Annotated in this window: 105 protein-coding genes and 1 pseudogene (1 of these 106 running past the window's edge); 55 read left to right on the forward strand and 51 right to left on the reverse strand. The window is 69.8% G+C overall.

All coding sequences use genetic code 11. The features are described 5' to 3' along the window. Positions 1-84: 84 nt before the first annotated feature. The 4 genes from G6039_RS05745 to G6039_RS05760 are packed head-to-tail and all read left to right on the forward strand — an operon-like array spanning position 85 to position 3,185. A complete protein-coding gene (locus G6039_RS05745) occupies positions 85-1,260 on the forward strand; it encodes a thiolase domain-containing protein (RefSeq protein ID WP_006937825.1) in 1,176 nt (391 codons plus the stop codon). Positions 1,261-1,272: 12 nt separating this feature from the next. Then, entirely contained in the window at positions 1,273-2,151 is an 879-nt protein-coding gene (locus G6039_RS05750; protein WP_043797484.1) for a TIGR03619 family F420-dependent LLM class oxidoreductase, read from the forward strand. Then, a complete protein-coding gene (locus G6039_RS05755; RefSeq protein WP_006937821.1) occupies positions 2,148-2,576 on the forward strand; it encodes a nuclear transport factor 2 family protein in 429 nt (142 codons plus the stop codon). The genes G6039_RS05750 and G6039_RS05755 overlap by 4 nt, the downstream gene beginning before the upstream one ends. Positions 2,577-2,585: 9 nt before the next feature. Continuing rightward, positions 2,586-3,185: a nucleotidyltransferase family protein gene (locus G6039_RS05760; RefSeq protein ID WP_043797485.1), complete on the forward strand. Its 600-nt coding sequence runs from the start codon at positions 2,586-2,588 to the stop codon at positions 3,183-3,185. Here the strand turns inward: G6039_RS05760 and G6039_RS05765 are convergent. The 3 genes from G6039_RS05765 to G6039_RS05775 all read right to left on the reverse strand — a co-directional run bounded on the left by G6039_RS05765 (position 3,166) and on the right by G6039_RS05775 (position 7,869). Then, on the reverse strand, positions 3,166-4,602 hold the full coding sequence (locus G6039_RS05765) for an MFS transporter (protein WP_006937814.1): 1,437 nt from the start codon (positions 4,600-4,602) through the stop codon (positions 3,166-3,168). The two genes, G6039_RS05760 and G6039_RS05765, sit on opposite strands and share 20 nt — an antisense overlap. Positions 4,603-4,699: 97 nt before the next feature. Beyond that, positions 4,700-6,271 (reverse strand): FAD-binding protein, encoded by a 1,572-nt coding sequence (locus G6039_RS05770; RefSeq protein WP_006937813.1) that lies wholly within the window; start codon positions 6,269-6,271, stop codon positions 4,700-4,702. 344 nt (positions 6,272-6,615) lie between these two features. Next, a complete protein-coding gene (locus tag G6039_RS05775; RefSeq protein ID WP_006937811.1) occupies positions 6,616-7,869 on the reverse strand; it encodes a cytochrome P450 in 1,254 nt (417 codons plus the stop codon). 182 nt (positions 7,870-8,051) lie between these two features. Here G6039_RS05775 and G6039_RS05780 point away from each other — a divergent pair, with 182 nt between their 5' ends. The 3 genes from G6039_RS05780 to G6039_RS05790 all read left to right on the forward strand — a co-directional run bounded on the left by G6039_RS05780 (position 8,052) and on the right by G6039_RS05790 (position 10,429). Continuing rightward, positions 8,052-9,215, forward strand: coding sequence for a steroid 3-ketoacyl-CoA thiolase (locus G6039_RS05780; protein WP_043797491.1), 1,164 nt, complete (start codon positions 8,052-8,054; stop codon positions 9,213-9,215). A gap of 1 nt (position 9,216) precedes the next feature. After that, positions 9,217-9,690: a nitroreductase family deazaflavin-dependent oxidoreductase gene (locus G6039_RS05785; protein WP_043797494.1), complete on the forward strand. Its 474-nt coding sequence runs from the start codon at positions 9,217-9,219 to the stop codon at positions 9,688-9,690. A 79-nt stretch (positions 9,691-9,769) separates the two neighbouring features. Beyond that, positions 9,770-10,429 (forward strand): GNAT family N-acetyltransferase, encoded by a 660-nt coding sequence (locus G6039_RS05790; protein WP_043797497.1) that lies wholly within the window; start codon positions 9,770-9,772, stop codon positions 10,427-10,429. Positions 10,430-10,499: 70 nt separating this feature from the next. Here the strand turns inward: G6039_RS05790 and G6039_RS05795 are convergent, their stop codons facing one another. Then, positions 10,500-11,414 (reverse strand): SDR family oxidoreductase, encoded by a 915-nt coding sequence (locus G6039_RS05795; protein ID WP_043797498.1) that lies wholly within the window; start codon positions 11,412-11,414, stop codon positions 10,500-10,502. A gap of 149 nt (positions 11,415-11,563) precedes the next feature. Between G6039_RS05795 and echA20 the strand changes: the two genes are divergently transcribed. The 4 genes from echA20 to G6039_RS05815 are packed head-to-tail and all read left to right on the forward strand — an operon-like array spanning position 11,564 to position 15,096. Continuing rightward, the gene (gene echA20, locus G6039_RS05800; RefSeq protein ID WP_006937806.1) at positions 11,564-12,325 is read left to right on the forward strand and encodes a (7aS)-7a-methyl-1,5-dioxo-2,3,5,6,7,7a-hexahydro-1H-indene-carboxyl-CoA hydrolase; all 762 of its coding nucleotides are present in this window, start codon (positions 11,564-11,566) and stop codon (positions 12,323-12,325) included. Positions 12,326-12,344: 19 nt separating this feature from the next. Then, the gene (ipdA, locus tag G6039_RS05805; protein ID WP_006937805.1) at positions 12,345-13,226 is read left to right on the forward strand and encodes a cholesterol ring-cleaving hydrolase subunit IpdA; all 882 of its coding nucleotides are present in this window, start codon (positions 12,345-12,347) and stop codon (positions 13,224-13,226) included. After that, entirely contained in the window at positions 13,223-13,999 is a 777-nt protein-coding gene (ipdB, locus tag G6039_RS05810) for a cholesterol ring-cleaving hydrolase subunit IpdB (RefSeq protein WP_006937804.1), read from the forward strand. The genes ipdA and ipdB overlap by 4 nt, the downstream gene beginning before the upstream one ends. After that, complete coding sequence (locus G6039_RS05815; RefSeq protein ID WP_006937803.1) at positions 13,996-15,096, forward strand: NAD(P)H-dependent flavin oxidoreductase; 1,101 nt, start codon at positions 13,996-13,998, stop codon at positions 15,094-15,096. Before ipdB ends, G6039_RS05815 begins: the two co-directional genes overlap by 4 nt. Here the strand turns inward: G6039_RS05815 and G6039_RS05820 are convergent. The 3 genes from G6039_RS05820 to G6039_RS05830 all read right to left on the reverse strand — a co-directional run bounded on the left by G6039_RS05820 (position 15,057) and on the right by G6039_RS05830 (position 18,604). Then, positions 15,057-15,872 (reverse strand): NAD(P)H-binding protein, encoded by an 816-nt coding sequence (locus tag G6039_RS05820; RefSeq protein WP_043797501.1) that lies wholly within the window; start codon positions 15,870-15,872, stop codon positions 15,057-15,059. The genes G6039_RS05815 and G6039_RS05820 overlap by 40 nt on opposite strands. Positions 15,873-15,978: 106 nt before the next feature. Further along, positions 15,979-16,923 carry an alpha/beta hydrolase gene (locus G6039_RS05825; RefSeq protein WP_029540987.1) on the reverse strand — a complete coding sequence of 315 codons (945 nt, stop codon included), beginning with the start codon at positions 16,921-16,923 and terminating at the stop codon, positions 15,979-15,981. A gap of 31 nt (positions 16,924-16,954) precedes the next feature. Then, on the reverse strand, positions 16,955-18,604 hold the full coding sequence (locus tag G6039_RS05830) for a flavin-containing monooxygenase (RefSeq protein WP_006937797.1): 1,650 nt from the start codon (positions 18,602-18,604) through the stop codon (positions 16,955-16,957). 180 nt (positions 18,605-18,784) lie between these two features. Between G6039_RS05830 and G6039_RS05835 the strand changes: the two genes are divergently transcribed. Beyond that, on the forward strand, positions 18,785-21,118 hold the full coding sequence (locus G6039_RS05835) for an ATP-binding protein (RefSeq protein WP_174824747.1): 2,334 nt from the start codon (positions 18,785-18,787) through the stop codon (positions 21,116-21,118). A gap of 32 nt (positions 21,119-21,150) precedes the next feature. Here the strand turns inward: G6039_RS05835 and G6039_RS05840 are convergent, their stop codons facing one another. After that, positions 21,151-21,420 carry a DUF2277 family protein gene (locus G6039_RS05840; protein WP_006937792.1) on the reverse strand — a complete coding sequence of 90 codons (270 nt, stop codon included), beginning with the start codon at positions 21,418-21,420 and terminating at the stop codon, positions 21,151-21,153. A gap of 22 nt (positions 21,421-21,442) precedes the next feature. Next, complete coding sequence (locus G6039_RS05845; protein ID WP_029540975.1) at positions 21,443-22,027, reverse strand: TetR/AcrR family transcriptional regulator; 585 nt, start codon at positions 22,025-22,027, stop codon at positions 21,443-21,445. A gap of 88 nt (positions 22,028-22,115) precedes the next feature. Between G6039_RS05845 and G6039_RS05850 the strand changes: the two genes are divergently transcribed. Together G6039_RS05850 and G6039_RS05855 are read left to right on the forward strand one after the other, a co-directional pair. Further along, positions 22,116-23,513, forward strand: coding sequence for a cytochrome P450 (locus G6039_RS05850; protein ID WP_043797504.1), 1,398 nt, complete (start codon positions 22,116-22,118; stop codon positions 23,511-23,513). A 68-nt stretch (positions 23,514-23,581) separates the two neighbouring features. Then, entirely contained in the window at positions 23,582-23,986 is a 405-nt protein-coding gene (locus G6039_RS05855) for a hypothetical protein (RefSeq protein ID WP_043797507.1), read from the forward strand. A gap of 66 nt (positions 23,987-24,052) precedes the next feature. On the opposite strand, the gene G6039_RS05860 is transcribed toward G6039_RS05855, so the two are convergent. The 4 genes from G6039_RS05860 to G6039_RS05875 form a co-directional block, all read right to left on the reverse strand. Further along, a complete protein-coding gene (locus G6039_RS05860; RefSeq protein WP_043797509.1) occupies positions 24,053-25,201 on the reverse strand; it encodes an acetyl-CoA C-acetyltransferase in 1,149 nt (382 codons plus the stop codon). Positions 25,202-25,235: 34 nt separating this feature from the next. Next, a complete protein-coding gene (locus G6039_RS05865; protein ID WP_043797511.1) occupies positions 25,236-25,838 on the reverse strand; it encodes a TetR/AcrR family transcriptional regulator in 603 nt (200 codons plus the stop codon). Between the two features lie 65 nt (positions 25,839-25,903). Beyond that, on the reverse strand, positions 25,904-26,704 hold the full coding sequence (locus tag G6039_RS05870) for an SDR family oxidoreductase (RefSeq protein WP_043797513.1): 801 nt from the start codon (positions 26,702-26,704) through the stop codon (positions 25,904-25,906). Further along, positions 26,701-27,924 (reverse strand): acyl-CoA dehydrogenase family protein, encoded by a 1,224-nt coding sequence (locus tag G6039_RS05875; protein WP_006937778.1) that lies wholly within the window; start codon positions 27,922-27,924, stop codon positions 26,701-26,703. Before G6039_RS05875 ends, G6039_RS05870 begins: the two co-directional genes overlap by 4 nt. Positions 27,925-27,968: 44 nt before the next feature. Here G6039_RS05875 and fadD3 point away from each other — a divergent pair, with 44 nt between their 5' ends. The 9 genes from fadD3 to G6039_RS05920 all read left to right on the forward strand — a co-directional run bounded on the left by fadD3 (position 27,969) and on the right by G6039_RS05920 (position 36,700). Next, a complete protein-coding gene (gene fadD3 / locus G6039_RS05880) occupies positions 27,969-29,516 on the forward strand; it encodes a 3-[(3aS,4S,7aS)-7a-methyl-1,5-dioxo-octahydro-1H-inden-4-yl]propanoyl:CoA ligase (RefSeq protein WP_043797516.1) in 1,548 nt (515 codons plus the stop codon). Continuing rightward, positions 29,513-30,412 (forward strand): enoyl-CoA hydratase, encoded by a 900-nt coding sequence (locus G6039_RS05885; RefSeq protein WP_043797518.1) that lies wholly within the window; start codon positions 29,513-29,515, stop codon positions 30,410-30,412. Before fadD3 ends, G6039_RS05885 begins: the two co-directional genes overlap by 4 nt. Then, entirely contained in the window at positions 30,412-31,572 is a 1,161-nt protein-coding gene (locus G6039_RS05890; RefSeq protein WP_006937775.1) for an acyl-CoA dehydrogenase family protein, read from the forward strand. Before G6039_RS05885 ends, G6039_RS05890 begins: the two co-directional genes overlap by 1 nt. Then, the gene (locus tag G6039_RS05895) at positions 31,569-32,534 is read left to right on the forward strand and encodes an acyl-CoA dehydrogenase family protein (protein WP_043797520.1); all 966 of its coding nucleotides are present in this window, start codon (positions 31,569-31,571) and stop codon (positions 32,532-32,534) included. The genes G6039_RS05890 and G6039_RS05895 overlap by 4 nt, the downstream gene beginning before the upstream one ends. Then, positions 32,531-33,580 carry an acyl-CoA dehydrogenase family protein gene (locus tag G6039_RS05900; RefSeq protein WP_043797521.1) on the forward strand — a complete coding sequence of 350 codons (1,050 nt, stop codon included), beginning with the start codon at positions 32,531-32,533 and terminating at the stop codon, positions 33,578-33,580. Before G6039_RS05895 ends, G6039_RS05900 begins: the two co-directional genes overlap by 4 nt. Before the next feature lie 102 nt (positions 33,581-33,682). After that, the gene (locus G6039_RS05905) at positions 33,683-34,558 is read left to right on the forward strand and encodes an aldo/keto reductase (RefSeq protein WP_043797522.1); all 876 of its coding nucleotides are present in this window, start codon (positions 33,683-33,685) and stop codon (positions 34,556-34,558) included. Positions 34,559-34,741: 183 nt separating this feature from the next. Then, positions 34,742-35,458, forward strand: a complete 717-nt coding sequence (locus G6039_RS05910) for an acetoacetate decarboxylase family protein (RefSeq protein WP_043797523.1) — start codon at positions 34,742-34,744, stop codon at positions 35,456-35,458. 76 nt (positions 35,459-35,534) lie between these two features. Further along, positions 35,535-36,194: a PRC-barrel domain-containing protein gene (locus G6039_RS05915; protein ID WP_043797525.1), complete on the forward strand. Its 660-nt coding sequence runs from the start codon at positions 35,535-35,537 to the stop codon at positions 36,192-36,194. Further along, positions 36,191-36,700 (forward strand): DUF4190 domain-containing protein, encoded by a 510-nt coding sequence (locus tag G6039_RS05920; protein ID WP_006937762.1) that lies wholly within the window; start codon positions 36,191-36,193, stop codon positions 36,698-36,700. The genes G6039_RS05915 and G6039_RS05920 overlap by 4 nt, the downstream gene beginning before the upstream one ends. A 25-nt stretch (positions 36,701-36,725) precedes the next feature. On the opposite strand, the gene hsaB is transcribed toward G6039_RS05920, so the two are convergent. Genes hsaB through hsaA form a run of 4 tightly spaced genes read right to left on the reverse strand, consistent with a single transcriptional unit; the run spans position 36,726 to position 40,299 of the window. Continuing rightward, positions 36,726-37,301, reverse strand: a complete 576-nt coding sequence (gene hsaB / locus G6039_RS05925) for a 3-hydroxy-9,10-secoandrosta-1,3,5(10)-triene-9,17-dione monooxygenase reductase subunit (RefSeq protein ID WP_029540935.1) — start codon at positions 37,299-37,301, stop codon at positions 36,726-36,728. Continuing rightward, positions 37,298-38,200, reverse strand: a complete 903-nt coding sequence (hsaC, locus tag G6039_RS05930; protein ID WP_006937760.1) for an iron-dependent extradiol dioxygenase HsaC — start codon at positions 38,198-38,200, stop codon at positions 37,298-37,300. Before hsaC ends, hsaB begins: the two co-directional genes overlap by 4 nt. A gap of 1 nt (position 38,201) precedes the next feature. After that, on the reverse strand, positions 38,202-39,113 hold the full coding sequence (gene hsaD, locus G6039_RS05935) for a 4,5:9,10-diseco-3-hydroxy-5,9,17-trioxoandrosta-1(10),2-diene-4-oate hydrolase (RefSeq protein ID WP_006937757.1): 912 nt from the start codon (positions 39,111-39,113) through the stop codon (positions 38,202-38,204). Between the two features lie 10 nt (positions 39,114-39,123). Further along, positions 39,124-40,299 carry a 3-hydroxy-9,10-secoandrosta-1,3,5(10)-triene-9,17-dione monooxygenase oxygenase subunit gene (hsaA, locus tag G6039_RS05940; protein ID WP_006937755.1) on the reverse strand — a complete coding sequence of 392 codons (1,176 nt, stop codon included), beginning with the start codon at positions 40,297-40,299 and terminating at the stop codon, positions 39,124-39,126. A gap of 191 nt (positions 40,300-40,490) precedes the next feature. Here hsaA and G6039_RS05945 point away from each other — a divergent pair, with 191 nt between their 5' ends. Together G6039_RS05945 and G6039_RS05950 are read left to right on the forward strand one after the other, a co-directional pair. After that, a complete protein-coding gene (locus G6039_RS05945) occupies positions 40,491-41,639 on the forward strand; it encodes a 3-ketosteroid-9-alpha-monooxygenase, oxygenase component (RefSeq protein ID WP_029540927.1) in 1,149 nt (382 codons plus the stop codon). A 2-nt stretch (positions 41,640-41,641) separates the two neighbouring features. Then, positions 41,642-41,980 carry a hypothetical protein gene (locus G6039_RS05950; protein WP_006937751.1) on the forward strand — a complete coding sequence of 113 codons (339 nt, stop codon included), beginning with the start codon at positions 41,642-41,644 and terminating at the stop codon, positions 41,978-41,980. On the opposite strand, the gene G6039_RS30975 is transcribed toward G6039_RS05950, so the two are convergent. The 3 genes from G6039_RS30975 to G6039_RS05960 are packed head-to-tail and all read right to left on the reverse strand — an operon-like array spanning position 41,964 to position 42,626. Further along, positions 41,964-42,086 (reverse strand): hypothetical protein, encoded by a 123-nt coding sequence (locus G6039_RS30975; protein WP_006937749.1) that lies wholly within the window; start codon positions 42,084-42,086, stop codon positions 41,964-41,966. The two genes, G6039_RS05950 and G6039_RS30975, sit on opposite strands and share 17 nt — an antisense overlap. Positions 42,087-42,098: 12 nt before the next feature. Continuing rightward, positions 42,099-42,401, reverse strand: coding sequence for an MGMT family protein (locus tag G6039_RS05955; protein WP_006937742.1), 303 nt, complete (start codon positions 42,399-42,401; stop codon positions 42,099-42,101). A 15-nt stretch (positions 42,402-42,416) separates the two neighbouring features. Then, complete coding sequence (locus G6039_RS05960; protein WP_029540900.1) at positions 42,417-42,626, reverse strand: hypervirulence associated TUDOR domain-containing protein; 210 nt, start codon at positions 42,624-42,626, stop codon at positions 42,417-42,419. A gap of 57 nt (positions 42,627-42,683) precedes the next feature. Here G6039_RS05960 and G6039_RS30980 point away from each other — a divergent pair, with 57 nt between their 5' ends. From G6039_RS30980 to G6039_RS05975, 3 genes are all read left to right on the forward strand, one after another. Further along, positions 42,684-42,818, forward strand: a complete 135-nt coding sequence (locus tag G6039_RS30980; RefSeq protein ID WP_006937738.1) for a hypothetical protein — start codon at positions 42,684-42,686, stop codon at positions 42,816-42,818. Between the two features lie 32 nt (positions 42,819-42,850). After that, positions 42,851-43,057 (forward strand): zinc-ribbon domain-containing protein, encoded by a 207-nt coding sequence (locus G6039_RS05965; RefSeq protein WP_037200466.1) that lies wholly within the window; start codon positions 42,851-42,853, stop codon positions 43,055-43,057. A gap of 833 nt (positions 43,058-43,890) precedes the next feature. Next, positions 43,891-44,535, forward strand: a complete 645-nt coding sequence (locus tag G6039_RS05975; protein WP_043797530.1) for a dihydrofolate reductase family protein — start codon at positions 43,891-43,893, stop codon at positions 44,533-44,535. A gap of 137 nt (positions 44,536-44,672) precedes the next feature. Here the strand turns inward: G6039_RS05975 and G6039_RS05980 are convergent, their stop codons facing one another. The 3 genes from G6039_RS05980 to G6039_RS05985 form a co-directional block, all read right to left on the reverse strand. Further along, positions 44,673-46,181 carry a protein adenylyltransferase SelO gene (locus G6039_RS05980; RefSeq protein WP_051445993.1) on the reverse strand — a complete coding sequence of 503 codons (1,509 nt, stop codon included), beginning with the start codon at positions 46,179-46,181 and terminating at the stop codon, positions 44,673-44,675. Positions 46,182-46,416: 235 nt separating this feature from the next. Beyond that, entirely contained in the window at positions 46,417-46,551 is a 135-nt protein-coding gene (locus tag G6039_RS30985; RefSeq protein WP_006943307.1) for a hypothetical protein, read from the reverse strand. After that, entirely contained in the window at positions 46,548-46,949 is a 402-nt protein-coding gene (locus G6039_RS05985) for a DUF6223 family protein (protein ID WP_006943309.1), read from the reverse strand. The genes G6039_RS30985 and G6039_RS05985 overlap by 4 nt, the downstream gene beginning before the upstream one ends. A gap of 230 nt (positions 46,950-47,179) precedes the next feature. Between G6039_RS05985 and G6039_RS05990 the strand changes: the two genes are divergently transcribed. The 5 genes from G6039_RS05990 to G6039_RS06010 all read left to right on the forward strand — a co-directional run bounded on the left by G6039_RS05990 (position 47,180) and on the right by G6039_RS06010 (position 51,252). Then, on the forward strand, positions 47,180-48,430 hold the full coding sequence (locus tag G6039_RS05990) for a sensor histidine kinase (RefSeq protein ID WP_006943311.1): 1,251 nt from the start codon (positions 47,180-47,182) through the stop codon (positions 48,428-48,430). Beyond that, positions 48,427-49,119, forward strand: a complete 693-nt coding sequence (locus G6039_RS05995; RefSeq protein WP_043797531.1) for a response regulator transcription factor — start codon at positions 48,427-48,429, stop codon at positions 49,117-49,119. The genes G6039_RS05990 and G6039_RS05995 overlap by 4 nt, the downstream gene beginning before the upstream one ends. A 110-nt stretch (positions 49,120-49,229) precedes the next feature. Further along, on the forward strand, positions 49,230-49,958 hold the full coding sequence (locus G6039_RS06000) for a mycothiol-dependent nitroreductase Rv2466c family protein (RefSeq protein WP_043797534.1): 729 nt from the start codon (positions 49,230-49,232) through the stop codon (positions 49,956-49,958). A gap of 119 nt (positions 49,959-50,077) precedes the next feature. Beyond that, positions 50,078-50,767 carry a hypothetical protein gene (locus tag G6039_RS06005; protein WP_043797536.1) on the forward strand — a complete coding sequence of 230 codons (690 nt, stop codon included), beginning with the start codon at positions 50,078-50,080 and terminating at the stop codon, positions 50,765-50,767. Positions 50,768-50,931: 164 nt separating this feature from the next. Beyond that, on the forward strand, positions 50,932-51,252 hold the full coding sequence (locus tag G6039_RS06010) for a DUF6191 domain-containing protein (RefSeq protein WP_006943319.1): 321 nt from the start codon (positions 50,932-50,934) through the stop codon (positions 51,250-51,252). Positions 51,253-51,263: 11 nt separating this feature from the next. Here G6039_RS06010 and dmpG read toward each other — a convergent pair whose 3' ends face one another. The 3 genes from dmpG to G6039_RS06025 are packed head-to-tail and all read right to left on the reverse strand — an operon-like array spanning position 51,264 to position 54,081. Continuing rightward, a complete protein-coding gene (gene dmpG / locus G6039_RS06015) occupies positions 51,264-52,331 on the reverse strand; it encodes a 4-hydroxy-2-oxovalerate aldolase (RefSeq protein WP_006943321.1) in 1,068 nt (355 codons plus the stop codon). 5 nt (positions 52,332-52,336) lie between these two features. Beyond that, entirely contained in the window at positions 52,337-53,266 is a 930-nt protein-coding gene (locus G6039_RS06020) for an acetaldehyde dehydrogenase (acetylating) (protein WP_029540875.1), read from the reverse strand. A 29-nt stretch (positions 53,267-53,295) separates the two neighbouring features. Continuing rightward, entirely contained in the window at positions 53,296-54,081 is a 786-nt protein-coding gene (locus tag G6039_RS06025; RefSeq protein ID WP_043797651.1) for a 2-keto-4-pentenoate hydratase, read from the reverse strand. A 131-nt stretch (positions 54,082-54,212) separates the two neighbouring features. Between G6039_RS06025 and kstD the strand changes: the two genes are divergently transcribed. The 3 genes from kstD to G6039_RS06040 are packed head-to-tail and all read left to right on the forward strand — an operon-like array spanning position 54,213 to position 58,639. Continuing rightward, positions 54,213-55,925: a 3-oxosteroid 1-dehydrogenase gene (gene kstD / locus G6039_RS06030; protein ID WP_080688457.1), complete on the forward strand. Its 1,713-nt coding sequence runs from the start codon at positions 54,213-54,215 to the stop codon at positions 55,923-55,925. 50 nt (positions 55,926-55,975) lie between these two features. Then, positions 55,976-56,836 (forward strand): MaoC/PaaZ C-terminal domain-containing protein, encoded by an 861-nt coding sequence (locus tag G6039_RS06035; RefSeq protein WP_043797541.1) that lies wholly within the window; start codon positions 55,976-55,978, stop codon positions 56,834-56,836. A gap of 57 nt (positions 56,837-56,893) precedes the next feature. Next, positions 56,894-58,639, forward strand: a complete 1,746-nt coding sequence (locus G6039_RS06040) for a cholesterol oxidase substrate-binding domain-containing protein (RefSeq protein WP_043797652.1) — start codon at positions 56,894-56,896, stop codon at positions 58,637-58,639. A 33-nt stretch (positions 58,640-58,672) separates the two neighbouring features. Here G6039_RS06040 and G6039_RS06045 read toward each other — a convergent pair whose 3' ends face one another. Next, the gene (locus tag G6039_RS06045; protein WP_043797544.1) at positions 58,673-61,243 is read right to left on the reverse strand and encodes an AMP-binding protein; all 2,571 of its coding nucleotides are present in this window, start codon (positions 61,241-61,243) and stop codon (positions 58,673-58,675) included. A 9-nt stretch (positions 61,244-61,252) separates the two neighbouring features. Then, a complete protein-coding gene (gene zapE / locus G6039_RS06050; RefSeq protein ID WP_006943332.1) occupies positions 61,253-62,218 on the reverse strand; it encodes a cell division protein ZapE in 966 nt (321 codons plus the stop codon). A 49-nt stretch (positions 62,219-62,267) separates the two neighbouring features. Here zapE and G6039_RS06055 point away from each other — a divergent pair, with 49 nt between their 5' ends. Both G6039_RS06055 and G6039_RS06060 read left to right on the forward strand, forming a co-directional pair. Beyond that, on the forward strand, positions 62,268-62,903 hold the full coding sequence (locus G6039_RS06055) for a TetR/AcrR family transcriptional regulator (protein WP_006943333.1): 636 nt from the start codon (positions 62,268-62,270) through the stop codon (positions 62,901-62,903). A 74-nt stretch (positions 62,904-62,977) separates the two neighbouring features. Further along, positions 62,978-63,757, forward strand: coding sequence for an IclR family transcriptional regulator domain-containing protein (locus G6039_RS06060; RefSeq protein ID WP_043797546.1), 780 nt, complete (start codon positions 62,978-62,980; stop codon positions 63,755-63,757). Positions 63,758-63,927: 170 nt separating this feature from the next. On the opposite strand, the gene shiA is transcribed toward G6039_RS06060, so the two are convergent. Then, positions 63,928-65,292 (reverse strand): shikimate transporter, encoded by a 1,365-nt coding sequence (gene shiA / locus G6039_RS06065; protein ID WP_043797548.1) that lies wholly within the window; start codon positions 65,290-65,292, stop codon positions 63,928-63,930. A 245-nt stretch (positions 65,293-65,537) separates the two neighbouring features. Between shiA and ligD the strand changes: the two genes are divergently transcribed. Beyond that, positions 65,538-66,515: a non-homologous end-joining DNA ligase gene (gene ligD / locus G6039_RS06070; RefSeq protein ID WP_043797550.1), complete on the forward strand. Its 978-nt coding sequence runs from the start codon at positions 65,538-65,540 to the stop codon at positions 66,513-66,515. Positions 66,516-66,524: 9 nt separating this feature from the next. Next, the gene (locus G6039_RS31575; RefSeq protein ID WP_478384682.1) at positions 66,525-66,785 is read left to right on the forward strand and encodes a styrene oxide isomerase; all 261 of its coding nucleotides are present in this window, start codon (positions 66,525-66,527) and stop codon (positions 66,783-66,785) included. Between the two features lie 235 nt (positions 66,786-67,020). Here the strand turns inward: G6039_RS31575 and G6039_RS06075 are convergent, their stop codons facing one another. From G6039_RS06075 to G6039_RS06080, 3 genes and pseudogenes are all read right to left on the reverse strand, one after another. Next, complete coding sequence (locus G6039_RS06075) at positions 67,021-68,613, reverse strand: acyl-CoA synthetase (RefSeq protein WP_174824748.1); 1,593 nt, start codon at positions 68,611-68,613, stop codon at positions 67,021-67,023. 21 nt (positions 68,614-68,634) lie between these two features. Beyond that, positions 68,635-69,039 (reverse strand): annotated as a pseudogene (locus G6039_RS31385) (SRPBCC family protein); the annotation flags it as partial. A 280-nt stretch (positions 69,040-69,319) separates the two neighbouring features. Then, positions 69,320-71,872 carry a flavin-containing monooxygenase gene (locus tag G6039_RS06080; RefSeq protein ID WP_006943353.1) on the reverse strand — a complete coding sequence of 851 codons (2,553 nt, stop codon included), beginning with the start codon at positions 71,870-71,872 and terminating at the stop codon, positions 69,320-69,322. A gap of 145 nt (positions 71,873-72,017) precedes the next feature. Between G6039_RS06080 and G6039_RS06085 the strand changes: the two genes are divergently transcribed. Further along, positions 72,018-73,232 carry a PucR family transcriptional regulator gene (locus tag G6039_RS06085; protein WP_006943355.1) on the forward strand — a complete coding sequence of 405 codons (1,215 nt, stop codon included), beginning with the start codon at positions 72,018-72,020 and terminating at the stop codon, positions 73,230-73,232. An 87-nt stretch (positions 73,233-73,319) separates the two neighbouring features. On the opposite strand, the gene G6039_RS06090 is transcribed toward G6039_RS06085, so the two are convergent. After that, a complete protein-coding gene (locus G6039_RS06090) occupies positions 73,320-74,012 on the reverse strand; it encodes a MerR family transcriptional regulator (protein ID WP_043797553.1) in 693 nt (230 codons plus the stop codon). 113 nt (positions 74,013-74,125) lie between these two features. On the opposite strand from G6039_RS06090, the gene G6039_RS06095 reads away from it, so the two are divergent. Further along, complete coding sequence (locus G6039_RS06095; RefSeq protein WP_043797661.1) at positions 74,126-75,343, forward strand: erythromycin esterase family protein; 1,218 nt, start codon at positions 74,126-74,128, stop codon at positions 75,341-75,343. Positions 75,344-75,537: 194 nt separating this feature from the next. Here the strand turns inward: G6039_RS06095 and G6039_RS06100 are convergent, their stop codons facing one another. The 4 genes from G6039_RS06100 to G6039_RS06115 all read right to left on the reverse strand — a co-directional run bounded on the left by G6039_RS06100 (position 75,538) and on the right by G6039_RS06115 (position 79,142). Further along, positions 75,538-76,044 carry a COG4315 family predicted lipoprotein gene (locus tag G6039_RS06100; RefSeq protein ID WP_043797555.1) on the reverse strand — a complete coding sequence of 169 codons (507 nt, stop codon included), beginning with the start codon at positions 76,042-76,044 and terminating at the stop codon, positions 75,538-75,540. Further along, the gene (locus tag G6039_RS06105; RefSeq protein ID WP_043797557.1) at positions 76,044-76,790 is read right to left on the reverse strand and encodes a flavodoxin family protein; all 747 of its coding nucleotides are present in this window, start codon (positions 76,788-76,790) and stop codon (positions 76,044-76,046) included. Before G6039_RS06105 ends, G6039_RS06100 begins: the two co-directional genes overlap by 1 nt. Before the next feature lie 204 nt (positions 76,791-76,994). Further along, positions 76,995-77,285: a hypothetical protein gene (locus tag G6039_RS06110; RefSeq protein WP_043797559.1), complete on the reverse strand. Its 291-nt coding sequence runs from the start codon at positions 77,283-77,285 to the stop codon at positions 76,995-76,997. A 441-nt stretch (positions 77,286-77,726) separates the two neighbouring features. Next, entirely contained in the window at positions 77,727-79,142 is a 1,416-nt protein-coding gene (locus G6039_RS06115) for a glycoside hydrolase family 140 protein (RefSeq protein WP_043797563.1), read from the reverse strand. A 107-nt stretch (positions 79,143-79,249) separates the two neighbouring features. Between G6039_RS06115 and G6039_RS06120 the strand changes: the two genes are divergently transcribed. From G6039_RS06120 to G6039_RS06145, 6 genes are all read left to right on the forward strand, one after another. Further along, the gene (locus tag G6039_RS06120) at positions 79,250-79,486 is read left to right on the forward strand and encodes a hypothetical protein (protein WP_043797567.1); all 237 of its coding nucleotides are present in this window, start codon (positions 79,250-79,252) and stop codon (positions 79,484-79,486) included. A gap of 102 nt (positions 79,487-79,588) precedes the next feature. Further along, positions 79,589-81,154: an FAD-dependent oxidoreductase gene (locus G6039_RS06125; protein ID WP_006943365.1), complete on the forward strand. Its 1,566-nt coding sequence runs from the start codon at positions 79,589-79,591 to the stop codon at positions 81,152-81,154. Next, positions 81,151-82,188, forward strand: a complete 1,038-nt coding sequence (locus G6039_RS06130; RefSeq protein ID WP_043797571.1) for a DUF5914 domain-containing protein — start codon at positions 81,151-81,153, stop codon at positions 82,186-82,188. The genes G6039_RS06125 and G6039_RS06130 overlap by 4 nt, the downstream gene beginning before the upstream one ends. 80 nt (positions 82,189-82,268) lie before the next feature. Continuing rightward, the gene (locus G6039_RS06135) at positions 82,269-83,342 is read left to right on the forward strand and encodes a patatin-like phospholipase family protein (RefSeq protein ID WP_043797574.1); all 1,074 of its coding nucleotides are present in this window, start codon (positions 82,269-82,271) and stop codon (positions 83,340-83,342) included. A 112-nt stretch (positions 83,343-83,454) separates the two neighbouring features. Then, the gene (locus G6039_RS06140) at positions 83,455-83,802 is read left to right on the forward strand and encodes a hypothetical protein (protein ID WP_174824746.1); all 348 of its coding nucleotides are present in this window, start codon (positions 83,455-83,457) and stop codon (positions 83,800-83,802) included. A 205-nt stretch (positions 83,803-84,007) separates the two neighbouring features. After that, complete coding sequence (locus G6039_RS06145) at positions 84,008-84,409, forward strand: TIGR02611 family protein (RefSeq protein WP_006943381.1); 402 nt, start codon at positions 84,008-84,010, stop codon at positions 84,407-84,409. Between the two features lie 15 nt (positions 84,410-84,424). On the opposite strand, the gene otsB (G6039_RS06150) is transcribed toward G6039_RS06145, so the two are convergent. From otsB (G6039_RS06150) to G6039_RS06160, 3 genes are all read right to left on the reverse strand, one after another. Continuing rightward, positions 84,425-88,384 (reverse strand): trehalose-phosphatase, encoded by a 3,960-nt coding sequence (gene otsB, locus G6039_RS06150; protein WP_164528063.1) that lies wholly within the window; start codon positions 88,382-88,384, stop codon positions 84,425-84,427. Positions 88,385-88,666: 282 nt separating this feature from the next. Continuing rightward, positions 88,667-90,274 (reverse strand): SLC13 family permease, encoded by a 1,608-nt coding sequence (locus G6039_RS06155; protein ID WP_043797581.1) that lies wholly within the window; start codon positions 90,272-90,274, stop codon positions 88,667-88,669. Between the two features lie 123 nt (positions 90,275-90,397). Beyond that, positions 90,398-91,342, reverse strand: coding sequence for a LysR family transcriptional regulator (locus G6039_RS06160; RefSeq protein ID WP_043797665.1), 945 nt, complete (start codon positions 91,340-91,342; stop codon positions 90,398-90,400). A 201-nt stretch (positions 91,343-91,543) separates the two neighbouring features. Between G6039_RS06160 and G6039_RS06165 the strand changes: the two genes are divergently transcribed. The 4 genes from G6039_RS06165 (at position 91,544) to pyk (ending at position 97,037) form a co-directional block, all read left to right on the forward strand. After that, complete coding sequence (locus G6039_RS06165) at positions 91,544-92,638, forward strand: tartrate dehydrogenase (RefSeq protein WP_006943389.1); 1,095 nt, start codon at positions 91,544-91,546, stop codon at positions 92,636-92,638. 112 nt (positions 92,639-92,750) lie between these two features. Further along, complete coding sequence (dctA, locus tag G6039_RS06170; protein WP_037200455.1) at positions 92,751-94,232, forward strand: C4-dicarboxylate transporter DctA; 1,482 nt, start codon at positions 92,751-92,753, stop codon at positions 94,230-94,232. A 35-nt stretch (positions 94,233-94,267) separates the two neighbouring features. Continuing rightward, positions 94,268-95,458 (forward strand): glycerate kinase, encoded by a 1,191-nt coding sequence (locus tag G6039_RS06175; protein ID WP_043797583.1) that lies wholly within the window; start codon positions 94,268-94,270, stop codon positions 95,456-95,458. Between the two features lie 82 nt (positions 95,459-95,540). Next, positions 95,541-97,037, forward strand: coding sequence for a pyruvate kinase (gene pyk, locus G6039_RS06180; protein WP_029540814.1), 1,497 nt, complete (start codon positions 95,541-95,543; stop codon positions 97,035-97,037). A 109-nt stretch (positions 97,038-97,146) separates the two neighbouring features. On the opposite strand, the gene G6039_RS06185 is transcribed toward pyk, so the two are convergent. From G6039_RS06185 to G6039_RS06230, 10 genes are all read right to left on the reverse strand, one after another. Further along, positions 97,147-97,950, reverse strand: coding sequence for an ABC transporter permease (locus tag G6039_RS06185; RefSeq protein WP_006943393.1), 804 nt, complete (start codon positions 97,948-97,950; stop codon positions 97,147-97,149). Beyond that, on the reverse strand, positions 97,947-98,930 hold the full coding sequence (locus G6039_RS06190) for a daunorubicin resistance protein DrrA family ABC transporter ATP-binding protein (protein ID WP_043797585.1): 984 nt from the start codon (positions 98,928-98,930) through the stop codon (positions 97,947-97,949). The genes G6039_RS06185 and G6039_RS06190 overlap by 4 nt, the downstream gene beginning before the upstream one ends. Before the next feature lie 77 nt (positions 98,931-99,007). Further along, positions 99,008-99,826 (reverse strand): SDR family oxidoreductase, encoded by an 819-nt coding sequence (locus tag G6039_RS06195; RefSeq protein WP_029540809.1) that lies wholly within the window; start codon positions 99,824-99,826, stop codon positions 99,008-99,010. A gap of 57 nt (positions 99,827-99,883) precedes the next feature. After that, positions 99,884-100,603: a TetR/AcrR family transcriptional regulator gene (locus tag G6039_RS06200; protein WP_043797593.1), complete on the reverse strand. Its 720-nt coding sequence runs from the start codon at positions 100,601-100,603 to the stop codon at positions 99,884-99,886. Positions 100,604-100,684: 81 nt separating this feature from the next. After that, complete coding sequence (locus G6039_RS06205) at positions 100,685-101,857, reverse strand: lipid-transfer protein (RefSeq protein ID WP_006943399.1); 1,173 nt, start codon at positions 101,855-101,857, stop codon at positions 100,685-100,687. Then, positions 101,854-102,261, reverse strand: coding sequence for a MaoC family dehydratase (locus G6039_RS06210; RefSeq protein WP_006943405.1), 408 nt, complete (start codon positions 102,259-102,261; stop codon positions 101,854-101,856). Before G6039_RS06210 ends, G6039_RS06205 begins: the two co-directional genes overlap by 4 nt. Next, entirely contained in the window at positions 102,258-103,295 is a 1,038-nt protein-coding gene (locus tag G6039_RS06215; protein WP_043797667.1) for a bifunctional MaoC family dehydratase N-terminal/OB-fold nucleic acid binding domain-containing protein, read from the reverse strand. The genes G6039_RS06210 and G6039_RS06215 overlap by 4 nt, the downstream gene beginning before the upstream one ends. Before the next feature lie 14 nt (positions 103,296-103,309). Then, on the reverse strand, positions 103,310-104,461 hold the full coding sequence (locus G6039_RS06220; RefSeq protein WP_006943410.1) for an acyl-CoA dehydrogenase family protein: 1,152 nt from the start codon (positions 104,459-104,461) through the stop codon (positions 103,310-103,312). Then, complete coding sequence (locus G6039_RS06225; protein ID WP_043797597.1) at positions 104,446-105,504, reverse strand: acyl-CoA dehydrogenase family protein; 1,059 nt, start codon at positions 105,502-105,504, stop codon at positions 104,446-104,448. Before G6039_RS06225 ends, G6039_RS06220 begins: the two co-directional genes overlap by 16 nt. A 65-nt stretch (positions 105,505-105,569) precedes the next feature. Further along, positions 105,570-107,714 (reverse strand): acyl-CoA dehydrogenase family protein, encoded by a 2,145-nt coding sequence (locus G6039_RS06230; protein WP_043797600.1) that lies wholly within the window; start codon positions 107,712-107,714, stop codon positions 105,570-105,572. A 92-nt stretch (positions 107,715-107,806) separates the two neighbouring features. Between G6039_RS06230 and kstR the strand changes: the two genes are divergently transcribed. Then, complete coding sequence (gene kstR, locus G6039_RS06235) at positions 107,807-108,472, forward strand: cholesterol catabolism transcriptional regulator KstR (protein ID WP_006943416.1); 666 nt, start codon at positions 107,807-107,809, stop codon at positions 108,470-108,472. 94 nt (positions 108,473-108,566) lie between these two features. Then, positions 108,567-111,164 carry a trehalose-phosphatase gene (gene otsB, locus G6039_RS06240; RefSeq protein ID WP_043797602.1) on the forward strand — a complete coding sequence of 866 codons (2,598 nt, stop codon included), beginning with the start codon at positions 108,567-108,569 and terminating at the stop codon, positions 111,162-111,164. Here the strand turns inward: otsB (G6039_RS06240) and G6039_RS06245 are convergent. Beyond that, the gene (locus tag G6039_RS06245) at positions 111,152-112,261 is read right to left on the reverse strand and encodes a LacI family DNA-binding transcriptional regulator (RefSeq protein WP_043797606.1); all 1,110 of its coding nucleotides are present in this window, start codon (positions 112,259-112,261) and stop codon (positions 111,152-111,154) included. The genes otsB (G6039_RS06240) and G6039_RS06245 overlap by 13 nt on opposite strands. A 156-nt stretch (positions 112,262-112,417) precedes the next feature. Here G6039_RS06245 and G6039_RS06250 point away from each other — a divergent pair, with 156 nt between their 5' ends. Continuing rightward, on the forward strand, positions 112,418-113,432 hold the 5' portion of the coding sequence (locus tag G6039_RS06250) for a metal ABC transporter solute-binding protein, Zn/Mn family (protein ID WP_006943424.1). 26 nt of this gene lie beyond the right edge of the window; 1,015 of the gene's 1,041 nt are visible here — the first part of the coding sequence; the start codon lies at positions 112,418-112,420; the stop codon falls past the right edge of the window.

Below are 113,432 nucleotides of genomic sequence, written 5' to 3' on the forward strand. Positions count from 1 at the left end.
GGGCCGGGCGGGCCCTCGCACACGCGACGAGCGGTCCTGTGCTGCAACAGAATCTGGTAGCCGTTCTGGAGGGACGTAACTGACATGGCCAAGCAACTCGCGGCTGTCCTCGGCACGGGGCAGACCCACTACGTCGCCAAACGGCACGACGTGTCCATGTCCGGCCTCGTGCGCGAGGCGATCGACCGCGCCCTGGCCGACTCGGACGTCGGCTGGGACGACATCGACGCGGTCGTGATCGGCAAGGCCCCCGACCTGTTCGAGGGCGTGATGATGCCCGAACTGACCATGGTCGACGCGATCGGCGCCACCGGCAAGCCGATGCTGCGGGTCCACACCGCCGGTTCGGTCGGCGGGTCCACCGCCAATGTCGCCGCCAGCCTCGTGCAGGCCGGCGTGCACCGGCGGGTGCTGGCCGTGGCGTGGGAGAAGCAGTCCGAGTCGAACGCGATGTGGGCGCTGTCCACCCCGGTGCCGTTCACCATGCCGGTCGGCGCCGGCGCCGGCGGCTACTTCGCCCCGCACGTGCGCTCCTACATCCGCCGATCGGGCGCACCCGAGCACATCGGCGCGATGGTCGCCGTGAAGGACCGGCTCAACGGCGCGAAGAACCCGTACGCGCACCTCAAGCAGCCGAACATCACGCTCGAGTCGGTGCAGGCGTCGCAGATGCTGTGGGATCCGATCCGCTACGACGAGACGTGCCCGTCGTCGGACGGCGCGTGCGCCGTCGTGATCGGCGACGAGGACTCGGCCGCGGCGGTCGAGGCGCAGGGCCGGAGGGTCGCGTGGATCCACGCCACCGCGATGCGGACCGAGCCGACCACGTATGCGGGACGCGACCAGGTCAACCCCGAGGCAGGCCGGATGGCCGCGGCGGCGCTGTGGCAGGCCGCGGGTATCACCGACCCGCTCACCGAGATCGACTGCGCCGAGATCTACGTCCCGTTCTCGTGGTTCGAGCCGATGTGGCTCGAGAACCTCGGCTTCACCCCGGAGGGCTCCGGTTGGAAGCTCACCGAGGCCGGGGAGACGGCCATCGGCGGTCAGCTGCCGGTCAACATGTCCGGCGGTGTGCTGTCCTCCAACCCGATCGGCGCCTCCGGCATGATCCGGTTCGCCGAGGCCGCGATGCAGGTGATGCAGCGCGCCGGGGAGCATCAGGTCGACGGCGCACGCAAGGCACTCGGGCACGCGTACGGCGGCGGCTCGCAGTACTTCTCGATGTGGGTCGTCGGCTCGGACCGACCGGAACGATAGGCACGGACCGTGGTGGACTTCACCGTCGGCGTCGCGATGACGCCCCTCGACCAGCTCACCGGCCTCGCCCGCACCGCCGAGGAGTGCGGGTTCCGGTCGATCGCGCTGCCCGACTCCCTGTTCTACATGGAGAAGCAGACCGTCGACTACCCGTACACCCCCGACGGGTCGCGGATGTGGACCGAGGACACGCCCTGGGCGGACCCACTGATCGCCGCGGCCGCGATGGGGGCGGTCACGTCGACACTCCGGTTCTACACCCAGGTCCTCAAGCTCGGCTCGCGCAACCCGGTGCTGCTGGCGCGCCAGGTCGGCTCGGTGGCCAACCTCACCGGTAACCGCTTCGGCTTCGGAGTGGGAATCGGCTGGGCCCCGGAGGAGTTCGAGTGGTGCGGGGTGCCGTACGCGCGGCGCGGCAAGCGGGTGGACGAGATGATCGACGTCATCAAGCTCATCCTCGGCGGCGGCATGGTCGAGCACCACGGCGAATTCTTCGACTTCGACCGGCTGCAGATGAGCCCCGCCCCCACCGAACCCGTGCCGTTCTACATCGGCGGCCACACCGACGTGGCGCTGCGCCGGGCGGCGCGCGTGGGCGACGGCTGGACCTCGGCGATGATCCGGTTCGACGACCTCGTGCAGGTGATCGCCCGGCTGCGGGAGCTGCGCGCCGAACACGGCCGCGCCGACGATCCGTTCGAGATCCAGGCGGTGTGCGTGGACCGGTTCGGCCGTGCCGGGTACGCCGAGCTCGAGGATGCCGGCGTCACCGACATCATCGTGGTGCCGTGGATCTTCGACGGGCACGGCTTCGACAGTCCCCTCGAGGCGAAGCAGGAGTCCCTGCACCGTTTCGCCGACAGGTACATCCGCGGAAAGGCATCGGCATGAGCGAGGAACACCCGGCCCGGGTCGCCGCGCGGGCGTCGCAGGCGGCGGCAAGCGGTAAACGCAAGGACGAGTGGCTCGCGTTGTTCGCCGAGAACGGTGTCGTCGAGGACCCGGTCGGTCCGTCCGGATTCGATCCGGAGGGCAAGGGCCATCACGGCCGCGAGGCGATCTCGCGGTTCTACGACATGACCATCGCGAACACCGACAAGCTCGAGTTCCTCGTCGACGACGTGCTGGTGTGCGGCGACGAGTGCGTCAACATCGGCACCATCCGCACGACCCTCGGCGGCAACGTGATCGACGCCGAGGGGGTGTTCGTCTACCGTGTCGACGACGCGGGCCGGATCGCGTCGCTGCGCGCCTTCTGGGAGGTCGAGCGGGCCATGGCGACGGTTCGTCCCGCAACCGAGGAAGCACGCGGCTAGAGTCCAGCCATGACCGTCGCCGGGATCGTCCTCGCGGCAGGGGGCGGCACGCGGCTGGGCGGGCGCGCGAAAGCGCTGCTCCCCCACCGCGGCCGCCCCCTGTTGCACACCGTGGTGGCCGCGCTCGCCGACGGCGGCTGCGACGAGGTCACGGTGGTCGCCGGCGCCTACGCCGACGACGTCGTCGCCGCGTGTCCGCCCGGCGTCCGCTCCGTCGTCAATCCGCGCTGGGCCGAGGGGATGTCGACGTCGCTGCGGTGCGGGGTGGACGCCACGACCGGCCACGACGTGATCGCGCTGACGGTCGTCGACTTCCCCGGCATCACCGCCGAACTCGTCCGCACCGTACTCCTCGCGCACCGCCCGGGCACGATCACCCTGGCGGTGTTCGGGGACCGCCCCGGGCATCCCGTGGTGTTCGACCGCCGCGACGCCGAGGCGGCGGCCCGCGAGGCCGTCGGCGACGAGGGAGCCCGGCGATTCCTCACCCGCAACCGCGACCGGGTGCGACGGCTGGACTGCACGCGCCTCGCCGATCCCGGGGACATCGACGTCCCCGACGATCTGACGCTGCTGGACGGGCCGGGAATCACGCCCGCCGATACCTGATCGCCGAACCCAGCCCGATCGTCACGGCGCAGGAGAGGACCAGCATCGCGCAGACGGCCCCGAGCGCGGCCACTGTCGGCGTCGCCGTCCCGGGCAGCACCAGGGACGCGAGCAGGAGCGAGGCGAGCGAGGTGCCCACCGCCGACGCCGCGGTGCGCAGCACCGTCTGGCTGCCGGCCATCTCGCTGGTGTTGTGCTCCGGGACGGACTCGACGAGCAGGTTCGGCAGCGCCGTGTACGCGAACGCCGTCGCCACCGACACGGCCACGACCAGCAGCGTCATGCCGATCACCGATGCGCGGAAGAAGAAGAACCCGGCACACGCGACGAGGAACATCACGCTGCCTAGGAGCAACGACGTCCGCGCCCCCACGGCGGCGGCGATCCTGCCCGCGACCGGGGTGAATGCCATGCCGATCATCGCGCCGACGAACGACAGCGTTCCGGCGTAGGTCGGCGAGAGCCCCAGGCCGAACGGCGCGGTGGCCGGGCTCTGCATGATGATCGGGATGATCATCGTCCCGACGCCGATCGGTCCGACGCCGAGTGCGACCCCGGCGAGCATCGTCAGGGCGACGTTGCGCTCGGCGAGCAGGCGCAGGTTCACGATCGGAGACGTCCGGCCCAGTTCCCACCACACCCAGCAGGCGAACACCGCGGCGCCGAGGACGATCGGACCCAGCACGCGGGCGTCGCTCCAGCCCCAGGAGCGGCTCTGGGTCAGACCGAACAGGACGGACGCCACCGACACCGCCAGGCCGACCGCGCCGACGACGTCGATCGGTTGCCGCCGAGCGGTGCGGCGCCGCCACGGCAGCACGGCCTCGACCAGGAAGAGACAGACGAGCGCGTAGCCGGCGGCGACGACGAAGATGTACCGCCAGTCGCCCAGGTCGATGAGGACGCCGGCGACCAGCAGGGAGGCCGCGCCGGCCGCGACGGCCGACCCGGAGATCAGCGCGACCGCCATGGGGACGCGCTCGGCCGGCAGGTGTTCGCGGGCCAGGCCGATGCACAGCGGCAGGATCGCTCCGGCCACACCCTGGATCGCCCGGCCGGCGATGATGGCCTCGAGGGTCCCGAACGCCATGCTCACGACGGATCCCGTCGCGGCACAGGCCAGCACCACCATCAGCACCCGTTCGCGGCCGTACATGTCTCCGAGCCGGCCGCACACCGCCGCCGAGGCGGCCGCCACCAGCAGAAACGCCGTCACGCTCCATCCGACCGCGGATGCGTCGGCTTCGAAGACGCGAGCGAACGTCGGCAGGGCCGCGTACATCATCGACGTCTCGAATGCGCTGATGACCTCGACGGCGATGAGGATCGCCACCACCGCCCCCACGGGTCGGGTCCGCTCGTAGCGGCGTTCGGCGCGGGTCGAGGGTGCCCGTTCGGGTGCCAACGATGTGCTCATGAAAACTCCTACGGTTCGTCGATGTGAACCGTACGGACGAAGTGCTCCGAGTGTGACGCAGGACCCACTGAGCGGGACCGGACGAGTCGCGGCGTTCCTATGCTCCGGCCATGTGCCGGACCGCCAGGTGGGCGAACAACGCGCTGGTGCCGATCGGGTTGCCACCGCCGGGATAGACGGTGCCGCTCGGGGCGGCCATCGTGTTGCCCGCCGCGTACAGCCCGGCGATGGGCCTCCCGGCGCCGTCGAGCACGCGGCCGACCGTGTCGGTGCGCAGTCCGCCCTTGGTGCCGAGGTCCGAGATGCCGAACTGCGCGGCGTGGAACGGCCCCTTCTCGATCGGGCTCAGCGCCGGACCGCCGCCGGTGAACGCCACGTCGTAGGGCTCGTCCCCGCGGCCGAAGTCCTCGTCGACGCCGGTGGCGGCGAGGCGGTTGAACCGCGCGACGGTCGCCTCGAGCGCCTCGGCCGGCACCCCGATCAGGTCGGCGAGTTCGGCGAGCGTGTCGGCGGTCGTCCACAGTCCCGCCGCCTCGTACTTCTCGGTCTCCACGAGCGGCACGTTCGTCGCCGCGATCGGCGGCACGACGCCGCCCCGGTCGTCGTAGATCATCCAGAACGGCAGCGTCATCTCACCCTTGTCCATCCGGGCGATGATGTCGCGGCCGAGCCGGTCGTAGGGCGCGTACTCGTTGGTGAAGCGGTTGCCGTCCTGGTCGACGAAGATGCCGCCGGTGAAGCACAGCGCGAAGGCCGAGCGCCCGTCGGGGTGGGTCAGCCCCGGCGACCACCACGCCTCGCTCATCAGGTCGACGTCGGCACCGATCGCGATGGCCGCCTGGTGGGCCTTGCCGAGGTTGGACCACGGACCCATCGAATCGCGGGCCGCGCCGGGAACGCCGTACTGCGCGCGCATCTCGTCGTTGTGGTCGAATCCGCCGGCGGCGAGCACGACGCCCTTGCGGGCCCGCACCGCCCGCCGCTGGTCGCCGTGGGAGACGATCGCGCCGACCACGGCGCCGTCCTCGACGACGAGTTCCTCGAGCGCGGTGTTCCGATGCAACTGCACGTTCGGGTACTTGCGCATGGCGAGCAGGAACCGGCCGATGAGGGCACGTCCGCCGATCAGCTTGTCCGGCAACGGATCCCCGTTGCGCTCGCGACCCAGCGGCCCGCGGACGGACTCGTTGAGTTCCGGGTCGTCGACGACGGACCGCGGGGTCGGCGCGATGTGACGGCCCTTCGCGCTGGCCTTGGGAGCCTTGCCGAAGTAGTCCGGCCACGGGTAGGCGGTGAACTCGATGTCCTCGTCGGCCTCGAGATAGTCGATCAGGGGAGCGCCGCCGCGCACATAGGCGTCCTGCAGGTCGCGGGGGGTGCGGTCGCCGACGACCGCGTGATAGTAGGTCAGGGCGTCGTCGATGGTGTCGTCGTCACCGGCACGTCGCAGCACCGCATTGGTGGGGAACCAGACCCCGCCGCCGCCGGAATATGCGGTGGTGCCGCCGAAGTACTCGGAGGCCTCGACCAGGACGACGGACAGTCCCTCGCGGGCAGCGGTGTAGGCGCCACAGCAGCCGCCGGCGCCCGATCCGACGACGAGGACGTCGCATTCTTCCGCCCATTCCACCATGTTCGATGCCTTTCGCCGATTCCGTTCCAGGAGCACGTGACACTATTTCCGCAACCGCGGCGCGCGGGAGGAGACGTCTCACTGGGTGGAACAACAGGCACGGCCCCTGCTGCGCGGGTTCTCTCGGGGCTCGGCGCCGAGTCCCGCTGTTCGGCCCGCGCAGGCCGGACCCGGCACGGCGGCGGTCGCGCAAACAGGTCCCGGCCAGTAGGACCGAAATCCGGGGGCGCCTCGGCGGCCGAATACTGTGGGCGAGCACCCCGCCCTCACCCCCAATTTCGGCGGGGTGCACCCATGCCGCCGGCTCCCGCAGCCCCGCTCACACGGAAAGCGCGGCGGCGCCGGGGGATTCCCGATCTCTCGGCGCCGCCCCACCCGGGTCAGTGCTCGACCGGGCAGCCGCCCTGCGTCTTGTAGTCCACCCGGAACTCCTTGATGCCGTTGAGCCAGCCGGAGCGCAGCCGCTTCGGGTCGGCGATCTTGGTGATGTCGGGCATGTAGTCGGCGATCGCGTTGAACACGAGGTCGATCTCCATCCGCGCCAGGTTCGCGCCGAGGCAGTAGTGCGCACCGGTACCGCCGAAGGCGAGGTGCGGGTTGGGATCTCGCAGGATATCGAAGGTGCGGGGGTTCTCGAACACCTCTTCGTCGTTGTTCGCCGACGCGTACAGCATCACGACGCGGTCGCCCTTGCGGATCGTCCGGCCGCCGAGCTCGGTGTCCTCGAGCGCGGTGCGCTGGAACGACGTGACCGGCGTGGCCCAGCGGATGATCTCGTCGGCCGCGGTCTTCGGCCGGTCCCGCTTGAAGATCTCCCACTGCTCCGGGTTGTCGAGGAACGCCGCCATCCCGTGCGTGATCGCGTTGCGGGTGGTCTCGTTGCCGGCGACGGCGAGCACGATGAAGAAGAAGCCGAATTCCTCGGGCGAGAGCTCGTCACCGTCGATGTCGGCTTCGATCAGGGTGGTGACGATGTCGTCGGCCGGGCACTCCTTGCGGGCGGCGGCCATCTGGTACGCGTAGCCGAGGACCTCCATCGACGCGGCCGCCGGGTCGGCGGTGTTGTCCGGGTCGTCGTAGCCGGTCATCTGATTCGACCACTCGAAGATCTTGTCGCGGTCCTCCTGCGGGACGCCGATGAGTTCGGCGATGGCCTGCAGCGGCAGCTCCGCGGCGACCTGGGTGACGAAGTCGCCCCCGCCGGCCCGGCAGGCCTCCTCGACGATCTTCTTCGCGCGGGCGTTCAGCTCGTCGCGAAGGCCGTTGATCGCGCGCGGGGTGAAACCGCGGGCGACGAGCTTGCGCAGCTTGGTGTGCTCGGGCGCGTCCTTGTTGAGCAGGACGTGGCGCTGCAGTTCGATGGCCTCGCGCGGGATGTCGTCGTTGAACCGCGGGATCGCGGTGTTCTCCCAGTTGGAGAACACGTCGCTCCGGCGGGAGACCTCACGGACCTCCTCGTGCCGGGACACGACCCAGAATCCTTCGTCGTGGAATCCGCCGACGTCCGGGGATTTCTTGTTCCACCAGACGGGGGCCGTCCTACGCAGCTCGGCGAACTCCTCGAACGGCATCCGCTCGGCGTAGAGATCCGGATCGGTGAAGTCGATGTCTTCGGGGATGTTGGGCTGCGCCACTGATTTCTCTCCTGCCCTGACGAGTGCACCGTGTCGTGATGTGGAACACGTTCTAAAAGCATTCAAGCACAGGGTGGCCCGGAGGCCAAGGAATCGCCAAGTCCCGATCATTCGGACCATGCCTTGCCCGCCCCGGAAACCTGTTCTACTTTGCGAGGACAAGCACCAGAAAGGAGCCCACCGTGGGCACACCAGTCATCGTCGAGGCGGCACGCACCCCGATCGGCAAGCGCGGCGGCTGGCTCGCCGGCCTGCATGCTGCCGAGCTTCTCGGAGCCGCACAGAGCGGACTGATCGAGCGCGCGGGCCTCGATCCCGCCCTCGTCGAGCAGGTGATCGGCGGGTGCGTCACCCAGGCCGGCGCGCAGTCCAACAACATCACCCGCACCGCGTGGCTGCACGCCGGCCTGCCGTGGCAGGTCGGCGCCACCACGGTCGACTGCCAGTGCGGATCGGCCCAGCAGGCCAACCACCTGATCGCCGGACTCATCGCCACCGGCGCCATCGACGTCGGCATCGCCTGCGGTATCGAGGCGATGTCGCAGGTGCCGCTCGGCGCGAACGTCGGCGACCTCGCCGGCCCGCGGCGGCCCGAGTCGTGGAACATCGACCTGCCCAACCAGTTCGAGGCGGCCGAGCGCATCGCCCGCCGTCGCGGCATCACCCGCGAGGACGTCGACGCGCTCGGCGTCCGGTCGCAGGCGCTGGCCAAGCAGGCGTGGGACGAGGGCCGCTTCGACCGCGAGGTGCTGCCCGTCGTCGCGCCCGTCGTCGACAAGGAGGGCACCCTCACCGGCGAGAAGCAGACCGTCGCCCGCGACCAGGGCCTGCGCGAGACGACCACGGAATCGCTCGCGAAGCTGAAGCCGGTCCTCGACGGTGGCATCCACACCGCCGGCACCTCGTCGCAGATCTCCGACGGCGCTGCTGCGGTGCTGCTCATGGACTCCGACCGCGCCGCGGCGCTCGGCCTGAAGCCGCGGGCCCGGATCGTCTCGCAGGCCCTCGTCGGCGCCGAGCCCGAGTTCCATCTCGACGGCCCGGTGCAGGCGACGAGCCGCGTCCTCGAGAAGTCCGGCATGACGATCGGCGACCTGGATCTGTTCGAGGTCAACGAGGCGTTCGCGTCGGTGCTGCTGTCGTGGGCGCGGGTGCACGAGCCCGACATGGACAAGGTCAACGTGAACGGCGGCGCGATCGCGCTCGGCCACCCCGTCGGCTCGACCGGCTCGCGGCTGATCACCACCGCGCTGCACGAGCTCGAGCGGCGCGACGGCGCCACCGCGCTGATCACCATGTGCGCGGGCGGCGCGCTGGCCACCGGCACGATCATCGAGCGGATCTGACATGAAGGGGCCCGCCGCGCCGAAGGGTCTCGACTCGAAGTGGACCGTGCCGATCATCAAGTGGATGTCGCGCGCCAACGTGGCGGCCTATCAGGCCACCGGCGGCCGGATCGGGGGAAAGTGGCGGGTGGGCAGCGCCTTTCCGTGGGGCATCCCCGTCTGCCTGCTGACCACCACGGGCCGGAAGACGGGACGGCCGCGGACCGTTCCGCTGCTGTTCCTCGAGGACGACGAGCGGGTGGTGCTCGTCGCGTCCCAGGGCGGCCTGCCCGAGCACCCGCTGTGGTTCCGCAACATCCAGGCCGATCCGCGGGTGACCGTGCAGGTGAAGTCCCGGGTGCGGCAGATGACGGCACGGGCGGCGACGCCCGAGGAGCGGTCGCACTACTGGCCGCGGCTGGTGGCAATGTACGCGGATTTCGACAATTATCAGTCCTGGACGGATCGGGTCATCCCGGTGGTGGTGTGCGAGTGACCCTCGCGGGAGCCGGCACGACCGGGCACGAACCAGTGGGGTGCCCGGTCGAGCTGCTCTCGAGAAGGGATGTCACCCGATGACAACCGCGAACCACGATCAGGTACTCGACAAGCGGGAGATCGCGGCGGCACTGCTGCGCGCGCTCGAACGCCGGCACGAGGTCCTCGATGCCATCGTCGAGAGCAACGACAGGGCCGAGGCCGTCGCGACCGTCGCGCGGCTGCTCGACACGGACGAGTTCTGCGCCGAAGCGGTGCTCAACCTTCCGTTCCGGCGGCTGACCAAGGCGGAGCGCAAGAAGATCCGGGAGGAGCTCGACGACCTCGACGCGGTGCTCAAGTGGACGCCCGCCGAGCGTCCCTACGCCACCGGCGCCCATTTCCGGCTGCGTCAGTTCAGCGACAGCGAGCCGGACCGCGAGCTGTTCCGCGTCCGGTGCGAGGAGCAGCTCGGCGACGCCGGTGCGGCGCAGGTCGAGCAGGAGCGCGCCGCCGGCCTGTCGCGCATCGACGACGAGTCCGCGGTGTGGCTGGTCGCCGAGGACCTGTCCGGCACCGAACCCAAGCCGGTCGGCTTCGCGTTCGGCGAGCTGCAGGGCCATGAGGTCGACGTCGCGATCTGGGTCCACCCCGAGCTGCGCAAGCAGGGCTACGGCACCGCGACCCTCAAGCACGCCCGCACCGAGCTGGCCGCGTACTTCCCCGGCACCACCATCATCGTCCGCTCGCCCGCGTAGGCGGCTGCGCCGCCGGTGCGTCCTTCGGGTCGTTCCCACCGCCCAAAGGACGCACCGGCAGCTTCGCTGCCTACGCCCCGTAGACGGGGGTGGGGGGCTCGCTGCGCGCGATCAGCTTCTCCACCACCGGGCCGAGTTCCTTCGGATCCCAGCGCTCGCCCTTGTCGATCGCCTCACCGTGCCGCCAGCCGTCGGCGACGGAAACCCTGCCGCCCTCCACCTCGAAGACCCGGCCCGTGACGTCCTTCGACTCGGCGCTGCCGAGCCACACCACCAGCGGTGAGACGTTTTCCGGGGCCATCGCGTCGAAGCCCTGTTCCGGGGCGGCCATCGACTCGGCCATCGCGCCCCCCGCGCCCACGGTCATGCGGGTCCGGGCGGCCGGCGCGATCGCGTTGACGGTGACGCCGTACCGGGCGAACTCGGCGGCCGCCTGGATCGTGAGGGCCGCGATCCCGGCCTTCGCCGCGGCATAGTTGCCCTGGCCGATGCTGCCCATCAGGCCGGCGCCCGAGCTGGTGTTGACGATCCGCGCGTCGACCGGGTTGCCGGCCTTCGCCTCCCCGCGCCAGTACGCCATCGCGTGCCGCATCGGGGCGAAGTGACCCTTGAGGTGCACCCGGATCACGGCGTCCCACTCCTCCTCGCTCATGTTGGCGAGCATGCGGTCCCGCAGGAATCCCGCATTGTTGACCAGGACGTCGAGCCGTCCGAAGGTGTCCAGGGCCGTCTGCACCAGGTTCTCCGCGCCGGTCCAGTCGGCCACGTCGTCGCCGTTGACGACGGCCTCGCCGCCCGCCGCCCGGATCTCCGCGACGACCTGCTCGGCGGGGCTCTCCCCCGTCGCCGAACCGTCCGCGCCGGCCCCGATGTCGTTGACCACGACCTTCGCGCCCTCGGCCGCGAAGGCCAGCGCGTGGGCCCGCCCGATGCCGCGCCCCGCGCCGGTGACGATCACGACGCGCCCGTTGACCAGTCCACTCACTTGTCTTCTCCTCGAATAGATGTCGTTGTCGGGGAATCCGGGCGACATACTCGCCCCGCCTCCACGATTCCGCTCCCTGGGGTCTGCGCCCCGCATGTGCTAACTTACCAAGCAATCGCTTGGTTCGGTACAGACGTTAGGAACCTGCCATGGGCATCACCTCGACCACCGACGGCGCGGGCATCACAACGGTCACCGTCGACTACCCGCCTGTGAACGCCATCCCCTCCCAGGGCTGGTTCGAACTGGCCGACGCGGTCCTCACCGCGGGCAAGGATCCGGCCACGCACGTGGTGATCCTGCGCGCGGAGGGCCGCGGCTTCAATGCCGGCGTCGACATCAAGGAGATGCAGGCCACCGACGGCCACGGCGCCCTCATCGCCGCCAACCGGGGCTGCGCCGCCGCCTTCGGCGCCGTCTACGACTGCGCCGTCCCCGTCGTGGTCGCCGTGAACGGCTTCTGCGTCGGCGGCGGCATCGGCCTGGTCGGCAACGCCGACGTCATCGTCGCCTCCGACGACGCCGTCTTCGGCCTGCCCGAGGTCGATCGCGGCGCTCTCGGCGCCGCCACGCACCTGGCCCGGCTGGTGCCGCAGCACATGATGCGCACCCTCTACTACACGGCGCAGAACGTCACGGCCCAGCAGCTCGAGCACTTCGGCTCGGTGTACAAGGTCGTCCCGCGCGCCGACCTCGACGCCACTGCCCGCGAGATCGCCGAGAAGATCGCGGCGAAGGACACCCGCGTCATCCGGTGCGCCAAGGAAGCCATCAACGGCATCGACCCGGTGGACGTGAAGGAGAGCTACCGCTTCGAGCAGGGCTTCACCTTCGAACTCAACCTCGCCGGCATCGCGGACGAGCACCGCGACGAGTTCGTCGCCACCGGCAAGCCGCGCGCCAACCACTGACCAGGAGACGAGAAACACCATGCGTGACAAGAGGATGTCGCTCGACGACGTGGTCGGCGAGCTGCGCAGCGGCATGACGATCGGCATCGGGGGCTGGGGGTCGCGGCGCAAGCCGATGGCGCTCGTCCGCGCGATCCTGCGCTCGGACGTGAAGGACCTGACCGTCGTGACCTACGGCGGCCCGGACCTGGGGCTGCTGTGCTCGGCCGGGAAGGTGAAGAAGGCGTACTACGGGTTCGTCTCCCTCGACTCGGCCCCCTTCTACGACCCGTGGTTCGCCAAGGCGCGCACGAACGGGGAGATCGTCGCGCGGGAGATGGACGAGGGCATGGTCAAGTGCGGCCTCGAGGCGGCCGCCGCCCGGTTGCCGTTCCTGCCGATCCGGGCGGGACTCGGTTCCGCCGTCCCGGACTTCTGGGAGGGTGAATTGCGGACCGTCACCTCCCCGTACCCCGACGCGTCCGGCACGCCCGAGACACTGATCGCGATGCCGGCACTGAATCTCGATGCCGCCCTGGTACATCTGAACATCGGCGACGCGCACGGCAACGCCGCCTACACCGGCGTCGACCCCTACTTCGACGACCTGTACTGCCTGGCGGCGGAGAAGCGGTACGTCTCGGTCGAGCGCATCGTCGAGACCGAGGAACTCGTCAAGTCCGTTCCGCTGCAGTCGATCATCCTCAACCGCATGATGGTCGACGGGGTCGTGGAGGCACCGGACGGCGCCCACTTCACCCTCGCCGGCGACAGCTACGGCCGCGACGAGAAATTCCAGCGCCACTACGCCGAGGCCGCGAAGGACCCGCAGACCTGGCAGGCGTTCGTCGACCGGTTCCTCTCCGGCAGCGAGGACGACTACCGAGCCGCCGTCAAGACTTTCACCGAGGAGCAGGCATGACCGACACGACCACCCCGGCGACGACGGGCACGGTGACCCGGGCCGAGTACTGCGCCATCGCATGCGCCGAGATCTTCGCCGGGGCAGGCGAAATCATGGCCAGCCCGATGGCGACGCTGCCGCTGATCGGCGCCCGCCTCGCCCGGCTGACCACCGAACCGGACCTGCTCATCACCGACGGGGAGGCGCTGATCCTCGCGGACACTCCCGCACTCGGCGCGAAGGGCCCGATCGAGGGCTGGATGCCGTTCCGCAAGGTGTTCGACGTCGTCGCCTCCGGCCGCCGCCACGTGGTGATGGGCGCCAACCAGATCGACCGGCACGGCAACCAGAATCTCTCCGCGTTCGGCCCGCTGCAGCACCCCACCCGGCAGATGTTCGGCGTGCGGGGCGCCCCCGGCAACACCATCAACCACCCGACGAGCTACTGGGTCGGCAAGCACAACACGCGCGCGTTCTGCGACAAGGTCGACATCGTCTCGGGCGTCGGCTACGACAGGGTGGACCCGGCCAACCCGGCCTTCAAGTACCTGCACCTGCACCGGGTGGTCACCAATCTCGGGTCGTTCGACTTCGGCGGTCCCGGCCACACGATGCGGGCACTGGCCCTGCACCCGGGGGTCACGGCGGAGCAGGTCGCGGAGAACACCTCCTTCGAGGTGGCCGGCCTCGACGAGGCGGGCGTGACCCGCGAGCCCACCGCCGAGGAGCTGCGCCTGATCCGCGAGGTCCTCGATCCGCGCGGCCTGCGGGATCGGGAGGTGGCGGTATGAGCCCGCGCCTGACGACGGCACTGACCGACCTCGTCGGCATCGAGCACCCGATCGTCCAGACGGGGATGGGCTGGGTGTCCGGCCCGCGCCTGACCGCGGCGACCTCCAACGCGGGCGGTCTCGGCATCCTGGCCTCGGCGACGATGACGTACGAGGAACTCGAGGCCGCCGTCGCGAAGACGAAGGCGGCGACGGACAAGCCTTTCGGCGTGAACATCCGGGCCGACGCGTCGGACGCCGCCCAGCGCATCGACCTGCTCATCCGTGAGAACGTCAAGGTCGCGTCCTTCGCCCTCGCGCCCAGGAAGGAACTGATCGCCAAGCTCAAGGACCACGGCATCGTGGTGATCCCGTCCATCGGCGCCGCGAAGCACGCGGTGAAGGTCGCCTCGTGGGGGGCCGACGCGGTGATCGTGCAAGGCGGCGAGGGCGGTGGGCACACCGGGCCGGTGGCCACGACGCTGCTGCTGCCGAGCGTGCTCGACGCGGTCGACATCCCGGTCGTTGCGGCCGGCGGATTCTTCGACGGGCGCGGGCTCGCCGCGGCGCTCGCCTACGGGGCGGCCGGCGTCGCCATGGGCACCCGGTTCCTGCTCACCAGCGACAGCGCCGTGCCCGACTCGGTGAAGCAGGAGTACCTGAGGCGGGGCCTGCAGGACACCACGGTCTCCCTCAAGGTCGACGGCATGCCGCACCGTGTGCTCAACACCGACCTCGTCGACAGCCTCGAGCGCGGCAGCTACGCGAAAGGCCTGGTCGCCGCCGCGAGGAACGCGGCGAAGTTCAAGGCCATGACCGGGATGAAGTGGTCGACGCTCGTCAAGGACGGCATCGCGATGAAGCGGGCGAGCGACCGCACGTGGCAGCAGATCATCATGGCGGCCAACACCCCCATGCTGCTCAAGGCCGGGCTCGTGGAGGGCAACACCGACGCCGGTGTGCTGGCCTCCGGGCAGGTCGTCGGCATGCTCGACGACCTGCCGAGCTGCCGGGAGCTGATCGACCGGATCGTCGCCGAGGCCGTGGAGCGGATCGACGCCGTGGCCGCGCTGCGCGGTCAGGCCCAGGCCCCGCGTTCCGCCGCGGCGCGCACGTAGGTCTCGAAGGACACGGGCGGCCGGCCCGCCACCTCGGCGACAACGTCGTTCGGGGTCGCGTCGCCGGTCGCCCGCAGGGCCTCGAAGGCCTCGATCTCGGCGAGCACCTGCGCCCGGTCCAGGCCGAGGCCGGTCATCGTCTCGAGGTAGGCGTCCGGCTCACCGCGGTAACGGACCTCGCGCCCCGATGCGCAGGCGATCACGGCCGCGGCCTCGCCGAACGACAGCGCGTCCGGCCCGCTCAGCTCGTAGGTCCGGCCGGCGTGGCCGTCCCCGGTGAGCGCGGCGACGGCGACGGCGGCGATGTCCCCGGCGTCGTTGAACGCCTGACGCATGTCACCCAGGGGCAGGACGATCTCGCCCGCGAGCACGGCAGCGCGCAGGAAACCCTCGTCGAAGTTCTGGTCGAACCAGTCGGGGCGCACCACGGTCCACTCCGCGCCGGACGACGTGACGGCACGCTCGGCGGCCAGCAGCCGCTCGTCGCCCATCACGTCGACCGCCTTGCTCGACAGCAGGACGAACCGCGAAATCCCCTCGGCGACAGCCATATCGACGAATCCGTCCGCGACCGGCACGCCGTCGGGCGCCATGACGAACACCGCCCCGGCACCGGACACCGCGGGTTTCCAGGTGTGCGGATCGAACCAGTCGAACGGCACGTCGCCCGAGCGGGAGCCGGCACGGACCGCGTGCCCGCGTTCGCGCAACTGCCGGGTGACCCGTCGCCCGACGGTGCCCGTGGAACCGAGAACCAACACCGGTCGTTCGTCCATGCCGGCATCCTGACATCCGGCACCGACACGGTCACCGGGGCAGCCGACCGGTTCGCACGTCCATCGCGCCCGGCGGACGACATCACGTCCGCCGGGCGGTAGACCGTCAGGCCGCCGACGTGGGGGCGACGACGCTCTTGACGAAATCGGCGACGGCGGCGCGCAACTCGCGGCTGCGGGGAACCGCGCCGGACATCCAGTACACGCCGTGCACCAGCCCGTCGAATCGGACGGTACGGACGTCCACGCCCTCGGCGCGCAGCCGAGCGCCGTACTGTTCGGCCTCGTCGCGGGTGACCTCGTTCTCCGTCGTGAGGATGAGGGCCGGCGGGAGTCCGTCCACGCGGTCCGCCCGGGTGGGGACGGCATACGGGTTGTCGGCGTCCTCCGGTGCGGACAGGTACTGCTCCCAGAACCAGTCCAGGGCCGCGGCGGTGATGAGGTAGCCGTCGGCGTAGTCGATTCGGGACGGCAGCTGAGCGTTCGGGTCGATCACCGGGTAGATCAGCACCTGTCCGCGAAGGGCCGGCCCTCCCTGGTCTCGCGAGCGCAGCGCGGTGACGGCCGCCAGATTCCCCCCGGCGCTGTCGCCCATCACCACTATGTTGCCCGGGTCCCCGCCGTGCTCGGCGATGTGCGCGGCGACCCAGTTCAGCGCGGCCCAGGCGTCGTCGGCGGCCGCCGGAAACCGATGTTCGGGGGCCCGGCGGTAGGCGGCGGTCACGACGACCGTTCCCGTCTCGTTCGCGAGTGCCCGGGCGGGTTCGTCGACCACCTCGAGATCACCGGCGACGAACCCACCGCCGTGGAAGTAGAGCACCACCGGGCGCGGACCGGTCCCTTCGGGAAGGTGGATCCGGAGCGGAAGCTCGGTGGTGTCGCTGACATAGTGGAGGTCTTCGATCCGGGCGACCGGTTCGGACGGGGCCTGCAAGCCGGTGAACGTCGACACGACCGCGCGGGCTTCGTCGACGGACATGTTCTCGAACGATTTCAGTCCTTGCGCCTGCAGTCCCGCGAGCAGTTGCTCGACGTGGTGGTCGAGTGCCATGGCATTTCCTTCCGGGGAATGGACGGTGGGGTCAGGAGACGGCGGTCGCGACCACCGCGCGCGAACTCGTCGTGTCGAAGCCGGTGTAGCCGCCGGCGACGACCTCGGCGCAGGTCTGCCGGTAGGTCGGGGCACCGCCGAGGTAGACCATGCAGGCCCTCGGCTTGCCGGGGATGTTGGCGCCCATGTACCAGGAGTTCGTCTGCGGCAGGAGGGTTTGCCCGGCGATCTCGTTGGTCAGGTGCAGCCAGTCGGTCTCGGCCTGCGCGGTCGGCTCGATCACGTCGAGGTCGTGTGCGCGCAGATAGTCGATCGCGTCGGTGGCGAAGTCGACGTGGTCCTCGATGGCCAGCGGCATGTTGTAGAGCACCGACGGCGACTGCGGCCCGGTGATGGTGAACAGGTTCGGGAACCCGTGGATCATGATGCCGAGGTATGTCCGCGGCCCGTGGGCCCATTTCTCGGCCAGCGTCTGTCCGCCGCGGCCGCGGATGTCCATCGCCAGCAGCGGCCCGGTCATGGCGTCGAAGCCGGTGGCCAGCACGACGGTGTCCACCTCGTACGTGCGCTCCCCCACCCGGACCCCGGTGGCGGTGATCTCGTCGATCGGAGTGTCCTTCACATCGACGATGTGCACGCTCTCGCGGTTGTAGGCCTCGTAGTAGTTCGTCTCGAGCGGGGGACGCTTGGTGCCGTAGGCGTAGCCCTCGGGTGCGAGCTTGTCGGCCTTGGCCGGGTCCTGCACCCGCTCGCGGATGCGTTCGCGGATGTACTCGGCGATGGTGTCGTTGGCCTTCTTGTCGAACAGGATGTCCTGGAAGCTGTCGATGAACAGCCGGAACCCGCCGGCGTTCCAGCGCTCGTCGAACACCCGGCGGCGCTCCTGCGCGTCGACGGCCAAAGCCGAGGGCTGGACCTGGTCGAACGGGACGCCGAGGAAGTGGTTGCGGGCTGCGTCGCGCAGACTCCGGTAGTTCTGCTTGGCCTCGGTCTCCACCTCCGGGTCGAGCGGCCCGTTGCCCAGCGGGGTGGCGAAGTTGGGGGTGCGCTGGAAGACGATCAGCTCCGCCGCCTCCTCGGCGATCAGGGGGATCGCCTGGATGCCGCTGGCACCGGCGCCGATGACCGCGACACGCTTGCCTGCGAAGTCCACGCCCTCGTGCGGCCAGTTGCCGGTGAGCAGGACCTCGCCGCGGAAGTTCTCGATGCCGCCGAACTCGGGAGTCTTGGGGACCGAGAGGTTGCCGGCGCCGGAGATGAAGTACCGGCTGCGCACGCTGCGGCCGTCATCGGTGTGCACCGTCCACATCGAGTTCTCGTCGTCCCAGTGCACCCCGATCACCCGGGTGTCGAAGGTGATCCCCCTGCGCAGGTCGAAGCGGTCGGCGACGTGCTCGAGGTACCGCAGGATCTCCGGCTGGCCGGCGAACTTCTCGCTCCACCGCCACTCCTGCTGCAGCTCTTCGTCGAAGGAGTACGAGTAGTGGATGCTCTCGATGTCGCAGCGAGCGCCCGGGTAGCGGTTCCAGTACCAGGTGCCGCCCACGTCGGCGCCGGCCTCGAACACCCGCACCGCCAGGTTCATCGTGTCGCGCAGCTTGTGCAGGGCGTACAGGCCGGCGAAGCCGGCTCCCACGACGACGACGTCGACGTCGGGAGCGGAGAAATCGGTTTCGGTCATGGTGCGGGCTCCTCACGATCAAAGGGGTTCGGCCCCGTCCGGGGCGCTTCGATGCCTGACCACGACAATGACCCGCGTCACCTCACCCCCACGCGGGGGAAATCACCCCTTTCGATACCTGTGTTGGGCGTCACACCGCATTCGGGTATGTTCTGACCACTATCTCTGGGAAGCGTGAAGATGGAGTCCCCCCTGCCCCGCACCAAAGGGCTGACGCCCTCGCTGACCAGTTTCGTCGGCCGTCGCCGGGAGATCGACGAGGCTCGGGCCCGCCTGCAACAGGCCCGGCTCCTGTCGTTGCTCGGTCCGGGCGGGGTCGGCAAGACCCGGCTGGCGGAGGAGATCGCCCTCCGCTCCGCCCGCGCCTTCCGCGACGCCTTCTGCTGGGTCGACCTCGCCGTGGTCCGCGATCCCGAGGCGCTCCCGTCGGCTGCGGCCGCGGCGCTCGGCGTCACCGACCAGTCCACCCGTCCCGTGCGGGACAAGATCCTCGATCACCTGCGGGACCGCCACATGCTGATCGTGGTCGACAACTGTGAGCACCTGCTCGACGCGGCGGCCGCGTTCGTCACCACGGTCCTCACCGGCGCACCCGAGGTGCGCGTTCTGGCGACGAGCCGGGAGCCGCTCGGCGTCGGCGGCGAATTCACCTACGTGCTGCCGCCGCTGAGCACCCCGACGGAATCGACCGGCAACCGCGCCGCCGACCTGGCCCTGTTCGAATCGGTCACGCTTCTCGTCGAGCGCACCCAGAGTGTGGTCGCCGAATTCCGGATGACCGACGCCAACGCCGACGCCGTCGCCCAGCTGTGCATCCAGTTCGACGGCATCCCCCTGGCCATCGAACTCGCCGCGACCCGGTTGCGGACCCTGTCCCCCGCCCAGCTCGTCGAACGGCTCGACCGGCGCTTCGCCCTGCTCACCGGCGGCAACCGCGCGGCCGTGCCCCGGCAGCAGACGCTCCGGGCGCTGATCGACTGGAGCTACGAACTGTGCTCCGCACCGGAGCGCACGCTGTGGGCGCGGCTGTCGGTCTTTCCCGGCAGCTTCGATCTCGAAGCCGCCGAGTCGATCTGCGGGGACGAAGACCTTCCCCCGGAACAGGTGATGGATCTGCTCGACGGTTTGGTGTCGAAATCGCTTGTCACGGTCGATCGTTCCGCAGAGGCCTTCCGCTACTCGCAGCTGATGACCGTGCGCGAGTACGGGCACGAGCTGCTCGACGCCGGTGGACGACGGAACGATCTGTACCGGCGGCACCGAGACCACTACCTCGAGCGGGCGCAACGTCACGCGGCGGACTGGTACGGGCCGAGACAATCGGAACTGTTGTCGCGGTGGCGGATCGACCATCCGAACTTCATGGCCGCGCTCGACTGGTCGCTACGGGACGACAGCGACCTGTCGGCCGCGGCCGCCCTCGCCGTGGCGCTGCGGTATCACTGGATCGCGGGAGGCAACCTCTCCCACGGCCGCACCCGGCTCGAGCGGCTTCTGCAACGACTGCCCCGGTCCACTCGCGACCGGGGCCACGTCCTGTGGGTGACCGCGTGGACGGCCCTGATCCAGGGGGACCGGGAGGGAGCCGCACTTCATCTTGCCGAATGCGGATCCATCGCAGCCGAACTGGAAGATGCCGAGTTGCAGGCGCACCACGACCACTGGGCTGCCCTGCACGCCTTGTTCTGCGGACGAACCACCGACGCGATCGATCTCTACGACGCGGCGATCGCCGTTCATCGCACCCGAGGCGATCGCGCAGCAACCCTCACCGCCTTGTTCCAGCTGGCCATGGCCCAGACCTACGACGGCCGGCTCGACGACGCACTCGCCACGTGTGCACACGTGATCCACGTGGCGGACGAACACGGCGAGCAGTGGAACAAGGCGTACGCCCTGTGGGTTTCGAGCCTGGCCTACTTCCACCTCGGCCGGATCGACGACGCCGTCGACGCCGCGGAACAGGCCCTGCACATCCAGCGCGACTTCAAGGACAAGATCTGCACCGCCCTGTCGATCGAACTTCTCGCCTGGGCGGCGGAAGCCGTCGGTCACACCGAGCGGTCCGCCACGCTCTTCGGCGCGGCCAGGGCGGTGTGGCAGCGACTCGGCACGTCCGTCGCCGCCTTCGGTCCCCATATCACGGGTGATTCGGCGCACTGGGAACAGCGGGTCCGACAGTCGCTGGGAGCGAAGAAGTATGCGCGCCTGTCGACACCGCCGGCACACCCGGCCATCGAGCAGGCTGTCGACACGGCTCTCGGGACGCCCGCGGGCGGATCGGCGACCGCGTCACCCACCGCCTCCCCGTTGACCCGCAGGGAAGAGGAGGTGGCCGAACTCGTCGCCCGGGGCCTCAGCAACCGGGAGATCGCGGATCAGCTCGTGATCTCGCACCGGACGGTCGACGGGCACGTCGAACACATCCTGGACAAACTGGGCGTCGGATCCCGCACCCAGGTGGTCGCCTGGGTGCACGCCCGCGCCGCGGGAGCGGCACACGCGCCCGGCTGACGGCCGCCGCGGGACTCGGGGTGCGACGTCGTTCAGCCGCGCGCCGCGATCCGTGCCTGCACCTCCGGCCGGCGCAGCGGCGGCACCGTCGGCGGCGGCTGCCGGCGCGGCGGGAGCCGGTCGAGCAGTCGCATGGTGACGGCCGTGACCTCGGCGACGGCCTCCTCGAACGGTTCGCGGGTGGCGTCGGACAGTTTGTGGACGCCGCTGACCTTGCGCACGTACTGGCGGGCGGCGGCCTCGATCTCCTCGGCGGTCGCTGCCGGCTCGAGCCCGCGCAGCTCCGTGATGTTCCGGCACATGGACCGAGGGTAACCCGGGTCCTCAGCCGAGGCGACCGCCGAGCATGCCGCGCAGCGCATTCAGGCACAGCTCCCGCAGCTGCGTCCCGGTGACCGTGGGGTGATCGTGCCAGTCGACGCACACGCTGCGCACGAGGGCGATCCATCCCTGCACGGCCACCGCGACGAGTTCGCGTTCGTCGTCGGGCGGGGCGAGCGCGTCGAGGATGCGTTCCTGCTGAACGCCGAGTTCGGCGTCGACGATCGCGCGGATACCGGCGTCGGCGGAGTCCGCGGCCCGGTTGACCGCCGCGACGCCCTGCCGGTGCGACGCGACGTAGTCGAGGTAGGCGTCGAGGCCCGCGATGATCCGCTCGGCGACGGTGAGCTGCGGATCCGGTTCGGTGACGGCGAGCAGCCGGTCGGACTCGCGCTGGACGACCGCCGCCATGAAGTCTCGTTTGGTCGGAAAGTAGTGGTACATCAGGCCGCGCGAGACCCCGGCGAGTTCGGCGACCTCCTCGATCCACACGTCCTCGTAGGCGCGCTCGGCGAACAGGCGCGCGCCGATGTCGAGCAGCTGCGCGCGGCGCTGTTCGGGATCGAGTCGTCGGCGGGATCGGGCCACGGACTCAATCTAGTTCTTGACACCCGTCCGTCCCGGCGTAGCGTGATTACTGTACACGGATTCAATAACTGGGGGTCGGAGCATGGCCATGGCCACGTCACGGGTGTTCGACACAGAAATTCCGCGCCCGCCGAAACGTCTCCCCCTCGTCGGCGACGTCCTGGGCATGTCGCTCGAGACCCCGGTGCAGAACTCGATGGCAATCCACAAGGCCCTCGGCCCGGTGTTCGAGCGCACGGCCTTCGGCCGCCGCTTCGTGTTCGTCTGCTCCGGCGAGCTCACGGCCGAGCTGTCCGACGAGAAACGCTTCGCCAAGCACCTCGCGCCGGGTGTGGAGGCCCTGCGCGCGATCGGCGGCGACGGGCTGTTCACCGCCTTCAACGAGGAACCGAACTGGCGCCGCGCGCACGAGCTGCTGATGCCCGCGTTCACCCAGCAGGCGATGCGCCGGTACCACGCCACGATGCTCGACGTCACCGCCCAGCTCGTCGCACACTGGGACCGTACGGCGCGCAGCGGCGGCGACGTGGACATCGCCGCGGACATGACGAAGCTGACGCTGGAGACCATCGGCCGCAGCGGCTTCAGCTACTCGTTCGAGCCGTTCGAGCGTGCGGCGCGGCACCCGTTCGTCGAGGCGATGGTCGGCGGACTCTCGTTCTCGCAGCGCAGCATGCTGCGCACCGTGCCGGTCGTCGGGCGCTTCCTCTTCCCCGCCGCCAAGCGGCAGTACGACCTCGACCGGGCGCACATGCGCGACGTCGTCGACGCGGTGATCCACAGCAGGCGCGACGCCCCCGGCCCCGCCCCCGACGACCTGCTCGAGCTGATGCTGCGGGCGGCACGGGAGGACGATCCCAACAAGCTCGACGAGATCAACATCCGCAACCAGGTGCTCACCTTCCTCGTCGCCGGTCACGAAACAACTTCGGGCGCATTGTCGTTCGCTCTCTACTACCTGATGCGCGACCCACAGGCCTACGCGCGGGCACGGGCGGAGGTCGAGGAGATCTGGGGCGACGGCGAGCCCGCATTCGAGCAGATCGCCAAGCTGCGCTACGCCCGCCGGGTGCTCGACGAGGCGCTGCGCCTGTGGCCGACCGCGCCCGCGTACGCGCGGGAGGCGAGGGTGGACACCACCCTCGCCGGCCGATACCGGATGCGTGCCGGCGACTGGGTGCTCGTGCTGCTGCCCGCGGTGCACCGCGACCCGGCGGTCTGGGGCGACGACGCCGACGAGTTCGACCCCGACCGCTTCCTGCCCGAACGGGTCCGGGCCCGGCCCGCGCACGTGTACAAACCGTTCGGCACCGGCGAACGCGCTTGCATAGGAAGGCAGTTCGCGCTGCACGAGGCCACGCTCGTGCTGGGAACCCTGTTGCGCCGCTACGACCTGGCGATGGACCCCGCCTACCGGCTGAAGGTGGCCGAACGGCTCACCCTCATGCCGGAGGGACTACACGCCCGGGTGTCCTTGCGGTCCTGAGCCGGCGCCCACCCGTGTCGTAGGCTGAGCCGGGCGGGTGGGAGAGGCCCGCACGGGAGGGAGAAACCATGAGATTCGGTTCCGCAGGCGTCACGGCGGCGGCGCTGTCCACGATCGTTGCGGCCCTGGCCGTCCCGGCGACGGCGCAGGCGGGGCCCACCGCCGACGTCGTCGCGGGCCGGGAGCGGGTGAAGGTGACGGTGCACGGTGTGCCCGTCCATCCGGAGAGCTGCCGTGTCGATCCCGATGCGGACGGCCACACCCGCAGCCTGCCCGTCGAACCGTCCGGTTCGATGGTCGCCCACGGCGTCGCACCCGGACCGCGGCGCGTGCTCGTCTGGTGCCCGGACGGAGGCATCGTCCACGAGCAGATCGTCCACGTCCTGCCCGCCGATCCGCTCGCCGACCTCGCCGACCACGTGTTCCGCACCGCCGGCAGCAGCGACCGGGTCACCGATCCGACCCTGCGCTGACGCGCCGGTGTGTCTCTTGGGCTGCCCTGACAGCCCAAGGGACACACCGGCGGCGCAGCCGCCTGTCTACACCCGCTCGATGATCGTCACGTTGGCGGTGCCGCCGCCCTCGCAGATCGTCAGCAGGCCGTAGCGACCCTCGCGGCGCTCGAGCTCGTTCAGCAGAGTCGCCATCAGCTTGGTGCCGGTGGCGCCGAGCGGGTGGCCCAGCGCGATGGCGCCGCCGTTGACGTTGACCTTGGCCGGGTCGGCGCCGATCTCCTTGATCCAGGCCAGCACGACGGGGGCGAAGGCCTCGTTGATCTCGATCAGGTCGATGTCGTCGATGCTCAGGCCGGTCTTCTCCAACGCATGCTGCGTCGCCGGGATGGGCGCGCTGAGCATGAAGATCGGGTCGTCGCCGCGGGCACTGAGGTGGTGGATCCGGGCGCGGGGCTTCAGGCCGTACTTGCGCACGGCCTCGTCGGAGGCGAGCAGCACCGCCGAGGCACCGTCGGAGATCTGGCTGGCGATGGCGGCGGTGAGCCGGCCGCCCTCGACGAGCGTCGCGAGTGACGCCATCTTCTCGAGGCTCGTCTCGCGGGGTCCCTCGTCGACGGTGGCGTCGCCGAGCGGGACGATCTCGCCCTCGAACCGGCCCTCGGCGATGGCCGCCTTGGCCCGCTCATGGCTCTGCAACGCCCAGCGCTCGAGGTCCTCGCGGCTGAGATCCCACTTGTCGGCGATCATCTCGGCGCCGCGGAACTGCGAGACCTCCTGGTCGCCGTAGCGCTCGGTCCAGCCGGTCGAACCGCCGAACGGGGTGTCGAAGCCGTACTGCTGCCCGACGATCATGGCCGCGGAGATCGGGATCTGCGACATGTTCTGCACGCCGCCGGCGACGATGAGGTCGGCGGTGCCGGACAGGATGGCCTGCGCACCGAAGTGCAGGGCCTGCTGGCTCGACCCGCACTGCCGGTCGACGGTGACGCCGGGAACGTGCTGCGGGTAGCCGGCGGCGAGCCACGCGGTGCGGGCGATGTTGCCGGCCTGGCCACCGATGGCGTCGACGCAGCCGAAGACGACGTCGTCGACGTCGCTCGGGTCGATGCCGGTGCGGTCGACGATCGCCTTGATCACGTGCGCGCCCAGGTCGGCCGGGTGGACGGCGGACAGGCCGCCGTTCTTCTTGCCGATCGGGGTGCGTACCGCGTCGACGATGTATGCCTCGGTCATGAGGGACTCCTAGTCGGTTCCGGGGAAGGTCGGTTCAGGGGTTGGCAAGTCCGTCGAGGACGATGGACAGGTACTGCTGCGCCACCTTGTCGGCGGTGAGGGTGCCGCCGGGCCGGTACCAGCGCACGGCCACCCACACGGTGTCGCGCAGGAACCGGAAGACGAGTTCGACGTCGACGTCCGGCCGGAACGTGCCGTCGGCGATGCCGCGCTCGATCACCCCCACCCACAGGTCGCGGAATTCGGTGTTGAGGTCGGAGATGTAGGAGAACCGCTCGTTCTCCACGAGCCGCTTGGCCTCGTCCTGGTAGATCGCGACCGCGGCGTGCGACTTGTCGATCGATTCGTACGACGCGGTGATGAGCGCCTCGAGGGTGGCGCGGGAGTCCGCCCCCGAGGCGACGATCTCGCGGTAGCGGCCGAACAGGTCGTCGAGGAATCCCCGCAGGATCTCGTCGACCATCGACTCCTTGGAGTCGAAGTGATGATAGAGACTGCCCGACAGGATGCCCGCGGCGTCGGCGATGTCGCGCACGGTGGTGGCACGCACCCCGCGCGAGGCGAACAGCTGAGCGGCGATATCGAGCAACTCGGCGCGACGCCCGGACTTGGCAGCATCGTCTCTGGGAGGAGTCATGGAGGCATCCTTTCAGGCTGCCGTGCGCGGTTCCGGTGGCGGCGGCTACCGGAACCGCGCACGGGTCAGGCCCTCTGCGAGGAGATCGAGACGACCTCGCCGGTCAGGTACGTGGTGTAGTCGCTGGCGAGCATGGCGATGGTCGCGGCGATCTCCCAGACCTCCGCGGCCCGCCCGTACGCCTCGTCGGCGGCGAGCCGGTCGAGCAGGTCCTCGCTGGTGACCTTCGCGAGGAAGGCGTGCCGCGCGATCGACGGGGCGACGGCGTTGATCCGGACCCCGTACTCGGCGGCCTCGATCGCCGAGCAGCGGGTCAGCGCCATCACGCCGGCCTTGGCGGCCGAGTAGTGCGCCTGCGAGTGCTGCGCGCGCCAGCCGAGCACCGAGGCGTTGTTGACGAGGACGCCGCCGTGGCCGGCCGACCGGAAGTAGCGCAGCGCGGCGCGGGTGGCGCGGAAGGTACTGGTGAGGGTGATGTCGAGGACGCGGTCCCACTGTTCGTCGGTCATGTCGACCACCGGGGTCTCACCGCCGAGGCCGGCGTTGTTGACCAGCACGTCGATGCGCCCGAGCCGGTCGGCGGCGCCGGTGATCAGCGCGTCGACCTGCTCGGTGGAGGAGACGTCGCACACGAGGGCGTCGACCTGCTGCGACGGGAACTCGGCGGCGAGCTTGTCGACCGTCTCCTCGAGCCGACGCTCGTGGAAGTCCGAGACGAGCACGTCGCCGCCCTCGAGCAGGGCGCGACGGGCGGTCGCGAAACCGATGCCGGTGCCGGCGGCGGCGGTGACGACGACCTTCTTGCCGGCGAGCAGGCCGTGGCCCGGGGTCTCGACGGGCGGCGTGGCGAGGGGGGAAGTGGTCACGGACGGGCCTCTCGGGGAAGGCCGAGCACGCGCTCGGCGATGATGTTGCGCTGGACCTCGTTGGATCCGCCGTAGATGGTGTCGGCGCGGGTGAACAGGAACAGCCGTTGCCACTCGGCGAGCTCGAGATGCTCGGGATCCGAGAGCACCGACGGGTTGCCGGCATGGTCGTGCTCCGGCCCGACGAGCGAGGCCGGGCCCTGCACGTCCATCGCGAGCTTGCCGAGGTCGCGGTGCCAGTTGGCCCACAGCAGCTTTGCCACCGACGCCTGGCCGGGGTCGGCCTCGCCGAGGGTGCGCACGGCGTGGGCGCGCATCACGCGCAGGCCGATGCGGGCGCGCGCGATCCGCTCGCGAATGTGCGGATCCTCGGCGGCACCGTTGGATGCGGCGAGGTCGGCGACGCCCTGCAGCTCACGGGCGAAGCCGATCTGCTGGCCCAGGGTGGAGACGCCGCGCTCGAAGGTGAGCAGTCCCATCGCGACCTTCCACCCGTCGCCGGGGGCGCCGACGACGAGGTCGGCGTCGGTGACGGCGTCGTCGAAGAAGACCTCGTTGAACTCGGAGGTGCCGGTGAGCTGCTGGATGGGCCGGACCGTGACGCCCGGTTGATCGAGCGGCACGAGCAGGAAACTCAGGCCATGGTGCCGGGAAGAGCCGGGTTCGGTGCGGCAGACCACGAACGCCCACTGTGCGACGTGCGCGAGGGACGTCCACACCTTCTGGCCGTTGATGATCCACTTGCCGTCCTCGAGCCGGGCGGTGGTGGCGACGTTGGCCAGGTCGGAACCGGCGCCGGGCTCGGAGTAGCCCTGGGCCCACAGTTCGGTGACGTTCCGGATGCCGGGCAGGAAGCGGCGCTTCTGGTCCTCGGTACCGAAGGCGACGAGGGTGGGCCCGAGCAGTTCCTCGCCGAGGTGATTCACGCGGGCCGGCGCGTTCGCCTTCGCGTACTCCTCGTGGAAGATCACCTGCTGTTCGAGGGTGGCGCCGCGTCCGCCGTACTCGGCCGGCCAGCCGATGCAGGTCCATCCGGCGGCGGCGAGATGCCGGTCCCAGGCCAGGCGCTGCTCGAAGTACTCGTGCTCGCTGCCCGGGCCACCCTTGCCCTTCAGCTCGGCGAATTCGCCGGTCAGATTGTCCTCCAGCCACTGCCGGACCGTGGCGGCGAACGCGGCGTTGTCGAAACCCGTGTCGTCCAGTCTCTCGCTCTGATGCACGTCTGTACGATAACCTACCAAGCACTTGCTAGGTAGGGAGCTCCGTGACCGCACAACCGAGAACCACACCGGCGGCCCTCGAACGCGCCGCATCGGCGCACGCCGACCGGACCGCGATCGTCGACGGCGACGTGCAACCGACGTTCGCACAACTGCGCGACCACGTCCGCGAATTCGCCGCCGCCCTCGTCGCCCACGGCGTCGGGCCCGGCGCACGCGTCGCGATCTGGTCGCCCAACACGCACCACTGGATCGTCGCCGCGCTCGGGATCCACTGGGCCGGCGGCATCGTCGTCCCCGTCAACACCCGATACACCGGCGACGAGGCGCACGACATCCTCGACCGGATCGACGCCGGCGCCCTCGTCGTTGCCGGGGACTTCCTCGGCACCGACCGGTACGCGGCCCTGCGCGCCGCGGCGCCGGAACTGCACCTTCCCACCGTCGTGCGGGTCCCGCTGGGTGGGACCGATGCCCCCGCCGACGGCGTGGTGGACTGGGACGAGTTCCTCGCCTCGGCGACGGAGGACGCGCGCGCCGAAGCCGACGCGCGCGCGCGGGCCGTCTCCCCCGACGACGTCTCCGACATCCTGTTCACCTCCGGCACCACCGGGCGGAGCAAGGGTGTGCTCAGCGCCCACCGGCAGCTGATCGGGGTCGCCCGGGCGTGGGCGGACTGCGCCGAACTCACGCCGGACGACAACTATCTCGTCATCAACCCGTTCTTCCACAGCTTCGGATACAAGGCCGGTTTCGTCGCGGCGCTGCTCGCGGGCAGCACCGTCGTGCCGATGGCGGTGTTCGACGTCGAGAAGGTGATGGCCACCGTCGCCGACCGGCGGATCAGCGTGCTGCCCGGAGCGCCGACGATCTACCAGAGCATCCTCGACCACCCCCGCCGCGACGAATTCGACATGTCGTCCCTGCGGATCGCGGTCACCGGGGCCGCACCCGTGCCCGTCGCGCTCGTCGAACGCATGCAGAACGAACTGAGCTTCGACGCGGTGCTCACCGCGTACGGGCAGACCGAGGCCGTGGTCGCGACGATGTGCCGCACCGACGACGATCCCGTCACCGTCTCCACCTCCTCCGGCCGCGCCACCGCCGGCTTCGAGGTCCGCATCGGCGACAAGGGCGAGATCCTGCTGCGGGGCCCCAACGTGATGCTCGGCTACCTCGACGACCCGGAGGCCACCGCCAAGACGATCGACGCCGACGGCTGGCTGCACACCGGCGACGTGGGCACCCTCGACGAACGCGGCTACCTCGACATCACCGACCGGCTCAAGGACATGTACATCAGCGGCGGGTTCAACGTCTATCCCGCCGAGATCGAGGCGGCGCTGATGCGCCTGCCCGGCGTACACGAGGTCGCGGTCATCGGTGTGACCGACGAGCGCATGGGCGAGGTCGGCCGCGCGTACGTCGTCGCCCTCGAGGGCAGCGGCCTGACCGAGGAGGCCGTGATCGCGTTCTGCAAGGAGAAGCTGGCCAACTTCAAGGTGCCCCGCTCGGTCCGCTTCACCGGGCACCTGCCCCGCAACCCGTCCGGCAAGGTTCTGAAAAACATTCTGCGTGAGGAGAAGTCATGACCGTCCCCTACGAACCCGACGTCGTCACCTACGAGGTGCGCGACGGCGTCGCGATCGTCACCCTCAACCGGCCGGACTACCGCAACGCGCAGAACTCGGTGATGACCTACGCCCTCGACGCCGCGTTCGAACGGGCCGTCGAGGACGACGAGGTGAAGGTGATCGTGCTCGCCGGCAACGGCAAGCACTTCTCCGCCGGCCACGACCTGGGGACCCCCGGGCGTGATCACCACGTGCACTACGACAACAAGGCCGTCATGTGGTGGGACCACGTCGACAAGCCCGGCGGCGACCAGCGCTACGCCCGCGAGATGGAGGTGTACCTGAGCATGTGCCGCCGCTGGCGGGAGATCCCCAAGCCGACGATCGCGATGGTGCAGGGCGCGTGCATCGCCGGCGGCCTCATGCTCGCCTGGGTGTGCGACCTGATCGTCGCGTCGGAGGATGCGTTCTTCTCCGATCCCGTGGTGCGCATGGGCATTCCCGGAGTGGAGTACTTCGCCCACCCGTGGGTCCTCGGCACCCGCTTCGCCAAGGAGATCCTCTACACCGGCGACCGCTTCGGCGCCCAGCGCGCGTACGAGGTCGGCATGGTCAACCGCGTCGTGCCGCGCGAGAAGCTCGAGGAGGAGACCCTCGCCCTGGCCGCGCGTATCGCCGAGATGCCGCGGTTCGGCCTGGCCCTGACCAAGCGCGCCGTCAACCAGTGCGAGGACCAGATGGGCATGCGGAACGGCATGGACTCGGTGTTCGGCCTGCACCACTTCGCCCACGCCCACAACGCCGAGGTCGGCACCGACTCCCTCGGCGGCATGAACGCCAAGTCGATGGCGGCGAGCGCCCGCCCCGCCCCCGCGAGCAACGCGGGCCCCACGGCCCAGGACGGAGCGAAGTAGTGGATCTCGAGTTCGACGACGCAACCCTCGCCTTCCGCGACGAGGTCCGCGCGTTCCTCGCCGAGCACGTCCCGCAGACCCCACTGAAGTCGATGGACACCGCGGAGGGCTTCGAAGAGCACCGGCGGTGGGAACGCACCCTCGCCGACGCCCGGCTGTCCGTGGTGTCCTGGCCCGAGGAACTCGGCGGCCGCGACGCCTCGCTGCTGCAGTGGGTGGTGTTCGAGGAGGAGTACTACCGCGCCGGGGCACCCGGACGCGTCAGCCAGAACGGCATCTTCCTGCTCGCCCCCACCCTGTTCGAGCACGCCCACCCCGACCAGCTCGCCCGCATCATGCCCCGCATGGCGCGCGCCGACGACATCTGGGCACAGGCCTGGTCCGAACCCGAGTCCGGCAGCGACCTCGCGTCGCTGCGCTCGACGGCCACCCGCGTCGACGGCGGCTGGCTGCTCAACGGGCAGAAGACGTGGAGCTCCCGGGCGTCCTTCGCGGACATGGGCTTCGGCCTGTTCCGCTCCGACCCGGAAGCGCAGCGGCACAAGGGCATCACGTACTTCATGTTCGACCTGCGCGCGGAGGGCGTCACCGTCCGGCCCATCGACCAGCTCGACGGCGAGCCCGGCTTCGCCGAGATCTTCCTCGAGGACGTGTTCGTGCCCGACGATCCCGCCGACCCCGGCGCGTCCGGGGTCATCGGCGGCGTGAACGAGGGCTGGCGGGTCGCGATGAGCACCGCCTCCAACGAGCGCGGCCTGTCGCTGCGCTCCCCCGGGCGGTTCCTCGCCACCGCCGACCGGCTGCTGCAGCTGTACAAGTCGTCGGATCTGCACGGCGACGCGGCCCTGCGCAACCGCGTCGCCGACACCTGGATCGGCGCGCGCGCCTACGAGTTGTCCACCTGGGGCACGGTCACGCGATTGCAGGACGGCGGGCAGCTCGGCGCGGAGTCGTCCATCAACAAGGTGTTCTGGTCGGAGTGGGACATCGCCGCCCACGAGACGGCGCTCGACCTGCAGGGCGCCGCCGCCGAGCTGGTCGACGGCTGGACGGACGGCTACCTGTTCTCGCTGTCCGGCCCGATCTACGCCGGCACCAACGAAATCCAGAAGAACGTCATCGCCGAGCGCCTGCTCGGCCTCCCGAAGGGCGACCGATGAGATTCGCGCTCGACTCCTCCCACGAGGACTTCGCGTCCAGTATCGATGCGCTGCTCGCCAAGTCCGACATGCCGGCCGTGATCCGCGCGTGGAGCGCCGGCGACACCGGCCCCGGTCTGAAGGTGTGGCAGCGTCTCGCCGAGATCGGGCTCGGCGGCCTGCTCGTCGGCGAGGACCACGACGGCGTGGGTGCCGACGCGGTCGACCTCGTCGTCGCCGTCGAACAACTCGGCCGCCACGCCGTGCCGGGCCCGGTCGTCGACACCGTCGCCGTCGCCCCGGTGCTGCTCGCGGCCGCGGCGCCGGACCGGTTGCCGGCCCTGGCCTCCGGCGCGCTCGCGACCGTCGCCGCCGCTCCGGACGTGCCGTTCGCGGTCGACGCCGACGTCGCCGACCTGGTGCTGCACGTCGACGGCTCGGCCATGTCCGTCGGCACCCCCGGGCAGCCGCGCGAGTCCGTCGACCCGGCCCGCCGGCTGTTCCCCGTCTCGGCGGGAGAGTCGTTGGGCAAAGCCGACTTCGGTGCCGCGTTCGACCTCGGCGCGCTCGCCACCGCGGCGCAGCTGCAGGGGCTCGGCCGGACGCTGCTCGAGCGCACCACCGAGTACGCGCAGCAGCGCCGGCAGTTCGGCCGGGCCATCGGCTCCTTCCAGGCCGTCAAGCACCACCTCGCCGAGGTGGCCGTCGCGCTGGAGATGGCCCGGCCGCTGCTGCACGGCGCGGCGCTGTCGGTGCGCGACGGGCTGCCGCAGGCGTCGCGGGACGTCTCCGCCGCCAAGGTCGCATGCGGCGACGCCGCCTACCGTGCGGCCCGGACCGCGCTGCAGGTGCACGGCGCCATCGGCTACACCCGGGAACACGATCTGTCGCTGTGGCTGACGAAGGTCCGCGCCCTCGTCACCGCGTGGGGCACGCCCGACGTGCACCGGGCGCGGATCGTCGACGCGCTGGAGGCGTCGTGACGTTCGAAACCGAGGACCGCGCCGCGCTGCGCGAGTCGGTGCGCAACCTGCTCGCCAAGCACTCCGACTCGTCGGCGGTGCGCAAGGCGATCACCGCGCCCGAGGGCTACGACGCCGGCCTGTGGGAGCGGATGGTCGAGCAGATCGGGGTGGCGGCGCTCGCCGTGCCCGAGGACTACGACGGGGTGGGCGCCTCGCTCGCCGAGACCCACGTCGTGCTCGAGGAACTCGGCCGGACACTGACGCCGTCACCGATGCTCGGCTCGGCGGTGCTCGCGGCGCAGGCGCTGCTGCTGTCCGGCGACACCGAAGCATGCGCGCGGCTGCTGCCGGGCATCGCCGCCGGGGAGATCGCGGCCGTGTGCTGGGCCTCGGCGGCGGGCTGGTCGTCGCCGGGGGTGACCGCGACCGGCGACCGGCTCGACGGCACCGCGCACTACGTGCTCGGCGGAGACGTCGCGAGCACCCTGCTGGTGCTCGCGCGCGACGGGGACGCCGTCGCCCTGTTCGAGGTGGATCCGCACGCGACCGGCGTGACCCGGCGCCGGGTGCCGACGATGGACCCGACCCGCAGCCTCGCGCAGGTGCGGTTCGACGGGGTGACCGGGCGGCCGCTCGCGTGCCCGGCGGATCTCGTGGACCGGTTGCGCACCGTCGCGCTGATCGCGCTGTCGGCCGAGCAGGTCGGTGCGGCACAGGCCGCGCTGGATCTGACCGTGGAGTACACGAAGAACCGCAAGCAGTTCGGCCGCGTCATCGGGTCCTTCCAGGCGCTCAAGCACCGCATGGCCGACATGTACGCGCTGGTGGAGACCGCGCGCTCGATGTCGTACGCGGCGGCGCTGTCGCAGGATACGCAGGACGCGTATGCGGCGAAGGTGTACTGCTCGGAGGCGTTCGAGCAGGTGGCCGCGGAGACGATCCAGTTGCACGGGGGCATCGCCATCACGTGGGAACACGACGCGCAGCTGTACTTCAAGCGCGCCCACGGCACCGCCCAGCTGTTCGGGCAGCCGCGCGAGTTCCTGGCCGCGATCGGAATGTGACGCCCGCGTGCCCGAGCGAATGAACCATCGCGTCGGCCTGATCGAGTGAGGGGTACATTCGCTCGGGCCGCGGGGCGATCCGGCAGTCGTTAGCCTGGGACGATGAGCACTCCCGTGATCACGCTGAATTCCGGAACCACCATCCCGCAGCTCGGCCTGGGAGTCTGGCAGGCCACCAACGAGCAGACCGAACACGCCGTGCGCTTCGCCCTCGACGAGGCCGGCTACCGGCACATCGACACCGCCGCCGCGTACGGGAACGAGGAGGGCGTCGGGCGCGGTATCGCGGCCTCCGCGGTCCCGCGGGAGGACGTCTTCCTCACCACGAAGCTGTGGAATGCCGACCAGGGCTACGACCGGGCACTGAAGGCGTTCGACGAGAGCCTCCGCCGCCTGGGCACGGACTACGTCGACCTGTACCTGATCCACTGGCCGTTGCAGGACAACGACCGGTTGCTGCGCACCTGGGACGCACTCGAGAAGATCGCCGGGTCCGGCCGGGCAAAGGCGATCGGCGTGTGCAACTTCGAGCCGCACCACCTGCAGCTGCTCGTCGATCGCGGCGGCATGCTGCCCGCCGTGGACCAGGTGGAGCTGCACCCGCACCTGCCCCAGCAGGAGATCCGCGCCTTCGCGGCCGACCACGGTATCGCCGTCGAATCGTGGAGCCCGCTGGGCGGTACCAGCAATTCCGGGTGGGGGCGCGATTCCAAGCCGAACACGCTGCTGATCGATCCGATCATCACGCGCATCGCGGACCGGCACAGCAAGTCCGCGGCCCAGGTGCTGATCCGCTGGCACCTGCAGAACGGCCTGATCGTGATTCCGAAGTCGGTCCACGACGCGCGGATCGCGCAGAACTTCGACGTGTTCGACTTCGAACTCGACGACCTCGACCTGAGCGAGATCGCGACCCTCGACGACGGCACGCGCGTCGGCATGCACCCGGACGAGATGAACATCGGCGCGCCGGACTGACGGACGATTCCCGCACGGGCAGCCGCGCCCCTCGGCACGCGGCTGCCCGTTTCCGGGCGTATTCGCCGATCACCTTGCGCTTCCAGGACGCAGCACGAATAGTAGAACACGTTCTCATTCAGGACCCGGCCGGTCGCGGGTTCGCGATCGGTTCGCGCAGAGGGGCAGGACGTGACGACACACATGATCTCGGGCACCCCGATCGAGATGCCGGTGCGGATTCGGACCGCGACGGCATTCATGGCGATGTACTCGGTGCCCGCCGCCCCGGCTCGGGCCCTGATCGATCACACGGGACTCGAACTGCTGCACCACCGCCCGGGGCGCGGTATCTGCATCCTGGTGTTCGTGGACTACGTCGACGGAGATCTCGGACCCTACAACGAGTTCGGCGTGTGCTTCCTCGTTCGTGACCATCGCCGGCGCGGCGGTACCGTGCTGCAGGATCTGCGGGAACTCGCCCGCGGCGGCGCCGGTGCCCTGATCCATCAACTGCCCGTCGACGGCGAGTTCACCCTGGCGGCAGGACGGGGAATCTGGGGGTTCCCCAAGATCCTCGCCGACTTCGACGCCGACCACGCCGGCGCCGTCAAGCGCGCGTCGGTGAGCCGGGACGGGCAGCTGATCGCGGAACTGTCGGTGCGCCCGGGCCTCGCGGTTCCCGGGCGTGGTGCCGCCGCCTCCGTCACGGCCTACTCCCATCTGGACGGGATCACCCGGCGCACCGGATGGGCGATGAATCCCGCCGGCGTGCGCAGCCGCGTCGGCGGTGCCACCCTGCGCCTCGGAACCCACCCCATCGCCGGCGAACTGCGCGCGCTGGGGCTGCCCCGGCGCGCGCTGCTCACCTCGTCGATCCCCCGCCTGCAGATGACCTTCGGAGACGCCGAACCGATCTGATCCGGCCTTCGGGTTTCGGCGCCCGTCGCAGCGGGCACCCACCGACTCGAAGACACAATCGATCGGTGAGGTCACCATGATCAACAACAGCGACATCGATGCACTTGTCGGCGCCACCGTCTACGGACCCGGCGGCGACAAGCTCGGCAAGGTCGGCGAGGTCTACCTCGACAACCGCACCGGGAACCCTGCTTGGATCACCGTCGTCACCGGCCTGTTCGGCACCCGTCGGCATTTCGTGCCGATCGACGTCGCCGAGCTGGACGGCAAGGACATCCGTCTGCCGTTCGACAAGGACACGGTGACCGGCGCCCCGAACATCGACGAGGACGGCCGTCTCACCCCCGAGGAGGAGACGCAGCTCTACCGCTACTACGACAGGGCGGATACCGACACCGACACCGGTCGTGCACCGGACGTCGACCGGACGCCCGACGCCGATCGGCTGCGCGACACCGACCGGACGCCGGACACCGACCGGACATCCGACGCCGATCGGCTGCGGGACACCGACCGGACGCCGGGGACCCATCGGACGCCGCAGGGAGGCGCGCCGGGTGTGTCCACCTCGGCTCCGCCGTCGGCCACACCGTCGCATCCCGGTGGCACCGGTGACACAACGCAACACGGCGCCCCCTCGCCCGGCCCGCGACTCCACAAGCGGGTCGTGACCACCGAGTACTACGTCGACGAGGGCGCCCCCGGCCAGCACCCCGACCAGGAGGACCGACGATGATCGAACGCGAGCCTGCCGGTGCCAGTGCTGCCGGCCGCGACCCAGTTCCCGGCCGCGACCCCGTTCCCGGCCGCGAGCGCGTGGTCACGGACGACCGGGTGACGGACCGCACCACCACCGCCGCCGCGCCCTTCGAGGAGCGGGTGACGACGAAGCCGGCCAAGACGAGTGTGGCCGCCGCCCTCGCACTCGCTGTCGGCACCGCCGCCCTGGTGTGCGTGCTCTCGCTCGTCCTCTCCCCCGTGGGCCTGGTGCTGTCCCTCGTCGGGCTCGTGCTCGGCATCGTGGGCCTTCGCGCGGCACGTCGCCTCGGCGTGACCGGGCGCGGCGTCGCCATCGCGGGCATCGTGCTCAGCATCGTCTCGCTCGTGCTGTCGATCGCCTACGTGGCGGGTGTGGTGACGGTGCTCAACAACGACCGCATGGTCGAGCAGCTCGAACAGCAACTCGACCGGGCCCGCGACCAGCTGCCCGACAGCATCCAGGTGCCCCAGCCCGGCGAGTAACCGTCCGGCCGGCCGTGCCGGCCCCCTAGAGCCAGGTGTCCTCCGAGGTACTGGTGAGAAACGCCTCGAGGTCGTCGCGCCAGGGGGCCGGCACGGTCTTGTCCGGCTCGATGCCGGTGTACTGGCCGCGATAGAACAACAGCGGCCGCTCCTTCTCGTCGCGCACCTCGCTGAGCGAGGACACCCGTCCGAACACCACCCAGTGGTCGCCGCCGTCGTGCACGGTCTCGACGGTGCAGTCGATGTGCGCCAGGGATCCGGTCAGGACGGGCGAGCCGAGCGGTGACGGGCTCCACTCGACGCCGGCGAACTTGTCCGGCTCCCGGGACCCGAACCGGGCGCACGTGTCCTGCTGCTCCTCCGCGAGCACGTTGACGCAGAAGCGCCCGGATCGTTCGATCGCGGACCACGACCGCGACGTCCTCGTCGGGCAGAACAACACCAGCGGCGGCTCCAGCGACAGCGCCGCGAACGACTGGCAGGCGAATCCCACCGGCTCGCCCGCGTCGACGGTGGTGATGATCGTGACCCCCGTGCAGAACTGGCCCAGCACGTTCCGGAAGACCCGGGGGTCGATCCCACCGTCGTCGGGGGTGGTCACGGCTGCATCCCCACGCTGAAGTCGTGACCCCACAGGCTGACCGCTGTGGACTCCCGGGCGATCCACTCCTCGTCCTTGACCTGCCTTCCCTCGCAGCCGAATTCGACGTCGAAGCCACCCGGGGTCTTCATGTAGAACGAGAGCATGAGGTCGTTGACGTGCCGGCCCAGCGTCGCCGACATCTTCACCTTCCGGCGCAGCGCCCGGTCCAGGCACAGCCCGACGTCGTCGGCGTTCTCCACCTCGATCATCAGGTGCACGATGCCACTCGGCGTGGGCATCGGCAGGAACGCCAGGCTGTGGTGCCGTGGGTTGCACCCGAAGAAGCGGAGCCAGGCCGGTTTCCCGTCGGCCGGGCGGCCCACCATCTGTGGCGGCATGCGCATCGAGTCCCGCAGCCGGAAGCCGAGGACGTCGCGGTAGAAGTGCAGGGCCTCCTCGTCGTCGCGGGTGGACAGGACGACGTGCCCGAGTCCCTGCTCGCCGGTGACGAACCGATGCCCGTACGGGCTGACCACGCGGCGGTGCTCGAGCGCCACCCCGTGGAACGCCTCGAGGGTGTTGCCGGACGGGTCCTGGAACACGATCAGCTCGTCCACACGACGGTCGGCGAGCTGCTCGGCCGTGCCCTCCTTGAACGGGACCCCGGCGGCCGCGAGGTTGTCGCGCACCTCCTGCAGCTCGGCGGCGTTCGCCGTCTCCCAGCCCGCGACCAGCAGCCGGTCGCTCTCGTGCGGCTCGATGATCAGCCGGGCCGGGAAGTCGTCCATCCGCAGGTACAGGGCGTCCGGGTGGACACCCTTGCCCTCCACCATGCCGAGCACCTTCAGCCCGTACTCGCGCCAGGCGTCCATGTCGGTGGCGCCGATGCGCAGATACGCGAGGGATCGGATACCCATGTCAGACACTCCCGTCGCTTCGCTCGCCCCGACCGCTCCGGTCGGTCAGGAAATCGATTGTCAGGCGGTTGAACTCGTCGAACTTCTCGAGCTGGGCCCAGTGCCCGCAGCCGCCGAAGACGTGCAGCTGGGCGCGGGGGATGAGCTTGAGCGCGACGAGTGCCCCGTCGAGCGGATTGACCCGGTCCTCCCGGCCCCAGATCAACAGCACCCGCTGCCGCAGCTTGTACGCGTCGCGCCAGAGCATCCCCAGCTCGAAGTCCGGTCCGGAGAACGACTTTCCCATCGCGCGCGCAGCGGCGAGCGACTCGGGGGTGCTCGCGGCGGCGAAGCGTTCCTCGACCAGCTCCTCGGTGATCAGCGACTGGTCGTACACCATCACCCGGAGGAACGCCTCGAGCTTCTCCCTGGTCGGGCCCTCCGGCGGCGCCGCGAACCGGCCGAGGTGCTTAACGCCCTCGGTAGGGTCGGGCGCGAAGAGATTGACGCTCAATCCCCCCGGCCCCATCAACACGAGCCGTCCGGCCCGGTCCGGGAAGTCCAGTGCGAACCGCACCGCGGCACCGCCGCCGAGCGAGTTGCCGAGCAGGTGCACGCGCCCGTCGACGCCGAGGTGGTCGAGCAGGTCCTTCAGCGCGGTGGCGCTGTGCACGAAGTACTGCGGATGCTCGGTGGGCTTGTCGGACTTGCCGTAACCGGGCTGGTCGACACAGATGACGTGGAAGCGCTCGGCCAGCACGGGGATGTTGCGGGCGAAGTTGGACCAGCCGGAGGCGCCTGGACCGCCGCCGTGCAGCAACACGATCGTGGTGTCGTGTCCGACCCCCGCCTCGTGGTAGTGCAGCCGCAGGTCGTGGCGCACCTGAGCGAACCGGGACGTCGACTCGTAGGTGATCTCTTCCGTCGCAGTCAATTCGGTCTCCCTACACCATCGTGTCGGTGATCGGCAGTCCGAACTCGCCGGCGCCGAACATCACATAGGCGCGCTCGGCGTCGTTGGCGGCATGGACACGCCCGGCGTGGGCGTCGCGCCAGAACCGTTGGATCGGCGTGCCGTTGGCGAGGGCGGTGGCACCGGAGTTCTCGAACAGCAGGTCGATGGACGCGATGGCGCGGCCGGTGGCGCGGACCTGGTCGCGACGGGCGCGCAGCCGCAGTTCCATCGGGACCTCCTCGCCGGCGACGAGGTGCGCGTACTCGTCGGCGACGTTTCCGGACAGCTGGCGCCACGCGGCGTCGATGTCGCTCGAGGCCTCGGCGATCCGCACCTTCGAGAACGGATCGTCCTTGGACTTCTCCCCCGCGTAGGCGGCGCGCACGCGCTTGCCCTGATGCTCGACGTGGGCCCGGTAGGCGCCGTAGGCCATGCCGACGATCGGCGTGGAGATCGTGGTGGGATGGATGGTGCCCCAAGGCATCTTGTAGACCGGCGCGGTGTTGCGCTCGAGGCCGGGGGCGGTGAGGTTGCTCATCGCCTTGAAGCTGAGGAAGCGGTGCCGGGGCACGAACACGTCCTCGACCACGATCGTGTTCGACCCGGTGCCGCGCAGGCCGACCACGTTCCAGACGTCGTCGATCCCGTAGTCCGCGCGCGGGATCAGGAAGCTGCCGAAATCGACGGGGCGGCCGTCCTTGAGGACCGGGCCACCGACGACGACCCACGTGGCATGGTCGCACCCGGAGGACCAGGCCCACGCGCCGTTGACCCGGTAGCCGCCGTCCACGACCTCGCCGGCGCCCATCGGGGCGTAGGAGGAGGAGATGCGCACGTCGGTGTCCTCGGCCCATACGTCCTCCTGGGCCTGCTGCGAGAACAGGGCCAGGTGCCAGTTGTGGACACCGATGATCCCGGACACCCATCCGGTGGAGCCGCACGCGCTCGCGATGTTGCGGACAGCCGTGTAGAACAGCACCGGGTCGGCCTCGTAGCCGCCCCACTGCTTCGGCTGGAGCAGCCGGAAGAACCCCGTCTCCTGCAGCGCCTTGATCGAGTCGTCGGGGATGCGGCGAAGATCCTCGGTCTCCTGTGCACGTTCCCGCAGGGCGGGCAGCAGCGCGTCGATCCGCTGCAGTACCTCGTGGCTCTCGTGGTCGCCCACTGGACGCTCCCGTCTGTTCCGGAAATGATCGCTTGCTTCGAGACTAGAACACGTTCCCATTCATGTCGAGACCGCGGAATCACCGCACGTCGGCGTCTTTTCTGTGGGACGAAAGTCCCGGATCGCTTCCGGATCGCCGCAATATTCTATAACGTGTTCTACTAGATGAACCGAAGGGAAGTGAGGGGACAATGGCACAGATTCGCGAGATCGACGTCGGAGAGGTCCGCACGCGTTTCGCGCGGGGTTGGCACTGCCTCGGGCTCGCCAGGACGTTCAAGGACGGCAAGCCGCACGCCGTCGAGGCCTTCGGCACGAAGCTCGTGGTCTGGGCCGACAGCCAGGGCGACCCGAAGGTCCTCGACGCCTACTGCCGGCACATGGGCGGCGACCTGTCGCAGGGCGAGATCAAGGGCGACTCCGTCGCCTGCCCCTTCCACGACTGGCGGTGGGGCGGCAACGGCAAGTGCACCGGCATTCCCTACGCCCGTCGCGTGCCGCCGCTCGCCCGCACCCGCTCCTGGCTGACGATGGAGAAGAACGGGCAGCTGTTCGTATGGAACGACCCCGAGGGCAACCCCCCGCCGCCGGAGGTCACGATCCCCGACATCGAGCAGTACGGGTCGGGCGAGTGGACCGACTGGACGTGGAACTCGATCCTCATCGAGGGCGCCAACTGCCGGGAGATCATCGACAACGTCGTGGATATGGCGCACTTCTACTACATCCACTACGCGTTCCCGACCTACTTCAAGAACGTCTTCGAAGGGCACGTCGCCGCGCAGTACCTCAACACCCGCGGCCGGCCCGACAAGGGCATGTCCACCCAGTACGGCATGGAGTCGCTGCTGAAGTCGTTCGCGGCGTACTACGGTCCCTCCTACATGATCAATCCGATGACCAACAGCTACGGCGGCTACGAGGTCGAGTCGGTGCTGATCAACTGCCACTACCCCGTGACCCACGACTCGTTCGTGCTGCAGTACGGCATCATCGTCAAGAAGCCGACCGGGATGTCCGACGAGATGTCGGCCAAACTCGCCGCGAAGTTCACCGAGGGCATCGGCGAGGGCTTCCTGCAGGACGTCGAGATCTGGAAGAACAAGACCAAGATCGACAACCCGCTGCTGTGCGAGGAGGACGGCCCGGTCTATCAGCTGCGACGCTGGTACGAGCAGTTCTACGTCGACGTCGCCGACGTCACCGAGAAGATGACGCAGCGCTTCGAATACGAGGTGGACACCACCAAGGCCAACGAGGCGTGGCAGGCGGAGGTCGCCGAGAACCTCGCGCGGCAGAAGGCCGAGCAGGAACAGGGCAAGCAGGAAGCGGAGGTCTGACGATGGATCCCTCGACCCGGGCGCGCCGGTGGGCGAAGGCCCCGGACTTCGCCGGCCAGCCCGCGCGGGTCGAGGCGGTCCGCGCGCAGACCGCCATCGACAAGATCAACTACCTGGATTCGGGCCTGCACGAGGTGCGGTGCCGCGAGTGCGGCACCTGCGTGCTGGTGCGCAAGAACAGCTTCGACCACACGAGCGTGCAGTGGTGCGAGAACCCCGCGTCGGTGTGCCCGAACTTCCGGGACGACGCGACCCCGGGCGCCCTGCGAGACGGCTGCCCGCAACTGCGCGCAAGCATCGAGCAGGCGGTGCTCGACGGCCGGATCACCGTGCCGGACTGACGTCGCCGCGCCGCGGAGCGGCGAGTTGTTCGAGCGAATCGAGCACCGGCGCCGTCGCCGACACCCGATAGACGTGCCGCACCCGGTGCTCCTCGAGCTGACCCACCGTCAGGGATCGTCAGTCCATCCATCCTTGCCGAGCGCGTTGCATGTCAACCCGCTTCCCGGCCACGGGGGTGCCCTCTTCGAGCAGGAGTGCCGGTGCACGACCGCCGTGACACGAGGCGGTTGTTCCGTCGGCGTAGACGACTCGCCACCAGGGAACGTTGTCGTCCAGCAGGCTCATCGCTCGGCCCACCTGCCGTGGACCCGCCCCGATTCTCTTGCCGATATCGCCATAGGAGGCAACCGAGCCCGGAGGGATGGCAGCGACTGCCTCCCGGACCGCGTCGATGATGCTCGTCTCGTCTCGAGTGACCATCGGGATTCCGGCCCCCTAAAGCTTCGTCAGCGCATCGCCTTTGTGCATCGCGATGTGCTCGGTCTTGTCGCTCTTGATCTCGTATTGAGGGTCACTCTCACTGCAACGCCGTGTGCGCCCCTTGAACTCCACGTCCTTCGTGTGCTTCCTGATGATGACGCCCTCGACGTATCCGGCTTCGGAGTTCCACCGGACATGGTCGCCGACGGAGAAGTCAGTCGTCATAGCCCTTCCTCCACTCGATGTTCGTCCTCGTGAGGCTACCCGGCTCACGGCTTCTGTATGCCGGCGGAAGAGGCGACAGCAGATCGCCGGCAGGCGGGGTTGGCTGGCGAGTCGGTCTTCGGGCAACTGGTGCCGATCGATATCGTCGGCTGTGGTCATCGCGTGGTCTCCCTCGAGACCGTTGCCACCTGACGACCGTCTACTGAGCATCGCTCTATGCTGGCGTGGTGTTCCTTCTATTCGGATACGGCACCAAGCGGCAACACCTCGGCTCCGGGCAGACCCGAACGTGCCCGCGCTGCCACAACACCACACAGTGGGCACGGATCCGGGAATTCAGCCAGTTCACGTTGTTCTTCGTTCCGGTCGCGCGATGGAAGCGCCGGCAGCTGGAGGAATGTGGCATCTGCGGCACCGCCGTCGAAGTCTGAGCGCCTTCATCGTCGACGCGCCACCGACGGAGCGTGCGTCGGCGCACTCAGCCGACACAGGGATCGACGAATGGACTCGAGCACCGGAGTTGTTCCAACAGCTACAGCACCATGCGCTGTCACACGAAAATCGTTGCGCAACAGAGCCTTTTACAATCCGGTCGAAACACTTCGTCACGGGCACTGCCTCCCGGGCGCGCGACCGTTTCCACGACCCCACCCCCATCGACCACCAGACCGGCTACCAGGCCCGAGATGATAGAACCGATTCTCTTGGGGCACAGGGTGATCCTGTCGACTGCCATCCATCGGGTGGCGAGCAGCGCAGCGGCACGTTCGCCGAGGCACCGCAGAAGGCGGCCTCTGGTGGGCCGGCCAAGTCCAAGCCTGATCCACGGCATCGGCAGCTGCGAGACAGCGGTCGGGTCGATCCTCACCGAAGCTCACCACATCATCACTCGCACACTGCTCGGTCACGTCAAGAGCTGAAACTGTCCAGCGCCCTTCTCCGACACCACCCGGTCGGGAAACCATACCCCTGGGGCACTGCCCCCAACGGTGCCCGCGCGACGCCGCCGACCGCATGGGCGGCCGTTCTCCGGCACGACCTGCGCGACCCCACCCCGATCGAGGCGAGTGAGGAGATGTGCACCGCCCGCCGAGCCCGGACTGCCGGGTAACGCACGGACGCCCACCGCAGAACCGGTGGCGACCGATGCACCGCGAGGCCGGTCGAGGAGGACGAAGTTCGATGCCGTCACAGCGATGAGTCCGCCGACGCCCGCAGGTCTACCTTTGCAACCGAGACACATCACTTCACCGGGAGCCGAGCCATGGGCCTGATCGACATCGAACTGTTCACCACCCTCGACCTCGTCGGACAGGCACCCGGCGGCCCCGACGAAGACCCGGAAGGGTTCCCGTTCGGCGGCTGGCAGGTACCCCTGCTCGACGAGGTCACCGGCGCGCAGATCGGGGCCGCCTACGAAGGCACCGACGCCCTGCTGCTCGGCCGCCGGACCTACGACATCTTCGCCGCCTACTGGCCGTACCAGGACGGCGGCGAGGACCACGAGATCGCCACGCTCTTCAACAGCGTCCCCAAGTACGTGGCCTCCCGCGGCCGGCCCGACCTCTCCTGGGCCGGATCCACGCAACTCGGCCCGGATCTGGCCGGCGCGGTGCGCGAAATCCGGGACCGGCACGAGCACGTCAAGGTCGTCGGGAGCCTGAACCTGGTCCAGACCCTGCTGCGCGAGAAACTCTTCGACCGGCTCGACCTCTGGGTGCACCCGATCGTGCTCGGCGTCGGGAAGAAGGTGTTCGACGCCGGCGCGGTGCCCACCAACCTCACCCTCCTCGCACCGCCGGTCGCCGGCCCGACGGGCACCGTGTACCTGCGCTACGGGCGCGCCGACGGCATACCCGGCACCGGGGACATGAGCGCCCCCGACCGCGGCGCCGGGCGGGACGGCTGAACCCGCCCCGCACCAGCTGGGTCCGTGTCCTCGGGGGTGCCTCCGCCAGGTCTGCCGACGTCGTTCCCGGCGGCGCAGCACCGGCGAGGGAGTCCCCGACACGAACACAGCAGTGCCCAGCGGCGGGTATTCGGGCGTTATGTGCCGCAGAAGGTTCGGAAGGTTGCACTGAACGACGAGGGGGCGGGTGTGGTGTAGTCGGACCACTCGTCACGGCGGTCGAACGGATGCGTGACGACCTCGAGCAGCTTCTCGAAAGCAGCGAGCTCACCGTCGGCCGCGGCACGCAGAGCCGCATCGAGCTGATGATTGCGCGGGATGTACAGCGGGTTCACGCCGTCCATCGCGTCCGCGGTCTGCGCTGTCCCACGCCCCTGTGTGCTCAGGGCGCCGCGCCAGCGATCCACCCACGGCCCGATGTGCTCGCGCGGGACGAGGGCGTGCAGCGGCGCCGAATGCCCACGGAGTTCGTCCGCGAGCGCCCGGAAGCTGCCCGTCCAGTCGGCGCCGTGTTCGGCCATCAACCTCAGCAGGTCGTCGACCAGCGCTCGATCGAGGAGCGGGCCGGCCACCCCGAGCTTGGCCGCCATCCCGGCGGCGTAGTGGCCCTCGTAACGCGCGTCGAAGGTATCGAGGACTGCCGACACCGCGGCAATCGCGTCATCCGGCGTCGAATCGAGCAGCGGCAGCAGCGTTTCCGCCAAGCGCGCCAGATTCCACTTCAGGACAGCGGGCTGATTGCCGAACGCATAACGGCCGCCGTGATCGATCGAACTGAACACCGCCGCCGGATCGAACGCATCGAGGAAGGCGCACGGACCGAAGTCGATGGTCTCCCCCGAAATGGTCGTGTTGTCGGTGTTCATCACCCCGTGCACGAACCCGGTGAGCATCCACTGCGCCACCAGTGCTGCCTGCGCCTCGACCACCGCCTCGAAGAATGCCAGGTAGCGACTGCCCTCACCCGTCGCCGGCAGCTCGGTCAACTCCGGGTAGTGGCGGGTGATCGCGTAGTCGGCGAGCCGCTGCAGGACTCCCTCCTGTCGGGCCGCGAATTCGAAGGTGCCCACCCGCAGGTGACTGGCCGCGACCCGGGCGAGCACGGCACCGGGCTCGGCGCCGTCTCGGCGAACGCGGCGGCCCGTCGCGACCACCGCCAGCGCACGCGTCGTGGGAATACCGAGGGCATACATGGCCTCGCTGACCAGGTATTCGCGCAGCATCGGGCCGAGGACCGCGAAGCCGTCACCGCCCCGAGAAAACGGCGTGGGCCCCGAGCCCTTCAGGTGCAGATCCACTCGCCGACCGTCACTGCCCACCACTTCGCCGAGCAGCAACGCCCGGCCGTCCCCGAGCAGGGGTGCGTACCCGCCGAACTGATGTCCCGCATACGCCATCGCGACCGGCGTGGCCCCAGCCGGCGCCGTCGATCCGGACAGCACCCCGATCCCGACCTCGCTCCGCAGCACCTCCACGTCCCATCGCAGCGACACCGCGAGCTGCTCGTTGAGCACCAGCAACGTCGGGTCGGGGGCATGAGCGCCCTGCCACGGCACCGCCAGGGCGGCCAACTCGTCGGCAAAGGTGCTCTCGAGGCGCGCCACCGCCGAGTTCGTGCCTACCGTGGACTCCGGGAATGCCGCCATCAGTCGAGGGTAACCATCGCACCACCTGGCCCGCCGCTCACGACCGAGAACGCACCCGGCCACCAGCTCACGGTGCTCGACGTCACCGCACCGCGAGCCCACACTGCCCGTCACCGGCAGGGCTCGTCCTGCTCGTCACCGTAGCCACCCCGACGCGGTCCGCGCCGGCTCGACAAGGCCCACCGCGTCGGCAGCGGGCGCCCAGGTGGGCGCAGGCTCAGGCGCGCTCGATTCGTCACGTGCCACCGTCTGCGACCAGGGGAACGCCGGGCCCGGCGGCGGCCGTGGCGGCGGACAGCTGCGCCGGGCCGAGCCGGCGCCAGGCCCCGCGCAGCACTCGGTGGCGGTGCACGGAGCGGGCGGGGGTCACGACGCGGGCACCGGCCTGGAATCGTGACCGGATCGGCTGGTGCGACGAGAGCGGGCCAGAGCCAGCCCACCGAGGACCGTGCCGATCAGCCCGAGCGCCACGGCGAGGACGGCGCCGGCGAGCCCGTTGCCGGTGCCGAGTCCACCGGCGGAGTTGACCCCGTGCACCCCGCCGGCGATGACGCTGATCGGTCCCAGCACCAGGGCCACGATCGTCCGAGCTCGTCCGGTGCCGGTGCGGCGGGATCGGGCCAGGGCCAGCCCACCGGCGACGGCGCTGATCAGCCCCAGCACGGCTGCCGCGGTGGGCACGGTTCGCCCGACGCCGAGCTCGTAACCGGCAGCGACAACGGAGACGTGCGTGATCGCCGGTGCGGCAAGCAAATCGAGGACAGGCATTGCGGATCCTTTCGGTCGAACGACGGGTTCCGGCCGCGCTCATGGAGGCCTCCGTCGTTGAGCGGACGCATACGATCGTCGCGTCTCGGCAACGGGGTGTCCTCGGACAGCGGGCGGCAGCGGATACGAAGTTCGACGTAGGTGGCTCGCGCACAACCACGCTTCTCGACGTAGGCGGCCGCGCAGTTCGCGGGAGTTGTTTTCCCCACCCGGAACCATATGATCGCGCCATGCCGGATCGCGTCACGTTGTTCCGCCCGCCCGCCTGGGCGCAGGATGTGCTGCTGGCGGTATTCATCACTGTCATGCAGGTCCAGGGCACCGTCGTCCGCAACAGCGGGGAGCCCGAAGCAGTGCTGCGCCCCCTGTCCGACCTCGGGAACCTCGGCTACCTGCTGTTGATCGCCGGTGGCGCGGTCCTGGTCCTGCGCCGCCGCTGGCCAGTCGCAGTGTTCGCCGTGACCGCGCTCGCCAGCATGGTGTACTACACCCTCGACTTCCCGGACGGCCCCGGATGGCTGGGCCTGTTCGTGGCCCTCTACACCCTCACCGCCCGCGGCGACGGACGTCGCTCACTGGTGATGGCCGTTGTGGGCATCGCAGCACTGGCCGCGGTCTGGCTGATCGCCGCGACCGACATCGAACCCCCAGCCGCCGTCGGCTGGGTGTACTTCCGGATCGGCGCCGCGGGCATGAGTGCCGCCCTCGGGGAGAGCGTCCGCTCGAGGAGAGTCATCGCGGAAGAAGCACTCGAGCGCGCCGAATTGGCCGAACGCTCTCGTGAGGACGAAGCACGCGCCCGGGTCGACGAGGAACGGCTCCGGATCGCGCGCGAGGTCCACGACACCGTCGCGCACGCCATCGCCATCATCAACGTCCAAGCCGGCGTCACCGCACACGTACTGGACAAGCGACCGGAACAAGCACGCCAGACGCTCGAGGCCATCGAGCAGACCAGTTCCCGGGCCCTGCAGGAGATGCGGGCCATCCTCGGGGTCCTTCGCGACGACAACGACGGCCGCCTCCCACCCCCAGGGCTCGGGCAGGTCGACGAACTCACCGCCAGGGCACGCGAAGCCGGGCTCGACGTCGAGTTGGAGACGACATCACCCCCACCGCCCGTACCCAGCGCGGTAGGCAGCGCCGTGTACCGGATCCTGCAGGAGTCGATCACCAATGTGATTCGCCATGTCGGACCGACCAGGGTCGCGGTCGCCCTGAACTACGGCCCCGACGCCGTGGAAGTCCGCGTGACGAACGACGGCCCGCGTGCGGATGGGGACACCGACAAAGCAGCCAGAGGCGCCGACCGTGCGGACGCCGAGTTCGCCGGCACGGACACACGCGGCCACGGGATCGTAGGGATGCGCGAGCGTTGTCAGCTCTTGGGCGGCGACTTCGACGCCGGCCCGCTCCCGGGCGGCGGCTTCGCCGTCACCGCCCGGCTGCCCTTGGCCCCGGCCGCAACGGTGAAGGTATGAACCCGGTGACAGGCGCATCCGGCCGCGACACTCCGATCAAGGTCCTACTCGTGGACGACGAGCATCTGGTGCGGTCCGGCTTCAAGATCCTCCTCGAGGTCGAGGACGGCATCACGGTGGTCGGGGAAGCCGCAACCGGCGCCGAAGCCGTGGAGCAAGCCCGGGCCCTGCGCCCGGATGTCGTGCTCATGGATATCCGTATGCCGAAGATGGACGGCATCGAGGCCACCCGGCAGATCGCCACCACCAACGGGCTCCAATACGTACGCATCCTCATCCTGACGACCTACGACACCGACGCCTACGTCTTCGAAGGCCTCCAGGCCGGCGCCAGCGGCTTCCTGCTCAAAGACGCGGGTCCGGCCGAGCTCCTGCACGGCATCCGCGTGGTCGCCGCCGGAGAAGCTCTGCTCGCACCGCGCATCACGCGCCGCCTCATCGCCCAGTTCACCACCCAGCGCACAGCCGACAAGGCCGCCGATCATCGGCTCGAGGTCCTCACCGACCGGGAACGCGAGGTCCTGACGCTGGTAGGTATGGGCATGAGCAACAACGAGATCGGCGCCGAACTCTGCCTCAGCCCGGCCACCGCCCGCACCCACGTCAGCCATGCCATGGTGAAACTCGGTGCTCGCGACCGCGCGCAACTGGTCGTCATCGCCTACCGAACGGGACTTGTGAAGCCGTAGGCGATCGGCCTGTCGACCCCGCGATCCGAATCTTCTCTGATCGACGATGTCTCAGACGAGAGGGGTGTCTGTGCCGGCGACCGCCCGAGCACTCCGTAGCCTGACGAGGCATGAGTGATGCAGATATCCACTTCTACTTCGACCCGGTGTGCCCGTTCGCCTGGATGACCAGCAAGTGGGTGCGCCTGGTGGCGGCCCAGCGCGAATTCCGAGTCGACTGGCGGTTCATTTCGCTGCGTCTGATCAACGCGCACGTCGACTACGACGTTCACTTCCCGCCCGAGTACGAAGCCGGTCACACGAGTGGGCTGCGGCTGCTCCGGGTCGCGGCGCGAGTGCGGGCCGAGCACGGGCGCGAGGCGGTGGATCCGCTGTACCGGGCGCTCGGTGCGTGGATATTCGAGACCACGCCGGACGCCGACAACACCGCCGGACCGGAACAGCAAGGAACGCGGGCTTTCCTCGAGCCGATCCTGGCCCGGGCGGGCCTACCCGTGCAGGTGGCGGACGCGCTGGACGACCCCTCGCTCGATGCGCTCATCCAGGCGGAGACCGACGAGGCACTGCGCCTGACCGGCAGAGACGTCGGCACGCCGATCATCCACTTCCAGCCGCCGAACGGCGTGGCCTTCTTCGGGCCGGTGATCAGCCGGCTACCCGGCGAAGAGGACGCCCTCCGCCTGTGGGACCACGTCGTCGGGCTGGCGAGCTTCCCCGGCTTCGCCGAACTCAAACGTAGCCTGCGCGAACTGCCGCAGCTGCCCGGCCTCGGCGTCGCTCCCGACGAGGTGGGAGTGGAGCAGGACTGGCACGGTGGCAGTCGACGAACCAAGAGATGAGCAACCGGTGCCGGCCACCCCGGCACCGTTCGGCCCGGCACTGTTCGGCCCGACAGCCAGGTCGAGACGGCTGCCGTTGTGTATGTCCGATGCGGACCGGTAACGGATAGCCTCGAGCCATGATGCTGGCGAACGTCTGCGAGCTCTATCGAGACGCAGGCTTTCTCGGGCAGCCAGCGGCTGCCGCCACCAGCCTGGCCTTCGTGATCGCCGGCCTGGCCGTGCTCGCACGTCGTCGGCAGGGCACGCCGACGGTGACCTACGGTCTCCTCGTCATCGCGGTCGGCGCCGGATCCCTCATAGCGCACGGACCGAACCCGCCGTGGCAGGCCTACGCACACGACATACCGATCGCGACATTGCTCGCTTACACAGCCGTCGACGCCGCTTCCGACCGGTTCGACCGACGGTTGTCGCCGCGGTGGTGGCTCGTCGTTCCGTTCGTGATGGTTCCCGTTGTCGCAGCCGGCTCGAGCGCCTCCACGATCGTGCAGGCACTGCTCGCCGCGGTCACTGTGGGACTCGCGCTGGAACGCGCCCGCGTCCGTCCGCACCTGCGCCGCACGACGATCATCGCGGCACTGCTTCTCGCGTCCGGCGCCGTGCTCGGCACCATCGGCGACCGGACCTCGCTCTGCCGGCCGAGTAGTGTCCTGCAAGGCCACGCGCTGTGGCACATTCTCGCCGCCACCGGACTGTGGCGGCTCTCGCCCACGATCGGTTCACGGTCCCCCCGGATATCGGCCAGGACATCGCGGCATCTGTCGGGCCGGGCCGGCCCGGCCCGGAGACGGCCCGGGCAGGCTTGACCGCGTCGGTGGCACATGCACCGTCCCTCATCCACCCGACAGCACCCCGGACGAGTCCCGCAGCGCGAGCACCGGCGGCGTCCGAGCTCCGGCGAAGTACCTCGATACCCGCCCCTGCGCTCCGGGAATCGTTGCCGCGTTCCACGGCTCGATACCCTGGAACGATGGGCGCGCTGTTCGCGATGACGATTCCGGGACTGGCCTGCCTGCTGGTGGGCGCGGCCGCGGTCGAGGTGTTGTGGAGCCGTCTGACGGGTCATCGCCTGCTCCGGCGCAGCGGGGACGGTCGCACACGGCCGGTGGCGGCAACGGGGTTCGAGGAGGTCGGTGCGGTGTTCGAAGGGTCGCGGCGCTTCGAATTCGAACAGCGACAGACCTCGTTGATGGACCGTGAGGACGCCACCGGTGGCGAACCCGGATGGCTGAGCGTCGAAACCCGTTGGGGCCGAATGTCACATTGCGTCGATCGAATTGACGCCATGTGACATTCGGTAGGTCAGGCGGTCTGCTGTTCGCGCTGGAGTTCGAGGGCGATGTCGATCAGCTGGTCCTCCTGGCCGCCGATGAGCTTGCGCTTGCCCGCCCGCACCAGCAGCTCCGCGGCGGAGACCCCGTACCGCTCGGCCTGGCGCTCGGCGTGGCGCAGGAAGCTCGAGTACACCCCGGCGTAGCCCATCATCAGGGCCTGACGGTCGAGCAGGCACTCGGCGGGCATCACGGGGCGCACGACGTCCTCCGCGGCGTCCGCGACGGCGAAGAAGTCGATGCCGGTCTTGATCCCCACCTTGTCGCATACGCCGACGAACGCCTCGACCGGGGTGTTGCCGGCACCCGCGCCGAACCGGCGGGCCGACCCGTCGATCTGCTTGGCACCCGCGCGGACCGCCGCGATCGAATTCGCCACGCCCAGGCCGAGATTCTCGTGCCCGTGGAAGCCGACCTGCGCGTCGGAACCCAGCTCCGCGACGAGCGCCTCGACGCGTTCGGCGACCTGCTCGAGAACGAGCGCGCCGGCCGAGTCGACGACGTACACGCACTGGCAGCCCGCGTCGGCCATGATGCGGGCCTGCTCGGCCAGCTTCTCCGGGGTGACGGTGTGCGCCATCATCAGAAAGCCCACGGTCTCGAGCCCGCGCTCGCGGGCGAGCCCGAAGTGCTGGACGGACACGTCCGCCTCGGTGCAGTGGGTGGCGATGCGGCAGATCGAGGCGCCGTTGTCCTGCGCCTCGATGATGTCCTCCTTGATGCCGACACCGGGCAGCATGAGGAAGGCGATCTTCGCGTGCTGCGCGGTATCGACGGCGATCTTGATCAGTTCCTGCTCCGGCACTTTCGAGAACCCGTAGTTGAACGAGGACCCGCCGAGGCCGTCGCCGTGCGTGACCTCGATGACGGGGACGCCCGAGAGGTCGAGGGCGGCGACGACGGCGCGCACCTCCTCCCGGTCGAACTGGTGACGCTTGTGGTGCGAGCCGTCGCGCAGCGACGTGTCGGTCACGCGGATGTCCCACGACGGCTCGAAGAAGATGTCGTCGCGACGGAGGTCGGAGTTCGAAGAGGTCATCGGAGTCAGGCCTTCACGGTGGAGTTCGAGGGGAGGGAGTCCGCCGAGAGGAGCGCGCGGGCGATCTCCTCGCCCACCTTGGTGGCGGCCGCGGTCATGATGTCGAGGTTGCCGGCGTACGGCGGCAGGAAGTCGCCGGCGCCCTCCACCTCGACGAAGGTGGTGACGGTGGCGTGCCCGCCGGACACGACGGTCGGCTCGTCGAACTGTGGTTCGTTGAGCAGGCGGTAGCCGGGCACGTACTCCTGCACGTCGGCGACGACGCGGTGGATGGACTCGGCGATCGCGTCCCGGTCGGCGTCCTCGGGGATGGCACAGAAGATGGTGTCGCGCATGATCATCGGCGGGTCCGCCGGATTGAGGATGATGATCGCCTTGCCCTTGCGGGCACCGCCGATGGTCTCGATGCCCCGGCTGGTGGTCTTGGTGAACTCGTCGATGTTGGCGCGGGTGCCCGGCCCGGCGGACACCGACGCCACCGACGCCACGATCTCGGCGTAGGGCACGTCCACCACCCGGGAGACGGCGTGCACGATCGGGATGGTGGCCTGACCGCCGCAGGTGATCATGTTGACGTTGGGCACGTCGAGATGCGCCCCGAGGTTCGCCGGTGGCACGACGGCCGGTCCGACGGCGGCAGGGGTGAGGTCGATCGCCCGGATGCCGGCCGCCTCGTACCTCGGCGCCGCCGCCCGGTGCACGTACGCGGACGTCGCCTCGAACACCAGGTCCGGCTTCTCCGGCTGCGCGAGCAACCAGTCGATGCCCTCGGCCGATGTCTCCAGGCCGAGCGTGCGGGCGCGGGCGAGGCCCTCGCTCGCCGGGTCGATGCCGATCATCCACCGCGGCTCGAGCAGGTCCGAACGCTGCAGTTTGTAGAGCAGGTCGGTGCTGATGTTGCCCGACCCGACGATCGCGACACTTGCCTTGGCCATTGTTTCTCCTTGCAGTCGGGACCGGGTGGTCACGAGAACGTGAGCGAGACGGAGCCCAGTCCCGCGAACTCGGCGTGGAACTCGTCGCCGGGGCGCGCGTCGACGGCCCGGGTGCACGAGCCGGGCAGGACGATGTCGCCCGCCTTCAGCCGCACTCCGAAACTCTCGACCTTGCGGGCGAGCCAGGCGACGGCGGTGACGGGATTGCCGAGCACCGCGTCGCTGCGCCCCTCGGCGATCCGTTCGCCGTTGCGGGTGAGCACGGCGTCGATGCCCTTGATGTCGACGCCGGACGGCGCCACCCGCTGCGCGCCGAGCACCCATCCGGCGGAGGAGGCGTTGTCGGCGATGGTGTCCGCGAGGCCGATCTTCCAGTCCTTGATCCGGCTGTCGATCAGTTCGATGGACGGCGCGAACGCGACGGTGGCGTCGAGGACGTCGCTCTCGGTGCAGTCCGCGCCGGGCAGGTCCTTGCCGAGCACGAAGGCCACCTCGACTTCCACCCGCGGGAAGCAGTACCGCGAGGTGTCGACGGGCCGGTCCTCGAAGACCTGCATGTCGTCGAGCAGGTGGCCGTAGTCGGGTTCGTCCACGCCCATCATCTGCTGCATGGCCAGCGAGGACAGCCCGACCTTGTGGCCGACCACGCGGGCACCGGCCGCGAGCCGGCGACGGATGTTGATCAGCTGGATCTCGTAGGCGTCGACGACGTCGATGTCGGGGTGCCGGGCCACGAGCGGGTCGACGGGGGTGCGGTCGCGTTCGGCGGCCTCGAGCTCGTCCGCCAGCCGGGTGCGCAGTTGCGTCGGCAGCATTGCGGTTCCTTCCTGTTCACCGGCGACCGGCATGTTCTGCAACCTGTTTCCGTTCGGCCCGTGGTGTGCGGGTGATTCTTCCTGGCAGAAGGGATGGACTCACCGCGCCATCATTCTATAACGTGTTCTACATGATCAAGCAGGAATACGACATCGTCGTAGTCGGCAGCGGTGCCGGCGGAATGACCGCCGCGCTGACCGCCGCGCACCAGGGCGCGAGCGTCGTCCTGATCGAGAAGGCACCCCACTACGGCGGCTCGAGCGCGCGCTCGGGCGGCGGGGTGTGGATCCCGAACAACGAGGCCCTGAGGGCCGCCGGGGTCACCGACACCCCGGACTCGGCCCGCACCTACCTGCACAGCATCATCGGCGACGTGGTGCCCGCCGACAAGATCGACACCTACATCGACCACGGGCCCGAGATGCTGTCCTTCGTGCTGAAGCACAGCGCCCTGGAACTGCAGTGGGTGCCGGGCTACTCCGACTACTACCCCGAGGCCCCCGGCGGCCGGCTCGGCGGGCGGTCCGTCGAGCCGAAGCCGTTCGACGGCAAGCGCCTCGGCGACGACCTCGCCCTGCTCGAGCCCGACTACGTCAAGGGCCCGCCGAACTTCGTCATCACCCAGGCCGACTACAAGTGGCTCAACCTCCTCATGCGCAACCCGCGCGGACCGGTCCGCGCCGCGAAGGTCGGCATGCGATACCTGTGGGCCCGCGCGACGAGGAAGCACCTGCTGGTCCGCGGCCAGGCGCTCATGGCCGGACTCCGCGTCGGCCTGCGCGACGCCGGGGTTCCGCTGCTGCTCAACACCGCCCTGACGGACCTCGTCGTCGAGGACGGGGTGGTGCGCGGTGTGCGCGTCGAGTCGGACGGACGGAAGCACACCATCCGGGCCCGCCGCGGCGTCGTGATCGCCTCCGGCGGCTTCGAGCACAACGAGCAGATGCGCACGCAGTATCAGCGCGCCCCGATCGGCACCGAGTGGACCGTCGGCGCGAAGGCCAACACCGGGGACGGCATCCGCGCGGGCCAGGCTCTCGGTGCCGCCGTCGATTTCATGGACGACGCCTGGTGGGGTCCGTCCTTCCCGCTCACCGGCGGCCCGTGGTTCGCCCTGTCCGAGCGCAGCCTGCCGGGCTCGATGATGGTCAACGCGGCCGGCCGGCGCTTCGTCAACGAATCTGCTCCGTACGTCGAGGCGGTGCACGCCATGTACGGCGGCCGCCACGGCCGGGGCGACGGACCCGGCGAGAACATCCCGTGCTGGATGATCCTCGACCAGCGCTACCGCAATCGCTACACCTTCGCCGGCATCACGCCCCGCAGTCCCTTCCCCAAGCGGTGGCTGAAGGCGGGTGTGGTGGTCCAGGCCGGCTCGATCAACGAGCTCGCCGAGAAGATCGGCGTGCCGGCGCAGACCCTCACCGCGACCGTCGAACGATTCAACGGCTTCGCCCGCGCGGGCCGGGACGAGGACTTCGGACGCGGCGAATCCGGCTACGACCACTATTACGGCGACCCGCGCAACAAGCCCAATCCGAGCCTCGGCGCCATCGACAAGGCCCCCTTCTACGCGATCAAGGTGGTGCCCGGCGATCTCGGCACCAAGGGCGGCCTGCGCACCGACGCCGACGCCCGGGTCCTGCGCGAGGACGGGACCGTGATCGAGGGTCTCTACGCGGCCGGCAACGCCAGCGGTCCCGTCATGGGCCACACCTACGCCGGCCCCGGCGCCACGATCGGCCCGGCCATGACCTTCGCCTATCTCGCGGTCCTCGACGCCCTCGGCCGACCGGAGCAGCCCGCCGCGCAGCCGATCTCCGAGACCGCCGAACAGCACTGAGCCGCACTCGATCCGGCCGAACCCCGTCCGCCGAACAGAAAGGGTCCCGCGTGCCCATCGATCCCGCCGTCGCACTCGGCGCCGAACTGCCCGCCCAGGAATTCGCCTGGAGCAGCAGCGACGTTCAGCTCTATCACCTCGGTCTCGGCGCCGGCGCGCGTCCCACCGACCTCGGTGAGCTGCGCTACCTGCGCGACGGCGACCCGCAGGTCCTGCCCACCTTCGCCACCGTCGCCGCGACGTTCCACGCCACCGAGCCGCCGAAGGTCTCGTTCCCGGGCATCGAGATCGACCTGGCGAAGGTGGTGCACGGCAGCCAGGAGGTGACGGTGCACGCTCCCCTACCACCGGAAGGCAAGGGCCGCACCGTGACCCGAATCGCCGAGGTGTGGGACAAGGGCAAGGCCGCGGTGATCGTGCAGGAGTCGACGACCACGGATCCGGCCGGCAACCCGCTGTGGACGGCCCGCTCGTCCATCTTCGCCCGCGGCGAGGGCGGCTTCGGCGGCGAACGCGGACCGTCCGAGTCCGTCGAATTGCCGGACCGAGCACCCGATTTCGAGGTGGATGTCGCGACGCTGCCGCAACAGGCCCTGCTGTACCGGCTGTGCGGCGACCGCAACCCGCTGCACTCGGACCCGCAGTTCGCGCAGGCCGCCGGGTTCCCCGCTCCGATCCTGCACGGGCTGTGCACGTACGGGATCGTCTGCAAGACGCTCACCGACGCGGCGCTCGACGGTGATGCCGCGTCCGTGCACGGATTCACGGCCCGGTTCGCCGGCGTCGTCTTTCCCGGCGAGACCCTGCGGGTGCGCGCGTGGCGCACCGGCGACCGGCTGCTCGCGACCGCCGCGGTGGTCGAGCGCGACCTCGCGCCCGCCCTCACCGACGTGGTCCTCACCATCGCCTGACACCCCGTCCTCCCCCAGCACCGGCCCGCCACGGGCCGGTGAGAAAGCAGTGTGTTCATGACGATTCGCACCGAACCCCTGCGTCTGTCGCGCCGGGGTTTCCTCGCCGCCGGCGCGGGCGCGCTCGCCGCCACCGCGCTCGGCGGCTGGACCCCCGTCCACGCCGTACCGGCCGGCTCGTCCGGTGCCACCCTGACCACCCCGGCCGCGTTTCCCGACGGCATCGCCCTCTACCAGCAGGCCTACCAGAACTGGTCCAAGGAGATCATGCTCGACGCGATCTGGACGTGCGCCCCGCGCAGTCCCGAGGACGTCGTCCGGCTCGCGAACTGGGCCCACGCTCACGGCTACACCGTCCGGCCGCGTGGCGCGATGCACGGCTGGACTCCGCTGACCATCGTCAACGGCGCACCGGTGGACAGGGTGATCCTGGCGGACACGATGGCGCATCTGAACGGGGTGTCGGTGCACTCCGGTTCGGACCCCGCCACCGTCACCGCCGGAGCCGGAGCGACACTCGACGCGATCACCACGGCGCTGCAGGGGCACGGCCTCGGCTGGGCCAACCTCCCCGCACCCGGGGTGCTGTCCATCGCCGGTGCACTGGCCGTCAACGCGCACGGTGCGGCGCTGCCCGCCGACGGCGAAAAGAACGTCCCGGGACACACCTTCGGCTCGCTGAGCAATCTCGTCACGGAACTGACCACGGTGGCGTGGAACGGCAGCGAGTACGCGCTGCGCACCTACACGCGCGCCGACGCGGACATCACTGCGCTGCTCGCCCACCTCGGCCGGACGTTCGTCACCTCGGTCACCCTGCAGGCCGGCCCGGACACCCGGATGCGGTGCCAGAGCTACACCGACATCGACTGGCGCGAGCTGTTCGCGCCTGCCGGAGCACCGGGACGCACCTTCGAGAGCTTCGTGCGGGCCTGCGGGCGCGCGGAGGCGATCTGGTATCCGTTCACCGACAAGCCGTGGATGAAGGTGTGGTCCCTCGCTCCGCAGAAGCCGGTGACGTCCCGAGAGGTGTTCGGCCCGTACAACTATCCGTTCTCGGACAACGTCCCCGAGCCCGTCACCGACCTGCTCGGGCAGATGACGGCCGGGAACCCCGCCATCGCGCCGGCTTTCGGGCAGGTCTACTACAACACCACCGTCGCCGGCCTCGCCGCCACGAACTCGAGTGACATCTGGGGCTGGTCCAAGGACCTGCAGTTCTACATCAAGGCCACCACCCTGCGGCTCACGGAGGGCGGCGGCGCGGTCCTCACCAACCGCGCCAACATCGCGAACGTGATCCACGACTTCACGCAGTGGTTCCACGAACGCATCGAGCACTACCGGGCGCTGGGGCAGTACCCGCTCAACGGCCCGGTCGAGATCCGGTGCTGCGGGCTCGATCAACCCGACGACGTGCGGGTCCCGTCCGCCGGGCCGCCGACCATCTCCGCGACCCGGCCGCGACCCGACCACCCCGAGTGGGACACCGCGATCTGGCTCAACGTGCTCGGGGTGCCGGGCACCCCCGGCATGTTCGCGTTCTACCGCGAGATGGAGCAGTGGATGCGCGGTCACTACAACAACGCCGACTCCACCTTCCGGCCCGAATGGTCCAAGGGCTGGGCGTTCGGCCCCGAACTGCCGTACACGGACCAGCGGGTCATCGAGCAGGTCCTGCCCGACACCTACCGGGAAGGCGTGCCCGCGGACGAGAACTGGGACTCCGCGCGGGCGGTGTACAACCGGCTCGACCCGCATCGGGTATTCAGCAACAGCTTCATCGACCGGCTGCTGCCCTGACGAGAAGGCGCCGGACATCCGCGCCCGTCGGTGCTACCCGCGCGCGTTCTCACGCGCGCGGGTAGCACCACGCCGCGCAAGCATGGTGAGGACGGATACCCGGCCGAAGTGGCCCCACAGCCGGCCGAGCCGCACCCACAGCTGCCAGTACGCCACACCCCCCACGAGCGACGCCGCGAACGCGAGCCACGGGTCGATGTCCCGCAGCAGCGGATAGACCGTGAAGTGGGTCAGGTAGATGTAGAGCGACGAGGCGGCGAGCACCTCGGCCGGCCGCACCAGCAGCGCCGGCCACCAGGTCCGCGGCACCCAGATCAGCAGGAGCAGGCCGCCGATCACGAGAGCGGTGCGGTCGGTTTCGGCATGGAAGAACCCCGGCACCGTCGCCACCGCCAGGACGGACACCACCAGCCGCTGCCACACCGCGGTCGCCCGGGCGGCCGCCCAGCCGAGCGGGAAGAGCCAGAACACCACGTACGACGCCAGGATCTGACTGGTCGGCATGTCCGGCCCGAGCACCTCGTACCGGGTCAGCAGGCCCACGCCCACCAGCGCGAGCGGGAACGCGAACGGGAACCGTCGCTCGTGCCGGTCGAACCACGGCACGGCGAGCAACAGAGCCACCGCGACGAGCGCGTACACCAGCGCCTCGATGAACCAGTACCGCCATTCCTTCGTCCACGCGGGCGGTCCGAGCACCCCGTTGAGCAGGAACACACTCGACCAGCGGTACTCGCCGGTGAGCGCGTGCACCGCGCCGATCCACACGACGGCCGGTGCGGCGATCCGGGCGACGCTGAGCAGGGTAGTGCGCAGCCGCTCGGCGCGGGGCTTGGGCAGTTGGAATCGCGCGTAGTTGTAGCCCGCGGCCGCGAGCAGCACGTGCGCCCCGCCCACGAGGGCGAACAGGTGCAGATGCGAGCCGACGATGAGCACGATCGCCACGGCGCGGATGAGCACGTTGGTCTCGACGATCCGCCAGCCCCACGGCGCCCGGCGCGACGACGGGCTCAGCTCGCGCAGCGGCGTCGTCGGCCAGTCCGCGGGCAGATGCCCGAGCAGCCGCTCGAGCCGCACCGACATGCGCACGTACGACAGCGAGTCGCCACCGAGGTCGACGAACGTGCTGTCGTCGGTGACGTCGTCGCGGCGGAGAACGTCCGCGTACAGCGCCCGCAGCCGCCGGGGGTCCACGGCCCGCGCCTCGGGCGCCGGCTGCGGCGGTTCCGGGGCGGCGCCGAGCGCGGCGACGGCGCGGTAGTCCGGTTTGCCGTTGGGGGTGCGGGGCAGCTCGGCCACGACGCACACCCGCACCGCGGACTCGGGCAGCCCGCTCGCGCGGGCCGCGACCGCCCGCACGGGCGCGGCGTCGGCTCCCTGGACGGCGACGATCAGTTCGTCGTCGCCGCCGGCGCAGCACGCGACGAGCTCGTGGCGCGCGAGGACGGATTCGATGCGCTGCAGGTCGATGCGCAGGCCGAACAGCTTCGCGAAGCGGGAGCGACGGCCCACGATCCGGTACAGCCCGGCGTCGGTGCGGACGGCGAGGTCACCGGTGCGCAGTTCGTCGACGACACGCCCGAGGGCCAGCTCGGACGGGTCGGTGGCATAGCCGAGCATGACGTTGGGCCCGGTGTAGACGAGTTCGCCGGCACCGTCGCCGGCCTCGGGCACGGGGTCGATGCGGAAGGCGCCGCCGGGAACGGGGACGCCGATCGTGCCGGGGTGCTCCGCGGCGAGGTGCGGGGGCAGGTAGGCCATGCGGGCGGTGGCCTCGGTCTGGCCGTACATGACGAAGAACTGCCACCCGTCGCGCCGGCCGAGGTCGACATAGCGGCGGACGCGGTCGGGGTCGAGACGGCCGCCGGCCTGGGTGACGTAGCGCAGGTTCGGCAGGTCCATGTCGGCGAAGCCGACGCGGTCGAGCAGGTCGAAGGTGTACGGCACGCCCGCGAGGGCGCTGACCCGGTGCCGGTGCACGAGGTCCCAGAATCCGGGGTCGGTGACGGACCGGTCGGTGAGCACGGTCCCGGCGCCCCGCAGCAGGTGGCTGTGCAGGACCGACAGGCCGTAGCAGTAGTGCATCGGCAGGGTGGTGATCGCGCGATCGGTGTCGCGGATGTCGAGGTAGTCGGCGATGGCCTCGGCGTTCGCCTGCACATTGCGGTGCGAGAGGCGCACGAGCTTGGGCGAGCCGGTCGAGCCGGACGTACTGAGCAGCAGCGCGAGGTCGGAATGCAGGTCGTGGGTGCCGTCGGCGAGTTCTTCGATCCGGCCGCCGTCGACGACGACGTCGGGCCGGTAGGCCTCGATCGTCGCGGCCAGGGCGTCGGGCCGGTCGCCGGGCACGAGCAGCACGGGATGGCCGGCGGACAGCGCCGCCAGGTAGGCCACGATCGGGTCGACGGCGTTGGCCCCGGCGACCAGGACGAGACGCCGGGTGGTGCCGAGGCGGTCGGCGACGGCGGCGACCCGCTCGGCCAGGTCGCGATAGGTGATCTCGGTGCCGTCGCAGACGAGTGCGGTCCGTTCGCCGTGTTCGGCGAGATGTCGGACGAACGGAACCGTCGGACAGTCGACGAGCTCGGAAGAACGTGGTACCACCGCGGCAGTCTATAAGGTTTGGCTGTCCTGAATCCAGGCTCGGGCGGGTTCGCGGAGCAGTGCGAGGCGGCTGAGCAGCCGGTCGACGTCGGGTTCGGCGGGGACGGACGTCGCGAAGTCGGCGCGCGCGACGGTGGCCGACACCGTGAGCCGGACGTCGGCGTCGCACAGCACGTCGACGACGTTGCCGAAGCGGCGCAGGGCGTCCGCGTCGAGCTCGCGCAGCGGCGGGACACCGGTGACGACCCACTCGCCGTGCTCGCGGAGGACGGCGAGGTAGTCGGCGGGCGCGGTGGGGGCGCGGCACAGGTCGGCGAAGTCGAACCACACGACGTCGCCGCGCACGGCGAGGACGGGTAGTGCGCGGCCCGACGGTCGCAGGGTTCGCCGCTCCCCCGGCTCCGGAACGTCGAGAGCGCCGGGCGGGAGGAACTCACCCGAGGCGAACCCGTCGCCCGGGGTGGCCGTACCGGTGCGGCGACGGTCGATCGGCCCGCCGACCTCGACCACCTCGAGCCGGCGTTCGAGCAGGGCGATGGTGGGCTCGAACAGGTGGTGGAACAGCGGGTTGGGCAACAGGCCCGAGGGCGGGTAGTTGGAGGTGGCGACGAGCGCGACGCCCCGCTCGTGAAGGATGCGTACGGCGCGCGCGACGAGCATGCCGTCGCCGACGTCGTGGACGTGGAACTCGTCGAAGCACAGCACACGGGCGTCGCCGAGCGCGGCGTCGACGGCGTCGTCGATCGAGCCGAGGCGATGCGCCTGCGCATGCAGGCCGGCGAAGAAGCCGTGGAAGTGGTGCCGTCGCGCGGGACCGGGCACGGCCTCGAGGAACCGCTCCATCAGCCACGTCTTGCCGCGACCGACCGGCCCCCACAGGTAGACGCCGCGCGGGGTGGTGCGCTGCGCGGCGAGGTCGCGGTGCAGCCGCCCCAGGGCGGCGGCGCCGGCCCGCTGGTACGGATCCTCGGCCATCCCACCTCCTCTACATTGGTAGAGGACTCTACATATGTAGAGTTCGATCATGGCCAGCAGCCCCGACCGTCGCACCCTGATCGCCGAGACCACCCTCGACCTGATCGCCCGCGACGGACTGCGCGCGCTGACCCACCGGGCCGTCGACCGCGCCCTCGCCCTGCCCGACGGCTCGTGCTCGTACTACTTCCGCACCCGCGGAGCCCTGCTCGACGCCGCCGTGCACCGGCTCGCCGAGCGATCACGCGACGCGTTCGAGCACTCCGGCCTCACCCGCCCGCCGACCCCGGTCGACGTCGACGCCGCCGCGCGAGCGGTCGCGACGACACTCGACCGCGACCTGGCCCACCGCCGCCGGGACCTGCTCGTGCGGTATGCCCTGGCCACCGACCCGGCCATCGGCGCCGAGCAACGCGCCGGCCTTGCAGCCGCCCTGTTCTCCCGCGCCGCCGCGCGCGACCTCGTGGCCGCCTGCGGCGCCGACGACGCCGACTCCGCGGCTGCCGATCTCGTGAGCCTGGCCGAGGGGCTGACCGTGGACCGGCTGCTCGGCGCCCGGTCGCTGGAGGGACTCGCCGCCGGCACCGCCGCGAGCGTCGCGCAATTGGCCCGGCCGATCGCGGTGTACCTCCGCGGCCTCGCCGGGGGCGACGGTACCGGCCGGGCACGAACCATGCGATCGTGATCCGGCACCGGCCTGCCTCCCGGGAGGCCCAGCCGTGGGCAGGCGAAGACACGTCGCGTGCCTAGGATTGGCTCATGCGATCGGCCGCCGGTGAACGGTACTTCCTCGAGTCTCTGGACCGTGGGCTCGCGGTGCTCGAGTGCTTCGACGAACAGCACCGGGAGCGCACTCTCAGCGAGGTGGCCCAGGTGGTGGGGATCACCCGATCGACAACGCGAAGAATCCTGCTGACCCTCGTCGATCGCGGGTTCCTGCGGCAGGAGGGTCGTCGCTTCATGTTGACCCCGCGCGTTCTCCGTTTCGGCTTCTCCTACCTGTCCGGGCTGGCGCTCCCGCAGCTGGCCGAACCGCACCTGGCGAAACTCGCCGCCGAACTCGAGGAAACCGTCTCGGTCACCGTGCTCGACGGATCGGACGCACTCTACGTCGCGCGAGTCCGTTCGCCGCGGATCGTGCGTATCGCGATCTCGGTCGGCATGCGCTTCCCGGCGTACGCGACCTCGCACGGCCGGGTCCTGCTGTCCGGCCTTACCGCCGACGAACTCGACCGCTACCTGGAGACGACGGAACTGCGGGCGTTCACCGAGCAGACCCTCGTAGACCCGGACCGGCTGCGCGCCGAGATCCTGACCACGGCCGAGCGGGGTTGGGCGCTGTCGGAGGACGAACTGGAACTGGGGGTTCGCGGCGTCGCCGTGCCCATCCGGGACCGAACCGGCCGGATCGTCGCCGCGCTCAACTCTTCCCTGCAGAACATCGCGCATTCCGGCGCGGACGTCGAGGCACGAGTGGTCTCCCGATTGCAGGAAGCAGCCCAGCGGATCGGGGCCGATCTCGCGATCAGCGGACCATGAGCCGTGCGCGGTGCCGGCGGCTCCCCTTCCATGCTCGGCCGCACCCGGCCCGGCGAGGCGGATCAACCGATCCGTGCAGCATTTCGTGATCGAGAAGCCATTACGCGTAGGAGATTTCGAGCGCCCACGCCCCTGGCCCCGTCCGTCGCCGCCTCCGGTCGATCCGCGTCTCAGGGTGCGGTCGCGACAGTCGATGTCCGCGACGCCCGGGCGGCCCGGCCGGCGTCACCGTGGTCGTGTCCGAGCCGCCAGGCGATGATCCCGGAGATCACGCATCCGCCGGCGAGATAGACCGCCACCAGGTGCCACGACCCGCCGGAGACGGTGACCAGGGCCGCCGCGATGAAGGGGGTAAACCCACCCCCGACCGCGCTGGCCACCTGGTAGCCCACCCCGGCGCCGCTGTAGCGGTACTCGGCGCCGAACATCTCGGTGAACAGCGGCTGCTGCACGCTGACCACCATGTCGTGGGCGATGTTGACCAACAGCACCGCGAAGATGACGGTTCCGATCATCGAGCCGCCCTCGAGCATCGCGAAGAACGGGAACGCACAGACGGCGCCGAGTGCGGAACCGAGCATGTACACCCGGCGACGCCCGTACCGGTCGGACAGCCACGCGAACAACGGGATGGTCACCATTCCGAGGGCACCGACGAGCAGGCCGACGTTGAGCATGAAACTGCGTTCCATGCCGAGTTCGTTGGTGGAATAGCTGAGCGCGAACGTCGTGACGATGTACATCGAGAACAGCTCGACGAAGCGCAGACCGATGATCTGCAGAAAAGCCTTGGGATGCTTGGTCAGTGCTTCCACGAGGGGGATGCGCTTGCGGCTCTGCTCGCCGAGCTCCGCTTCGAGCCTCTCGACCTTCTCGGTGAACTCCTGACTCTCCTCCACGCTGGAGCGTACCCACAGGCCGAAGGCGACGAGCACGATGCTGGCGACGAACGGAACACGCCACCCCCATTGGGTGAAAGCCTCGTCGGTCGTGACGCTGCTCATCAGCATGACGAATCCGGTGGCGAGGATCAGGCCGACGGAGTAGCCGACCTGTACGCCGCTGCTGTAGAGAGCCTTCTTCTTCGGTGGCGCGCTCTCCACCGCCATCAACGCGGCACCACCCCATTCACCGCCGACGGCGAATCCTTGCACAGCCCGCAGCGTGACGAGCAGGACCGGCGCCCACCACCCGATCGACGCGAAGCTCGGCAGCAGGCCGATCAGGGCAGTGGCGCTTCCCATGATCACGATGGTGAGCACCAGCATCCGTTTGCGACCGAGGCGGTCACCGAAGTGACCGAAGACCACCCCACCGAGCGGCCGGAAGAGGAATCCGACGCCGAAAGTCGCGAACGCGGCGAGCGTGCCGATGGCCGGGCTGACGTTGGGGAAGAACTCCTTGTTGAAGACGAGCGCGGCCACCAGGCCGTAGAGGATGAAGTCGTACCAGTCGATGACGGCGCCGACGAAGCTGCCGAAGGCTGCGCGCCGAGCCCGAGACTCGTCTGGGCCGGCGAGGTGCCGCTCGTTCATACCCGATCCTCGATCCGTGTGTTCGTAATGCGAACGCATGTCCGCTGAGTGGATATATGTGACGGTAGACACTCCGCAGGAGTTTCGTCAAGACGAGCGACAGGTGTCGCCACCGGCACGAAAACTGCGGCAATGCACCGGCGCCACCGGACGGCAGCGGAATACACGCGTTTAATTCATTCCGGTACAGGGTGATCCGAACAGTTGCCCTGCAGCCGGGCACGGCACACCGGATAATTCGACCCATGCCCGCCTCCCGCTCCGCGGTGCCCGCCCCGATGCTGGCCATGCCCGGCCGGCCGCCGATCGGCACCGGCTGGGCGGTGGAGATGAAGTGGGACGGCGCCCGCACGGTGGCGGTGTGCGACGGCGAGCGATGCCGGCTCTACAGCCGCAACAGCAAGGACGTCTCGGGGGTCTACCCGGAATTGACGCTCGCGCTGTCGGCGGTGTCCCGGGGCCGGCCGATGGTCGTCGACGGGGAGATCGTCGCTCCCGATCCGCGGTCCGGGGCGCCGGTGTTCGCCCGGCTGCAGAGCCGCATCCACGTGGCGAAACCGACGGCGGCCCTGATCCGGACCATCCCCGTGGAGTTCTACGCATTCGACCTGCTCGCGCTCGACGGCGCGCCGACGACCCGGCTGCCGTACCTCGAACGTCGCCGTCGGCTGGTCGACCTGTCGATGTCCGGCCCCCTGGTCCGCACGCCGCCGCACTGGGTCGGCACCGACACGAAGATCCTCCTCGACCTTGCCCGCGATCACGGTCTCGAAGGCATCGTCTGCAAGCGGACCGATTCCGTCTACCAACCGGGACGCCGCTCGCCGGCATGGATCAAGACCGCCCTACGCAAGAGCACCGAAGCCGTGATCGCGGGATGGTTGCCGGGCACCGGCGTGCACCGCGCGACGTTCGGCTCCCTCGTCCTCGGCGCCCACGACGACGACGGCCGTCTCGTCCACATCGGCAACCTCGGCACCGGCTTCACCACCGCCGGCCGGCGCGCCCTGTGGGAGCGGCTCGACGAACTCGAGCGGCCCAGCGATCCGTTCGACGTGATACCTCCGGCGCCCGTCGTCCGGGCCGCCCGATGGGCCGAGCCGGTGCTGGTCGGGGACGTCGAGTATCGCGAGTTCACCGGCGACAGTCTGCGCCACCCGAGTTGGAAGGGACTGCGGCCGGACAAGGAGCCGGACGAGATACTGGTTCCTCCACTGCCGTAGCACGGCCCCATCCAGATCTTCTCAACGCTGATCGCGGGGCTGATTCTGTGGGCCGAGCTCCTCGGAGGATGGGAAGGCCGCCCCGGCAAGATCGTCGAGTTCGACGTGCCGGGAACCGATGAGGGGTGGGCGCGCACACATACCGGACCTGCGCTCAACGGCATGATGGTGATCGCCGTCGCGTCGGTCATGCCCCACACCGGTTTGCCTATCAAGACGGCAAGACGTCTCGGATGGATCGTCGTTGCCGACGGTTTGGACCAGCTCTGATACCTGATATCCGCTCCCGCCCCGTGCGTTCGCCAGAGCAGGTCACAGGAGATGTGGGCACCACCCGAACTGGGTGAGGCCCACATCTCCTGTACCGAGGCGACGACCTTGTAGTTGTTCGTCTCGAACTCGACCACCGTTCAGCGCGACGAAGTCCATCGGCACCGCGGACCGCGCGCGCCCCCCGTGATCAGGGCGACCTCCCCGTCGAGTCGGAATTCGTCCCTGTCGGCCATTACCGGCTCATCTCCTTCGAGAGGTGGTCGTAACGTTCCCGGAGCTGGCGCTTGAGGATCTTGCCGCTGGGGTTCTTCGGCAGGGCGTCGGTGACCACGACGTACTTCGGCTGCTTGTATCCGGCGAGCTTGTCGCGCGCGTGAGCCTTGATGTCGTCCTCGGTGAGATCCACACCGCTCCTCGGGACGACCACGGCGGTCACCGCCTCGATCCAATACGGATGGCTCACCCCGAACACCGCGACCTCGGCGACCCCGTCCAGCAGGTACAGGGCCTCCTCTACCTCCCGCGACGCGACGTTCTCGCCGCCGGTCTTGATCATGTCCTTCTTGCGGTCGACGATCGTGAGGTAGCCGTCCTCGTCGATGACGCCCAGATCACCGGAGTGGAACCACCCACCGGCGAAGGACTCCGCGGTCTTGGCGGGATCGTTGTAGTAGCCCAGCGTCAGATGCGGGGAGCGGTGCACGATCTCGCCCACCTCGCCCGGCGGGAGGGGCTGGCCGGCGTCGTCGACGATCCGGGTCTCCACGTTGAGGGCGGGCCGGCCGGCGCTGCCGGCACGCGTCAGTTGGTCCTCGGGGGCGAGGATCGTGGCGATCGGGGACATCTCGGTTTGGCCGTAGAAGTTCCACAGGCGTACCTGCGGTAGCCGTGTGGTGAGCTCACGCAACACCTCTGCCGGCATCGGTGCGGCGCCGTAGTAGCCCTTGTGCAAGGAGGACAGGTCGTAGTCGTCGAAGTGGGGGTGGCCGAGTAGCGAGATCCACACGGTGGGTGGGCAGAACAGCTTGGTGACCCGTTCCCGCTGGATGGTCTCGAGGATCTGGGTGGGGTCGGGGCCGCGCAGGATGATGCTGGTGGCGCCCAGGTAGACGTCCACCGAGAAGAAGCAGTCCATCTGTGCGCAGTGATACATCGGTAGCGCGTGTACCTCGACGTCGTCGTGGCTCATGCCGCCGTCGATCGCGCACGAGGCGTACTGGCTGATCAGTGCGCGGGAGGAGAGCAGGACGCCCTTCGGGCGGGACTCGGTACCCGAGGTGTACATGATGCGTACCGGATCGTCGTCGGCGACGGCCACGTCGGGAAGGATGGGCACCTCGCCTGCCTCCCAATCGGCGACCGACTCCCAGCCCGCACCGGTTTCGGCGCCGTGGGGGCCGATGATCGCCGACAGCTTCAGATCCGGAGCGGCTGCAGCGATGGCGTCATCGGCGACCGCAGAGAACTCGTCGTCGACGATCACTCCGTTTGCCCCGGAATGACCCAGGATGAACGCGATTTCCTCGGCGTTGAGCATGAAGTTGATCGGCACGAGCACCACGCCGATGCGTGCCGCACCGAACGCCAGGGCACCGAACTGCCAGGAGTTGCGGGCGATCAAGGCGAGCCGGTCGCCCTTGGCGAGTCCGTGGGCGTGGAGGACACCGGCGAACCGGGTGACGACCCGGTCGAACTCGGCGAAGGTGAACCGTCGGTCACCGTCGACCACGGCGGTCTTGTCCGGATATCGCTGCGCCGAGCGGTGCAGCAGGTCCGACACCGAGTGGCGACGGGCCCGGGCGACGACATTCCGATCGGCGAACATCGTGCGCAGGCTGCGGATGCCGCTGCCGAAGACCCCGTCCGCGAAGACACCGACCAGGGTGTCGACCTCGGCCGGGTCGGCCTCGAAGTCCGCCCACCATTCCACGAAGGCGCCTTCGGGTTCGCCGATGGGGCTCACACGCACGGTGGCCCGGTAGTTCCGGGCACCGAACGGATTGTCGCCGGCGAACTCGTAAGACAACTGGCGGCGGCGGTCGTCGAGGTCGAGCAGGCGCTCGTCGAGGGTGGCGCCCCCGTCGGCGAGGGCGAGTCGACGCACTACACCGATCTGTGTGGTGGCGCCGTCGATCAGCTCACTGTGCGCCACCGGGGGCAGGAAGCTGTCGACGCGGCCGAAGTCTTTGACAACGGACCAGACCTGGTCGGCCGAGGCGTCGATGACGCCGCTGGAATATGCGCGTGGCATGGTGAACTCCTCGGGTAGTGGCCCTGAGAGGCCGGGGACTCGCTGCTGAAGGCAAGCCGGGAACGGCCGAGTGCTCCGCCGTACACCCCTGGTGCGGTGTAGGTGTCGTTCTCAGCACTCGCGAAGGTCGAGATGGCCGACCGCTGCAACTCGACGGGTCTGCGGCGGAGACCGCGTTCGGTCCGGGCCAGGCCGTCGGGTCGGCGGTCGAGTGTCACGTCGGCGGGCGTGTCACCACGCTCGCCGACGTGCGGTCACCCGACCGACACTGCTGCGCCGGTTACCGGACGGATACCGGTTCGGCGGTGACCGTGTCGGCGACGAATTGTGCTGTCAGGGCGTACATCTCGGGCGCGGCCGACACGATGGCGTCCATGTTGAAGACCCCGTGGATCATGCCCTCGAACCGGTGAAGCTCGACTCGAACTCCCGCGTCCTGCAGTGCCCGCGCGTAGTCCTCGGCCTCGTCGCGCGTCGGATCGAGTTCCATGCTGAAGATGAGCGCGGGAGGAAGATCGCGCAGATTCTCGGCACGAAGGGGTGCGACGGTCTCGGTGACCTCGGCGCCGTTGAGATAGGCACCCCACATGGTGTCCACCGCCTTGACCGAGAGGAACGGCCCGTCGGCGAACTCGACTCGGGACTGCGTGGACGCCTCGGGGTCGGTCGGCGGATAGACCAGGACCTGCCCAGCCAGCTTCAGACCGGCATCACGGGCACGCAGCGCCGTCGATGCCGCAAGGTTGCCGCCGGCGCTCTCCCCCATGATCACGATCTTGTCCGCGTCGCCACCGTAGCCGGCGATATTCTCCTGCACCCACCGAACCGCCTCGAATGCGTCGTCGTGCGCGGCGGGGAAAGGATGCTCCGGCGCCAACCGGTAGTCGACCGAGACGACGATGGCGTCGGTGGCCCGGGCGATCTGGCGGCACGGATTGTCGACGACGTCGAGCGAGCCGGCGACCCAGCCGCCACCGTGCAGAAATACGATGACGGGACGCGTTCCCTCCGTCTGTGTGCTCGGAACATACAGGCGCACAGCAGGATCGACGATGTCGTCTACCTGCATGTCCGGGCCGGGCACCTGCATCCCGACGAGCTGCTCCACCATCGCCCGCGTCTCCTCGACGGTGCAGTCTTCGAGCGGCTTGTATCCGGGGCGGTGGATGGCACTCAGGGCGGTCACGACCTCGGGGTCGAGTTTGGCCATCGGCGGGACCGCGGTCTCGACACCGTCGATCGCGAACCCGGCGTAACCGCGCTCGGCCACCTGGGCACAGATGGCTCGGTACACGGGAGCGCCGGCAGCGAAGATGTACGTTCCGCGCGTCTTGCCGACGACATTGGCCCCCATGTACCACGAACTCTCCGACTGCGGGATCAGAGTCTGATTGAGGATTCCCTCGGCGAAATCACCCCAGCGAGACTCGGCCTCTGCGGTCGGCTCGATCGTGGTCGCACCCGTGGTACGCAGGTGACCGATCGCTCGGCTGATCCATTCCACGTGATCCTCGATGGCGAGCGCGTTGTTGTACAGCGCGACAGCGCTTTGCGGTCCGGTGACGGTGAACAGATTCGGGAAGCCGGCGGTCTGGATCCCGAGGTAGGTGCCCGGCACACCGCTCCACTTCTCGTCGAGGGTCAGCCCGTCGCGGCCGACGATCCCCATCTCGAGCAGCGGCCGAGTGAACACGTCGAAGCCGGTTGCCATGACGAGCACGTCGATCTCGTACTCGGCTGCGGTGGTCTTCAGGGCGTGCTCGGTGACACGTTCGATCGGAGTACTGCGCACGTCGACCAGGGTCACGTTGTCGCGGTTGTAGGTCTCGTAGTAGTTCGTCTCGAACGGGGCCCGCTTGGTGGCGTACGGGTGATCGGTGGGGCAGAGCATCTCCGCGATCTTCGGATCCGTCACGCGTTCCCGGATGCGATCGCGCAGATAGTCGGCGATGGTGTCGTTGGATTCCCTGTTGTAGAGAAGGTCACCGTACGTCGAGACCACCATCCGGAAGCCGCCGCTTCCGTAGTGCTCGTCGTAGACCTTCTTGCGCTCCTCCGGCGAATCGGCGAGGGCCGAAGGGCGGGGAGCGTCGTACGGTGCGCCGAGGAAGTGATCGCGCGCCCCGGCGCGCACCTGCTTGTGGTTCTCGGCCAGCCATCGGCGCGCCTCGGGATCGAGCTTCTCGTTCCCCAGCGGCGATGCGAACTGCGCGGTGCGCTGGAAGACCGTCAGATGTGCGGCGTGCTTCGCAAGTTCCGGGATGAGCTGGATTCCGGTGGCACCGGTTCCGATGATCCCGACGCGCTTGCCGCTGAAGTCGACCGGCTCGTGCGGCCACGAGCTCGTCTGCAGAACCTCACCCTTGAAGTCTTCGATCCCGGGGAACTCCGGCTTCTTCGGGATCGATACGTTGCCGGTTCCGCAGACGACGTACCGGGCAGTGCACGTGCGTCCGTCGTCGGTGCCGACGGTCCAGTACTGCCCCTCGTCGTTCCACACCATCGAGGTCACCCGAGTGTTGAATTGGAACGAGCGCTTCAGGTCGAGACGGTCCGCCACCCACTCGAGGTAGTTCAGAATCTCCGGCTGTGCGGCGTACTTCTCCGTCCACTGCCACTCGCGCTGGATCTCCTCGGAGAACGAGTACGAGTAGTAGACCGAGTCGAAATCGCACCGTGCCCCCGGATAGCGGTTCCACCACCACGTGCCGCCCGGCCCGCCGCCGGCGTCGAACGCCTGCACCTCCAGACCGAGTTCGTTACGCAGCTTGTGAACAGCGTACAAGCCGGCGAACCCGGCTCCGACGATCACTACATCCTTGTCGGTCTTCATACTCGACCACTCCTCGTGAAATTCCAGTTCGGACCTTCTGAGCAGTGAGCGTAGTCACACCACGATTGCGCCTTCTATGGTGAAATGCGCAGACTTGCGCACAAGCTTTGACCATTTGGCGCATACGATCAGCAGAGGTGACAGCATGTCGGGTGACGATCAGGTCGCGACGTACGTCCACGACGTCGCGGTAGCCCTGCTTCCGGAACTGCCGGACCTCGGCTCGGGTACGGCTGCATACATCTTCGAACGCGTCCCCGAGTTCGCGCGGCAGGAAGTGTCCGAGGTCGCGCTCGCCGCCTGCCAGGCCAACAGTGCTGCGCTTCTCGACGCGCTGATGCGGGGGATCACCATCGATGCAATGGCGCCCTCCGAGGAAGTCATCCGGACGACCCGAGACCTGGCGAAGGCGATCAGCCTCGACACGCTGGTCAGTGGCTACCAGGTCGGAATCGCGTACTGGTGCAGCCGATGGACCCGTGCGGTCGAGCGGTACTGCGACCGGGCCGGCGTGCCCGTGGCACTACGGGTCACGGACTACGGGACGACGTTTCTGTTGTCCTGGCTCCAAATGATCACCAACAGGTTGAGTGTTGCGTATCGCGATGAGGCCGAGCGACTCTCGCGCGAATGGTCGATGGCGCGAACCGAAGAAGCGCGGCGGATTCTCGCGTCGGACGACGTGGACATCACCACCGCCAGCCGCCGCCTCGGCTACGATCTCACGCGACATCATGTGGCTCTGGTGGTTGTTCGTGACGGCAGCAATCAGGCACCATTGGAGGCCACGGCCCGCGAGCTCGCCGGCACCATCTCGGGCTCGCGACCACTGACCCTGCTTGTGGACAGCGACACGCTGTGGTGTTGGATCCCCACGAACACCGAGGCGCGGGCGACGCCGGTGAGAGAAGGAGTGACCTGTGGACAGGGGCGACCCGGCCGCGGACTCGACGGGTTCCGGCTCAGCCATCGCCAGGCACTCGAAGCAGTCCGGGTAGCACGCCTGGCAGGCCGCGGATTCCCGGCCGTCACGCACTTCTCGGACATCGAGCTCACCGCGCTCTGCAGTCATGAACCCGCAGCACTGAGCCAGTTCGTCACCTCGGTGCTCGGTGCGCTGGCGGACCCCTCGCCGCACAATCGGTTGCTCCGCGAAACGCTACGTAGCTTCTACGCCGAGAACTGCAATTACCGCGCGACTGCGGCCCGACTTCTGCTACACCACAACACGATCCGCTATCGTTTGGCCAAGGCCGAGGAGGCATTGGGGCGTGGGATACTCGACAGGCGCCTCGAGACCGAGATTGCCTTGCACCTGGAGGCACAGCTTGGTACGCACACGAATGATGCCGATGAGTAGGTCGTCAACGTCCATCTCGTCATCTCGGCGGCACCTCGAGCGGCGCTCCTCAGCAAGACCATCACAATGATCGAGGTTCGATGCAGTTCAGTCATCGAGCATGGTGAGGTAGGTATCGAGCTGGGCCGCGCCGGCGAGAAGGTTGCGGCTGCGCGTGGTCAGCCGATCCTGCCAGGAGCCTAGGAAGGCGGCCAACGCGTCCGCCCCGCCCGCCGTGCGCAGCGACTCGAGGAACCGGGCGACCTGGGACAGCGGGTAGCCGCCCTGGCGCAGTTGCCGTGCGATCTCGGCGTCGCGCACGCAGTCCGGTCCGTATTGGCGATAGCCCGTTGCCCGGTCGCGGTCGGGGCGCAGGATGCCCTGGGTCTCCCAGGTGCGCAGCGTGGCCGGGTGCACGCCGAGTCGGCGGGCGAGTTCGCCCACAGTCAGCGGTCCACCGCGGACAGCAGTCGGTGCCGTGGCGGACAGGGCGCCCAGGGCCGTTGCGACCTCGGTGCGGGTGCCGCGTTCGGCGAGCAGCGCGACGTGCGCGGCGTCGATCAGCCGGTAGGCGGACTCGGTGTCGCCGCGGTTGACTGAACGCATGATGCCTGTTGCCTGCCGGTGCCCGTGGCCGCCGCGCAACGCGAGGAAGGCGCGTAGAGCCTGCGCGTGCAGGGGCGTGTAGCGCCGGTAGCCGGTCTCGCTGCGCTCGGTCGGCGGGAGGATGCCCGCGTCGTCGTAGTTGCGGATCGCCTGTGCGGACAACTTGTGTTCCCGGGCGAGGTCGATGGGTCGCAACGTGCACCTCCGATTGAGGCTTCTACCTCCGGATTCCTGGTCGGAATCGCAGAAGTTTCACCTGATTCTTCAACGATATCGTCGAGGGCAGTTCCTTCCGACAAGGGGTGTTCATGTCTACTGCCGCAGCACTGCGTGGAATCGGCCGCCAACTCGACGACCCGGCGAGCCTGGGCCGCGCCCTCGACGAACTGCTCGCCACGCGGCCCGAGCCGCCGACCCTGCTCGCCCTCGGCGAGCCGACCCACGGGATCGAGGCGTTCCCGTTTCTGCGCAACGAACTCCTCGGTCACCTCGTCGAACGGGGGTACCGGTCGATCGTGCTGGAGACCGATGTCTTCGCCGCGTCCGTCGTCGACGACTACGTGGCCGGGGGAACGGCGGAGATCGACACGGTGCTCGCGACCGGGTTCAGCCACGGGTTCGGCGCGGTGCCGGGCAACCGCGAACTCGTCGAATGGCTCCGCGCGCACAATGCCGGCCGCGCGGAGCAGGATCGGGTTCGCTTCCACGGCTTCGACGCGCCGTTGGAGTTCTCCGGGGCGCCGAGCCCGCGACGCGCACTGTCCTCGGCCAACGACTACCTGCCCGCGGCGCTGCGGCCCGCATCGGTCCGCGACCTCGACGCGCTGCTCGGCGAGGACGCGGACTGGACGAACCAGGCGGCCATGTTCGACCCGGCAGCGTCCGTCGGCGACTCCGATCGCGCTCGCGCCCTGCGCATTGTCGCCGACGACCTCGCCAGCGCCCTGCGCCGCGCGGCACCCGGCCTGCGCTCCGCCGACCCGACCGGCTACGACCACGCCGTCGCGCACGCGCGCACCGCCCAGGGCCTGCTGCGCTATCACGCCGCCATGGCCAGTCCCGCACCCGATCGCATCGCGACCTTGCTCAGCCTGCGCGCCGAGATGATGGCCGAGAACCTGCTCGCGATCGTTGCCCAGGAGCAGCGACGCGGGCCGAGTCTGGTGTTCGCGCACAACGTTCACCTCCAGCGTGCGCAGTCCCACATGCCGGTCGGCGAGAGCGAGGTGAGCTGGGGGAGCGCCGGCGCGCTCGTCGGGCTCACCCTCGGCGAGCGCTATGTGTTCCTGGCCACCGACGCCAACCCCGACAGCGATCCGGGCACCCTCCAGGGCGTGTTGGCCGAGGCGACCACCCGCCGCGCCCTGTTCCCGGCACCGGCCCTGCGCGCCGCGCTTGCCCCGTCGATGGGCACGGGCGAACCGATCGTGCCCGGCCACATCCCGCTGGGCCCGGCAGACCTGGACGGCGCCGACGCGGTCATCTTCGTCGCCGACACCGACGGAAGACGGCATCAGTACTGGTAGCCGCACTCGACGCGCAGGCCAAGGTCCGCGGAAGCCCCTCACCGAACGAGGACCGTCGCTCGAAATAGGCTGCACAACAAGGAATCTGGTGCGCAGACCGATATAGCGGGTTCGAATGGTGCGCACCCGTCACTCCTGGTACCCGCTCACGTTCGCCCGGGCGACGGTAGAACACCACCGGACGGTCACCCCGGTCACGGGAGTGGCACGCCGACCTCGTCTATCGCCAGCCACAGGCCGCCGAACTCCTCGACCTTGTGGCACAGCACCTGTCCGGGCTCCTCGTCGGCATAGAAGTACAGCGGGTGCCCGGCGTAGGTGACCTGAGCGGTCCCGTCGGAGCGCGACGTGGTGCCCAGCAGCCCCTGGTCGGCGTCACCGGCCGCGACGGGAGCACCGACGGTGAGCACCGGCGGCCACGCCACGGCACAGTCCCCGTAGCAGTCGGGGACCGTGCCTGCCTCCCGGTCGAAGATGTAGATCGCCTGGTCCCTCCGGTCGAAGAGCATTTCACCGATGGGACCGTTCGCCGTGGTGATCACCGTCGGCTCGCCGGCCGTGGTCACCGCAGGTTCCGACGCCGGGACGACATCGTAGGAGCTCTCGCCCGTCGCCCCACAGCCGGTGGCGACGAGCACCACGAGCGGGAGGAGCGCGCACCACACGGCCCCCGGCCCCCGCTCGCCGATCTGTGCCGGCATCACCGATGCTCGGGGTTCTCGAACGACGGATGACACCCGGCGTCCCACAGCGATCGCTGGTTGCCACCCACCGGAAAGCCGCCGGCCCGCACGAGCAGTGCGGCGGTGTGCATGAGGTTGTAGGTCATGAACGTGGTGTTGCGATTGGTGAAGTCGTTCTCCGGGCCGCCCGACCCCGGATCGAGGTACGAGGGACCCGGGCCGGCCTCCCCGATCCAGCCGGCGTCGGCCTGCGGCGGGATCACGTATCCGAGGTGCTGGAGGCTGTAGAGGATGTTCATCGCGCAGTGCTTGACGCCGTCCTCGTTGCCGGTGATCAGGCAACCGCCCGCGCGGCCGTAGTACGCGTACTGGCCGTGCTCGTTGAGCAGCGAGGAACAGCCGTAGAGACGTTCGACGACCTTCTTGGTGACCGACGAATTGTCACCCAGCCAGATGGGCCCGGCGATGACGAGGATGTGCGCGGCGAGGATCCGGTCGAACAACTGCGGCCATTCGTCGCTCGGCCATCCGTGCTCCGTCATGTCGGGGTACACGCCCGTCGCGATGTCGTGGTCGACGGCCCGGATCTGGTCCACCTTGACACCTTCGCGTTCCATCAACGCCACACTGCGATCGATCAACCCCTGCGTGTTGCTGGTCTCGGGCGATCGTTTGAGCGTGCAGTTGACGAACATGGCACGCAGTCCCTCGAACTGCGGCGGTCCGCCCGCGCCCTGCGACTCCTCGAACACCGGTTCGGCCATGGGTCCTCCCATACGAGATCCGCACGCCTACGATAGGCCGCGACGACACCCCGCGGAGGCGGTTCCGTGTCTCCTCTGCTGCCGGAGACCTACGGTAACGTTCGGAACATCGTTGCCCGGGGAAGGGATCGGCACCCGTGACCGACGAACTCGCGCAGCGAGGACGCGTCGTGAGCGTGCGACTCGAACCCGCGGGACCGAGCGTCAGGCCGCCTGTGCGACCTCGGCTCGGACGTCCGTGGCCACCGGGACCGACTTCTGCTTCTCCGGCTGCGTGACCGTGGAGCGCGAGGGCGCACCGCAGTTCCCCGTGGCCCGGCACAGCAGGTGCGTGGCCGCGCAGAACGCCCCGCCGAGTGCCGCCCAGAGGAGCGAACCGAACATCCACATCCCCACCACGGCTACGGCCAGCACCAGCACGCCGTCCAGCACGAAAGCCACCACGGGGTGCGCGACCAGAGGCTCGTCGTTGCCGCCCTGTCGTTCCGTCTCCATCCGCCCGTCTCCTTTCCTGCCGACTCCGTATCCGATACCCAGCCCGGACGGAATTCACACCCTCGGTGCACGAACAGGGGACGAGAGGAGCACCGCGACGATCCGGATACGCGTTCGACTGGCGAAATCGTTTTGTGATGCGATACAAATGAGTGCATAATGTGAGAGCGATCACACTGTGGTACGGCAGGGGGTACATCAGTGGTCCATACATGCGAGGGTCGGCACCGGTTACGGACCGATATCGACGACGACGCCGGCGAGTCCTACTCGCGTCTCCGGCACACGTCCGGCACGGCGGCAGGTGCGTGCATGGTGGCGGCAGCCATGGCGGTCGCCGTCACCGGTTCGGTGCTTCTCGGGCTGGCAGTCGCAGCGTCCGTCCTGGTGGCCGTAGCCATCGCCGCCATCATGATCTGACGCGCGGACCCGGCTCCCCGTTCACGCCTCGACCACCAGGAGCCAATCCCGGTCGCCGTCGACGTTCGTCCCCGGGGTGGCCACGTTTCCGTCCCGATCGATCTCCGCCGGCAGCGAAGGCGCGGCGGCATCGGCGGGATCGATCCAGCCGAGTGTCGCTCCCGGCGGAATCAGTGCACGCTCGAGCCGGATCGTGCGCTGCGTCGGCACATAGACGACGGCGAGCGAGCCGTCCGGGGTGCGTGCAGCGGTGACGTAGTCGTCGTCCAGGACGTCCACCATCTCGTCGTCCGTCGATCGGGTGCCTCGCCCGTCGAGCACGAACGGCTCGTCGACGTCCGGCACCAACTGCCACCAGGCCCACGAGGCCCACAGATCACGAATGGCCTCGAGCTGTGTGACGGCGGGTGTGTCGAGGCGCGATTCCCAGCCGTCTCGGAACTCCCAGTCGTCGGAGCCACGAAACTCCCCCGGTGATCCGGAGGTCAACGCCCACAGAGCCTGGCGCCGAAGGGTCTCGTCGGTTGTCGGCGCCGTGTCGGGCTGGTTGTTCTCGCCCTCGTAGTTTCCCTCCGAGAAGACGGCGGGGCGCGGGTCCCTGGCGCCCGCCGGTCGCTGGTAACCGTCCAGCACTGCCTTGTACGTCGGCAGATATGTGTAGACGAAGTTCCAGTCCGCCAACGGTTCCCAGAAGGGGTTGTCCGTCGAGAGCGATTTCTGGGGTCCCAGCTGTATCGAGAACGGCCTGTCCGAGCCGGCCGCCCTGATCCCTTCGAGCATGCCGCGCAACACGTGGTCGGAGTCGGAACCGGCAGCGGGATCGTCTGTCTCGGGAGAATAGTCGCCGCCGGTCATCCAGACGATGTTCGGAAACCGAGCGTATCGCTGGGCGAACATCCGGCCGTGGACGGCGGCCTGTTCGGCAGTCGCCGATGCGAACACGTCGGAAATGTTCCACCCGTCCATCGGGTAGAGGAACAGCGTGTTCCCGTGCCGGCAGGCGATCCGCAGGTACTCGTCGACACGCGCCCAGTACCGCTCGTTCCACGCCGTGATGTCACCGTCGACGAACGGTCGGATGCCGTCGAAGGTCGCTCCCTCCTCGCTCGGCCCGCCGTTGTCGGGGACGGCGACCGCAGAGATTATCGATGCGTTGAACCCGTGGGCCTCACGATTCGCGAAGTACGATTCGGCCTGCTCGGGCGACCAGTCCGCCAGGCCGGACCACGGCGAGTCTCCGCGAATCAGGATCGGATCGCCATGCTGATCTTCGAAGTAGCGGCCGTCACGACCGACAGCGGAGATGTAGCGATGGCCGGCGCTCTCGGTGACGTCGCACGCTGCGGCCGCCGGGACGGTCGCGGGCGGCGACGGCCGAACCTGCGGCCCGCCGCCATCCGAACAACTCGTCAGGCAGAGCAGGACCAGGAGGGACAGGCCGGCGGTTCCGCCTCGAAGGTCCCCGGTTCCGGCTTACCGTGAGCGTGCGGCCGAATGCTCGCGCCCGGACCGTCGCCGGCCGCACAGCACGGGGAGGGAGCACGATGAACGATCTCCTCCGGCAGGTCGCCGAACTGCGCACGGATCTGCAGGCCCTGGACCGGCGCGTGCGCTCCCTCGCCGAGGCGTTCGACCTGGTGGATCCGGTACCGGACGACGACGCCGCCGAGGCGAACCTGCGGGAGGTCATCGACGGCCTCACCGACGCCCACCTGGATCTGAGCACCGCGGACAAGCATCTCGAGACCGTCGCGTCGCACGCGGCCCGGCTCGGCGCCTGACCGCGTCGGCCGTCGCCGGGGGCCTTGCCGCGGTAGGCTCGGCCTCGCCACTGTTCGACCAGGACGGCCGGATTCGGACCGGCGCCGCAGGAGGGCAGCTATATGAACGGTGCCGTCGGCAGCGATCGGCGGATCGCCCACCACGCCGCCTCTCGGGGTGCGCCGGACACCGGGCATCTGCCGCAGCGGCCCCGAGTGGTGGTCGTCGGCGCGGGCATCGCGGGGCTGACCGCCGCCACCGCCCTCGCCGAGCGCGGCGTGGAGGTCGAGGTGCTCGAACGCGAGGCTCACCTCGGCGGGCGGGTCGGCGGGTGGCACGAGCGGCTCGACGACGGCACCGGGATCGCGATGAACCGCGGGTTCCACGCCTTCTTCCGGCAGTACTACAACCTGCGCCGGCTGCTGCGCCGCACCGACCCGGATCTGCAACGGCTGACGGCGGTCGACGACTATCCGCTCATCGACGGCGAGGGCCGGCGCGACACCTTTCGCGGGATCCCGAACACCCCTCCGTGGAACGCGCTGGTGTTCGCGTTGCGCAGCCCCACGTTCCGGCTGCAGGACCTGGTGCGCATCGACGTGCGGGCGGCGGCCCCGCTGGCGACCGTGTCCGTGCCGGAGATCTACGACCGGCTCGACGACGTCGATGCACAGACGTTCCTGCAGCGCATCCGCTTTCCAGAGGCGGCCAACCATCTGGCGTTCGAGGTGTTCTCGCGCAGCTTCTTCGCTCCCCCGGCCGGCATGTCGGCCGCCGAGCTGGCCACGATGTTCCACATCTACTTCCTCGGCTCCGCCGAGGGACTGCTCTTCGACGTGGCCACCGGCAACTTCGACACCACCCTGTGGGAGCCGCTCGGCCGGTACCTCGCGGGACACGGCGCGCGCATCCGGACGTCCACCGCGGTGACCGGCGTCGAACTCGGCGGTACCCGGACCTTCCGCGTCCACGACGGCACCGGCGGCAGCATCGACGCCGACGGCCTCGTCCTCGCGCTCGATGTGGCCGGGCTGCGCGCCCTCGTCGACGCCTCGCCGGATCTCGGCGATCCCGGATGGCGTTCCCGGGTGGACCGATTGCGTTCCGCGCCCCCGTTCCTGGTGCAGCGCCTGTGGCTGGACCGTCCCGTCGCCGCGGACCGCCCGGCATTTCTCGGCACAGGCGGCCTGCGCCCGCTCGACAATGTCAGCGTGCTCGACCGTTACGAGGAGGAGGCCCGGGCCTGGACTCGCCGCACCGGCGGCTCGGTCGTGGAACTGCACGCGTACGCCGCGACGGGAGACGCTGTCGGCGGGGCACATTCGCCCGACGACGTGCGCGCCCAGGTGCTCGCGCGCCTGCACGCGATCTATCCCGAGACCGCCGCGGCCCGCGTCGTCGAGGAACGCACCCTCTGGCGTCAGGACTGTCCGTTGTTCGGGGTGGGCGATTTCGCGCGACGGCCCACCGTCCGCACCCCGCACGAACGGTTGATGCTCGCCGGCGACGGCATCCGGATCGACCTGCCGGTGGCCCTCATGGAACGCGCGGCCACCACCGGGTGGCACGCCGCGAATTCCCTTCTCGCGCAATGGGGTGTGGCCGGACACGACCTGTACACGGTGCCCACGCAGGGCCGTTCACCCGTCCTGCGCCGGCTCGCCGCCCTGGAAAGGCACCCCGCATGAGCGTGCTCGATCCGCTGTACCGGCGCTGGCCCGACACCTGGCCCGTCCGGCCCATCGACCCGGATCGCTGGGCCGCGCAGCAACCCACCTACCGCGGTGCACGGCCCGAGCTGATCTCCGCCGTCCTCGACCGCGCCCAGCGCCGGCCGTCCGGCAACTGGTACGTCGTGGCGGCCAGCCGTGAGATCGGCGCGGACCGGCCCTTCGGCATCACGATCGCCGGCATCGAACTCGTCGCCTGGCGCGACGGCGACCGGGTGCTCGTCGGCCCCGGCGCCTGCCCCCACCTCGGCGCCCCGATGGCGCTGGCCGCGGTGGACTGCGGCGCGCTGGTCTGCCGCTGGCACGGGCTGCGCCTCGACGCCGACGGCGCCTACGGCTGGAAGCCCTTCCCCAGCCACGACGACGGGGTGCTCGTGTGGGTCCGTCTCGATCACGTCGGCGGCGAGGAGCCGACGGAACTGCCGATCGTCCCGACTCGCCCGACGGCCGGGTCCCGCATCGCCGCGGTGGCCACCCTCGTCGGTGTGTGCGAACCGGCCGACATCGTCGCCAACCGCCTCGACCCGTGGCACGGCGCCTGGTTCCACCCGTATTCGTTCGCCCGCTTGGAGGTGGTCGAGGCTCCCTCCACCCGCGGCACTGCGGACGGCGAGGACCGGTTCCTCGTCGACGTCACCTTCCGGGTCGCCGGCCGGATCGGTGTGCCGGTGCGCGCCGAATTCACCAGCCCGGACCCGCGCACCGTCGTCATGCGGATCGTGTCGGGCGAGGGCGTGGGCAGCGTGGTCGAGACCCACGCGACGCCCCTCGGTGCCGGACCGGACGGGTGGCCCCGGACCGCGATCGTCGAGGCCGTCGTCGCCGATTCCCCTCGCCCCGGGTTCGGCATCGCCACCCGGCGCGCCGCCGCCGCCCTCCGCCCCCTCATGCGGCACACGGCCACCCGGCTGTGGCGCGACGACCTGGACTACGCCGAACGGCGCTATCAACTCCGCACCGCGGCACAATCGGGCCGCGTCCCCGGCCGGTAGCCGCTGCGCGGCGGGCATCCCGCACGGATTCGGGACCGAGGACCCTGGCCCGCGGTGTGGCACGCGCGCACAGTCGAGGCATGCTCGACACCGTCCTCGACATCTTCCGGGTGCGCCAGTACTTCGACCTCCTCTCCCGCGGTCGTGACGTGGTCGAAGGCGTGCGCAGCGACGCCGGTTTTCTCGTCGACGTCGCGCGGGCGGCCCTGCGGCGGCCCTCGGGCACGCCGGACCGGGAACTGCACCCCTTTCCCCGGTTCGAGCCCTTCCGGGTCGGGCTGCAGGAGGGGGATCGGATCGCGGTGGCCGCGACAGGGGGCAGCGGAGCGCTCGCGTCTCTGGTCGGTGTGGCCCGGGCGATGGAGGAGGGTGGGATCCGGCCGGCGGTGATCTCCTTGTGCTCCGGTTCCGCGCTGTTCGGCTTCCCGATCGCGGCGGGAGTCCCCGCCGAGGAGGTCGCAGAGTTCACCCTCGCGCTGGATCCCGAGGACTATCTCGACGTCGACTGGCGTCGGCTGCTCGCCGTCGCACCGACGGTGGGCCGCGGGTTCGCCGGCATCCTGCGCGGCGATGCGATCGAGGCCACGTACCGGCGCCTGCTCGGCGACATGACGCTCGCCGCGATGCCCGTACCCGCCTACGCGCCGATCTGGAACATCGAACAGAACCGGCTCGAATACCTCGGGCCACGAACGTATCCCGACCTTCCCGTGGCCCGGGCCGTGCACATGGCGGTCGCGCTGCCGCTGTTCGTCGCGCCCGTCGAGCTCGGCGGATTCCACTGGTGTGACGGCGGGATCGTCGACATCTTCCCCGTCCACCCGCTGCTCGACCTCGAGCAGCCGTGCGAGGTCACCCTCGCCGTCAACGGCTTCTACCCACCCGGCTTCGAAGGCGAGGACGCCACCGGCTGGGCCGAGCGGCGCGCGAGCATCCTCTACATCGCCGGTCAGGTGCGCACGTCCCAGCAGGTCGAGCTGGCGCGGGAGAACCTGGCGCGGCTGCGCTCGGCCTCCCACGTCACGATGATCGAGCCGGTTCCGTACGAGAAAGTGCGGGGCGTCGGCTTCTACCGGCAGTTCCTCGGCACCCGGGACTGGCCGGAGTTCATGCAGGCCGGACGTGCCGATGCCCGGCGCGTCCTGGCGGCGTGACGAGTCGCTCGCCGGCAGCGGAACTTGTCGGTCCCCTCGGGCACTGTGTACAACGTGCCCGCACGGGTACCACTCGACAGAACGGCTCGGGAGATTCCACGGGAGGTTCGACATGGCGAACGTAACGATGTTCCGTCGGGTGATCGCACCGGCTGCGGTGGCGTTCCCCTCCTCCGCGCTGGCGGACGCCCTGCTCGCCGCGGCTGCCGCGGTGCCGCTGCACGGATCGGTGGCCGGCGCGGTGGAAGGCAGCGTGGACGACGCGGTGCGGGTGCTGACCGCCGACGAGGGCGGGTTGTTCCCGTCGCAGGCAGCGGCCATCGTCTACGAGTCCTTCGTGGCGGCGATACGGGGGCTCGACACGATCGAGACCGCGGTCGCCCTCGGCACCGTCTTCACCGCCTACCTGGACCGGCTCACCGCCGCGAATCCCGCCCCGACGGACGCCGCGGCGGCCTGACCACGTGGATCGGACCGGCCGCGACGTGCGGGTCCGCGTTTCCGGGCCCCGCCGTACCCGCCGGTCGTCGGTAGACTGGAAGACGACCCTGCCGTGCACGGCACCCAGGTATGACGAGAAGCAGGCTCGGTAGATCGTGAGTGAAGGACGGATTCGGCACGCGGTTGCGCCCGACCGGGTCGGGGCCCGGACCCACATATCCCCGTTGCGTCGGCTGAAGCAGCGGTGGCTCCGCTGGCGCCGGCGCATCGAGACGCGCCCGTCGCTGAATCTGACGTACCGCATCACCGTCGGTACCTTCGGAGCGCTCGTGTTGCTGGCCGGCGTCGTCGCCATCCCCTACCCCGGCCCGGGCTGGCTGATCGTCTTCGCCGGCCTCGGGATCCTGGCCTCGGAGTTCGCCTGGGCTCACCGTCTGCTGCACTTCGCGCGGGGCCGCTACGACCGGTTCATGCACTGGTTCGGGCAGCAGTCGCTGGTGGTGCGGGGCGCGGGAGCGCTCACGACCGGCGCGATCGTGGTCATGACGCTGTGGCTGCTGGGCACGCTCAGCCTGGCCGGCGGCTGGATCGGGGTCGACTACTCGTGGCTCGACAGCCCGCTCTAGCCGACGGCCGGACCGTCAGAGCATCCGGACCGTGTCGCCCGGATGCAGGCGTTCGACCCGGCCGCGGCATTCGATCTCGATCGGCCGCTGGATGCCCGCACCTGCACTGACCTCGACCTGCCGACCGGAGATCCGCACCTGCAGGTGGTGCCCCCGATAGAAGATCGGGAATTCGAGCGCGCCGAGTTCCTCCGGCCACTCCGGGCCGAAGACCAGGCGGTCCCCCCGCGCCTCGAGCCCGGAGAAGCAACGCTGCAGCAGGTCGACGCTGCCGGCCATGGCCGCGAGATGAATCCCCTCCGAGGTGGTGCCCCCCTGGATGTCGGCGATGTCGGACGCCAGCACCCGGTCGAAGAACTCCATGGCCTGACCGCGATGCGCCCGGGCCAGAACCCACGAGTGGACCACCGCGCTCAGCGTCGACCCGTGTGACGTCCGCGCCATGTAGTAGTCGATCGTCCGCGGAATGGTTTCGCCCGTCAGCTGGTAGCCGAGCCGCTCGAACAGCTCCCGCAGTTCGTCCGCCGACAGCAGGTAGAACAGCATGAGCACGTCGGCCTGCTTCGACGCGCGGTAGCGGTTGACGTCGTCGCCCTCGGCCTCGAGGAGCCGGTCGAGACGCTGGATGTCGCCGTGCCGGCGCCGGTATCCCTCCCAGTCGAGTTCGGCCAGGTCCCCGTAGCCCTCGAACTGGCTGATGACCTGATCGTGGAAGGGCACGAACATGCGGCGGCTGACGTCCTCCCAACGCGCCGTCTCGCGAGCGGTCAGGCCGAGGGTGTCGACCAGTTCGGTGCGGATCCGCAGCGGGATGATCTCCAGCGCCTCGAGCGCGCGCAGGATCACCCACACCGCCATGACGTTGGTGTAGGCGTTGTTGTCGATCCCGTCGAAGGGCGCGTCGGGATAGCCGGAGTGGAACTCGTCGGGGCCGATGACGCCGCGGATGACGTACCGATCACGGGCGCGGTCGTACGTGGCGAGATCGGCGAAGAACCGGGCGATCTCCACCAGCATCTCGGCCCCGTACTCCGCGAGGAACCCCAGATCCCCGGTCACCTGGTAGTACTGCCACACGTTGTGCGCGACCGCGACCCCGATGTGGTGCTGGCGCCAGCTCGCGTCGGGATTCCACCGTCCCGACTTCGGATTGAGGTGCACCTGCTGGCTCTCCTCGCGGCCGTCGCTGCCGGACTGCCACGGGAACATCGCGCCGCTGTGACCCGCCTCCCGCGCCGCGCGGCGGGCCTCGTCCAGGCGGCGGTGGCGGTAGCGCAGGAGCGAACGGGTCAACCCCGGCAACCTCAGGTTCAGCACCGGCAGCACGAACAGCTCGTCCCAGAAGATGTGCCCTCGATACGCCTCGCCGTGCAGGCCGCGCGCCGGTACGCCGACGTCGAGATCCGCGGTGTTCGGCGACAGCGTCTGCAGCATCTGCAGCAGGTGCAGCCGCACTATCCGCAGGCCTTCGCCGTCGCCCCCGAGGAAGATGTCTACGCGGTCCCACAGGTGCACCCAGGCGAGTACGTGCCCCTCGAGCGTTTCCTCGAAGCGCCCCGTGCGGGCCAGCCAGCGCGTGGCCTCCTCCGACGGCTCGGACACCGCCTGGTCACGCCCGGTGAACAGGGTGGCCATCTTCTCCAGGGTCACGGGCTCCCCGGCCGCGACATCGAGCGCGATGATGTGCCCGACCCGCCCTCTCGAGTCGAGGAGGGTGTACTCGGCGGGGATCCGTTCGTCGTCGCGCCAGAGCGTGCTGCGAGCCGCCACGGCGACGGGGATGCGGGACTGGTTGGTCTGCACCGTCAGGCACACCGAGTCCTCGGACAACCGGGCGGTGTGCAGCAATCGGAGATGATCGCCGGCCAGGTGCCGGTAGCGCTCGACGAGAGTGTTGCGGACCGCGCCGTCGACCTCCGACCGGATCTCGAGCCGCCCCGACCAGTCCTCCGGGACGATCGTCGTCTCGAGGCCGCACACGTGCGGCTGGTGCATCGCGACGAACCGGCGCTGCACGACCGTCGTCGTGCGGCCCGCACCGTCGCGGAATCGGAACCGCCGGGTGAGCACGGCCCGGCGCAGATCGAGATACTGGCAGTACTCCCGCACTTCGACGCAGTCGATGTCGAACCACTCGCCGCCGTCGATGCGGAAGGTGACCGGCAGCCAGTTCGGCAGGTTCACCATGCTCTCGTTGTCGATGGTGCGGCCCGCCACCTCGTCCGTCAGGCGGTTGAAGATCCCGGCGGCGTACGTGCCGGGGTAGTGCACGGCACCGGCGCGGGATTCGGGGGCGCAGCCACGAGTGGCGAAGTACCCGTTGCCGACCGTGCACACGGCCTCGCGCAGTTTCTCGGCCGGCGGATCGTAACCCTCGAAGTACAGGGTCCAGGCGTCGTGACGCGGGCCGACCTCCTGGTCCTCGCCCCACAGCTCGGCGAGCCGCTGCAGCAGCCGCCGGACCTGTTCGGGGCCATCCACCGAGAACTGTGCCGCCGAGCGACGGTCGCCGTCCTCGGTGTGGCGCACCACGATTCCGAGTCCGGTGCCGGCCAGCGCGTCGAACGCGTCCTCGTCGGTGATGTCGTCACCGATGTAGACCGGGATCGGGTTGTCCTCGTCGCGCACGTGCTCGAGCACCCATTCGAGAGCCCGGCCCTTGTCCCAGTCGACGTCGGGGCGGATCTCGACGACCTTGCGACCGGTCGTGACCCGGAGGTGGTCCTCGGCGGCGGCGACCTCGTGCACCGCGGCGACGAGTCCCTCCTCGCGGTCCGGAGCGACGTTGCGGTAGTGCACGGCGACGGTGAACCGCTTGTGTTCGATCACCGCGCCCGGCACGTCGGCGAGCCGTTCCTGCAGCGCGGCGGCGGCCCGCTCGAGGTAGGGCACGGCGGCCAGGGCCGCATCGTTCTGCTGGTGCTGCCCGTCGGGGCCGATCAGTTCGAAGCCGTGACTTCCCGCGTACCACAGGCCCGGAAGACCGACCCGGGTCTGCACGTCGGCGAGGTCGCGTCCCGAAATGACGGCGACGGTGCATTCGCTCGCCAGGGAAGACAGCACCGCCGCCGCACCGTCGACCAGCGTGGCGGCCGCGGGATCGTTCACAATCTCGGACAGCGTGCCGTCGAAGTCGAGGAAGACGGCGGGCCGGCGTGTGCCGAGCAAGGCGGTCAGCTGCTGGAGCGACGCCAACGCGTCCGGGATCTCCGACATGCGCCGGTCGCCGGTGCGCACCGCCAGCTCGGCGAGGTCGTCGACCACCACGTCGGCGCCGCGGCGCCGCAGTTCGTCGCGATGATGGACCCGGTCCACGCCGACGACGAGACCGAACCCGCCGTGCCGGCCCGCGGCGACGCCCGCCTCCGCGTCCTCGACGACGACGGACCGGGCCGGGTGGACCCCGAGCCGGTGGGCGGCCTCGAGCATGGCCGCCGGATCGGGCTTGCCGGGCAACCCGAGTTCGTCGGAGACCACGCCGTCGACCCGGACGCCGAACAGGTCGGCGAGCCCGGCGGCCTCGAGCACGAGCGTGCAGTTGCGGCTCGAGGTGACGACCGCGGTGCCCAGCCCGAGGCTCTGGATCCGGCGCACGAGATCGACGCTGGATTCGAACACCGGGACACCGTCGCGGTGGATCCGCTCGCGGAACATCTCGTCCTTGCGGGCACCGAGCCCGCACACGGTCTCGACGTCCGGGCCGTCGTCGGGGTCCCCCCACGGCAGCGTGATTCCGCGCGAGGCAAGGAAATCGGCGACGCCGTCGACGCGCGGCTTGCCGTCGACGAATTTGCGGTAGTCCTCGTCGGTGAACTCGCGATGCTCCTCGCCGTCGCGTTCGGGACGACGCGAGAGATACCGGTCGAAGAGTTCCTTCCACGCCCCGGCGTGGACCGCCGCGGTGTCGGTGACCACCCCGTCGAGGTCGAAGATCACCGCGTCGTGACGGCGGGGGTCGATCACCGGTCCACTCATCGTCATCTCCCGGTCGATTCGTGCATGTGGGCCTGCTCCCTGTACTCGCTCGACAGGCCCACTATCCCACGGCGACCGGCATCGCTCCGGGCCGTTCACTCAGGCTCTTTCGGGTGGCAGGGCCGCGGCACGCAGCGATCGCCTCCCTCGGCAACGACGACCCCGACCTCCTGAACGAGGTGCGAGCGCTGCCCTGCCGAAGCTGCACGCCAACGTCATCCACGTCCACCCCCGTCGCGTGCAGTCTCCGGACGTCGACCTTCGCGACGACGGTGTGGCCGATCATGCAGCGCCGAGGCCGACCAGGGCGATCGTCAAGGGCAGGAGAACGATGATCAGGATCGCCCCCACGATGTCGAAGACCACCCCGCTTCGAATCATCGTGGTGATCGGGACGGCCCCGGAGCCGTAGACCACGGCGTTCTGCGGCGTCGAGACCGGAAGCATGAAGCCGAACGACGCAGCGAACGTGGCCGCGAGCGCCGGCACGAAGGGGTTGACACCGGCCGCCACCGCCACCGGAATCACGATCGGCACCACGACCGCCGCCGACGCCGTGTTGCTCGTCGTCTCCGATACGGCGATGGCCAGCACGACGGCGAAGACCGTGATGGCGACGACGCTCGTCAAGCCCAGCGAGTCCGCGACGGATGTGCCGATCGTCTCGGCGAGGCCGGTGTCGGCGAGCAGGGAGCCGAAGATGATGCCGGTGCCGAACAGCACGATCGTGCCCCAGTCGATCTCCGCTGCGTCTCGCCAGCGCAGCGTGAACTCGCGATTCTCCCAATCGGTCGGCAGAAGGTAGAGCAACGCCGCCCCGAAGACCGCGACCATGCCCTCGTCGAGCCGGTCGCTGATCGTGCTGTAGAGGTCCGAGTCGTTGCCGGCGATCACCGCGACGATACCGGGCAGGATCCACAGCGTCACCGTGACTCCGAAGGCGATGAGCGTGTTCTTCTCGGCACGAGACAGCGGACCCATTTCCGCGCGCTGCTGCGCCAGGTAGTCGGCGACGCCCTCGATACGTCGGATCTCGGGCTTGTTCAGGCGCAGCAGGATGACGGCGAGCGCGATGAACATCGACAGACAGATCGGGATGGCGATCACCATCCACTGCCCGAAGCTGATCCGCTCTCCCGTGGCCTCCTCGATGAGCCCGCGTCCGATGAGGTTGGGTGGGCTCCCGACCGGCGTCAGCAGGCCGCCCACGCTTGCTCCGTACGCGAGCATCAGCATGATCGCGGCGCCCACCCGGACGCGAAGCGGGTCGAAGTCGGGTGCGACGACGCCGCGGTTCTGCATGAGCTTCGCGATGACGCCGAGGATGCCCAGCGCCGTGGGCAGCAGCATCGCGACGGTCGCGGTGTTGGATACGAAGGCCGAGAGCCCGCACGTGATCGCGCCGAAGGCGATGATCACCCCGGTGGTGGACTGGCCCACACGCGGCAGGGTCAGGATGCGGAACGCGAACCGACGCGCCACGCCGTGTTTGAGCATCGCCTGAGCGAGGATGAACGCTCCGATGAAAGTGAAGATCGTCGACGACCCGAACGCTGCGAGGACTTCGTCGGCCGGTGCCACCCCCAGAAAGACCACGACCGCCACACCGAGCAGTCCGGTGATCGGGATCGGCATCGCCTCGCTCACCCACAGCAGGATGACGCCGAGCAGCACACCGGCCAACGTCTGCTGTTGCGGCGGTATGTCGATCGGCAGGGCGAGGAAGACGATCGCGATCAGCGGCGCGAGAAACAGCCCAATCGTGCGGCGGCCCTTCTCGAACCGCTCTTCGGCGGGTGAGAGCCGCTGTTCGCCGAGGCTGCGATAGGTGGCGTGCCCGAGCAACGCCTTGTCGACGTCGGTTCGGTCGCCCTGGTTCTCAGCTGTCATGGCCCTTCCCCACGACGTGGATCGGTACGGACGGAGTACCCATCTCCGAGCGCGCTAGTCGCAGCGCGGGATGTTTTTTCGGATACCGGCACCTCCTCGGGTGGTGGTCGGAGCGCAGTCGGATCACTGTGACCGTGACCTGGAGCGCGGCGTCACGCCGGGTGGAACCTCCCATGCGGCAGGGGTGCGCGCAGCATAGCGGCGTGCTTCGTCCATCAGGGTGCATGCGGGTGGCGTGAGGTGCGTCCGCCGGGAGACGGCCGCGACGTGGAGATACGACTCGGGGATGATGCGGTGCACGCGCGCACCTGCTTGACGTGCCGAGGGGGCCCAGGAGGACGGCATCACGGCTTGACCGAACCCACTGAGGACCATGGGCATGATCGACGTGCGGTGCGCGACCTCGGCGACGATGGTGGCTTCGACGCCACTGGCGAGGACCTCGTCGACCAGGGTCCGCATCAACGATCCACGCTGCGAGACGATCAACCGGAATCCGGACAGCTCGGATCTGCGGATCTCGGGGCGGTCCGGGGTGTCCGCGTTCGGACCGGAGATCAGGATCAGCGGCTGGCTTTCGAGCGCGACGACGTCGAGTTCAGCAGCACGAACTTCCTCGGGGGATCCGAGAATGCCCACCTCACAGATACCGGTGCGGACCGCGTGCAGAACCTCGTCGGGCGTGAAGGCCGCCTCGGCGTTGATGATCACCGACGGATAGGTGTGGCTGAAGCTGGTCAGGATCGTGGTGAGCGGCTCGATCCCGGGCGACGGCATCGTGATCAGATCGACGCGGCCGCTGCGCAGCCCTTTCAACGCCTCGACGGAGGCTTTGGCGTCTTCGAGGTCTCGCAGGACCACGCGGGCCGGACCGATGAGCGTGCGGCCGGCGTCGCTGAGCACCAGCCGACGGCCGACTCGGTGGAACAGGGGAACGCCGAGTTCGCGCTCGAGTGCAGCGATGGACTGGGACAGGGACGGCTGGGCGATCAACAGGGTTTCCGCGGCACGGTTGATGCCACCCTCGTCGACCACCGCCAGGAAGTACCTCAGCTGCCGTGCGTCCATCCGAACCTCGTCTCCGATACCGACCCGGGTCGCCCCGTGGTGCGCATCCACTCACCGCACTCGTCCTACCTGCGAAGATACCCGCCAATTAGGCAAAACCTATAAGGCGGATCGAGTCTTCGTCATGGACGCCCCATTGCCGTGACGGGTTAATGGAGACATCACGCACTGTGATCAGCACAACACGATGGAGGCACCGGCATGGCACCGCAGACGTTCAAGATCGCATCGATCCCCGCCGATGGCGTCGGCAAGGAGGTCGTCGCAGCAGGACGGCGCGTGCTCGACGTCCTCGCCGAACAATCCGGCGGGCGATTCGCCTTCGAGTGGGAAGAATTCCCTTGGGGCTGCGAGTACTTCGCACAGACCGGAAAGATGATGGCCGACGACGGCCTGGAAACCCTGAAGGCATTCGACGCCATCTACTTCGGCGCGGTCGGATGGGAGAACGTCCCCGACCACATCAGCCTGTGGGGCCTGCGCCTGAACATCACCCAGAACTTCGATCAATGGGCCAACGTCCGGCCCGTCAAGTTCCTGCCCGGCGTGCAGTCTCCGTTGCGCAAGGCCGACGACACCGAACTCGACTGGGTCGTCGTCCGCGAGAACAGCGAGGGTGAGTACGCCGGCCTCGGCGGGCGCAACCTCAGCGGCCGCGGACCGGGCAACGAGGTCGCACTGCAGACCGCTCTGTTCACCGAGAAGGGTTGCGAGCGAATCATGCGATTCGCCTTCGATCTGGCCCGCACCCGCACGGTGAAGAAGGTATCGAGCGTGACCAAGTCCAATGCTCAGCAGTACGGCATGGTTCTGTGGGACGAGGTCTTCGACCGCGTTGCCGCCGACTACCCGGACGTGGCCACCGAGAGCGTCCTCGTCGACGCCATGAGCGCGAAGTTCATCCTGCACCCCGAGGACCTGTCCGTGGTCGTCGCGTCGAACCTCAACGCCGACATCCTCTCCGACCTCGGCTCCGCGCTCGCCGGCAGCCTCGGCGTGGCCTCGAGCGCGAACCTGAATCCCGAACGTCGCTTCCCGAGCATGTTCGAACCCGTTCACGGCTCCGCCCCCGACATCGCCGGCCAGGGCATCAGCAACCCGATCGGCGCGATCGCCAGCGCCGCCCTCATGCTCGACCATTTCGGACTGCACGACGAGGCCCGCCGCATCGAGGCCGCCATCGAAACAGCCACCGGCAGTGGCGCCCTCACCCGCGACATCGGTGGAACCGCGGACACCGGCACGGTCACCGAGGCCATCGTCACCGCCCTGCAGAGCGCGCTCGCCCCCGCCTGACAGCGCTTCTCCCGCAGCCACCCCGGTCCGGCACGCTCTGCCGGACCGGGGCCCCGGATCCGGCCGTGCCCACCCGACCTTCCGCCCGAAACTCTCACCCGAGGTGCATGTCATGCAAACACCCAGTAGCGCAGCGAGTTCCCCACCGGCGACTGTGAAGAAGCCTTGGTACAGACAACTGTACTTCTGGGTCCTGATCGCCATCGTGCTCGGCATTCTCGTCGGATGGCTCTGGCCTGACACCGGCGAGGCCATGGAACCGATCGGCACCACCTTCATCACCGCGATGAAGATGCTGATCTGCCCGATCGTGTTCCTCACCATCGTCGGCGGCATCGCGAGCGTCGCGGACCTGAAGAAGGTGGGGGTGACCGGAATCAAGGCACTGACCTACTTCCAGGTCGGCACCATCATCGCCATGATCACCGGCCTGGTGGCCATCAACATCTTCCGCCTCGGCGACGGTGTGAACGCCGACGCGGCCTCTCTCGAAACCACCGACTCCGCCGAGACGCTGATCAAGAGCGGCGAAGAGAAACAGTGGTGGGAGTTCATCACCCACCTGGTCCCGGACAGCGTCCTCGGTCCGTTCGTCGAGGGCGACATCCTCCAGGTCATCTTCCTCGCCGTCATCTTCGGCGTCGCGATCAACGCGGTCGGACAGGTCGCGGCACCGATCCGGGACGCCGTCGAACGCCTCACCGCGGTGATCTTCAAGGTGCTCGGTTTCATCATGAAGCTCGCTCCGCTCGGCGCATTCGGCGCGATGGCCTTCGCCATCGGAAAGTACGGCGTTTCCACCCTCACCAGCCTGGGCAGCCTGATCCTGCTGTTCTACGTCACCTCCGCGTTCTTCGTGATCGTGGTCCTCGGATCGGTCATGGCGTACCTGCGGCTCAACATCTTCCGCATGCTCGGATTCTTCAAGGAAGAACTCCTGCTCATCCTGGGCACCTCCACAGCCGAGCCCGCCCTGCCCGGCCTGATGCGGAAGATGGAGTATGCCGGCGTCAAGAAGACCACCGTCGGACTGGTCGTTCCCACCGGCTACAGCTTCAACCTCGACGGCGCCGCCATCTACCTCTCCCTCGCCGCCCTGTACATCGCGCAGGCCACCAACACCGACCTGTCGATCCCCCAGCAACTCGGACTGCTCGGTGTCATGCTGCTCACCTCGAAGGGCGCAGCGGGCGTAGCCGGAGGCGGATTCATCGCCCTGACCGCAACCTTGAGCACCCTCGGCACCATTCCCGCCGCCGGCATCATGCTGATCTTCGGCATCGACAAATTCATGTCCGAGTGCCGCGCCCTGGTCAACTTCATCGGCAACGCCGTCGCCACCCTGTTCGTCGCCAAGTGGAACCACGAACTCGATGTCGACCGGGCCCGCCGCGTCTTCGCCGGCGAGGTACTCCCCCCACCAGCCGGGGAGACCGAGAACGACTTCGACATGGAGATCCTCGAACAGGAACCCCGGGACAGGCACCGTCACGACCCACATCGCGACAATACCGCCCCCGCCCTCTTCGCCGAGGCCGACGCAGTCCGCATCGACCACGAACGCCTCGACGACGCGCACACCGCCCGGCACTGAACGACGCATACACCACACACCCGGAAAGGCTGACGATGAGGGTTCTGGTCGCCCCCGACAAGTTCAAGGGGTCACTTTCCGCGGCGGAGGTCGCCGAGCATCTGGCGACCGGACTTTCCGCGGCGGGCATCGACAGTCGGCGGCTTCCCCTCGCCGACGGCGGTGACGGAAGCGTCGACGCAGCGGTGGCCGGCGGGTTCACTCCCCATCCGGTGACCGTGGCCGGAGCAACCGGAACGCCGCACTATGGCCGAATCGGCGTCCACGACGGCACCGCTGTGGTCGAAGTCGCCGACACCTGCGGGCTCGCCACCCTCCCGAGCGGCCGAAGGGCCCCCCTCGACGCGTCGAGCCTCGGAATGGGGCAGGCGATCGGCCACGCCCTGCGCCACCACCCCGTCCGGTTGGTCCTCGCCCTGGGCGGCAGCGCCAGCACCGACGGTGGCATGGGAATGCTCGCGGCGCTGGGCTTCGTCTTCTACGACAGCAACGGCCGGCAGCTACGGGCCTGCGGGCGAACCCTGCGCCAGGTCCACACGGTCGACGCCTCCCGGGCGGTGAACCTGACCGGCATCGAGATCGTGGTCGCCGGTGATGTCACCAACCCGCTGACCGGCCCGACCGGCGCGGCGGCGGTGTACGGGCCCCAGAAGGGCGCCGACCCCGCCACCGTGCGCTACCTCGACGACGGCCTGGAGAACCTGGTCGACGCGTTCACCCGGAGCGGCTGTCCCCAGGCCAGGGCGGTGGCCGACTCCGCAGGGGCCGGCAGTGCCGGCGGCATCGGGTTCGCCGCCATGCTGCTCGGCGCCCGGATGGTGTCCGGCGCCGAGTTCTTCCTCGAACTGCTCGACTTCGACGGCTACCTTCCCGGCGCCGACCTGGTGATCACCGGCGAGGGCAGCATCGACGAGCAGACCGAACACGGCAAACTGCTGACCGTCCTGGCTCGCCGCGCCCACCCGGTCCCGGTGATCGCCGTTGCCGGCCGCAACAGCCTGCCCCGGTCACGCTGGCAGCAAGCGGGTTTCAGCCGAATCTGTGCACTCGGCGACTACACCGACCGGGATACCTCGACGGACCCCGCCCTGACGGGCCGGCTCCTCACTCGCATCGCGCGAGAGATCGCGCACACCTACGACACGCGGCTTCCCTCCGCCGCCGGCCCTCTCGTACCCGCCGCCGGCAATGCCCGCTACCGGCACACTGCCGAGAGCACGCGCTGAGCTCCCGCCCACCCCGACGGCGCCCCGACAAGGGCCGGCCCGGCGCCGAACCACTTCACCGCACCCGAATCGAAGGATCCCGATGACCGTCACCGACCACGTCCGCCCCGTCATCGCTGCGGCGTCCCCTCTCGATCTCGGCGCCCTGCTGTCGCCGCGGCGGGCGAAGATCGTCTGCACCCTCGGGCCCGCGGTCGCCACGGACGACGGGCTGCTCGAGTTGGTGGAGTCGGGGATGGACATCGCCCGGCTGAACTTCAGCCATGGCGACCACAGCGATCACCAGGCCAACTACGACCGGGTCCGGGCGGCCGCGGAGGCCACCGGCCGATCGGTCGGGATCCTCGCGGACCTGCAGGGGCCGAAGATCCGTCTCGGCCGCTTCGCCGACGGCGCCACCGTGTGGGCGAGCGGGGAGACGGTACGGATCACCGTCGACGACTGTCCCGGGGACCACGACCGGGTCTCCACCACCTACAGTCGCCTCGCCGACGACGCACGCCCCGGCGACCACCTGCTCGTCGACGACGGCAAACTCCACCTCGTTGTCACCGCCGTCGAGGGCCCCGACGTGGTCTGCACCGTCCTCGAGGGCGGACCGGTGTCGAACAACAAGGGCCTGTCGCTGCCTGGGATGAACATCTCCGCTCCCGCGCTGTCCGACAAGGACGTCGACGACCTCGAATTCGCCCTCCGGCTCGGCGTGGACCTGGTCGCACTCTCCTTCGTGCGCGCCGCCGCCGACATCGACCGCGTCCACGAGGTGATGAACCGAGTCGGCCGCCACGTCCCGGTGATCGCGAAGATCGAAAAGCCGGAAGCCGTCGACAACCTGGAGACAATCGTGCTCGCGTTCGACGCGATCATGGTCGCCCGCGGCGACCTCGGAGTCGAAGTGCCCCTCGAACAGGTCCCGCTGGTGCAGAAGAAGGCCGTGCAACTCGCCCGCGAGAACGCGCGGCCGGTGATCGTGGCCACCCAAATGCTCGATTCGATGATCGAGAACTCCCGCCCCACCCGGGCCGAGGCCTCCGACGTCGCCAACGCCGTCCTCGACGGCGCCGACGCTGTCATGCTCTCCGGCGAAACCTCCGTCGGCAAGTACCCGATCGAGACGGTCCGCACCATGGCCCGCATCGTCGCCGCCGTCGAACGCGAAACCACCACCGTTCCTGCCCTCACGCACACACCCCGCACCAAGGGCGGGGTCCTGTCCTTCGCCGCCCGCGACATCGGGGAGCGATTGCACGCGAAAGCCCTCGTCGCGTTCACCCAATCCGGGGACACCGTCCGCCGCCTCGCCCGCCTGCACACCCCGCTGCCACTACTGGCCTTCACCCCGCTGCCCGAAGTGCGCAACCAACTCGCCCTGACGTGGGGCACCGAGACCTTCCTCGTCGACCCCGTCCGCACCACCGACGACATGATCCGCCAAGTCGACACCGCCCTCCTCCGACTCGACCGCTACCGGCACGGCGACCTCGTCGTCATCGTCGCCGGATCACCCCCGAACACCATCGGCTCGACCGACCTCATCCACGTCCACCGCATCGGCACCAACGACCACACCTCCCACTGACCATCAGGTCGGGGGGCAAGTGCACCAGTCCGGCCACGAGCACCGCGTAGCGCGTTCGACGGCCGGGGCCGCGGCCCGTGCGCGACCCCAGCGCGTCGACCAGGGTTCCTCAGCGGCTGACGGCCTTCTGGTAGCGACGGATCGCGAAGGGCACGAACACGATCAGCATCGCGGCCGTCCACAGCAGCGACGCCAGGATCGGGTTCTGCAGCGGCCACGCGTCCGACACGGGCATCGCCGGATTGGTGTTGCCGAACAACTCCCGCACAGCCTGCGTCAGGGCCGACACCGGGTTCCATTCCGCGATCGTCTGCAGCACCGGGGGCAGCGAGGAGATGTCGACGAACGTGTTGGCCACGAACGACAACGGGAAGATCACCATGAAGCTCGCATTGTTGAACACCTCCGGCGTGCGGATCCACATCCCCACCACCGCCATCACCCAGGACAGAGCGTAGGCGAACAACAACAGCAGCGCGTATCCGGCAAGGGCCTCCCCGAACGACGAGTGGATCCGCCACCCGACGAGCAGGCCCGTCAGCGACATCACCACCAGGCTGAGCACGTTGATGAGCACGTCGGTGGAGGTGCGGCCGACCAGCACCGCGGACGGCGCCATGGGCAGCGAGCGGAACCGGTCGATGATGCCCTTCTGCAGGTCCTCGACCATGCCCAGACCGGTCCAGGTCGCCCCGAAGATCACCGTCTGGGTGAAGATGCCGGCGATGAGGAACTCGCGGTAGGACATCCCCGGAACCTGGATCGCGCTGCCGAACACGTACGCGAACAGCAACACGAACATGATCGGCGAGAGCATCGTGAAGACGATGAGGTCGGGCACGCGCTTGATCTTGATGACGTTGCGCTTGGCGATGGTGACCCCGTCCGACACCATCATCTGAGCCGTGTTCATCCCACCGCCTCCTCGATCTTCTCGTCCGCCTCGTGCCCGGTGAGGGCGAGGAACACGTCGTCCAGTGTCGGTTTGCGCAACGCCACATCGGTGACGCGGATGCCCGCCGCGGACAGCCGGCCGAGCGCCGTGGCCAGCACATCGGCGCCGCTGCCTGTCGAGCCGGTGTCGCTGACCGGCACGGTGACGCGACCGGATCCCGCGTCGGCCTGCATCTCGCCGACCGCGAGGTCGTCGAGCTCGCGGCGCACGGTCGGGATCGTGGCGGCGTCCGCGACCCCCAGCTCGATGCGTTCCCCGCCCACGAGGCTCTTGAGTTCGTCGGCGGTGCCGCGGGCGATCACGACGCCCCGGTCGATCACCGCGATCCGGTCTGCGAGCCGCTCCGCCTCCTCCATGTACTGGGTGGTGAGCAGCAGCGTCGTCCCCTGCGCGACGAGCTGGTCGATGACCTCCCACAGCTGGAGCCGGGCCCGCGGGTCCAGCCCGGTGGTGGGTTCGTCCAGGAACAGCACGGGTGGCTGCGCCACCAGCGCACCGGCGAGGTCGAGCCGGCGCCGCATGCCGCCGGAGTAGCCCTTGACCGGACGGTCCCCGGCCTCGACCAGGTCGAACTGCTCGAGCAGCTCACGCGCCCGCTCGCGGCTGCGCTTGATACCCAGATGGTAGAGGCGACCGACCATTTCGAGATTCTCGAACCCGGTGAGATACTCGTCGACCGCGGCGTACTGGCCCGAGGCGCCGATGTGCGAACGCAGAGCGCGCGCGTCGGCGACGACGTCGAGTCCCGCCACGGTGGCCCGGCCCTCGTCCGGTACGAGCAGGGTGGTGAGCACCCGCACCGTGGTCGTCTTGCCGGCGCCATTGGGCCCGAGCAGCGCCGTCACCGTCCCTTCCGGGACTCGCAGATCGATTCCGTCGAGGGCCGTGACCCGTCCGTACCTCTTGATCAACCCCTCGGCGACTATGGCGTCGGCCATGAGTCCTCCCCGTCGTCGGATGTGCGCCCCAGTGTGCTACAGACCTCCGACAGGTTTCGAGCGGTTTTCCCGGCTCGTCAGATACCGGCCAGCAGTCGTTCCTGATAGCGCCGCATTCCGGTGAGCCAGCGGTCGTAGTCGGCGCCCTTCATCCGGTACATGTCGAGGACCTCGGGGTGCGGCAGGATCAGGAACTGCTCGGCCTCGACCCCCGCGAGCACCACCTCCGCGACGTCGGCCGGTTCGAGGACCGCCCCCGCGGAGGTGACGGCCCGCGCGGCCGCCACGCCCAGCCCCTCGCCGGAGGTCTCCCCCTCGTGCAGCAGCTGGGTGTTCACCCCCATGGGGCACACGCAACTGACGCGGATTCCCTTGTCGCCGTAGGTGACCGACAGCCATTCGGCGAATCCGACGGCGGCGTGCTTGGTGGCCGAGTAGGTGGCCGAACCGATCTGGGTGAGCAGCCCGGCGGCGGAGGCGGTGCTCACGAAGTAGCCCTCGCCGCGCTCGAGCCATCGCGGCACCATCAGCTGCGCGGCCCGCACGTGCGCGCGCAGGTTCACGTCGAGCGCGAGGTCCCAGGCCGACTCGTCGGCGCCGAGCCCCGCTGCCCCGGCGACTCCGGCGTTGGCGAAGTACAGCGCGACGGGACCGAGGTCGGCCTCGGCGCGGTCGACGATCTCCCGGATCCGGTCGGGATCGGCGACGTCGGCGCCGACGCCCACGGCCAGACCGGCGCCGTCGGGATCGAGTTCGCGGGCCACGCGCTGCGCGGCGTCGCCGTCGAGATCGGCGACGAGCACCCGCGCTCCCGCGGCGACGAGCCGGGCAGCGAGTGCGGCGCCGATCCCGTTACCGGCTCCGGTGACAACGGCGACCTTGCCTTCGACGTGCACTGGCGTTCCTCTCGTCGGGGATGATGCCTCTCTGTTTAGTTGAATCAAACCTCGAGTTCAAGTGGTTGCCGTGGCGGCGCGCTCCGGGATCCGCAGCGCATTGGCCCACAGCCGCGTCAGGGTGGTCACCAGGACGTCGAAATCCACCGGCTCGGCGTCGCCGAGGGCGAGCGTCGAGTAGGCCAGGCGGCTGACCATGCCCGACAGCGCGCGCGAGGCGAGCATCGGATCGAGTTCCGGATCGGCGATGCCGCGCTTCTGCAGCTCCGCGATGCTGCGCGCGTTGCGCCGGATGAAGGTCTCGCCGCGCCGGCGCCGCAGCTCGCGGAAGCGCGGATCGATGCTCGCGACCTGCTCGAGCAGCACCATGAGGCGGGCGTTGCGGCGGTACGCCTCGAGGTACGCCCGGTTGCTGGCCTCGAGCACCGCGTACGGGTCGTCGGTGCCCGCGGCCCGGCCCATCCCCGGGTGCAGCATGTCCTCCTGGGCCTCCTGGAGGACGGCCGCGAACACCTCCTCCTTGTTGTTGAAGTAGGTGTAGAAGGACCCCGTCGAGCACTTCGCCTCACGCGTGATGTCGGTGAGCTTGCTGTCGAGGAACCCGGACCGCTCGAAGACGACCCGGGCCGCCGCGATCAGCTCGGCGCGGCGGCGCGCCCCGCGCTGGGTGACCGGCGGGTCGTGCAGCAGGTCCGCCGGCGCCATGGACGGCGCCGGTCCGTCCCAGTCGGCGTCGCGGCCCGCGTCGCCGCGGCCTGAGTGTGAGGCGGAATTCATGTCCTACTTATACCGTCCCGGTCGGCTCCCGGCCGTGATGTCCGGCCGGATCCTCCCGGGTCCGGGCGGACACCGGCGCCCTCAGCTCCTCGCCAGCACCAGTCCCGACGTCGGCACGCCGGTGCCCGCGGTGACCAGTACGTTCTCCACGTCGGGAACCTGATTGACGGATGTGCCGCGCAGCTGGCGCACCCCCTCGGCGATGCCGTTCATCCCGTGGATGTATGCCTCGCCGAGCTGGCCGCCGTGGGTGTTGAGGGGCAGCCGGCCGCCGAGCTCGATCGCCCCGTCGGCGACGAAGTCCTTCGCCTCGCCGGGCCCACAGAACCCGAGTTCCTCGAGCTGCATGAGCACGTACGGCGTGAAGTGGTCGTAAAGCACCGCCGTCTGCACGTCCTGCGGGCCGAGGCCGGACTGCTCCCACAGTTGGCGGCCGACGATGCCCATCTCGGGCAGCCCCGTCAGGCCGTCACGGTAGTAGCTGGCCATGATGTACTGGTCCGGTCCGCTGCCCTGGGCGGCCCCCGCCACCACGGCCGGCGGCTGGGGCAGGTCCCGCGCCCGTTCGGTCGTGGTGACGACGAGCGCGACGCCGCCGTCGGACTCCTGGCAGCAGTCGAGCAGGTGCAGCGGTTCCGCGATCCACCGCGAATTCTGGTGGTCGTCGAGGGTGATCGGCCTGCCGTGGAAGAAGGCATGCGGATTCGTCGCGGCGTGCCTGCGGGCCGCGACGGCGACCTTCCCGAAGTCCGCGCTGGTGGCCCCGGTGACGTGCATGTAGCGCCGGGCGGCCATCGCCACGAACGAAGCGGGGGTGCCCAGGCCGTGCGGATAGGAGAAGGCGTAGTCGGTGCCGGAGGAGTTGACCTGCGCGGACAGCGCGGTGTTGACCTGACCGTACCGCGCCCCGGAGCGCTCGTTGAAGGCCCGGTACACCACCACCACGTCCGCGACGCCGGTGGCGACGGCCATCGCCGCCTGCTGCACGGTGGCACATGCCGCGCCGCCGCCGTAGTGGACGCGGGAGAAGAACTTCAGGCTCGGGATCCCCACCGCACGTGCGACGGCGATCTCGGTGTTGGTGTCCATCGTGAAGGAGGTCAGGCCGTCGACGTCCGCCGGGCGCAGGCCGGCGTCGGCCAGCGCCGCCCGCACCGCCTCCGCGGCCAGGCGCAGTTCGCTGCGGCCGGAGTCCTTGGAGAAGTCGGTGGCACCGATGCCGGCGATGGCGGCGCGGCGGGACAGGTCGCTCATGCGGAGCCTCCGATCTCGAGGACGGCCTTCGCGGTGATGTGGTCGCCCAGACCGTTCTTGCCGACGATGTCGACGGTGATGCGCCCGTCGGCCTCGACGGCGGCGACGGTCCCGGTCAGGGTCAGCGAGTCGTACGCGTACCAGGGCACCCCCAGCCGCAGCGAGACCGACTTCAGCACCGCGCGCGGACCGGCCCAGTCGGTGACATAGCGCTGCACCAGCCCGGTGTCGGTGAGGATGTTGACGAAGATGTCCTTCGACCCGCGCTGCTGCGCCTTGTCGCGGTCGTGGTGCACGTCCTGGAAGTCCCTGGTGGCCAAGGCCGTCGAGACGACGAACGTCGGATCGGCCCGGATCGTCAACGGCGGCAAGGATTGTCCGACGGTGACCGTTCCCGCGTTCATGCGCGCTCCTCGCTCGGCTGCCAGGCGTACAGGGTCCAGGGGTCGCCGCCGGTCTCGTCGTCGCCCGGGAAATCGAGAAAGATCGCCTCGACCGGCGTCCCGATGCGCACGTCGCCGGGGTCCACCCCGCGCAGTTCGCCGAGCATACGAACGCCTTCCTCGAGTTCGACGAGGGCGACGACGTACGGCACCGTCCGCCCCGGCACCTTCGGCGCGTGGTGCACCACGTAGCTGAAGACGGTGCCGCGGCCCGACGCGACGACGTAGTCGGTCGTCTCGTCCTTGGCCAGCCACAGCGCCGGCACCGGCGGGTGCTGCAGCGTGCCGTCGGGCCGCCGCTGGATACGCAGTTCGTGCGCGGCGACACCGTCCCAGAAGAACCGCGTGTCCTGCGACGCGGACGGCCGCAGCATGCGGGTGGGGTCGAGGTCCGCCGGAACCGCCGGGGCCGAATGTGACACCGGTTCGGTTGAATCGACAGAATGTGACATTCGGCCGGTCTCGCGGAGGGGCGGCGCGAACTTGAGGATGCGGAAGAGCATTTCGGCGACCACCTCGTCGCCGGCCTTCCACACGCTGCGGGTGGTGAAGAACCAGCCCTCGCCGAGGCCGGTCTTCTTCGGTCCGGCGAGGTCCTCGAGGGTGGACTCGATGGTCACCTCCTCGCCGTGGCGCAGATAGCGGTGGTAGACCTGATCGCAGTTCGTGGCGACGACCGACGTGTAGCCCGCCTCGTCGAGGATCTCCGTCATCCGGCGGAGCGGATCGTCCTCCTCGCGCTTGGCGCCGAGGCCGCGCATGGTCCACACCTGCGCCATCGCGGGTGGCGCGACGAGGCCGCCGTGCCCGGCCGCGATCGCGGCGGATTCGTCTGTGTAGATCGGGTTCTCGTCGCCGATCGCCTCGAGCCAGTTGCGGATCAGCGGCAGGTTCACCCGGTCGCGGCCCGCACGCGGCTTGGACGGCCCGTCGGCGCGGACGCGTTCGGCGGCCGCGCGGATCTCGGCGTGGGGGCCCGGCACGGCGGCGCTCATCGACACGTCCCCCTTCACCGCGGGACCCGGGGCATGGCCAGGCCCGCCGTCGCGATCAGTTCCCGCATCACCTCGTTGACACCGCCGCCGAAGGTGATCACCAGGTTCCGCTTGACCTGCATGTCGAGCCAGCGCAGCAGGTCCGCGGTCTCCGGGTCGCCGGGATCCCCGAACCGGCCGACCATCTCCTCCGCGAGCCGGCCGACACGCTGGATGCGTTCGGTGGCGAACACCTTGGTGGCCGACGCGTCCGCGATGTCGACCGCCTCGGATTCGCTGGCGGCGACCTGCCAGTTGAGCAGTTCGTTGAGCCGGAACGTCGCGTGGATCTCGCCGAGCCCGCGCCGCACGTCGGGTTCGCCGAGCAGGTCCCGGGAACGGGCCCAGGCGAACACCCGGTCGTAGAGCCCGCCCACGCGGCCGGCGGGGCCGAGCATGACGCGTTCGTGATTGAGCTGGGTGGTGATCAGCCTCCAGCCCTCGTTCTCCTCGCCGACGAGCATCTCGACCGGGACGCGCACGTCGCTGTAGTACGTGGCGTTGACGTGGTGCGCGCCGTCGCAGGTGATGATGGGGGTCCAGCCGAAGCCGGGGTCCTTGGTGTCGACGATGAGGATCGAGATGCCGCGGTGCCTCGAGTCGGCGCTGCCGGTGCGCACCGCAAGCCAGACGTAGTCGGCGTCGTGGCCGCCGGTGGTGAAGATCTTCTGCCCGTTCACCACGTAGTGGTCGCCGTCGCGCACGGCCGTGGTGCGCAGTGCGGCGAGGTCGGTCCCGGCGTCGGGCTCGGAGTAGCCGATCGCGAAGTGGACCTCGCCGGCGAGGATGGCGGGCAGGAACTTCCGCTTCTGTTCCTCGGTTCCGTAGACCTGCAGGGTCGGCCCGACCGTCTGCAGGGTGACACTGGGCAGCGGCACGTCGGCGCGCACGGCCTCGTTGACGAAGATCTGCTGCTCGACCTCACCGAAGCCGCGGCCGCCGAATTCGACGGGCCAGCCGACGCCGAGCCAGCCGTCCTTGCCCATCCGGCGCACGACCTCCCGGTAGGTGGGGCCGTGGCGCTCGGTGCGCATGATCGCGGCCTCCTCGGGGGAGATCAGGTCCGCGAAGTACCGTCGCAGTTCCGCCTGCAGCGCGCGCTGCTCGTCGGTCAGATCGATGAACACCGGGCCCCCACGAGGTCGAGTCGGTACGAGGCGCCGCCGAGCAGACGCGCCAGATCCTTTGCGGTCGAGGAATAGCGATGCAGCGGATAGGTCTCGTCCACACCGAGACCGCCGTGCAGGTGGTGCAGCACGCGCACGGCGGGCGGCAGCTCCGTGGCGATCCAGTACGCCGCGACGTCGAGGTCGTCGTCCGCGGCGGCGCTGCGGGCGTCCTGCGCGACCCGCCAGGCCGCGGCGAGCGCGGCGACGTGCAGGGTGCGGGAGGTGACGTAGACGTCGGCGATCTGCTGGGCCACCGCCTGGAAGGCGGCGAGCGGCTTGCCGAACTGGTGCCGGGTGCTCACGTGCTGTGCGGTGAGCTGCGTTGCGCCCGAAAGCAGTCCGTCCGCGTAGGCGCCGACCGCCGCGAGGGCGAGGCGGTACAGGACGGCGACGTCGGCGGCCGGGTCGGCGCCGTCGCCGAGGAGCAGGCCCGGCGCGGACGCGAGCCGCACGGAGCACTCGGGGGTGTGCGCCGACGACGGGCTCTCGGTCAGGGTCACGCCCGGTGCCGTGGGTTCGACGGCGATCACACCGGCGTCGGTGGGCACCAGGATCTTTCGCGACGTCGCCGCGTAGGGCACGCCGACGAAGTGCCCGGTGACGGCGTGGCGTTCGCCGTCGGGTACCGCCGTGGCGGCGGGGGACGCCGGGAAGGCGCGGCCGACCTCGGCGAGGGCGGCGGTGAGGACGGCGCCGTCGGCGACGCCCGCGAGCAGCTCGTCCTGCTGCGTGTCGGCGGCGAGGATCCGGACGGGCAGCACACCGAAGCCGAGGGTGGCCAGGGCGGGGACGGGTGCGGCACGTCGCCCGATCTCGGTGAGCAGTGCGGTGACCTCGGCGACGCCGAGGTCGTCGCCGCCGAGCCGCGCGGGCAGGGCGAGGGAGAGGAGGTCGGCGTCGGCGAGGGCGCGCCACAGTTCGTCCGGCCTCAGGTCGCGGGCGAGCAGGTCGACGGCGACCTGGGCCACGGCCTCCTGCGTGTCGTCACGAGCGAAGTCCACGTTTCCACCTTCGATTAGAACGTGTTCTAGTTGTATCACCTCGGCAGGGCGGGTGGAAGCACCCGTCAGCCGCGCGGCAGGCCCAGCAGGCGCTCCGCCGCGAGGGTGAGCAGGATCTGCTCGGTGCCGCCGGCGATCGTCAGGCAGCGCGTGTTGAGGAACTCGCGCGCGAGGGGGCCCTCGACCCAGCCGGCCGCACCGGCGAGATCCAACGCGAGCTCCGCGGTGTCCTGGCGCTGCCGCACGCCGATCAGCTTGCGCACGCTCGACGCCGGGCCGGGGTCCTGACCGTCGAGCTGCGCGAGGGTGGTCCGCAGCTCGAGCAGCGACCCGGCCGTGGCCTCGGCGACGAGCCCGCCGATCCGGTCCTCGGCGACCGGGTCGCCGGGTGCCACCAGGTCCAGCAGTTGCTCGACCGCCTTCCCCAGCGAGGATCCGCCGCTCATCGCGACCCGTTCGTTGGCGAGCGTGGTGCGGGCGAGCTTCCACCCGCCGCCGAGCGGGCCGACGACGCACTCGTCGGGGACGAACACGCCGTCGAGGAACACCTCGTTGAAGAGCGCGTCGCCGGTGATCTCCCGAAGCGGCGAGACGGTGATGCCCGCGGACTTCATGTCGACGAGGAAGTAGGTGATGCCCTTGTGCTTCGGGGCGTCGCGGTCGGTGCGGGCCAGGCAGATCGCCCAGTCGGCCTCCTGGGCCAGCGAGGTCCACACCTTCTGCCCCTGCAGGCGCCAGCCCCCGTCGACCTTCTCCGCGGCGGTGCGCAGCGACGCCAGGTCGGATCCGGCGCCCGGCTCCGAGAACAGCTGACACCAGACGATCTCACCGCGCAGGGTCGGCAGGGCGAAGCGGTCGATCTGCTCGGCGGTGCCGTGCTCGAGGATGGTGGGCACGGCCCACCACCCGATCACCAGATCGGGCCGGTCCACGCCGGCGGCCGCGAGTTCCTCCTCGATGAGGATCTGCTGCGCGGCGTGCGCGCCCCGGCCGTACGGCGGCGGCCAGTGCGGGGCCAGGAACCCGGCCTCGGCGAGCGCGGCCCGCCGCTGCGGTCCGGGCCGGTCGAGGAGCTGCGCGATCTCGGCACGGATGCGCACGCGTTCGTCGTCGAAGGCGCTCAGGTCGACGGTGAGGTGACGGCGGGCGCCGGAGCGGGCGAGGCCGGCGACCCGGGCCCGCCACGCGGCGGAGCCGCCGAGCAGCTGACGGGTGACGACGGCGCGGCGCAGGTACAGGTGGGCGTCGTGCTCCCACGTGAAGCCGATACCACCGAGCACCTGGATGGCATCCTTGGCGTTCTGCACGGCGGCGTCGAGGGCGACGGCGGTCGCGACGGCCGCGGCCAGGGGCAGTTCGTGCGGGGCCGCGTCGGCCGCCACGGCGGCGTCCCAGGCCGCCGCGCGGATCTTCTCGGTACGGCAGAGCATCTCGGCACACAGATGCTTGATCGCCTGGAACGAGCCGATGGGCTTGCCGAACTGTTCGCGGATCTTGGCGTACTCGACGGCCGTGGCCAGGGCCCAGCCGGCGACGCCGGCGAGTTCGGCGGCGGCGAGCGTGGCGGCGAGGTCGCGCACCAGGCCTACCGGGACGCAGACGACCCGGTCGGTGGTGACGGCGACGCCGGCGAGCCGCACGCGGGCGAGCGCCCGCGACTTGTCGAGGGTGTCGAGGGGTTCGAGGTTCAGTCCGGGGGTGTCGGCGTCGAGCAGCGCCCAGCGTTCGGTCCCGCCGTCGGTGCCGATGCGGACCAGGACCGCGACGCCCGGCTCGCCGCCGAGCGCCGGGCCCGCGTCGCCGTCGAGGTCGTACCCGCCCTCCCGGGTCGTCGCGGTGAGCGCGCCGTCCAATGCGACGGCGGTCGGCAGGGCGCCCTCGGCCAGGAGTTCCGTCCACTTGGCGCCGTCGGTGCCGGCGGCGCGGCCGAAGACGAGCGCGGCCAGGGCGGTGGGAAGGACGGGGCCCGTCGCGAGGTGGTGCGCAGCCTGTTCGAGCATCGTCGCCAGGTCGACGACGCCGGCGCCGGCGCCGCCCGCGGCCTCGGGCACGGCGACGGCGAAGATTCCGAGGTCGGCGAGCGATTCCCACCCCGGCCGCCACATGGTCGCCGGTCGTTCGCGTAGGTTCTGGATCGGCGCTGTGGCGCGCGCCCAGGCCTGTACAGAGGCCTGCGCGGCCTGCTGTTCCTCGGTGGTGGCAATGCTCACAGCGGGTTTCCGCCTTTCGGGAATGACACGATGCCTAGAACGTGTTCTAATATGACAGCCGGTTCAGAGTCAAGGCAGAGGAAGACATCTCGATGACGACATCGTCCCGCTCACGTTCCACCGGCGGCGGCGGAACTCTGACCGCCCTCACCGAGGACGATCTCAGTTCCAACGCCCAGAAGGAACGGCGCAAGCGGATACTCGACGCCACCCTGGCGCTCGCCTCCAAGGGTGGGTACGAGGCCGTACAGATGCGCTCCGTCGCCGAGAAGGCCGACGTGGCCGTCGGCACCCTGTACCGGTACTTCCCCTCGAAGGTGCACCTGCTCGTCTCGGCCCTCGGCCGCGAGTTCGCGCGCATCGAGGGCAAGGGCAAGATCCCCCCGGGCCACACGCCGCTCGAGCGGATGCAACTGATCCTGAGCCTGATCACGAAGGCGATGCAACGTGACCCGCTGCTCACCGAAGCCATGACCCGGGCGTTCATGTTCGCCGACGCCTCGGCCGCCGCCGAGGTCGATCAGGTCGGCCTGCTCATGGACCGGCTCTTCGCCCGCGCGATGAACGAGGGCGAGCCCACCGAGGAGGAACTGGCGATCGCCCGCGTCATCAGCGACGTGTGGTTGTCGAACCTCGTGGCGTGGCTGACGCGGCGCTCGTCCGCGACCGACGTCGCGCGCCGGCTGGAGCTGACCGTCGAACTGCTGCTCGGCGACGGATCGCAGCGTCCGGCCTCGATTCCGGTCCAGGAAGGCTGACCTGCGCCGCGAGGAGCGGAACTGTAACGGGAAACACGTCCCGAACCGGACAGGGGAGACGACGCCGGGCGCCGGATCACCTACCTTTGAGTGAGTGAGCGCCCAAGACCTCCCGATCGACCTGCGCCGCGCCCTCGTCGCGCTGGCGCGGACCCCGCGGCTCCTCGTGGCCTCCGACTACGACGGTACCGTCGCGCCGATCGTCTCGGATCCGGACAAGGCGTTCCCGAACGCCGAGTCGGTCCGCGCCCTGCGCGCGCTCGCCGGCTTGCCGTCCACGGCCGCAGCCGTGATCTCCGGTCGCGCCCTGAAGGATCTCGCGGCCCTGTCCCGCCTGCCCGCCGAGGTGCAGCTCGTCGGCAGCCACGGCTCGGAGTTCGACATCGGCTTCGTCCACGCCATCGACAGCGACGCCCGGCAGCTGCTGCGCGATATCGTCGCCGAGCTCGAGGCGATCGCCGCCCGCTACGACGGCGTGCACGTCGAGGCGAAGCCGGCCAGTGCCGCGCTGCACGTGCGCAACGCCGACCCGGCCGACGCCGAGCTGGCACTGTCGCTGGTCCGCGGCGACCTCGCCCGGCACCCGGGTGTGCAGGTCACCGAGGGCAAGGCCGTCATCGAGCTGGCGGTCGTGCCCACCGACAAGGGCCACGCGCTGGACATCATCCGGCACCAGGAATCGGCGAGCGCCGCGGTCTTCTTCGGCGACGACGTGACGGACGAGAAGGCCTTCGCCTCCCTCCACGGCCCGGACGTGGGCGTCAAGGTCGGGGACGGCGAGACCGCCGCCCAGTACCGGATCGGCACGGTCGAGGACGTCGCGGCCGCGCTGGCGTTCCTGCTCGACCAGCGCCGCACGTGGCTCTCGGGCGCGGAGGCCTGCCCGATCGAGCGGCTGACGATGCTGGCGAGCCCGCGCTCGAAGGCGCTGCTGACGCCGGACGGAACGGTGACGTGGCTGTGTCACCCCGAGCCGGATTCCGCGGCGGTGTTCGCGCATCTGCTCGGCGGCGAACCGGCCGGGCACTTCACCATCGGTCCGAGCCGGGAGGCCCTGCCCCTGAGCCAGCGCTACATCGACGGCACCATGACGGCGGTGACCCGCTGGGCGAGCCTCGCGGTGATCGACTACCTTCCGCACGACGTCGAACCGGGCCGCACCGACCTGACCCGGGTCATCACCGGCAAGGCCAAGGCGGTGGTCACGTTCGCGCCGCGCCCCGAGTTCGGACAGGGCCAGGTCGGGCTCGAACCCGTGGCCGACGGCCTGCGGGTACTCGGATTCAACGAGCCGTACGTGCTGCGCTCCCCCGGCGTCGAGTGGAACATCACCACCGACGGCGCCCATCAGACCGCGCACGCCGTCGTCGATCCGTCCGACAGCGACATCATCCTCGAATTCCGTTGCGGCACCGATGATATCGGCCCACACCCCGTCGCGGAGGTGCAGCGGCGCGCGTCCGCGGAGGAGTACTGGTGGAAGTGGGCGGCGGGCCTGGACCTGCCGCCGCTCAAGCGGGACCTGATGAAGCGGTCGGCGCTGACTCTGCGCGGCCTCGTGCACGCACCGACGGGATCCATCATGGCGGCCGCGACCACGTCGCTGCCCGAGGAGATGGGCGGCGTCCGCAACTGGGACTACCGCTACTGCTGGCTCCGTGACGCCGCCCTGACCGCGCATGCCCTGGTGAGCGTCGGGTCGCTCGCCGAGGCGGATGCCTATCTGGACTGGGTGCACCGGGTGCTCGACACCGTGCCGGGCCCCGAGCGCCTGCACCCGCTGTACACGCTGGCCGGCGGCGCGCTGCCGCCCGAGGCCGTCATCGACACGCTGCCCGGCTACGCCGGCTCCCGGCCCGTCCGGGTCGGCAACGCCGCGAGCCAGCAGGTCCAGCTCGACGTGTTCGGCCCGATCGTGGACCTGATCTCGGCGCTGGCGCACCGCCGCGAGGAGCGCGGCGTCCCGCACGATCAGGCCCTCACCGACCGGGACTGGGAGCTGGTGTGTGCCATGGTCACCGCCGTGGAATGCCGCTGGTTCGAGCCCGACCACGGCATCTGGGAGATCCGCGACAACCCGCGCCACCACGTGTACTCGAAGGTCATGGGCTGGCTGACCGTGGACCGCGCGCTGACGCTGGCCGAGAAGTTCGGGCGCACCGCCGGCGACAACTGGGCCGGGCTGCGCGCCGAGATCGCGGAGGAGGTGCTGGAGAAGGGCTGGAACGAGGACGTCTGCTCCTACACCGCGGCCTACGACGGCACCGATCTCGACGCGGCGACGCTGTTCATCGGCCTGTCCGGGCTCATCGACCCCGAGGACCCGCGGTTCCACGCGACGGTCGTCGCGACGGAGGCGGAGCTGCGCAGCGGTTCGACGGTGTACCGCTACCTGCACGACGACGGCCTGCCCGGAACCGAGGGCGGCTTCCACCTGTGCGCGGCGTGGCTGGTGGAGGCATATCTCCTCGTCGGCGCCCGTCCGCAGGCGGAGGCGCTGTTCGCACAGCTCGTCGACGCGGCGGGGCCCACGGGGCTGCTCAGCGAGGAGTACGACCCGGTGGCGGAGCGGTCACTCGGCAACCATCCCCAGGCGTACAGCCACCTCGGGCTGCTGCGGTGCGCCCAGCTGCTCGCGGCGGCGCCGGCGGAGGCGGATCGGACGCTGTCGGTCGTCGATCACTCGGCGTAGATCGACGTCTCGTCGTGCACGCCGGTGGTCTGGCCGATGAGCAGTTCCGTCGCAAGGGTTTCCACCGTCGCGACCCCGGAGTGTGACGGCGCGGCCATGAGCAGGGCGCCGGTGCGCCGGCCCTTCTCCTCCTGAGGCTGGCGCACGGTGGTCACGCCCTCGCGCAGGGCCTCGCCGATCCCGTCGAAGCCGGTGATCGACAACCGTCCGGGGACCTCGAGGCCGGCGCTGCGTGCCCACGCCAGCGCGCCGAGCGCGAGGACGTCGGTGGTGCACATCAGGGCGGTGATCGCCGGGTTCGCCGCCAGCGCCTGCGCGGCGGCGGACGCACCGTCCTCCGCGGTGTGCGCGTAGCGCTCGACGACCGTGAGGCTCGCGGAGTCGAGGCCGGCCGCGCGCAGGGCCTCCTGCACGCCCAGGATCCGCTCGTGCTGCACGTGGAAGCGGTCGGACTCGAAGCGGGCGGGGTCGACGACACCGTCGTGCCGGTCGCGGCCGAGTCGCATGCACAGCACGCCGATCCGGCGGTGGCCGAGGGCGATGAGGTGCTCGGCGAGCCGGCGCATCGCGCCTCGGTCGTCGATGCCGACCAGGGGCGCGCTCGCGATGCCGCGGGGCTGGTCGCACACCACCAGGGGCAGGTTCCGTTCGAGGACGGCGGCGAGATACAGATCGTCGGACGGAACCGAGTAGACGACGAAGCCGTCGACCGCCGCGCCGTGCACGACCTGCGCTGCCTCCTCCTCGTCGCGTTCCGGTCCGGCGGGGATGAGCAGAAGGCCCTCGCCGGCGGCCTCGCAGGATTCGGAGAGGCCGGACAGGAAGCTCATCGCGGCCGGGTCCCGGAACGAATAGCTCAGCGCCTCGGTGAGCAGCACGCCCACGGCCCCGGCCCGGCGGGTGCGCAGGGATCGGGCCATCGGGTCCGGACCGGCGTAGCCGCGACGCTTGGCGACCTCGAGGATCTGCTCGCGAAGCTCGGCGGACAGCTGGTCCGGCCGGTTGTAGGCGTTGGAGACGGTGGTGCGGGAGATCTTCAGCTCGGCAGCGATCGACGCCAGGGTGGCCTGGGGACGCGGCTGACGAGACCTGGGCATGAACGGACGGTAGCGGGTCCGCGCCGCGGCGACGAATCGGGCCGGATGGGCGCAGATCCGGACATCCGCTAAAGTGGAACGGTAACGGTTTCCAATAAGGTGGGAACCGCGACCTCCCCGGCCCTCCGGCCGAACGTGATCACAGGAGATGGAACCGTGCGACTGCCCCGCCGAATGCGCGCCGCCACCGCGACCGTGGGCTTGACCTGCGCCGCCGCGCTCACCCTCGCCGCCTGCGGCAGCGACTCGGGGGACGGGGCGGGCACCGGCTCCGGCGAGATCCGCATCGTCGCGTCCACCAACGTGTGGGGCTCGGTCGCGCAGGCCGTCGCCGGGGACCGCGCCCAGGTGCAGTCGCTGATCACCGAGCCCTCCGCCGACCCGCACTCGTACGAGGCCAGCCCCGCCGACGCCGCCGCCATCAGCGACGCCACCCTCGTCGTCTACAACGGCGGCGGCTACGACCAGTTCGTCGACGACATCCTCGAGTCCACCGGAACCGACACCGCCACGGTCGACGCCCTCGCGTTGTTCGAGTCCGGCACCGGAAGCGACCTCGAGGACGGCCACGACCACTCGGGCGGCACCGCACCCGAGGGCGACACCCACGAGGGTGAGACCCATGCCGCCGAGGACGGCGACGCGCACGCCGGGCACGACCACAGCGGCATCAACGAGCACGTCTGGTACGACCTGGCCGCCGCCGACGCCGTCGCGCACACCGTCGCCGACCGGCTGGCCGAACTGGATCCGGCCGGGGCCGACACCTACCGCGCCAACGCCGAGGCCTTCCACTCGCAGCTGCACGAGGTCACCGACGTGACCGCCGAGATCGCCGCCGCGCACGCGAACACCCCCGTCGCGCAGACCGAATCCATCGGCTACTACCTCGTCACGTCCGCGAAGCTCGAGGACCGGACGCCCGCCGACTTCACCAACGCCGTCGAGAACGGCACCGACCCGTCGCCCGCCGCGATCGCCGCGACCCGCCAGCTGCTCCTCGACAAGCAGGTCGCCGTCCTGCTCCACAACCCGCAGACCGAGGACAAGGTCAGCCGCGACATGCGGGCGACCGCGGAATCCGCGGGCATCCCCGTCGTCGAAGTTGTGGAGACCCTGCCCGCGGGCGTGGACTACATTCAGTGGCAGAAGCAGACGGCCGAGGCGCTCG

The organism is Rhodococcus aetherivorans (genome assembly GCF_011058165.1).
GTDB classification, from domain to species: domain Bacteria; phylum Actinomycetota; class Actinomycetes; order Mycobacteriales; family Mycobacteriaceae; genus Rhodococcus; species Rhodococcus aetherivorans.

Excerpts from the sequence above, each read along its gene's own strand:
- G6039_RS05745 (WP_006937825.1), top strand. The coding sequence starts at position 85 with ATGGCCAAGCAACTCGCGGCTGTCCTCGGCACGGGGCAGACCCACTAC.
- G6039_RS05755 (WP_006937821.1), top strand. The coding sequence starts at position 2,148 with ATGAGCGAGGAACACCCGGCCCGGGTCGCCGCGCGGGCGTCGCAGGCG.
- G6039_RS05760 (WP_043797485.1), top strand. The coding sequence starts at position 2,586 with ATGACCGTCGCCGGGATCGTCCTCGCGGCAGGGGGCGGCACGCGGCTG.
- G6039_RS05765 (WP_006937814.1), bottom strand. The coding sequence starts at position 4,602 with ATGAGCACATCGTTGGCACCCGAACGGGCACCCTCGACCCGCGCCGAA.
- G6039_RS05785 (WP_043797494.1), top strand. The coding sequence starts at position 9,217 with ATGAAGGGGCCCGCCGCGCCGAAGGGTCTCGACTCGAAGTGGACCGTG.
- G6039_RS05790 (WP_043797497.1), top strand. The coding sequence starts at position 9,770 with ATGACAACCGCGAACCACGATCAGGTACTCGACAAGCGGGAGATCGCG.
- echA20 (WP_006937806.1), top strand. The coding sequence starts at position 11,564 with ATGGGCATCACCTCGACCACCGACGGCGCGGGCATCACAACGGTCACC.
- ipdA (WP_006937805.1), top strand. The coding sequence starts at position 12,345 with ATGCGTGACAAGAGGATGTCGCTCGACGACGTGGTCGGCGAGCTGCGC.
- ipdB (WP_006937804.1), top strand. The coding sequence starts at position 13,223 with ATGACCGACACGACCACCCCGGCGACGACGGGCACGGTGACCCGGGCC.
- G6039_RS05815 (WP_006937803.1), top strand. The coding sequence starts at position 13,996 with ATGAGCCCGCGCCTGACGACGGCACTGACCGACCTCGTCGGCATCGAG.
- G6039_RS05820 (WP_043797501.1), bottom strand. The coding sequence starts at position 15,872 with ATGGACGAACGACCGGTGTTGGTTCTCGGTTCCACGGGCACCGTCGGG.
- G6039_RS05825 (WP_029540987.1), bottom strand. The coding sequence starts at position 16,923 with ATGGCACTCGACCACCACGTCGAGCAACTGCTCGCGGGACTGCAGGCG.
- G6039_RS05830 (WP_006937797.1), bottom strand. The coding sequence starts at position 18,604 with ATGACCGAAACCGATTTCTCCGCTCCCGACGTCGACGTCGTCGTCGTG.
- G6039_RS05835 (WP_174824747.1), top strand. The coding sequence starts at position 18,785 with ATGGAGTCCCCCCTGCCCCGCACCAAAGGGCTGACGCCCTCGCTGACC.
- G6039_RS05840 (WP_006937792.1), bottom strand. The coding sequence starts at position 21,420 with ATGTGCCGGAACATCACGGAGCTGCGCGGGCTCGAGCCGGCAGCGACC.
- G6039_RS05850 (WP_043797504.1), top strand. The coding sequence starts at position 22,116 with ATGGCCACGTCACGGGTGTTCGACACAGAAATTCCGCGCCCGCCGAAA.
- G6039_RS05855 (WP_043797507.1), top strand. The coding sequence starts at position 23,582 with ATGAGATTCGGTTCCGCAGGCGTCACGGCGGCGGCGCTGTCCACGATC.
- G6039_RS05860 (WP_043797509.1), bottom strand. The coding sequence starts at position 25,201 with ATGACCGAGGCATACATCGTCGACGCGGTACGCACCCCGATCGGCAAG.
- G6039_RS05865 (WP_043797511.1), bottom strand. The coding sequence starts at position 25,838 with ATGACTCCTCCCAGAGACGATGCTGCCAAGTCCGGGCGTCGCGCCGAG.
- G6039_RS05885 (WP_043797518.1), top strand. The coding sequence starts at position 29,513 with ATGACCGTCCCCTACGAACCCGACGTCGTCACCTACGAGGTGCGCGAC.
- G6039_RS05895 (WP_043797520.1), top strand. The coding sequence starts at position 31,569 with ATGAGATTCGCGCTCGACTCCTCCCACGAGGACTTCGCGTCCAGTATC.
- G6039_RS05905 (WP_043797522.1), top strand. The coding sequence starts at position 33,683 with ATGAGCACTCCCGTGATCACGCTGAATTCCGGAACCACCATCCCGCAG.
- G6039_RS05910 (WP_043797523.1), top strand. The coding sequence starts at position 34,742 with ATGATCTCGGGCACCCCGATCGAGATGCCGGTGCGGATTCGGACCGCG.
- G6039_RS05915 (WP_043797525.1), top strand. The coding sequence starts at position 35,535 with ATGATCAACAACAGCGACATCGATGCACTTGTCGGCGCCACCGTCTAC.
- G6039_RS05920 (WP_006937762.1), top strand. The coding sequence starts at position 36,191 with ATGATCGAACGCGAGCCTGCCGGTGCCAGTGCTGCCGGCCGCGACCCA.
- hsaC (WP_006937760.1), bottom strand. The coding sequence starts at position 38,200 with ATGGGTATCCGATCCCTCGCGTATCTGCGCATCGGCGCCACCGACATG.
- G6039_RS05945 (WP_029540927.1), top strand. The coding sequence starts at position 40,491 with ATGGCACAGATTCGCGAGATCGACGTCGGAGAGGTCCGCACGCGTTTC.
- G6039_RS05950 (WP_006937751.1), top strand. The coding sequence starts at position 41,642 with ATGGATCCCTCGACCCGGGCGCGCCGGTGGGCGAAGGCCCCGGACTTC.
- G6039_RS05955 (WP_006937742.1), bottom strand. The coding sequence starts at position 42,401 with ATGGTCACTCGAGACGAGACGAGCATCATCGACGCGGTCCGGGAGGCA.
- G6039_RS05960 (WP_029540900.1), bottom strand. The coding sequence starts at position 42,626 with ATGACGACTGACTTCTCCGTCGGCGACCATGTCCGGTGGAACTCCGAA.
- G6039_RS30980 (WP_006937738.1), top strand. The coding sequence starts at position 42,684 with ATGCCGGCGGAAGAGGCGACAGCAGATCGCCGGCAGGCGGGGTTGGCT.
- G6039_RS05975 (WP_043797530.1), top strand. The coding sequence starts at position 43,891 with ATGGGCCTGATCGACATCGAACTGTTCACCACCCTCGACCTCGTCGGA.
- G6039_RS05980 (WP_051445993.1), bottom strand. The coding sequence starts at position 46,181 with ATGGCGGCATTCCCGGAGTCCACGGTAGGCACGAACTCGGCGGTGGCG.
- G6039_RS05985 (WP_006943309.1), bottom strand. The coding sequence starts at position 46,949 with ATGCCTGTCCTCGATTTGCTTGCCGCACCGGCGATCACGCACGTCTCC.
- G6039_RS05990 (WP_006943311.1), top strand. The coding sequence starts at position 47,180 with ATGCCGGATCGCGTCACGTTGTTCCGCCCGCCCGCCTGGGCGCAGGAT.
- G6039_RS05995 (WP_043797531.1), top strand. The coding sequence starts at position 48,427 with ATGAACCCGGTGACAGGCGCATCCGGCCGCGACACTCCGATCAAGGTC.
- G6039_RS06000 (WP_043797534.1), top strand. The coding sequence starts at position 49,230 with ATGAGTGATGCAGATATCCACTTCTACTTCGACCCGGTGTGCCCGTTC.
- G6039_RS06005 (WP_043797536.1), top strand. The coding sequence starts at position 50,078 with ATGATGCTGGCGAACGTCTGCGAGCTCTATCGAGACGCAGGCTTTCTC.
- G6039_RS06010 (WP_006943319.1), top strand. The coding sequence starts at position 50,932 with ATGGGCGCGCTGTTCGCGATGACGATTCCGGGACTGGCCTGCCTGCTG.
- dmpG (WP_006943321.1), bottom strand. The coding sequence starts at position 52,331 with ATGACCTCTTCGAACTCCGACCTCCGTCGCGACGACATCTTCTTCGAG.
- G6039_RS06020 (WP_029540875.1), bottom strand. The coding sequence starts at position 53,266 with ATGGCCAAGGCAAGTGTCGCGATCGTCGGGTCGGGCAACATCAGCACC.
- G6039_RS06025 (WP_043797651.1), bottom strand. The coding sequence starts at position 54,081 with ATGCTGCCGACGCAACTGCGCACCCGGCTGGCGGACGAGCTCGAGGCC.
- kstD (WP_080688457.1), top strand. The coding sequence starts at position 54,213 with ATGATCAAGCAGGAATACGACATCGTCGTAGTCGGCAGCGGTGCCGGC.
- G6039_RS06040 (WP_043797652.1), top strand. The coding sequence starts at position 56,894 with ATGACGATTCGCACCGAACCCCTGCGTCTGTCGCGCCGGGGTTTCCTC.
- zapE (WP_006943332.1), bottom strand. The coding sequence starts at position 62,218 with ATGGCCGAGGATCCGTACCAGCGGGCCGGCGCCGCCGCCCTGGGGCGG.
- G6039_RS06055 (WP_006943333.1), top strand. The coding sequence starts at position 62,268 with ATGGCCAGCAGCCCCGACCGTCGCACCCTGATCGCCGAGACCACCCTC.
- G6039_RS06060 (WP_043797546.1), top strand. The coding sequence starts at position 62,978 with ATGCGATCGGCCGCCGGTGAACGGTACTTCCTCGAGTCTCTGGACCGT.
- shiA (WP_043797548.1), bottom strand. The coding sequence starts at position 65,292 with ATGAACGAGCGGCACCTCGCCGGCCCAGACGAGTCTCGGGCTCGGCGC.
- ligD (WP_043797550.1), top strand. The coding sequence starts at position 65,538 with ATGCCCGCCTCCCGCTCCGCGGTGCCCGCCCCGATGCTGGCCATGCCC.
- G6039_RS06075 (WP_174824748.1), bottom strand. The coding sequence starts at position 68,613 with ATGTTCGCCGATCGGAATGTCGTCGCCCGGGCCCGTCGCCACTCGGTG.
- G6039_RS06080 (WP_006943353.1), bottom strand. The coding sequence starts at position 71,872 with ATGAAGACCGACAAGGATGTAGTGATCGTCGGAGCCGGGTTCGCCGGC.
- G6039_RS06085 (WP_006943355.1), top strand. The coding sequence starts at position 72,018 with ATGTCGGGTGACGATCAGGTCGCGACGTACGTCCACGACGTCGCGGTA.
- G6039_RS06095 (WP_043797661.1), top strand. The coding sequence starts at position 74,126 with ATGTCTACTGCCGCAGCACTGCGTGGAATCGGCCGCCAACTCGACGAC.
- G6039_RS06100 (WP_043797555.1), bottom strand. The coding sequence starts at position 76,044 with ATGCCGGCACAGATCGGCGAGCGGGGGCCGGGGGCCGTGTGGTGCGCG.
- G6039_RS06105 (WP_043797557.1), bottom strand. The coding sequence starts at position 76,790 with ATGGCCGAACCGGTGTTCGAGGAGTCGCAGGGCGCGGGCGGACCGCCG.
- G6039_RS06110 (WP_043797559.1), bottom strand. The coding sequence starts at position 77,285 with ATGGAGACGGAACGACAGGGCGGCAACGACGAGCCTCTGGTCGCGCAC.
- G6039_RS06120 (WP_043797567.1), top strand. The coding sequence starts at position 79,250 with ATGAACGATCTCCTCCGGCAGGTCGCCGAACTGCGCACGGATCTGCAG.
- G6039_RS06125 (WP_006943365.1), top strand. The coding sequence starts at position 79,589 with ATGAACGGTGCCGTCGGCAGCGATCGGCGGATCGCCCACCACGCCGCC.
- G6039_RS06130 (WP_043797571.1), top strand. The coding sequence starts at position 81,151 with ATGAGCGTGCTCGATCCGCTGTACCGGCGCTGGCCCGACACCTGGCCC.
- G6039_RS06135 (WP_043797574.1), top strand. The coding sequence starts at position 82,269 with ATGCTCGACACCGTCCTCGACATCTTCCGGGTGCGCCAGTACTTCGAC.
- G6039_RS06140 (WP_174824746.1), top strand. The coding sequence starts at position 83,455 with ATGGCGAACGTAACGATGTTCCGTCGGGTGATCGCACCGGCTGCGGTG.
- otsB (WP_164528063.1), bottom strand. The coding sequence starts at position 88,384 with ATGAGTGGACCGGTGATCGACCCCCGCCGTCACGACGCGGTGATCTTC.
- G6039_RS06155 (WP_043797581.1), bottom strand. The coding sequence starts at position 90,274 with ATGACAGCTGAGAACCAGGGCGACCGAACCGACGTCGACAAGGCGTTG.
- G6039_RS06160 (WP_043797665.1), bottom strand. The coding sequence starts at position 91,342 with ATGGACGCACGGCAGCTGAGGTACTTCCTGGCGGTGGTCGACGAGGGT.
- G6039_RS06165 (WP_006943389.1), top strand. The coding sequence starts at position 91,544 with ATGGCACCGCAGACGTTCAAGATCGCATCGATCCCCGCCGATGGCGTC.
- dctA (WP_037200455.1), top strand. The coding sequence starts at position 92,751 with ATGCAAACACCCAGTAGCGCAGCGAGTTCCCCACCGGCGACTGTGAAG.
- G6039_RS06175 (WP_043797583.1), top strand. The coding sequence starts at position 94,268 with ATGAGGGTTCTGGTCGCCCCCGACAAGTTCAAGGGGTCACTTTCCGCG.
- pyk (WP_029540814.1), top strand. The coding sequence starts at position 95,541 with ATGACCGTCACCGACCACGTCCGCCCCGTCATCGCTGCGGCGTCCCCT.
- G6039_RS06185 (WP_006943393.1), bottom strand. The coding sequence starts at position 97,950 with ATGAACACGGCTCAGATGATGGTGTCGGACGGGGTCACCATCGCCAAG.
- G6039_RS06190 (WP_043797585.1), bottom strand. The coding sequence starts at position 98,930 with ATGGCCGACGCCATAGTCGCCGAGGGGTTGATCAAGAGGTACGGACGG.
- G6039_RS06200 (WP_043797593.1), bottom strand. The coding sequence starts at position 100,603 with ATGAATTCCGCCTCACACTCAGGCCGCGGCGACGCGGGCCGCGACGCC.
- G6039_RS06205 (WP_006943399.1), bottom strand. The coding sequence starts at position 101,857 with ATGAGCGACCTGTCCCGCCGCGCCGCCATCGCCGGCATCGGTGCCACC.
- G6039_RS06210 (WP_006943405.1), bottom strand. The coding sequence starts at position 102,261 with ATGAACGCGGGAACGGTCACCGTCGGACAATCCTTGCCGCCGTTGACG.
- G6039_RS06215 (WP_043797667.1), bottom strand. The coding sequence starts at position 103,295 with ATGAGCGCCGCCGTGCCGGGCCCCCACGCCGAGATCCGCGCGGCCGCC.
- kstR (WP_006943416.1), top strand. The coding sequence starts at position 107,807 with ATGACGACATCGTCCCGCTCACGTTCCACCGGCGGCGGCGGAACTCTG.
- G6039_RS06245 (WP_043797606.1), bottom strand. The coding sequence starts at position 112,261 with ATGCCCAGGTCTCGTCAGCCGCGTCCCCAGGCCACCCTGGCGTCGATC.